Genomic DNA, 111942 nt, shown 5'->3' with positions numbered 1-111942 from the left:
TTGAAAGCGTCTGAACAGCTTCTTGAAGAGGGCTTTATTGTGCTCCCGTACACGTCGGATGACGTTGTGCTGGCGAGAAAACTGGAAGAGCTTGGCGTTCATGCCATCATGCCGGGTGCATCTCCGATTGGATCGGGACAAGGAATCTTAAATCCTTTGAATCTGTCATTTATTATTGAACAGGCGAAAGTGCCTGTCATCGTGGATGCGGGGATAGGATCGCCTAAAGATGCGGCATATGCAATGGAGCTTGGAGCGGATGGCGTGCTTCTCAATACGGCTGTATCAGGCGCAAACGATCCTGTGAAAATGGCTCGCGCCATGAAGCTCGCGGTGGAAGCAGGACGCCTTTCTTATGAGGCGGGCCGAATCCCGCTTAAGCAATACGGAACGGCAAGCAGTCCGGGAGAAGGTCTTCCTGTATGACGGACAGGTATTCCAGGCAGGAGCTATTTGCTCCGATCGGCCCATCCGGCCAGAAAAAATTGAAGGAAGCGCGCGCCGTGATTATCGGCGCCGGCGCACTCGGAACAGCAAGTGCAGAAATGCTGGTGAGGGCGGGAGTCGGCTCTGTGAAAATTGCCGACAGAGATTATGTGGAATGGAGCAACCTCCAGCGCCAGCAGCTTTATACAGAAGATGACGTCAAAAAAGAAATGCCGAAAGCAGCCGCTGCGGAGCATCGTCTCCGTTCGATTAACAGTGATGTCGATGTGACTGGCCTTGTCATGGATGTGACAGCGGAAAATGTCTTCGAACTGATTAAGGGTGCTTCGATTATTGTGGATGCGGCTGATAATTTTGAAACCCGCCTGATCGTAAATGATGCTGCGGTAAAAGAAGGGATTCCTTTTCTTTACGGTGCCTGTGTAGGGAGCTACGGCCTCACCTTTACCGTGGTGCCGGGATCTACTCCTTGCCTGCATTGCTTGCTTGATACACTTCCGATTGGCGGGGCAACCTGTGACACAGCCGGCATCATCAGTCCGGCTGTTTTGCAGGTAGCGGTCTTTCAGGTAACAGATGCGCTGAAGCTGCTGACGGGAGAGGAGTGCGAGCCGGTGCTGCGCTCCTTTGACTTGTGGAAAAACGAGCGGTCAGAAGTGAGTGTGACGAGTCTCAAACATGACGCATGCTCAAGCTGCGGCACAAGAGATTTTCCGTTTTTGTCATATGAAAACCAAACAAAAGCGGCTGTATTGTGCGGCAGGAACACGGTCCAGATCAGATCATCCATTACAAAAGAAGCGGATCTTGAAGTGCTTGCCGGTCAGCTGAGACAGGCCGGGCTTGAAGTAGCCGCGAACCCGTATTTGATTTCCTGCCGCTCGGATGATATGAAAATGGTGCTGTTCCGGGACGGCAGAGCTTTGATCCATGGAACGAATGATATTGCCCGGGCAAAATCCATTTATCATAAATGGATAGGGTAATAAAAGGAGTGTAGTGTAATGAGTATATATAAAGCATTAACAATCGCCGGATCCGATTCAGGCGGAGGCGCAGGGATACAGGCAGATATTAAAACCTTTCAAGAGCTTGATGTATTCGGAATGTCTGCGATTACGGCGGTAACCGCTCAAAATACGCTTGGCGTCCATGGAGTGCATCCGCTGACTGTAGAGGCGCTGAGACAACAAATTGATGCTGTTGCGGAGGATTTAAGACCGGACGCAGTAAAAACGGGAATGCTCTGGAATGCCGATATGATTGAAGAAGTGGCGAGAAAAATTGACGAGTACGGTTTCAATCGTGTAATTGTTGATCCGGTTATGATCGCAAAGGGTGGTGCATCCTTGCTGCATGATGAATCAGTTGCCACCTTAAAGGAATTGCTCATTCCAAGAAGCTACGCGATTACGCCGAATGTCCCGGAAGCAGAAACGCTGACAGGAATGACAATCAGCTCGCTGGATGACCGGAAAAAAGCAGCGGAGCAGCTCGTCAAGATGGGTGCGGAGCATGTCATTATCAAAGGCGGGCATCAGCCTGAGGATCATCACATTACTGACCTTCTTTTTGATGGCAGCATGTTTATGCAAATCACCCATCCTTATATTGATACGAAGCATACGCATGGCACGGGCTGTACCTTTGCTGCGGCTCTAACGGCCCAAACGGCTAAAGGAGACAGCATCCATCAGGCATTTGAGGTTGCGGCCAACTTTGTCCGCGAAGCGGTGGAAAATACGCTCGGCATCGGATCGGGACACGGGCCGACAAACCATTTCGCTTTTAAACGAAACAGCTTAAAAACAAGCCGTTGAGATCACCAGCTGATGGTGATCTCTTTCGCTTTGCTGCGGTATGCGCTTTTCATCTGGACAAGGTTATGATATGATAGGAATTAAGATCAGGTACTAATACTATGTCTTTATTAAATATAGGAGGCTTTATACATATGAATTTTTCACTTGAAGGCCGCAACATTGTTGTAATGGGAGTAGCCAACAAACGCAGTATCGCGTGGGGCATTGCGCGCTCCTTGCATGAAGCGGGTGCACGTTTGATTTTCACATATGCAGGCGAACGCTTGGAGAAATCTGTTCATGAGCTTGCCGGAACGTTAGACCGCAACGATTCCATCATCCTTCCTTGCGATGTAACAAACGACGCAGAAATCGAAACTTGCTTCGCAAGCATTAAGGAGCAGGTCGGTGTAATCCACGGTATCGCGCATTGTATCGCGTTTGCCAACAAAGAAGAGCTTGTCGGCGAATACTTAAACACAAATCGTGATGGCTTCCTTTTGGCTCATAACATCAGCTCATATTCTCTGACTGCTGTTGTTAAAGCGGCACGTCCGATGATGACTGAAGGCGGAAGCATTGTCACTTTGACGTACCTTGGCGGAGAGCTTGTGATGCCAAACTACAACGTCATGGGTGTAGCGAAAGCTTCTCTTGATGCAAGTGTGAAATACTTAGCTGCTGACTTAGGAAAAGAAAATATCCGGGTTAACAGCATTTCTGCCGGTCCGATCAGAACATTATCTGCTAAAGGCATCAGCGATTTCAACTCCATTTTAAAAGATATCGAAGAGCGTGCGCCGCTTCGCCGCACGACAACACCTGAAGAAGTGGGCGATACAGCTGCGTTCTTATTCAGCGATATGTCCCGCGGGATTACAGGTGAAAATCTTCACGTTGATTCAGGTTTCCATATCACTGCCCGCTAAGCAGGATCTATATCAAGCAATCCCGAATAGGGATTGCTTTTTTATTTCTTCTGATTTTCAGCTTTCTGTCATATAGATAGAATATGACACAATCGGAGGGATGAAGATGTCTAATAAGAAAAGAAACGCGGATAAAAAACCGCTCATGTATATTGTTCAGCCGGATTATGCAGAAACCACAAGGTCATCCATGCAGGAGATTGTCATCAAAAGAAAGGCCGACAAACCCGCTCCTCCAAAAGCTGAGGAAAAGCCGGCTTACCATGAGAAGCAGCAGGAGGAAGCCGTGGCACAGGATGTCCTGCAAGCAGACCAAAAGCCTGAAGCCGAACCAGTGAGTCAGTATACACAAGAGGTGAGGGAGCCAGAGAACATAAAGAACCAGCCGGAGGAGAAAGCAGAGCCGCAGGCCGTAGAAGAACCCGTCGAACACGAGCCCCCGAAAGCAGAAAAAAAGGAAGAGCCTGCACTTGAGGCCCGGAAGCCTGAGAAAGAACCGGAAGCTGTCCATAGTGCTGATAAAGCGGAGGAAAAAGCACCGCCGGCACGAAAAGTGAAAAAACCGATGAGCAAGATGACGATTCACGAAAAAATTGACTTTTTAACAAAGCTGCCTCATAACATGCCGAGAGCGCTTTGTCTGATTGAAGCCAATGGAAGAACGTACAGAGGCGTAATTGTCGGAAGAAGAAATGATTCCGTCCTGCTTCGAACAACCGGAAACGGAGCCCCGACCGAGCTGGCAATCGATGAAATCACCTCTTTGCACCCGCTCGGTTTTTAATGAAAATGAAAAGAAAAAAGCTGCCCGGCTGATGTTCCCGGGCAGCTTTTTTACATAGAGAAAAGCCTGCAGGCCTGCAAGCTTTTCCAGCTTATGATTAATGATGATGATGTGTACGATTGATTAATCGAGGATTTAAGCAGTTGACTGCGCAGAAGCAGTCTAAGTCTACTTCAATACAGTAGTTCGTTTTTTCAAGTCGGAACACTTCACAAACCGTATCTTTATCGGTGAAGTCCAAAATGTGTTTGTGTTCGTCAAATGCGATCAATAATGACAGTGTCGCGCAGCTGTCATGAACTTTTTCCACTCTGAAAAATACTGTATTAAAGCAAGGGCCGTTATCGAGTTCGCCGACATTTCCGAAAGCGACCAGAGGATTTGATTTTGATGTAAACAGTACGAAAGGCACTGTATCGCCCAGCGAATGGGTTGGTGACAAAAGCTTTGAATGGCAGCTTGTCGGGCAGTCCTCTTCAACAGCATTTTGTAGTTCTTCAATATTTTCTACAGCTTCACGCACGCAGAATGATGTTTTCTGGCTCATATTATCCCTCCTGCCTTATAAATTTGAGACTGGCGAAATGATGGAGAGTCAGCTGCCTCACGCTGGAAGCAGCTGAATGATTTGCACCTGTAATAGAGTTTGGAAGGGGATTGCTCTTTACAAGTGTTTATCCATTGTGATGATGCTTTTTATCTCTGTTAGGGGATGTTCTGTCAACTAACTCTGGTGACAGGCATTGAATGGCACAGAAGCATCCGAGATCCACTTCAATGCAGAAATCCGTTTTTTCTAGCCCGAAGAAATCCGGGTCGCAAGGGTGGCAGACACTTAAGGTATCGCCTTTGACATCGACCGGGCGTAAAATAGACAGTGTTGCGCAGCAATCGCATAATTTTTCAACGCGGAAGAAAATGGATTCAAAGCATTGCATATCATCCACAAATCCCCCCACGTTTCCGAATGTGGAGAACAATCCGCCTTTTTTATCAAACAAGAGAAACGGAATTGTGTCTTTACCTGCAATTGTCGGATTCAAAAGGTTCGTATAGCAGCCAGTCGGACACTGTTCCTCAACTGCCTCCTGCTCTGCTAAAATCTTTTCCACTGCATCGCATACACAGTTCTCATGCCGGCCATGGGTTTTTCCGCAGCTCATTGATTTCAGCTCCTTCTTTATAGGGTATTTGACTTTAGTCCTTAACAACATATGTACCCGTGCCCCACTTGGTGTGGGTGAACGTCTATATATTCATCATATGCTTGGAAAATAAGAAAAAGCAGAGCGTTTTTGGCTCTGCTTTTAGAGGTTAGATGATAATCAGAACACCGAAAATTGCTACAAGGGCATTGATTAAGACTGTAACGAGGGTCGCAGCATCTTGATCGAGTGTAGTGACGTTTACGCAACGCGAGTTATCGATAAGAATTTTTTGACGGTTCAATTGCTTACTTTCTGTAAGCTGTAATAAATCTTGAGCAACGAGTTCAGCAAGCGTTTCATCTGTGATAACTGCTAATGTAACGATTACAACTAAAGCATTAATAGAAACAAATACTGAAGTTAAGGCTTGTTGATCTACGGATTGAACATTAACATCACAAGAGTCCCTAATTACAATCATTTCTTCAGAGATTTGTCTGTTGAGGTGAGCTTGAATAACATCTTGATCTACAAAGGCCTCATTAAATCCGAAGCCTTTTAAGTTACAGCAACCATCGCATTTTTTTTCTTCTTTTATTTCTCTAGGGTGATCACAGTCTGGGTCTAAAGCTACCCATGAATAAGGTCTGCTTTCCATTTTTATTCCTCCTTTTCTTTTACTTTTATTAAATGAAAGATAGTTTCATTTTGATTGAGGCATTCATCTTGGTTCATATCACTATTTTTATTGATCTTTTTTATTTTGGCGTTTCTGCTTTAATTGCTGAATTAATTGTTCTCTGCGGGTGTTTTGTTTTTCGGTTCTTAGGTTCGTTTTTTCTGTAATAGTTCTATTTTTATTTTGATTATCTGCTAGAGCCTGTGCTTTTTCTTTAACATCGTTGAGCATTTTTAAGAACATTTCTTTTTCTTCATCTGATAATTTCTTCATTTTATCTTTTGTAACACCATGCTTTTTTAGAACGTTGTCTACAAGCAATTTAGTCATTGGATCCATTGCTGGAAGTTTTGAAAGTTCTTCTTTCAGTTTTTCATTATCTGACATTTGTTTTCACCTCAATTTGTAGTTTTTTTAGGAAAAAGAAAGAGCTAAAGGATGCCTGATGCAATAATAAAAGTGTCAATTACCTGAGTTAACATTTGAATAAAGGTTATTGTTTGGTCTGAATGAAGAGTGACTCTGATATTTCGGCTGTTTATGATTTTTATAGTTGTTCTTTTTTTGGTTTGACTTTTGTCAAGAAAGAGGAGTTCACTTGCGATGGTATCAGCCAAATCTTCATCTGTTATAACAAGTTGTACGGCTAAAAAGAGCATGGCTGAGAGTGTCGCTTGTATAGAAAGTGAGGATGTGATATGCGTCGTGTCAATAATTATATTTTCGCAATCAATGATTTCAATCTGCTGAATAAATTCATTTGTCAATTGCTCTAATATTGCAGGATGCAGGGATTCAACTTTTTCTTCAATCGACATAACCTTCACTCCTTTCTTATCCATACTGTATATAATGCAATTCAGGTGAAAAGTGTAATAAGAAAAATAACCAAATTTTATGGGGACAAGATGCAATTCATAAATTCCAGGGACTTGGCATATAAGTGAAAGGTGATGAAAGGAGTGACCAAGTGGTTATTAATTGGCTTTCCCTTTTCCTTCTATCGCTTGCGGTCTTTCGGCTCGCCCGCCTGCTGGTGTTTGACACGATTATGGCGCCGCTTCGCAGTCTGTTTCATGAAGAGAAGGAGGAAAAGGATGCGGACGGGAACATTGAAACTTATATCGTGATTAAAGGAACTGGTCTCAGGGCGTTTATAGGGGAATTGCTGAGCTGCTATTGGTGCACAGGCGTATGGTGCGCCGGCTTTTTGATTTTTTGCCAGGCGTTGATCCCGCAAGCAGCGCAGTGGCTGATTTTACTTTTGGCGATCGCGGGCCTTGCCGGCATCATAGAAACGCTTGTATCAAAATGGCTGCAGGAATGAGGCATTCCCACCAGCAACTTTCCGTCAGGATACGCATAAAGTAGCATATATGACATAAGGAAAGGAAGGGAGCAAAAATGAATCAATATAATAAACCTTCCCAAAAATCTCCATATACAGATTCGTCGTATCAATCAAAAAAGATAAAAAAGAAGGGCTGCGGGTGCGGAAATAAAAAGAAAAAGCCTCAATAGCCTGGCAAAGAAACCGGAGAACTCCGGTTTTTTGTTTTTTAACAGGGCGGCCGCAACCGGCATATATCATAAGCGGGGGGATCAAAGTGAATGAGTTTGAAAAATGGATAGAAGGAAGGTATGAACCGCACGAACAAAAGCAAAAAGAGCATGAAGACACGATGGGCAGCATCAGAAAAGACTTGGATGCATTTGATAAAGCAGGTAAGGAATTTGAAGATGAGATTGAAGCGTTGGCTGAAAAAACAGAGGCCTTACTTAAAAAACATCAAGCTCAATATGATCAATCGTAAATCCGCAAACGCCCTATGCGAATATCCAAGCCAATCCAAGCAGCTCACATAGTGTATAGAGAGTAAAGGAGGTGCTTATCTATGGGCTTTGGATACGGATTCGGTGGTGGTGGCTGCTGCGGCGGCTACGGTGGCTATGCCGGCGGTTACGGAGGCGGCTACGGTTCAACATTTGTTCTTTTAGTCGTATTGTTCATCCTTCTTATCATCGTAGGTGCATCTTATTTCTGCTAAAACTTTAGAGGGAAGTGCGGGAATGTCCCGCGCTTCCTTACACTATGCCAACAAAACATAATGTCAGAAAATCAACTTTAAATAGGCACACTACTCATTGGGTGTTCATACAATACTGTATTACTCCGCCAAAAGGAGGCGCATTATGGATAATCAATTTTTTAAGAACATCGAAAAGAAAACAGGTGTGAAGATGCAGGATGTAATGAATCTTGCCGGATCACTCCAAAACGCTAATTTTAAAGATGAAAATACAGTGCGCAGTGTCATTAACCGCGTAGCGCAGCTGGCAAACAGACGCGTGCCAAAAGAATTAGAAGATAAAATCGTGGAATCTATTACAAGCGGAAAAGAAAAGCTTGATTTTGGCACGATTTCTAAAATGATGGATAATAAATAAGCAGATGGCCTGGCTGATTCACTGCAGCAGGCCTTTTTTTACGGTAAAAACCCGGCAGTAATCTGCCGGGCTGTTAATGATGCAAGGGCTGTCTTGCTTTTTGTAGAAGGGGATACAAAAATCTTGAGCGGTTGGCTGTTTTGCCGCGCCTGTTGGCGGGACAAGACAAATATAAATGCTGTTTCGCCCGTGTCATCGCTACATATAAAAGGCGTCTTTCCTCCTCAAGAGCGGCCTCGTCTCCTTTTCTTGCCGTTTCTAATGAGAAATCGTGCGGAATTGAGCCGTCTACAGTGCCTAACACGTAGACTGTTTTGAATTCAAGGCCTTTTGACCGGTGAATGGTCATCAGCTGAACGCCATGTTCATCCGTTCTGTTTTTCTCAGCGGCCCTCATATGATCCACGTGGGCAAGAAAGTCAGGAATCGTTTTGAACTTCTTGGCGACGACCTTGATATCGCGCAGGTCATCGGAGCCTTTTTCTAGCTTGTTGCCCTCATTGCCCCGTTTTTTTAGATACTCGGAGAAGCCCATTTTTCCTTCTGCAAAGGTGATGGCTTCTACAGGCTTCATCGTGCGCAGGCTTGCGAAAAACGGTACGATTTTCTTGATTTTGTCAAGCTGAAACGGCTTCAGATCAGGCAGTTTGGCCAGTGCTTGAATCATCGAGCAGTCTTCGGTAATCGAGAGCGCCTTCAGCGTATTCAAAGCGGACTGCTTTAAAAACAAGGCGGGAAGCAAGTGCTTAATCGCTTCAGTGTCATCCTCATTTTGGCTTGCATACAAGTAGGCGAGAATCTGACGGACGATCCGTCTGCTATAAAACGATTGGACGCCGCGGTCAGCTGTATACGGAATTGACGATTGATGAAGCCTTTCATATATAGCGCGGCCCCCGCTGTTTGTGCGGTAAAGAACCGCAAAGTCTTCTGGACTGGCGCCGTTTTGAATTTTTTCTTTGATATCGGAAACGACCATTGTGGCTTCTTCCTCTTCGTCGTAAGGATAAAAAAGCACAGGGACCTGAATGTCATCACGAGCGGCTTCAAGCGTTTTGGCATACCTATTTTTATTCTTTTTCACGACGATGTCAGCACTAGAGACGATCGGATGCGTAGATCTGTAGTTCGCAGTTAAATAAATCGTCTTCGCTCCGGGATAATCCTTTTGAAAATCAAGAATGAAAGACGGATTGCTTCCGCGAAACGCGTAGATGGACTGGTCATCGTCTCCGACACAGCACAGGTTTTGCTCCGGGCTGGCGAGCATTTGCATGATTTTGTATTGAACCGGATTAATGTCCTGAAACTCATCGATTAAGATATACGTAAACCGAGATTGATATTGTTCCAGAAGGTCAGGCCGCTCGATAAACAATTCATAGCAGGCTGAAGCCATGTCATCAAAATCAAATTGGCTATGTTTTTTTTTCTGGCGTTCATAATGTTCATATAAACGATAAACTTGTTTTTCCCACTCATCTTTTAGAGGGATGCGTTCATTTGGGACATAAGTGTTTTTCCAAAAACCGATCTGCTGCAGAGCTTGGTCAACTGGGAACTCTTTCTCATCGATGCCCTCCTCATAGAGTGCTTTTTTGATATATTGTTCTCGCTGCCACTCCATTTTCAGCAGATGCTCACCGTTCCATTTAGCAGAATCATAGTGATATAAGATTTTATAAAACAGACTGTGGAATGTTCCTGTGACAAGTCTTCTGACTTTTGCCTGCTGTAATCCGTACTGGTTCGCCATACGCTCTTTCATTTCAGCGACAGCTTTTGTTGTAAAGGTGACAAGCAGCATGTTTTCCGGCGGTATGCCCAAGTGTTCGATCATGTGGGCGGCACGGGCTGTCAGCACCCGTGTTTTTCCGCTCCCCGCACCTGCAAGCACAAGTAGCGGGCCTTCTGTTTCCGTGACAGCTTTCAGCTGATCCGTGTTTAAACCGACAGACGGAAAAAGGCTCGTATCCGGTTCTATTGTTTTTGAAACAAATGGTGTTCCTGGTTTAATGCTTCTTGGACGGTGCCATTCCGTGACAGCTGGGGACGAGTCAGCGGCGATCGCTTTTCCCTTTGGCAAACGAATAACACCAGATTCCTGATCATCTTCTTTTTTTTCCTCTTTGGCGGGCTTCGGAACACACGCCTCCTCACATGCCGGGAAATCGCCTGGCTGGCGATGGATAAATTCTGGCGGATCGGCGATGTTAAGCCGTAACAAAACGGGCTTTCCGCAATGAGAACAAAATAAATGTCCTTTTATTCCTTCTTCAAAGAGGAATTGATAATGTTCTCTCGAATATGTATGTAAATGTATAATTCGATCATTCAGTCGGGCGCATTTCAAAAAGGGGTCCTCCCAATCAAAAGGTGTTCATTACAGACAATGACTATCATATCAAAAGAAATGTGTTTCAAAAAGTAAGTTTAAGGGAAAAGAGACAGCAGAGGGGTGGGTATCGTATGATATATGCAGGTCACATTCAAAACCAGCAATACGCTCAATATGCTAATAGAACGATCGGACATAAGCAGGATTATGCCGGAACCGAAAAAATCAGCTATGTCCCGTTTCAGCGGGTATACAAAGAACTGGAAAAACAGCAGGAGAATCAAACGGCTGCTGAAAGAAAAGTAAACGAGGCAAAACGTAAGCGCTCTCTTTATAAGAGATTGCGAGAAAAAGGAATGGGCACATATATTAATCGATATGTATAAAAAACCGTTCATACGAGAGAACGGTTTTTTTATATGCGGAAAAATCCGGATCTTAATAGACCCGGATGCTGTTTAGTCTTTCATCATTTGTAAGTGGGGAATGCCGGCATCAAGGAATTCTTTTTCAGAAAGCACGCGATACCCGTGTTTCTTGTAAAACGGCACAGCCTGTGTTTGCGCGTTTAAAATGAAACCGGAAGCGCCGCCGTCTGAAGCGGCTTTTTCGAGCGCCTTCATAATGATACCGCCGACACCGGCTGAGCGGTGGCTTTTCAATACGCAAATGCGCTCTAACTTGCCGTAGCCGTCCTTCATACGCCATCTTCCGGCGCCGACAGGCTTTTCGCCGTCATACACGACGATATGCTCCGACTCATTTTCAAGTTCGTCAATTTCTTCTTCAGCTGGCACGTTTTGTTCTTTGACAAAAACTTCTTCTCTTACATAAAAAGCATCTTTCAGTTGTTCTTCATTTTTTGCGATCACTGCTTCCAAACATTATTCTCCTCTGCCTAACAAGAAGGTTTCGTAAACTGTCCACGATCCGTTTTCCAGCTGGTAAAGCAAGTGGAAACGGTCAACAATTTCTTCATGCGACACTTCCTGCATTTTTAATTGTCCCAGCACATCTGAATGTTCATCGTCGGAAAGATTTTGGCCGACCGTCACATGCGGAACGAAATTATATTCCTGTTCGCCGGCCAACACACCGGTGTAAAGCTTTTCATTGAGTGTTTTTAACTCTTCCGTCGGCTCTGCTTTAATATAAATGACATTATTGACAGGCGCAAATGAGCTGTATTTTGTCAATTTGAGAACGACTGGGTGGGACTCTTTTGCGATGTTTCTCAAATGCGATACGAGCTGATCCGCTTTCTCCTCCGCACATTCAAACGATGCTCTCAGCGTCAAATGTGGCGGGATCAGAGAGTAGCTTGGGTCATAGCGCTTTCTGTAAGAGTTTGCAAGGTCTTGGAGCTTTTTTGATGGAAATAAAACGATTCCGTATTTCATATTCTGTCCCTCCTGGAAATAAAGTATGATAGAGTGTTAAAGCATTTTTTTCAGCGCCGGGGTGATGAGCGGCTGCCAGTATGTCCATTTGTGGTCTCCGTCAAATGGCTCAAAATCATAATCGGAAAGCTTCTTCTCCAGCAGCTGTTTCAGCTCCTGATTCGGTTCTGTAAAGTCCAGAATGTTCCCGTCTGTCGTGTGGACGTCAGTTTCTTTTGTTCCGATTTGGTGATAAATAGAGAGGTGTTTGATATCGTCAGACTGTTTCACGGCTTCTAGTACATGTTTGTCAACATAGGGAGACTGCATGATGATGTTGCCAAACATATTCGGATAATCAAGCGCTGTCATAAGTGACACGGTTGCTCCGAGCGAATCACCGATCAGCGTTCGGCCGTAACCGACCTGATAGGTTGGATACTCATCATCTGCAAAAGGAACGAGCTCATGGGCGATGAACCGTTTATACGCCGAAAATTTTGAACCTTCCGGATGGTAGGTGTTTCTGCGCTCTTTTACATCCTTATAAGGAACACCAATAATAATGCTCCGGTCTATTTCGCGTTTCGACAGCAATTCCTCGACCTGTCTGCCGATTCTCCCCAGCCTGAAATAATCGTGGCCGTCCTGCGCGATAATGACATGGTATTTATAAAGCGGGGAGTAGTTGGACGGCAGATAAACAAGTAAGGTCATTTCCTCATTAAGCTCTTTTGAAAAGAATTTCTTTTCTTGCACTGTGCCGTTTTTCGGTGCCATAAAAACATTCCTCCAGGACATCACTATACTTTCTTGCATTTTCAATTATTGTACCATGAATTATTAGAAATTTCTCTCTTTAAACGGTTCGGCACACGAAGAAAAAAGTGTTGAAATAAACTGTGAATTGCGCTAATATAAAACAATCAGAAAATTGAAATCGATATTTCTTATCGTGAGAGGTGGAGGGACTGGCCCTTAGAAACCTCAGCAACCGGCTTGTTTTGCATGTGCAAAGCGCCAAGGTGCTAAATCCAGCAAGCGTTTTTTATGCTTGGAAGATAAGAAGAAGCGTTAAACCCCTTCTTCTTATGAAGAAGGGGTTTTTATTTTGAAAAGGGAAGGTGTCAGCTATATGTCACAGCACGTTGAAACGAAATTAGCCCAAATTGGGAACCGAAGCGACGAAGTCACGGGGACAGTGAGTGCTCCTATTTATTTATCAACAGCATACCGCCACAGAGGGATCGGAGAATCAACCGGATTTGATTATGTCCGCACAAAAAATCCGACACGCCAGCTTGTTGAGGACGCGATCGCTAACTTAGAAAACGGCGCAAGAGGGCTTGCCTTTAGTTCGGGAATGGCTGCTATCCAAACGATTATGGCGCTGTTTAAAAGCGGAGATGAACTGATCGTTTCATCGGACTTATATGGCGGCACGTACCGTCTGTTTGAAAATGAATGGAAAAAATACGGATTGACCTTTCATTATGATGATTTTAGCGATGAGGAATGTTTACGCTCTAAGCTGACGCCGAATACAAAAGCCGTGTTTGTGGAAACGCCGACAAATCCGCTCATGCAGGAGGCGGACATTGAACGTATTGCCCGGATTACAAAGGAGCACGGTCTTCTGCTGATCGTAGATAATACATTTTATACACCGGTCTTGCAGCGTCCGCTTGAGCTGGGAGCAGACATTGTCATTCACAGCGCAACAAAGTATTTAGGCGGGCATAACGATCTGCTTGCGGGACTTGTCGTGGTAAAGGATGAGCAGCTCGGAGAGGAAATGTTTCAGCATCAAAATGCGATCGGCGCCGTTCTGCCGCCATTTGATTCGTGGCTTTTGATGAGAGGAATGAAGACGCTGAGCCTAAGAATGCGTCAGCATCAGGCAAACGCGCAGGAGCTTGCGGCGTTTTTGGAAGAGCAGGAAGAAATTTCAGATGTACTGTATCCCGGAAAAGGCGGCATGCTGTCCTTCCGTCTGCAAAAAGAAGAGTGGGTCAACCCATTTTTAAAAGCGCTGAAGACCATTTGTTTTGCAGAAAGCCTCGGCGGGGTGGAAAGCTTCATTACATACCCTGCGACCCAGACGCACATGGATATTCCTGAAGAGATCCGTATCGCAAACGGGGTCTGCAATCGGTTGCTGCGCTTTTCTGTCGGAATTGAACATGCGGAAGATTTAAAAGAGGACCTAAAACAGGCATTATCTCAGGTCAAAGAGGGAGCTGTTTCATTTGAGTAATCACAATTGGACGCTGGAAACCCAGCTCGTGCACAATCCATTTAAAACAGACGGCGCAACCGGGGCGGTCAGTGTGCCGATTCAGCACGCCTCGACCTTTCATCAATCTTCATTTGAAGAATTCGGCGCATTTGATTACAGCCGCTCTGGCACGCCGACAAGAACAGCTCTTGAAGAAACAATTGCCGCACTGGAAGGCGGAACAAGAGGATTTGCTTTCAGTTCAGGCATGGCTGCCATCTCAACAGCGTTTTTACTGCTGTCACAGGGGGATCACGTTCTTGTGACCGAAGATGTATACGGCGGAACCTTCCGAATGGTGACAGAGGTGCTGACTCGGTTTGGCATTGAGCATACATTTGTCGACATGACGGATCGTAATGAAGTGGCGCGGAATATCAAGCCGAACACAAAGGTCATTTATATGGAGACACCATCAAATCCGACACTTGGGATTACGGATATTAAAGCAGTTGTTCAGCTTGCAAAAGAAAACGGCTGCCTGACCTTTCTGGACAATACATTTATGACGCCGGCACTGCAGCGTCCGCTTGATCTCGGCGTGGATATTGTACTTCACAGCGCAACCAAGTTTTTAAGCGGACACAGCGATGTGCTCTCAGGTTTGGCTGCTGTCAAGGATGAAGAGCTTGGGAAGCAGCTATATAAGCTGCAAAACGCGTTCGGCGCCGTCCTTGGCGTTCAGGATTGCTGGCTTGTCCTGCGCGGATTAAAAACATTACAGGTCCGTTTAGAGAAAGCGAGCCAAACAGCCCAGCGGCTTGCAGAGTTTTTCCAGAAGCATCCGGCGGTCAAGCGCGTGTATTATCCGGGACTGTCTGATCATCCCGGCGCTGAAACCCATAAAAGCCAGTCAACGGGAGCGGGCGCCGTACTATCTTTTGAGCTTGAAAGCAAAGAGGCCGTTAAGAAATTAGTCGAGAATGTGTCACTTCCGGTCTTCGCAGTCAGCCTTGGCGCAGTGGAATCGATTTTGTCCTATCCGGCAACGATGTCTCACGCGGCAATGCCTAAGGAAGAGCGGGAAAAACGCGGCATCACTGATGGCCTGCTCCGTCTTAGTGTGGGAGTCGAACATGCAGACGATTTAGAACGCGATTTCGAACAAGCGCTGAAAGAAATTGCACCAGTGGCGGTTCGTTAAAAAGAAGCCGGTGGCCCGGCTTCTCAGATTGTAGACAAAGTCCTAAAACGGTTTCTGTTTTAGGACTTTGTCATCTTTTCAGCGTGATTGAAAACCCTTGAAGTCTAGGAAGGACGAGCATTGGAGCGGGGCGAATGTTATAATTCGTGAGCACTAACGCGCAGGACTGACAACGAATGCGAGGGTTCGTCGACACGCTGAGAAGCCGGGGATGGCCCGGCTTCTTTTATTGTTCATCATCAGGATTCAAAACCGCGAGGACTTGATGATCCTCCCAAACGCCATTAATTTTTACGTTTTTTCGGGCGATGCCTTCTTTATGAAATCCCGCTTTTTCTAAAACACGCATGGACCCGAGATTACGGGGCATCACACCGGCTTCAATCCGATGAAGTCTCAATTCGCGGAACGCATAATCAACAACCAATCTGACTGCCTCTGTCATAATGCCCTTTCCATTATGGGCTTTGTCTAAAAAATACCCAATGAACGCAGTTTGTAGTGCGCCACGGATGATTTGAAAGAGCGAAACCGTCCCGATTAATCTATCGTCTGACGCTGTAAAGATGCCAAAATGATATTCTTCATCTTTCTCAAGTCTTTCCTGATACTCGGTTATTCGTTTTCTTTGCCCCTCAACCGTATAGTAATCGTCTGCGCGTATCATAGAAAACTGTTCGAAAAAATCCCGATTTTCGCTTTGCAGCCGTAAATTTTCTTCGGCATCCGTTACTTCTAAAGGTCTAACATAAATGGTTTTTCCTTTTAACATACAGTGATCTCTCCGTTCCCATGTCAGCATTCCTCTTACATTATTCTCAGGGAAATGCAAATATCCTTTTTATAAGAAGGAAGAAAACCAATTTCCCATAAAAGTGCCGACATAGTTGCCGATTAAGTAGTCGAGCGTACCGACAAGCATGATCGGAGCGACAAGCTCCCGCCATCCCTTGGCAATTGCCATCGCAGCAGCAGTCGTCGGTCCGCCGACAGCAGCGTTGACGGCGAGCAGAATTTCTTCAAGCCTAACGCGGAACAATTTTCCGACAGCTAAGGAAACCGCTAAATTGCTGATCGCAATGATAAACACAAATAATAGAATAAGAGGCGCATTGGTAACGATTAAGCGCAGATCTGCAGGAATGCCAATCACCACAAAAAACAAATAAATCAAAAAGGTTCCAAGTTCCTGAGATCCATTGAGTCTTTCAAAAAAACGCGGGAAAAGAAAAATGATAAGAACAGTTAAAGACGTAAGCATTAGATACTGATCGCCAAGCGTACCGGTCAGCAGGGGATGAGAAAAAATGCTTTTAAAATAACCGGAAACCTTCATACTTACCGCAACAAGCGCGAAAGCAGCACCGGCATTAAATGCGATATCCTTTAAGGAAATATCCTTCCGTTTCCAATAGCTTTCAGCACTGTTTCCGCTGTTTCCATCGGCTTTCACTTTCTCCTCAAACGGCATGGCATAATGCCGCTGAAACCATTTGAGTGCAGGAATGCTGATTAAAATAAAAAACAAAAGCGCCATCATAAAATTATCAGCCACAACGGTAGCTGACACATATTCACCAGGCGTCTCAAATTTTGCCGCCATCGCCGCAAAGTTGACCCCGCCGCCGATATAAGAGGCGCTGATCATCCCGCCGATTTTATCGAGATAAGGAATATGCTGTTTGAGAAGAAAAAAAGCTAGAATGCTCCCAAGGACAGTGCCAGCGGAGCTAATCAGAAAAATAAACAGCAAACGCCTGCTTTCCTTAAAAATTTGCCGAACATTGATCTGAAACAATAAAAGTGGTATCGCCAGCGGCACTACATAAGACCATACGGTATCATATACAGGCGACTCAACAGGAAGCACTCCTACATTCGTAAACATCATAGCACCTGCAAGCGCGATAATAGCACCCGACACAGCGGACGCCCACTTAAAGCGCTGCTCCAGCCCGATGCTCACTGCCGCCCACACCGCAATAAACCCCCACAATACCCAAACATCATCGGAAGAAATCAAAGAATGCAAAACCCCATCACCTCTATTATTTGAAAATTAAGACATATTATAATAGCCGGGGAACGGAACAGCAAGTCCGAAAAAAGTTTTTCTAAAAAAGCAGTTGACGAATAAAAGGGAAGGTTATATAATAGAACTTGTCAGAAAGACAACAACATACCCAGCAACACATACATATCATGATTCCGTAGCTCAGCTGGGAGAGCGCTACCTTGACAGGGTAGAGGTCGCTGGTTCGAGCCCAGTCGGAATCATAGCTTAAACCCTTGCGTAGCAAGGGTTTTTTTGTATTTAGTTATATTTGTTAGCTTTGTGTCTGCATGAGGACGAATTGAGAACGAAAATTTTTTTAGGCAGATTAAGAAGTGAATTTAAAATCAGCCCTGTTTCTATGCTAGGTTTAATGGATTATAAAATTTCAATATTCTTTTCGATTTTTTGAATAACTTGTTCGAGCCATATGATTGGAGATACGCCGTAACTAAGAATGTCCACTCCGTCAGCAGCTTCATCGATAAAATCATTCTTTTCTTCATCCGAATAATCACTGTTAATAAAATCTTTTAATGCTGCTATATCAGTCTCTTGCTCTTCTTTTGGAATCTCTTCTAAGTATTCGTCCAGTGCTGATTCTGGAGTTTCTATATCTTGATGAAAAATACCTCCTAGAAATTGAAATACAGGTTCGGAAATGTTTGTATCTATCATGGTATCACCTCGTTGGGTAGCCAGTTAATATAAAGCTACCATCTTTGTTCTTTTTCAATATAATTTTAGCATTAGTTAAATCAGTAATTGTATCTTCTCCCTTTGGTATTCCTCTTCCTAAAACTTCATTCCCTTTATAAGAGAGTACTAAAGGCTTTTTTACATCACTATTTAACCATTTTTCTATTTTCACTTTATTATTAGTGAGAGCACTATTAGCAACTCTTTCTGCAGTTGCTCTATCTTTAAATGATGATGAACCGGATATCTTCTTGTTACTCATTTTGCTCTTATCAAGTCTTTGAATTAGTTCTTCGTCGGTCTTCCCAACGTGTCTTTCAATAAGGTGCCCGCCTTTTGTTTCATGAGCAGCTAATCCGCCGCCAGGTGCGAGAGGGGTACTATCACCTTGTTTGACATTACCTATACCTATGTTGTTAGAAGTTTCAGATTTTCTGAGAACACTCTCTTTTTTATCTTCCGCAATGCTTTTTAGCAGCGGAGTATTTTTCACGTTAATGGTTTCCTCAGCATCTTGAAGGATTCCTTCTAATGCAGGAGTATACCGGTTAACAGGAGATTTGACAAACTGTTTTACAGACTTTCCACCTTTCTTAATTGTATCACTAGCTGTTTTCCCAACTTTAGCAAGATCTTTCGAGCCTGTTGAGACAGAGGACTTTCCACCTTTCAACAACAGAAGACTTCCGCCCAAATAAGTAACATAGTGCAGCCGTGTGTATGCATCCCCGTGAATCATTTTTGTATCCCAATTATCCTTCAATGTGTCAACCATACTTTGAAAGGCAGCTTGATAGTCGTATTCCAGAACTGTATCCAGCACTTTTTGAGGATCCTTGTTTAAGTTATCAATTGTCCAACCGATATTCCATCCGAATTGAATAGCTCCTTCACCGGTATCCTTGGCAGGATCGTAGACACCAACAATCGCACCTTTAGCGCCATCACCTATGATTCGCAATACTTCTTTTCCGTTATCCATGAAAGCTTTACGCTGCTCAAGAAATGAAACAAATTCAAGCTGCTCAGGGGTAAGATTCTCATAGCCGACCTTCTTGGCAATTTCTAAGTATTCATTCGGATCAGTCACTCCGTCAGCTAGCTTCTTCTTCAATTCTTTGATTTCTCGTTCTTTCGCTTCATCTTTCTTGATCTTCAAATAAGCTTCAGTCTGTTTCTCGATATCGCCTTTTTTCTTATGTATGTCACTTTCACGGTACGCCTTGGCGTTGTAGTGAATGGGCGTAGCGTTTTTGCCTTTTCCTGTGGATTCCTCAAGCTTTTGGAAGTCCTTCTTGATGAATTGCTCGTTTGGCTCTGACTGGGCATATTCAGTAACAAGTGCTTCGTCCACGTTGCCTAGTTTATCGACTGTTTTTTTGCGTTTGTCCTCCGCATCGGCAAGTTCGTCTTTGAAGTTTTCTGTCGAAAACAAATCAAGCGGAAGAATATCATCGATATCATATAAGATATCTTTCATCGCTTTCTTTTGTTCAGACATAATGGCTTTTGATTTTGTGTAAGCGTTAGCCAGCTCGTGTTCTAAGAAGGATTCTTCTATATATGCATCAGATAAGTTGGCCTCTTCTAAAGCGCCCGAAATGCTTGTCAAAAAAGCAATTTTCATATCAATTAGATCAATCCAATTGTCAGCCACACCTGCATGATCTTGATAAAATGCTTTAATGTTGTCGGCGCCTTTGCCGGAAAACTCACTGTCATCTAAATCAGCTACAGCTTTAAAAGCCTTTTTTAGATTGACCATCTGACTTCTTAATTCCTTGTATTCCTTTGCGCGTCTATCTGCTTCTGAAAGCAGTGATTTGGCTTCAAATACTTTCATGATCATATCCTTTCGTTTGAAAAACTCTAACTAGATTTTACCATATGGGAATGAAGAAAAAGACAGCGATGTAATTCAAAAGTGGGAAATGAATCATTTGATCTGTGTCAATTTACCTATTCAGATTATTTGTTTGGAAACTGATGACACAGTCAGACGGTTCCAGTTGATGAATGAACTAAATCCTGATGGCATTTATGGACCGAAAACCGCCGATGCCATCAGACGATTCCAACTGATGCATGGGCTTTCTGCAGATGGTATCTACGGATCGAAAACAAAAGGAAAGCTCGAAGCGCTGTTGAGAAAGTAAAAAAGCCCTCATTTGAGGGCTTTTCCTAAATATTATTGATTTAATACCTTATCAGAAGGTTGGTACTTCAATTTCTTAATCAATTTATCTTGCATGGATATTTCATTTCCTTCAACCACACCTGAGAACGTTACTTTTTTACTCGAAGGATCATAGTGAAAAATGTAATAATTATTTTTATTATTTTCATTCTTTACATAAATAGTTTTAGTAAAACCTTTAGGTGCGCTTAATGAATTAAACATAGGGTATTCTTCAGATTTAATTTTACTTTTTGGAATTCCGTAATCGGCGATGTATTGATCAATTTTCTCTTCGGCTTCACTCCTGTTATGAAAATGAATAATTGAAAAAATACCGCCAATAATGATGAGCAAAATTAAAATGATAAAAATTATTTTTTTATTCATTTTAATTCCCCTCCTTTTCAATTAATAAGTATGCACTTTAGATGGTCTATAATCATGCCAAAAGTAGTCAAGTAAAGTGAATGGCAAAACGTATCCACTTGCGCCGTTCAGGACCTTTGCAGAACCGGAGCCAAACCAATAAGCATCATATACTAATTTAGAGCAATAACTAGGTGAGAATTTGTAGAGTCGGCGCGTAAGGCCATAAGCAATATGTATATTCTTTTTTGCACTCCCTGTACTTGAATAATAGTGTTTATCCGCATATTTTGCAACCTTTGATGCTATACTACTATTTTTTAACCGATAAACTTTAATCCAACCATTACTATATTTAGACAACCATTGTGAAACAGTAAGCTGTCTGTTATTATCCTTTTTGTTTCCGTATCCTGGCATATCTAAAATATGATTAGCTCCATTTGCAATTGCACAATGTCCTACAATTCCGGCTGAAGAAGTGGAGTTAGTGATCAATATATCTCCAGGTTTAATCTTAAAACTAGATAGTTGTGTAACTTTAATCTTTGAAGTAGATGTTGATAGCATTGAACCGTTTGATTTTGTAGAACCTATAGTATAGCTTGTAAACTTTGTATCATCATCTTTTGGTGGTTGTCCATAATGGTTTAATTTAATCCATTCTGCGTAGCCAAGTGTTGGTTCTAAAACATTTTCTTTTATACCTGCATCATAAATCATCTTGAATTCAACATTTTGCTTAAGCCAATCATTATAACTTAATTCTTGTTGTTTAATAACTCCTTCTTTGACTGCCTGATTATAAATTGCATTATAATCAATTTGTTCTTCTGCTTTAGTGTGCATTGGTATTATAGCAGAGCAAATAGATACGAGCATTAAAATTAGAATAATACTGCTCTTTTTCATTCTTATTACCTCAATTCTTGTTATTTCTATTACTTTTGACCCTTATATTCTGAAGATCTAAAGCAACAGAAACAACAATACCATAATATTGCTGGTAATTACCTTAAATTTCCCTTAACAAACTAAATTAATCACAAATATAATTTTTTTAATTAAGAAGGATTTATCCCCGATACCTATTTACAATGGTAAATAGGTATCGTATAATTAAAGTATAGAAAGGAGGTGCTGAAGTGGACGAGGTGAGAAACTGGATTCTTGCTATCGCTGGTATCGTGACCATCATTAAACACATCTACGACATATGGCAAAAGGAAAGCGAAAAGCATAGCAAGAAAAAGAAAAAGCGCTCCCGCCGGACAAGCAAGAAGCGCTGATACTAGTGAGACAAGGGGAGAAATCCCCTTGCTCATACATTATATCACGTCCACGATAGTATGAAAAAATATTTTAAGCAGTACAGCACAGGTGACTTTGCCGTTTTGCTCATTTTGGTTGCCGGGATCGTTGCAATTGATCTGACTGATGAGGGTATGTCTGGAAAGATTGCGCATACTGTATTGATGATAGCCGTTGTTATTACCTTGTTAAAAGGATTCATTATGATGTGGAGAGAAAGCCGACATGAAAGAAAGCGAAAAAATTAAGTTTATCCAGGAAGAAGTTTTGACGGCAGCGGAAGCGGGTGAGCTGCTTGGAATCACTCGGCAGCGATTAAGCACCCTTGTGACTTCAGGAAAGCTCAAACCGGTTAAAAAGGTTGGAACAGTTGCATTGTTTTTGCTGGGACATGTACAAGCCCTTAAAATAGAATTAGAAGCCGGCCGGAAGAAGTACCGGCCGTATGATGAATGAAACCCTTCTGTAAATTCAGAAGGGATTTTCATGTAATAATTTGTAATACGAATGCCACCTATAAAAAAAGATTATGATCTAAATTGTTAATACTATATATTGATTGGATGACCGAAAATCAAGTGTTTTATCTATATATAGTATTTTGTTCTGTTTTAGAGAGAAAACGAAACACTATATATAGATGATTACCTGGTCAGAAAAATCAAGATGTAGATTATACAATAATAGTTGAAATAAATCAATCAAAAATATTGTTTTCCTCAAAAAAGTAGTCTAATATGGAATCATTAGTAAGTGACGGAAAGTACACATCAGAATATAACAAAATAAAAATACCATTTTTCCACAATTTTGTGTGCTTATAATCTAAATAATGAGGTTAATCATTTTGATGGATGAAGGAACATACAATATTGATATCGTTGGTTTTCATGGAACCAGTCTAGAATCAGCTCAAAAGATTATTACTGAACAGAACTTCACATCTGGCGATATTCGAAATGACCATTGGCTTGGGCAGGGTGCTTATTTCTTTAGGGAAGATCCAGAACAAGCTAAGATATGGGCGAAGAATAAAATAAAAGGGTCGGAAACCGCAGTTATAAAAACTATTGTTAGTTTGGATAACAATTCGTTTTTAAATTTAGATACTAGAAGCGGATTGAATTATTTTAATAGATACATTAAGACCGAAGTGAAAAGAAAAATCCTTGAAGAAAAAGCTGAAATTGAACTTACTACAGATGATCATAGTAAAATCAAACATATTTACAGATGTTTTTTTTGCAATGAATTACCAACAAACATTAAAGCAATTCAAAGAACCTTTTTTGTTCAATCTACATTAAATGAAGATGAGACCTTCAAAAAAATGGATGTGTTTGTTCAGGGAGTTCAGGTTTGTATCAGGGATTTAAGTGTTATTGATTTTACGAAAACGGGTATAAACAATGTAATCAATATGCATACTTTTAGAAGAAGAAAAAAAACAAAACAAAAAAGAAAACTATAGAAAAGATGTGATGAAGATGAGACGTGAATTTAATAATCCAGAGCTAATTAAAGATGCGGAGAATTTGGGTATAAAAATCACTTTGAATTCATCTGAACCAGGTGTTTTTGCAAATGTCAATGGAGAAAGATATCGTATTAATATTGATGATCTTTTCTCAGAGTGTGATGATGATTTGTATTATCACGAGGACTTTAAATTAGATGACTTCTCCATTACAAGAGACAGTAATCAACATAAAGTAGAAATTATAAAAGAAGAAAAGAATTTCTATAAAAACGAATTAGTAGAGGCAGCCTAAATATGAAATCATTTTTTCAGTTTGACGATTACAATATTATTGATGTTAATTACAAATTTAATAATAACTTTGAAGGTGATGAAGCAGTCCTTTCCCCGATTTTTGATTTCGAGTTAGAGTTCGAAGATGAAACGAAAGATGAAGCAGATTTAATTCTAGGCATTGAACTAGGGGATAAGGATTTAGTGTCAAATTCATTTTATTTAAATTGTAAAGTCCAAGGGCATTTTATTTTCAATAACGATGAATTCCCAGAGGAAGAGAAGGTAAAGTTCTTTAAAGTTAATGGGGTTTCAATTTTGTTTCCCTACTTAAGATCCCTTGTTTCAGATTTAACCAGTAAAGGTAGTGAACAGCCTGTAATTCTTCCTACTATGAATGTCGCCCAAATGATAAAAGATCAAGAAGAAAAACACAATAAATATAAATAAAAAAGCCCTACAACAAGTGAGCTTTTTTATTTATATTATCCACTTTTTTTGTTGCTTATCCCACTTCAATTCACCTTCCATCAAAAGGCTTTTCACAGCTGTGCGAATATCCTCTTTACTATTTCCTGTTTTCCTTTTCAAATCGTCCAGAGTTGGATTCTTTCCATACAGATGCATATTCACTATGAACTGATATACTTTCCGTTCAAAATCAGTCATTTGCTCATCTTCTACAAGGATGATATTCGAACGTATGTTTCTTTGGCGATAGTTGGATTTGGGGACAGATGGGGACGAATTGGGGACCAACTTGTTCATTTTTAGTCAAAACAGAAGATTTTTTATCAGAAATACTTGTCAGAAAACCCTATAAAATAAGGTTTCGAAATAAAACATCCGTTCGTGTCAGAACATAATCACTACCTTGACAGGGGAAAGGTCACTGGTTCGAGCCCAGTCGGAATCATAGGTTAAACCCTTGCATAGCAAGGGTTTTTATTTTTTTGTATTAAGAGTTTTTTGTTTATCTACATCGGGCCGAAGTTGTGAAGGTTTCTGGATCGTATGGTTGCGAATATGCCCATTCGGAACCCAACCAAGTCTTTGGCGCCATAAATTGTATCATCAATCTTATCATTAACACCGTCCATAAAATCAATTGCTGTCTTAATGTCGCAGTTGTTTTCATTTTTCAAGAAAATGTTATAATGAAAAGCCATGAAATGATGGGAAGAGGGGGAATTTCGATGCATTACATAACGGCATGTTTAAAAATCATCAGTGATAAAGACCTTAATGAGATAATGAAGGAATTCAAAAAACTTGAGGAAGAAACGAACAAAGAAGAGGGTTGTATTACATTTCATGCTTATCCGCTTGAGCCATCAGAACGTAAAATAATGCTTTGGGAGATTTGGGAAAACGAAGAAGCTGTGAAAACCCATTTTACGAAAAAACACACAATAGACGTTCAAAAACAAGAATTAACGGAAGTAGAATGGTTAATGAAAAACAATGTGAATGATTGAAAGGCTTTTTAAAAAGAGACATTCAATGACATAGAATCAGCCACTTGTGATTAAGTAGTGAATTGTTGTCCAACTCTTATTTTTTTCTATTTAATATTTTTTGGAGACGAAAATGTTTTTTTTGAGCTGATTTTGAAATGTATTCAAAGTCAGCTTTGCTAGATTTAATGGATTATATCTTTGGATAACTTGTTACCATAATAATGGAGATACTCCGTATAAATTGGAGGTTAAAATAATGAGTCATTCTCAAGAAAAAATTGCACTAATTACAGGAGCAAGCAGTCAAGGAGATATTGGTACGGCTATATGTCGTAAGTTAGCCTCACAGGGTATACATATCTTCTTTACTCACTGGAATTCTAATGCGGCCTGGATAGAAGAATTTCAACAAGAAATTTTACATATGGGTGTCCGTTGTGAGGCAATGAAAATTGATTTATCAGATGCACATGCTGCATTCACAATACATGAAAAAATTACAGATAAATTAGGATATCCTTCCATCCTTATTAATAATGCAGCTCATTCCGCAAGTGATAATTATGTATCGTTAGATGCTAAATCACTTGATGATCATTATGCGGTTAATATGAGATCAAATTTTCTTCTTTGTGTTGAATTCGCCCGTCGGTTTAAAAAATCTAATTTAATATCAGGAAGAATCATCAATATGACATCAGGGCAGGATTTAGGCCCTTTGCCTGGGGAGTTAGCGTATGCAGCTACAAAAGGAGCTATTTCTGCCTTTACTAGGTCGTTATCACAAGAACTTGCACCATTGGGCATCACTGTTAACGCTGTAAACCCAGGGCCAACAGATTCTACATGGATGACAGATGAAATAAGAAATTTTCTTTCACCTAAATTTCCAATGGGGCGTATTGGCACACCAGATGATGCGGCACGAATTATTGCTTTTCTTGCAAGTGATGAGGCTGAATGGATAACTGGACAAATTATTCATTCAGAAGGTGGATTTATTCGGGGCTAAGCTAATGAAACACAATATAAACCAATGTATGATGTATTCCAAAAAATAAATCTAAACTTGAAGCGCAATTGAAATAAAATAAGGTCCCTTCTCTTTTTAGAGGGGGACCTTATTTTATTCATGCATGTTTTGCATTCAGAAAATCTGGCGGTTAAGAGATTAATAAACCGTTACATATACTTTTCCGAATACTGCAGTACCTTTAAACAAAGTAATCGTGGCTTTCCCTTTTGATTTAGCCGTCACTAAACCATTTTGATCGACTTCAGCAACTTTTTGGTTATCAGTCCAATAACGAGTAGCTGAATTATTTTTAACAGAATAGGTTTCTCCAACTTTTAGAGGTAAATTATAGTCTTGAATCTTGATAACATGTGTAGGTGAAATAGAAATGTTCTTTACTTCAGTAGGTGTGGAGTTTATTTCATGAGCTGAAGCTACCCCGCTGACCGACAGAGCTAACGCAGAAATCGATAAAGCAGAAACAACAGTTTTTTTGAAATTCATTTTGAAACACTCCTTTAAAGTTTTTTGTCTTGCACTATAACAATTCAATAAAAGTAATTATTTTCCTTGTAAATAAATGTTAATAATATGTGAACGATCAACTGATTTGAGCTAAGACTATTGTGTGCCCTGCACAGAGTTTGTATTTATGATTGAAAATTGCTGAGAGAGAATGGCCATCTTTAAAATCTTATAAAACACATTTGGTGGGGTTATTAGTTTGTTGAGCGTGTGGGAATTTTGTTACCTGCACTTTATCCCCAAAGATACCAAATCACTTTTCTTCATCATGTTCTTACTTTCGTACTCATACATTAGAAAATCTTCGTTCTAAATAGGTGAAGAATTGGAGTATTTTTATGAATTTCTGCTGAATAACGATAAAAAATACATTACATAACAAACTCAAAGAATATAAAAATCGCTTTTTTCCGGAAGCTTCGGTAAAAAACAAAACTTTTGTCTCTATGATTTTATTTTATAATGTAAACGGTTTCTTATATAGTATACTTATACTATGAATTTGCTCAAGTGGATACTGACAGGAAGGATAGAAAAACAGATGGAATACATAAATTCAAGACAAAAAGAGATTTTGTATCTGTTGTTATCTGAACCTGATGACTATTTAGTTGTGCAAGATTTCGCAGATAGGGTACAGTGTTCTGAAAAAACGATCCGGAATGATTTGAAAGTGATCGAGGATTATCTCAATGAGCATTCTCATGCACAGCTTATTCGAAAACCAGGGTTGGGCGTTTATTTACATATAGAAGAACAGGAAAGGACCTGGCTAAGCCAACAATTACATACTGAACATTTTTCTTCTAGGCAGCGGACCGATGAAGAAAGAATGCTGCAAATTGCTTATGATTTATTAATGAATCCGAAGCCTGTTTCCGCAAAAGAAATTGCCGCTCGGCATTTTGTCAATCGATCTGCCATTAAAAAGAATTTATACGCAGTAGAAGAGTGGCTGAAGCGTTTTGATCTCACGCTCGTTTCTAGGCAGCGGCTTGGATTAAAGGTTGAAGGGAACGAAAGAAATAAAAGAAAGGCATTGGCAAGAATATCTGATTTGATTCACAATACAGAGTTTACGAGCCAATTTATTAAAAGTAAGTTTTTACATTATGAAGTAGACTTTGTGACGAGAGAAATCAAATCATTACAAAAAAAGCATTCTCTCTATTTCACAGATGAAACGTTTGAGAGTTTGCTGCTGCATACATTATTAATGGTACGCCGGATCAAAATGAAGCAGCCGATCTCGTTGTCCCCGAAAGAAATGGCGGCAGTAAAAAAGAAGAAAGAATATCAATGGACATTTGCTTGTTTACAACGGCTTGAACCGGTTTTTGCAATCCGTTTTCCAGAAGAAGAAGCCGTGTATTTAACATTACATATATTGGGCGGTAAAGTTCGTTATCCATTACAGAAAGAAGAAAACTTTGAAAATGCTGTGCTTCCTAAGGTTGTAGAGCATTTAATCAATCGTGTTTCAGAGCTGAAAATGATGGATTTTCACAAAGACGTTGATTTGATCAATGGTTTGAACATTCATCTCAATACAGTGTTACAGCGGCTGAGCTACGATCTTTCAGTATCGAATCCTATGCTGAATGATATTAAAAAGATGTATCCTTATTTGTTTCATCTTATCATTGACGTTTTGGAAGACATCAATCAAACATTTGATCTTCATATTCCTGAGGAAGAGGCAGCATATTTGACACTGCATTTTCAAGCAGCCATCGAACGGATGCAGTGCAGCAGCGAGGCACATAAAAAGGCGATCGTCGTCTGCCACATGGGAATTGGGATGTCCCAATTGCTGCGGACGAAAATTGAACGGAAATATCACCAAATCGCTGTAATGGCTTGTATTGCAAAGGCCGATTTAAAGGATTATATCAAAAAGCATGAGGATATCGATCTTGTCATATCCACCATTGCGCTGGAGAATATAACGGCCCCCCATATTGTTGTGTCTCCGCTGTTAGAGCCTGGCGAAGAGAAGAAATTAAGTGCATTTATACGTCAGCTGGGCAAACCACACCGCCAAAAACAAAAAACGTTTCAGATGCTGAACAATACGACTCCTTTTTTGGTTTTTTTGCAGCAGGAGGCGGAGCATCGCTACAAGTTAATTGAACAGTTGGCGATAGCTTTGTTTGAGAAAGGCTATGTTGAAAAGGACTATGCGGTTCATGCGGTGATGAGGGAAAAAATGTCGGCGACAAATATTGGATCAGGCATTGCCATTCCTCATGCGAACGCTAAATTTATTAAACAATCAGCAATCGCGATTGCCACATTAAAGGAGCCGCTTGAATGGGGAAATGAAAAAGTTTCGCTTGTCTTTATGCTGGCTGTCAAACACGAGGATCAAACCATGACAAAGCAGCTGTTTAGCGAGCTTTCATATCTTAGCGAGCAGCCGGCCTTTGTCCAAAAGCTGACGAAAGAAACCAATGTCATGTCATTTTTATCTCATTTGGATTATTAAAAAGCAGGGATTATTCCTTGCTTTTTTTTGTTATAGGGAAAAGTGCCTTTATTTCCGGAACCTATGGTAAAAAAAGCGATTTTTAAGTGCTGATTTCGGTATACAGTTGAGACAAGATCTTATTATTCACACTTTAAAGGAGGTTTCCTATGAAACTGTTAGCGATTACTTCTTGTCCGAACGGAATCGCCCATACGTATATGGCAGCGGAAAATCTGCAAAAAGCTGCTGACAGAATGGGCGTCAGCATCAAAGTTGAGACCCAGGGGGGAATTGGTGTCGAAAATAAGCTAACCGAAGAGGAAATTCGCGAAGCGGACGCAATCATTATTGCTGCAGACCGCTCGGTAAACAAAGACCGGTTTATAGGCAAAAAACTGCTGTCTGTCGGGGTACAGGACGGCATCCGCAAACCGGAAGAATTGATTCAAACCGCTCTTAACGGGGATATACCGGTCTATCGTTCCGCTGCAAAATCGGAATCTGGCAATCACCAGGAGAAGAAGCAAAATCCTATTTACCGTCATTTAATGAACGGCGTTTCATTTATGGTTCCTTTCATTGTCGTCGGCGGATTATTGATAGCGGTTGCATTAACGCTTGGAGGGGAGAAAACACCTAAAGGCTTAGTTATTCCGGATGACTCCTTCTGGAAAACGATTGAACAGATCGGCAGTGCTTCATTTTCATTTATGATTCCGATTTTAGCCGGCTATATCGCCTATAGCATCGCTGATAAACCGGGTCTTGTGCCAGGGATGATCGGCGGATATATTGCGGCGACTGGCAGTTTTTATGACAGCGCAAGCGGCGCCGGATTCCTTGGGGGAATCATTGCCGGATTTTTGGCTGGATATGCTGCACTATGGATAAAAAAAGTAAAGGTGCCAAAAGCCATCCAACCGATTATGCCGATTATTATTATTCCGGTATTTGCATCTCTGATTGTAGGTTTAGCGTTTGTATTTTTGATCGGTGCGCCTGTAGCTCAAATTTTCGCCTCATTAACGGTTTGGCTGGCGGGAATGAAAGGCTCGAGCTCGATCCTTCTGGCATTGATTTTAGGTGCGATGATCTCATTTGATATGGGCGGTCCCGTAAATAAGGTCGCATTTCTGTTTGGATCGGCAATGATTGGAGAAGGAAATTATGAAATTATGGGACCAATTGCTGTCGCCATTTGTATCCCGCCGATTGGCCTTGGCATTGCGACGTTTTTAGGAAAAAGAAAATTCGAGACATCCCAAAGAGAAATGGGGAAAGCGGCATTTACGATGGGGCTCTTCGGCATTACTGAAGGAGCGATTCCATTTGCGGCGCAGGACCCTCTGCGCGTCATTCCAAGTATTATGGCAGGCTCAATGACAGGTTCTGTGATAGCCATGATTGGCAATGTGGGGGACAGAGTGGCACACGGCGGACCTATTGTTGCAGTGCTTGGCGCAGTTGATCATGTCTTGATGTTTTTTATTGCTGTGATTGCTGGTTCCCTTGTCACCGCTCTGTTCGTCAATGTCCTAAAAAAAGATATTACGGCATCTCCTGTGCTCAGTGAAACTGTACCGTCCTCTGCGCCAAGTGAAGCTGCGGCAGCAAACGAAATAAAGCAGCCAATTCAAGTCGAAAGCCCAAAAGCTGAGGTGGCGGAGATAAAAAAACTGACAGACATTATCAGCCCGGAATTAATTGAACCAAATTTATCGGGTGAAACCAGGGATGACATCATTGAGGAAATGATTCAAAAATTGTCCCGCAGAGGTGCGCTGCTTTCAGAGAGCGGGTTTAAACAATCCATTTTGAAGCGTGAACAACAGGGAACAACGGCGATTGGCATGAATATCGCGATTCCGCACGGAAAGTCTGAGGCGGTCAGGGAGCCAAGCGTTGCCTTTGGGATCAAAAGATCAGGCGTTGACTGGAACAGTCTGGATGGATCAGAAGCTAAATTAATCTTTATGATTGCTGTACCAAAAGAAAGCGGAGGGAACCAGCATCTGAAAATATTGCAGATGCTATCTCGAAAGCTAATGGATGACAATTATAGGAAGCGGCTGCTCTCCGTGCAAACAACAGAAGAGGCATACAAACTGCTGGAAGAAATCGAATAAAGCGGGGGGATTTTCATGACGATTGAACCGTTATTTTTCAAGCCTGTTTTCAAAGAAAGAATTTGGGGCGGAACCGCTTTAGCTGATTTTGGCTATACCATTCCGTCACAACGAACAGGGGAGTGCTGGGCTTTTGCCGCGCATCAAAACGGTCAAAGCGTTGTTCAAAACGGAATGTATAAGGGGCTCACGCTCAGCGAATTATGGGAACATCACAGACATTTATTTGGACAGCTTGAAGGGGATCGTTTTCCTCTGCTTACAAAAATATTAGATGCTGACCAAGACTTATCTGTTCAGGTGCATCCCAATGATGAATTTGCCAAAATACATGAAAACGGTGAGCTTGGAAAAACTGAATGCTGGTACATTATTGATTGCGAAAAAGATGCAGAGATTATTTACGGCCACAATGCAAAAACAAAGGAAGAACTAATTGCCATGATAGAGCGTGGAGAATGGGATGAGCTCTTGCGCCGAGTAAAGGTAAAGCCGGGGGATTTTTTCTATGTGCCAAGCGGCACTGTTCATGCGATTGGAAAAGGGATTCTGGCTTTAGAGACGCAGCAGAATTCAGACACAACTTACAGATTATATGATTATGACCGAAAAGATGAAGAAGGCAAGCTGCGCGAGCTTCATCTGAAAAAGAGCATCGAAGTGATAGAGGTCCCGTCTATTCCAGAGCGGCAAACGGTTCATCATGAACAAATTGAGGACTTGCTTACAACGACATTGATTGAATGCGCTTACTTTTCGGTGGGGAAATGGAAGTTATCAGGATCAGCAAGCTTAAAGCAGCAAAAAACATTCCTTCTTATCAGTGTGATTGAAGGGGAGGGCCGTATGATCTCTGGTGAATATATCTATCCTTTCAAAAAAGGAGATCATATGTTGCTGCCTCATGGTTTTGGAGAATTTAAACTCGAAGGGTATGCCGAATGTATCGTCTCCCATTTGTAACATGGCAGGGCTTGAGAAATACATTTGCGAGTGAAGACGCCTATTCTCCAGCGATGATCTAAATCAAATAAGAGTTTAATAGTCGGAGAAGAAATGCTACACTATTTTCTGTATAAGGTAAAGAATGAAAAAACACGATTCGGTTGGTAGTCCGGATGCATGATTGATCATGTCAGTAACCTTCCCCTCCTCGGGATGTCCATCATTCTTTCGTATCTTTTATGAGGAGGGAATCGTTATGAAATTAACGGTTTACTATGATGGTCAGTTTTGGGTAGGCGTTGTTGAAACTGTGAACAATGGAAAGCTAAGAGCCTTTCGTCATCTTTTTGGCAAAGAGCCGAAGGATTCTGAAGTGCTGGCATTTGTTCATAACCAACTCTTGAATATGATGGCCCAAACAGAGCAGGAAGGAGTTCGTTTACAAGGCAGACGTCAGAAAAAGATCAATCCAAAAAGATTGCAGCGTCAGGTTTCAAAAGAAGTGAAAAATGGCGGAGTAACTTCAAAAGCTCAAGAGGCAATAAAACTAGAGCTTGATGCAAGAAAGCAAAAGAAAAAACAAATAACGAAAGAGCAACGAGAACATGTAAAAGAGCAGAGGTATATGCTCAAAAAGCAAAAAGCGAAAAAGAAGCACAGAGGTAAATAATCCAACAAAAGCAGGCACTGAGCCTGCTTTTGTAATTACGCCTCTACTTTGTAACATATATCCAATGCATATAATCCGCTGATTTATGATCCAATGTGAACCCTAGCTTCTCCAAAGTTTTTTGTGATCCTAGATTATCATGTTCACATCTTGCGGTAATCCGGTTCACTGCTTCTTGGCTTAATGCCCAGTTTATTAGTTCTTGGCAGGCTTCCACACAATAACCTTTGCGGCGATGACTTTTATTTGTCGCAAAACCGATTTCAATTACGCCATTCTCGTCTGGGTCACCTAAAAATCCAGTTCCTCCAACAATTTCATGACTGTCCTTCTTTACAATAATCCATGAATCAAATCCGTTTGTTCCATTGTTTTTCACTAAAATCTCACGAAAATAAGGTATCGCTTCAAAAAAATCAGAATTTGGCCATTCACCATTTGTTTCATATCCTAAGTCTTTGATCGCTTGATGATCTTGTTTAGACGCGGCGTCGAGAAGGGGAATATCAATTGTTTGTAATCGTAATCGATTCGTTTCAAGGAGAACCATATATCTAATCCTCTTTTCTTTTTACTGGAAATCATAATAACATATAATAATTTTCTCTGGTACCTTGGCAGTAGAAAAAGATGAGGAACTTGAGGGGGATTGATAGGTGAGAGCTAGCCCAGTACCAAAATGGGTAGGAAAATGCTGATGTCAAAGTGTTCCTACCCGTTTTTCTGTGCTGAATGCAGGGTTTCTGATAACATGTTGTGCTACCTTTTCGCAATCAAATAAAGCGATAGGGCTCTTTGGGTTTGAACAGGATTATGAATGATAATGACCCATTGGTTTCTTCGTCTTGGAAAGCTTGCTACCGCATACAATGGAGCAGTATCCCGCGGAGTGAACCCGCCATTTACCACATTGATATCCCTTCCTTCAAGATGACAAACTAGGTATTCGCCTGGATTGATGACCTGCTGGTTCGTCCATGCATAAGAATAAAAGCCGTCGCCGAGATCCTCGGAGGAAGATGGGGGGATAATGCCGTCTACAGTCAATGTGATTTCTCTTCTTCGCTGTCTTTCTGAAAAGTCTGGACTTCTTTGAGGAGTATGAGTATGTGAAGAGTAAGGAATTAACGCAGGACCATACAAGTAATGATACAAAGCAACCACTCCTTATTTTTACATTCATACAAATTGTATGTGGTTGTCATTCGTTCATTCCTGTTTTGTTTCATGTTGATTAATAATGAGCTATAGGAATCCAGGTTAATCAATTTGTCCTTTCGTTGATTCAATGCTAGTAACCTTGAAAATGCAGGTTAGGATGATAGAATTTACATATTAACTGTAAAAAAGAAGATTACATTTATTTTGATAGCGGGTGAAAACGATGGCGAAAAAAATGGCAAAAACAAATGCGGTCCGTCTAATTGAACAGCAGAACATTTCTTATGAGTTATTAGGGTATAAAACAGACGGACAGCCGGCAGATGGCATCTCTGTTTCGGAGAAAATCGGTTATCCTTTGGAGTATGTATATAAAACATTGGTGGCAGCAGCAGGAACTAAACAATATTATGTCTTTGTTGTGCCTGTAGCAGAAGAGTTAGATGTAAAAAAGGCAGCAAAAGTGACAGGCGAAAAGAAAATAGAGATGATTGCAATGAAAGAGCTATTAGCGGTAACTGGCTATCTTCGCGGCGGCTGTTCACCCATTGGCATGAAAAAATTGTTCCCGACCTATATTGACGCATCTGCAGAAACGCTTGATTTTATCATTGTCAGTGCAGGGAAAATCGGTATGCAGATAAAGTTGGCGCCGCAAGATTTAGCCAAATCATGTGATGCCGAATTTGCAGAAATTGTATAGATTGCAGATATAGGGTAAACGAAAAAGCTTAGTCGTATCGATTAAGCTTTTTCCGCATCCCTTTCAAATATGATTTCAAAATAAGCAGCTGCCCCATACCCATCTATACTGGGCGCGAAAATCTGAACGAATCTCCAGCCTCTTTTCGCATAATCATGGATGATTTGCTGGTAGTCTTCTTTAGGCCTTCTTCTCATCGTACTCAGCTCAACTCTTACGAATTCATATTCTTTCATCATTTGATCCCTCCTATTAGGATATACGGAAGATTGAGCAAGAAGTTCCGAAAACCTCAGGGATTATTAACATGAATCTCTTGCTTATTGCATTTGACTGAGTATATAAGTAAAAAAAGAGCGGCCAGAACATATAAGAAAGAGATGATCATTAACGTACTCATGACAGGGTAGTGTTTAGCGGAGTAGATGAAAAAATCTAGCTGTGAAATTTGTTTGTGGCTGCTGACGGTATCCATTCCATTAAGCAGTTTTGAGATTTTAGCAGTATAGTTCCAATCAAATCGATCTGAAACAAGCTCGCTTCCTTGATACCAATTAACAGCGGCTAAAAACAGAAATACCATAATAGAAAATCCAAGCTGAACAACTAAAAATATTCCCTTCACTTTTGTGTGACCTCCAAATCTAAATATGGGAAAATCAAACAATATATTACCACCCTCTGGGTTATTCTTGCAATTTCTCTTTCACGCAACTCGAACGTAAGTCTATTTTTTTATTTGTGTTTGGATTATAATACCTGATGATGGAAAAAGTGTTCGGGTTTATGGATTGGAGAATCATATATTAGCGATTTTATTTATGAACTTTAGCGAAACCCGAAAGTATGCTGGGGGACGGCAGTCTTTTTGCTAATTGTTACTGAATTTTTAAATGTTCGTATTGATAGTAGGAGAAAGTACAGAAGCAGACGGTTCGGCCTTTCCTCCGCTTTGTCTATTTCAAAAGATCTGTTTAATCACTGAACGGTTTTCATCTGTTTTGCTGAACTTTGCAATGGGCTGCAAAAAAACATCAACATGCAACGATGGCGACATGTTTCATATTTGGCCTGACTGACCTGATCATTTATTTTGCTTTTAAGTCATCCTATTCAAGAAAGCGATGGTATTTCATGAACAAAGAAACTCTAAAAAACATACTCATGATTTTTTCAATATGCGCAACCCTCCGAGAAACCGATGGCATGCGTATTGCTGATAGCTGGATTTTGAGTGAAGTCGTACGGTTTTTGATTTGCATGGCAGTGTTTTTTGCTGTGACATTTCTATTAGAGGCTGTCTTTCCAAACAAAAAAGAGTCACATTAATGTGTGGCTCTTTTTGCATCATCTGATCAGAAACATCACAAATGAATCGATCATCATGATGAAGAACAGCAAACAAAAATAAATGAGCGAGTAGACAAACATATCCTTCGCCCACTTCACGTCATCGTCTGTTTTGAATCCCTTGATGCTTTTTTTGATCCATATGCCCCCAAGAACCAAGGCGGCTAAGAAATAAAATGGGCTTATATGGCCAGTGCCGAGAGAAAAAGGAAATAATAGCGTAATCGGCACCAGAAGGGCAATATATTGCATCATTTTTATTTTTGTTACATGATTGCCTTTGACAACTGGCAAAAGCGGAACGCCAGCCGCACGATATTCCTCTTTGCGTCTTATCCCAATCGCCCAGAAATGCGGGGGCTGCCACAAAAACATAATCGTGTACAACAGCACTGCTGCCATACTGAAATCTCCGGTTACGGCACAATACCCCATCAATGGCGGCGCAGCTCCAGGAAAGCTCCCGACAAATGTGCTCCACACAGACGTTCGTTTCACCCATACTGTATAGATGATCGCATAAAAAATAAAGGCGGCCAGTCCGAGAAGGGCCGTTAATGGATTGAGGGAATAAAGCATGGCTAGACCTGCGATTCCTAACACAGTGCCATATGTTAGGATCATGGCTGGCGGCATTTTCCCTGTGACCGAGGCCCTGCTGCGAGTGCGTGCCATTTTTGCATCCATATGCCGATCAAAATAGTTGTTATAGACAGTGCCGGAAGCCATCACAAACGCGGTTCCCAACATTGCTGTCACCATTGTCATCAAAAAAGCCATTCCGGTTAATTGTTTTCCTGCGCTTGCAAACGCGATCCAAAATCCGCCAAAGGCTGCTATCGAGTTTGATATGATAATGCCGGGTTTTGCAAGTTTGATAAAATCGTAAATGGTTACCCGATTCGAAGCTTTTATGTATTTCGTTTCAGATATGGCTGCCGAATCTCTTGTATTCCCCAAAAAATAGACGCCTCCCCCAAAAACCGCATGCTTTAGTTATCGTAACAAGAGGGCTATGGAATCACAATTGTTTCCTATATTTGTCATGATATTGTCATTTTTAATGAAAAAATGGGGAGCTGGACTGCCCCCATTTTAGCAAGCGACGCTTAATATCCGTAACCGCCGCCGAATCCTCCGCCATAACCTCCGCCGTAACCGTACCAAGGGTAGTAAGGCCGCGGGCGCGGGTAATAGTAAGGCGGACGCGGATAAAACGGATAGTACGGTCTTGGATAATAATAAGGCGGATAAAATGGCGGTCTCGGACGCGGATAAAAATAAGGCTGTCTCTCATCATAAGGTGTCATTTGTTCAAATAGCTGTTCATTCAAAGGATAATCCAAGAGGAAAACCTCCCTGCTTTTTTTATTCCTTTTACCATATTCTTGATGCTTAAGTTGGGTGTATGTACATTCATGAAACCCGGTTTATTTTATGCCGAAATTCCTTAAAAAGGATTGACATGAACTTCTAAATCTCATAGTATTACAAATGTGAAATAAATGTTACTTAAATATTACAAGAGTGTTTCTAAACAGATACAGTTCTAACTGATGAAGAATAAATCGAAATGGCTACGAAAGAAGGAGTTTTTGTTGTTAGTAAAAAGAATCAAATGGTTTCATGTATTAATAGCAGTTGTAATTGTGGTGGGCCTTATTGGCTTTTTCCATAATCATTCGTTGAAAAAAGAAACGGTCATGAATAAAGTAAGAACTGATTCTCAGTATGGGAATGTTGAGATCGCAACGCTTGTCAATGACGGGAAAACGTTTAATTACGCGGTAAACTATCCCGTTTTCAAAAATAAAAAAATGGATTCGGTATTAAAAAGATTCGCAGAAAAAGAGGTTCGCCAATTTCAAAAGGAAACAAAAAACGTTGACCAAGAGCATACGACTAAGCGCAACGAATTAAATGTTGATTATAAAATTGTCCATTATGCCAAACAGACAGTGGCGATTGTATTTAATGAATATAAATATATCGGGGGCGCACACGGTCAAACCGTGAAAAAAACGTTTAACTATGATTTTAGTAAACAAGCGTTTCTTTCCATTGATGATATTTTCAAAGAGGACACTGACTACTTACACAAGCTTTCGTTAATCGCTTATCACGAGCTGAAAAAGAATAAGGACATTGCAGCGGATGATGCGCTGTTAAAGGAAGGGACGGCTCCGAAAAAAGAAAACTTCAGCCGGTTTGCCATCAAGGAAGATTATATCGAACTTTACTTTGATACATATCAGGTTGCAGCAGGCTATCTTGGAGAGCAATCAATTGCCATTAAGAAAAGTCTTTTGAAAGACATTCTGAAAGAACAATATATTGATAAAGCAAAAAATAAAAATAAAATCAAAGAACAAAAGCCGAAGCATGAAGTGATTTCTTTACCCAAAGAGGAAACGGTTGATCCAAATCAAAAAGTCATTGCACTTACTTTCGATGACGGGCCGAATCCTGCGACAACAAATCAGATTCTGGATTCCTTGAAGAAATATAAGGGGCATGCCACGTTTTTTGTTTTGGGGAGCAGGGTTCAATATTATCCGGAAACGCTAATCAGAATGCTGAAAGAAGGAAATGAGGTGGGGAACCATTCGTGGAGCCACCCTCTTCTCACAAGGCTTCCAGTGAAAGAAGCGCTAAAGCAGATCAATGACACGCAAGACATCATTGAAAAAATAAGCGGGTACCGCCCGACGCTTGTAAGACCCCCATACGGCGGCATTAATGATGAACTGCGGAGTCAAATGAAAATGGATGTCGCATTATGGGACGTTGACCCGGAAGATTGGAAAGACCGTAACAAAAAAACAATCGTTGACCGTGTCATGAGCCAGGCGGGAGATGGAAGAACCATCTTGATTCACGATATTTACCGCACCTCTGCTGATGCGGCCGATGAAATTATGAAAAAGCTCACCGATCAAGGTTATCAATTGGTCACAGTTTCTCAGCTTGAAGAGGTTAAAAAACAAAGAGAAGCAAATTAGTAGGAAAAGGCTGCCCGTATGGACAGCCTTTTTTCTATTTAATAAGAGCCTGTGGTGGCCCAAACATTCAAGTTCGGCCCTGAATACTTGCCGAAAGCGTAAGAAGTCCTTGGATCTAAATCATATACCATCGGTGTATAACAAGATTTTTGGCCGGCGACCGCTTTTCCGTTGCCGCCTGCAGAATCACAGTTATATCTTTTTCCGTCCGTGTTCCGGGTAATCTCCGCATTTGCTTCAAAACCTGACGTCAATGTATTATTCATCGTGATTTTTGCCCAAGCCGTTTTACATGTACTGCTGAACTTAAGCTCGACTACTCCAATGACTTGATTGCTGGCATTCACTAAATTTGAGGATTTTTTTGTAGAGCCGCTGGACGCACAATCATTGTAATAAGGGCTTTTACCATCGTAGGCATGGGTTTCCGCCTTTGCGGGTGCACCTTTGACGGCAAAAACAAATACTACTGCGAATAACACCAATGAAGCCTTCGTAAATAGTCTTTTCATATCCTTTATGACCTCCTTAATATGGCAAACAATAAATCATACGGAGGAACAATCAAAACATGCATGCTTTTTTGTGAACAATAAAGGCGGCCGGGAGGATGGAGTTCTTGGCCGCCTTTGGTGTGAGGTTATGCTTTTACATCAATGGTTTGTCCGAGAGTCGGGTGCTGTATCATCTTTAAGGTTTGATCAGCATTTTGCTGGGCGGTGTCCAGCATTTTTTTCGTTAAAGCGATATTTACATTCTGGGCAAGGGATGCTTGATTCATCGCAACCGATAAAGCAGGAATATCCATGGTTCCACCTCCTATGCCTTACCTATCGGCGGGTTTGTATCATTTTACAGTGAAAAATGGCTTAATTTCTCCTGTTGACCCTTACGCTGCGGGATACCGTATGTTTTTGACAAGGAGGGATCAGGATGAATCTTGTCATGGAAAAGACCTTTGAGCAATACGAAAAGCTGTTTTCAATGGAAGAACAAAAAAGAAAGGATGAATTTCGGTATACGATGATGAGGCCGTTTGAAAAGATGTGGACCGCCATCCATGTTCCGCTGAAAGCGAAGGAGCCAAACGGCTATGATGTGATGATGGCTGCGAAAATGCTTGGCTATTTGGATGTCCGTGATGTTGAAATCGGGCAGAAAGCATTGCGAATACTGAAGGAATCACATGCTTCAGAGACAGCGGAATCTGCACTTCGACAATGCATCCTTTTTGCCGAGCGCGAACAGCTGCGGGTGAATGCAGAGGAGATCAAATTCGGCCTTTATATCGCCGATCCAAATAAGCTTCAGCTGCAAAAAGGATACTGCGGGTTTGGCGGGATACCGGGCTTTATTCATGTATGGATTTATCCGAACAGTTATAACCTGCCAAGGATTCCTTCCATTATTGCTCATGAGTTTCATCATAATGTGCGGTTTTCGTATACTGATTTTGATCATGGCTCTGTAAGTGTCGGGGATTATCTTGTGATTGAAGGATTGGCCGAATCATTCGCCCGTGAGCTATTTGGCACAGAACGATTGGGACCTTGGGTAACTCGTTTTGATCATGAGGATTTGCAATATTCCATTGATGTGATCAATGAGGTGCTGGATGTGAAAGGCTTTTCGGAAGTCAGCCGTTATATGTTTGGTGATCCAATTGCTAAAGACCAAGGTTTTAAGCCTGCAGGTTTATCGGCTTTTGCAGGTTATGCGGTTGGATATCATGCCGTTCAGTCATTTATGAATCAACATCATATCACGATAAGCGAGGCCACACGTTTGGATGCGAAGACCATTCTTTCTCAATGCGGATTGTTTTCAAAATGAAAAAAAGCGTCACATACAGCGGCGCTTTTTGATTCCCAAAACCAGCAGTTCTATGGCGGCACAGGCTGCAATTCCAATTGTATATGCTTCGATATCGCTCCATAAAAAACCGTACCCCAGTACAAGCCCGCCAAGAGAAGTATCCCTAATCTGGTCGATCCATTCGGCATGATAGAGCTGGCTGAATTCAATGACAAAACAGAAAGAAAGACTGATAATGCCCGTTTTCATTGTATTCAGCTTCCGAAATAGAAATCCGCATCCCGTAAAGATCATGGCGGCCCACAGCGAGTCTCCCAGATAAGTATTGAGGGAATCAGGAAGAGCACTGGCGAATGCTCTGGATCCAAGCCCGAGCCCCATGATCAGTATGGTGAAAGCTGCATATATCCATCGATTTCGCTTCATTGCGAATTGATACCCCGTCTCTTCTTCATTTCCCTGTATTGTAAGAAATATATCTTTTATTTGTCCACTAAAAAAGTGGCTGGATTAGCCGCGTAGGGTGTTTATTTTGCTTTTAGGTTTACATGGTCGGCTGTCTGATTCGTGCCTATTACAAAATGAAGTTCATAGCGGCCTGTGTCATATACATAGTCGATTTCATCGGTAAACGGGACGGTCAACACTCGATTCGCTGGGCCTATTTGCTTCTGCAGCACTTCCGGCGTAACACCGCCTAAATTCAGATGCCGTTCCACACCGGTTCCAAAATAGCGGATTTCTGAAATAGTCATGTCTTTATGATAGGAAAATCCGTAGCCCGGCTGCCCCATATTCCAGTGATATAAATCAAATCGATTGTCTCCCCCGACTGGTCTTTCCGGTTCCCCAAACGCAGCATGGACATCGCCTTTTGAGCTTTTGTTAATGGTAAGGCCTTGCGCCTGCTGAGGCATTTCTCCTTTGTAGGCGGTGTTGTAAAGGTTTTTGACGAGATCAGCGGCTGATTGGTTTGTATTTTCATAGAGTGTATTTGTTTGAGTTGCGGCCTTTGCCGGTGCTGAAAAGGACACAGCCCCAAAGCCGGTAAAACAGCTTGTTACTGCTGCTGCCGCAGTTATAGCAGACATTGTCTTTTTCATGTTAATCCCTCCTTATTCATCTACCATTCCGTTTCCCCGTGTTTTTGCAACAAAACATGTGAGTGCGCTTTGTATGTTTTATTGAGTTGTTGTAAGGGAACTGAAATAGGTAATTCGGTATATATAGCAAGAAAGGGGAATGGAGATGGCTGGCAAGAAAAAAATCACAATAAACGGCGTTGAAATGGAAGCGTCAGAGGAACAGACGGTTCTGCATCTTTTGAATAACAGCTCGATTGAAGTGCCGCAAGTTTGCTATCATCCAAGCTTAGGGCCGATTGAAACATGTGATACGTGCATCGTCAGCATCAATGGTGAGCTGAAGAGGTCGTGCTCCGCTGAATTAAAGGATGGGGATGTCATTGATACGCTCTCACCTGACGTAAAAAAAGCGCAGGTCATCGGAATGGACAAGATTTTATATAATCATGAGCTTTATTGCACAGTTTGCGATTACAACAATGGGGGATGCGAAATACATAATACGGTGAAGGAAATGAAAATCAATCACCAAAGCATTCCGTTTGATCACAAGCCATACCATAAGGATGAATCCCATCCGTTTTATCGGTATGATCCAGATCAATGTATTTTGTGCGGACGCTGTGTTGAAGCGTGCCAGGACGTGCAGGTCACTGAAACGCTGACCATTGACTGGGAGCGGAAACGCCCGCGCGTCATTTGGGATAACGACGTGCCGATCAATGAGTCGTCATGTGTGTCATGCGGCCATTGTTCAACGGTCTGTCCGTGCAACGCGATGATGGAAAAAGGAATGGAAGGGGAAGCCGGATATTTAACAGGCATCAATAACGAATCGCTGCGTCCGATGATCGAGATCACGAAAGGCGTAGAGACAGGCTACGGTTCAATTCTCGCTATTTCTGATATGGAATCCGCTATGCGTGATGAACGAATCAAAAAAACGAAAACCGTCTGCACCTATTGCGGCGTCGGCTGCAGCTTTGATGTCTGGACTAAGGGCAGAGACATTCTGAAAGTCGAGCCGCAAGAGGAAGCGCCGGCCAACGGTATTTCTACTTGTGTGAAAGGAAAGTTTGGCTGGGATTTCGTCAACAGCGAAGAACGCCTGACAAAGCCGCTGATCCGGGAAGGCGAGCATTTTCGTGAAGCTGAGTGGGAGGAGGCGTTATCGCTGATCGCCAGCAAGTTCACGGAATTGAAAGAGGCGTTTGGACCGGATTCACTTGCTTTTATTACATCGTCTAAATGTACGAACGAGGAATCCTATCTCATGCAAAAGCTGGCCAGAGGAGTCATTGGCACAAACAATGTGGACAACTGCTCGCGCTATTGCCAATCTCCTGCGACTGCCGGCCTGTTTCGGACAGTCGGCTATGGCGGTGATTCAGGCTCAATAACAGATATCGCACAAGCCGACCTTGTTTTGATTATTGGTTCGAACACGTCTGAGTCGCATCCAGTCTTGTCCACTCGCATTAAACGGGCCCATAAGCTGAGAGGGCAGAAAGTGATCGTCGCGGATATCAGAAAACACGAAATGGCAGAGCGCTCCGATTTATTTGTCCAGCCGCGTGCCGGATCGGATATCGTCTGGCTGAATGCGATCGCCAAATATTTAATTGAAAACGGAAAAGCTGATGAGCGCTTTTTGCAGGAAAGAGTGAACGGACGGGATGAATATGTAAATAGCCTGGCGCCGTACACACTTGAATATGCCGAGGAGAAAACCGGGATCAATCAAGAGACCCTTATCCAGATGGCAGAGATGATTGGGCAAGCTGACAGTGTGTGCGCATTGTGGGCGATGGGCGTGACACAGCATATTGGAGGAAGCGACACGAGCACGGCGATCTCTAATCTGCTGCTTGTGACAGGAAACTATGGGAAGCCGGGAGCAGGCTCTTACCCATTGCGCGGCCATAATAACGTGCAGGGAGCAAGCGATTTCGGAAGCATGCCTGACAGCTTGCCGGGCTATGAAAAGGTAACGGACGAACAAGTCCGCCAAAAATACGAACGGGAGTGGGGTGTGCCGCTGCCGAAGGAGCCGGGTATGACTAACCACGAAATGATCGAAAAAATCCATTCCGGCCAGCTGAAAGCGATGTATGTAAAAGGAGAAGAAATGGGTCTTGTCGACTCCAACATCAATCATGTGCACGCCGCATATGAAAAGCTTGATTTCTTTGTGGTGCAGGATATTTTCCTTTCACGTACAGCCGAGTTTGCTGATGTGATTCTTCCTGCGAGCCCGAGCCTTGAAAAGGAAGGAACCTTTACAAACACAGAACGCCGGATTCAGCGGCTGTATCAGGTGTTTGAACCGCTGGGCGAATCAAAGCCTGACTGGCAGATTATTATGGAGGTAGCCAATAAGCTTGGCGCCGGCTGGCAATATGAGCACCCTGCAGACATTATGGAGGAAGCAGCCAAGCTGTCGCCAATTTATGCCGGTGTCACCTATGAACGCCTTGAAGGCTACAATTCCTTACAATGGCCTGTAAGCGCTGATGGAAAGGATTCGCCTTTACTCTTTACGGATCGCTTCCCTTTCCCGGATGGAAAAGCTATTCTTTACCCCGTTCAGTGGACAGAGCCTGAGGAGTTCGGTGAGGAGTATGACATTCACGTCAACAATGGACGGCTCTTAGAGCATTTCCACGAAGGGAACCTCACCTACAAATCGAAAGGGATTTCGGAGAAAACACCGGAAGTGTTCTTAGAAATTTCTCCTGAGCTTGCGGCAGAACGAGGGATTCAGGACGGAACCCTCGTCAGACTCACATCGCCTTTTGGCAATGTTAAAGTGAAGTGTGTGATGACTGATCGTGTCAAAGGGAAGGAAGTGTATCTGCCAATGAACGATTCAGGGGAAGCGGCGATCAACCTGCTAACAGGCAGCCATGCCGATAAGGATACCGATACGCCAGCTTACAAAGAAACCTCAGCCAAGATGGAAATTTTGAAGCGCGATGGAATCAATCCGCTGCCTAAGATCAATCACCGCAACGGCAATCCGCAGCCGCAAATCGGTGTGCAGGTTCAAAAGAAATGGGCGCGGAAGGATTATATTTTCCCTGGCGACGCAGTGAAAAGGGGGATTGGCCATAATGGCTAAAGCGATTAAACGAATTCAGAAAATCGAGGTAACCGAAGAGGATCAGCGAAAGCGTGATTTGCGGGAAATTGAAGATGCCTTAGTCGATCACAAAGAAGCGATTCTCGAAACATTGCATATGCTGGGCCATATGAACGAGCGCGGTGTCCTGCCGTTGCTCCGCGGCCTTTTTGGCCAAGGGGATAAAGTTCTTGATATCCTGGTGAAAAAAGCAGATACAGAGGAAACTGCCAACACGCTGAAAAATCTATTGCTTCTGTTTGGGACGCTCGGCATGCTGGACGTGAAACAGCTGGAGCCTCTCATTTTAAAAGTGAATGCGGGTGTGGCAAGCGCTGTAGAACAGAAAAACAGCGAAGAAAAGACAGGATATTTTGATATTATCCGCTCGCTTAAAGACCCGGAAATCAACAAATCAATTACACTGCTCTTTTCCTTTTTAAAAGGAATGGGACAAGATACAAAGGAGATGGAACGCACGACACAGCCTCCCGAGCACCAAAAACATCATCAGGAACCACGAGAGAAAAGAGGAATGAATAAGCGAGATTGACCTCCCGCCCGAGCCGGCTTCAGCCAGCTCGGGTTTTTTTGATGAAAAGGTCTAATGGACTAGTAAAAAATATTCAAAAACTAGGAAGAAGTAAGTTTGTGATGAATGAGATAGAAATAATCGTTACTTTCTTACCTGTTAGGAAAAGGGGATATATGATTATAATGGAAATCGATTACTTTAGATGGGGGAACAATCATGAAAAAAGTCTTATTACTATTATTTGTACTGGTGATTGGGTTTTCACTTTCCGCGTGCAGCCAATCGAGCGATGCATCAGAGAAGGAAAAAACGAAAGAAAAAAAATCGCAAGAAGAGCTTGAAAAGGAACTTGATAAGGAATTGAAAAAAGGCGGTGAGCCGAAGATCAAAAAAGATGATCAAATACATAAAATAGGAGAAACATTTAAAGCAGGACATACGAATTTTACAGTGAATAAAGTTGATAGAGTGCAAAAAGGTGAATATATGAATGTTGGCGGTGCTGTAAATGAAAAGACAAAAACAATAAAAGATGATGAGGAACGGCTTATTATAGAAGTTACGATGGAAAACATAGGAGAAGATTCAATAAGCTACAATTTTATCGGGTTTGATTTAAGAGACAAGAATGATCAATCAGTGCGGCCTGTTTTTTCTATAGAAGAGAAGGGCAGAATTCTTATGGGAGGAACACTAGTATCGGGGAAAAAGGTTACAGGTGTACTCAGTTATGTCATCCCTAAAGGAGAACAGAAACATTACACACTGGTATATAATCCGTTTTTAGCTGATACAAATAGCAGTAATACAAAAGAGAGAGTAAAGGACAATATTGATTACTTGGTGAAGTTAGATTAGAAGCTAATTTACAGTTGCACGTTTTTCATCTGTGGAAAACGTGTATTTTTTATAGCGAAACTTGACTTGAAAGGATGAGTGATAAAAGTGCAAACCAAATGGCTGGAACGGGCACAGCGGATTCGGGCGATCGCACAGGCGGGGCTTGCTTTTTCCAAGGATGTGTACGACAGGGAGAGGTACGAAGAGCTAATGAAGCTCAGCGCGGAAATGATGGCGGATTACTCACAGACGGACATTGAAGTTATCACTGATTTATGGAATAGGGAGAGCGGCTATCCGACGCCGAAAGCGGATGTTCGCGGCGCTGTATTCAGAGAGAATCAGATTTTGCTAGTCCGGGAGAAGCATGATGAGCTGTGGTCGCTGCCGGGCGGATTTTGCGAGATTGGTTTATCGCCAGCTGAAAACGTCGTCAAGGAAATCAAAGAAGAGTCGGGGTATGATACAGAACCGTCTCGATTGCTTGCCGTGCTAGACAGCCATAAGCACTCCCATCCCCCTCAGCCTTATCACTATTATAAAATCTTCATCGCATGCAGCATTACGGGCGGACAGGGGGAAGCAGGGATTGAGACGAATCATTCCGATTTTTTTCCGGAAGACAGACTCCCGCCGCTTTCTCCAAAACGAAACACACCCTCACAGCTCGGCATGCTGTTTGACTTTTTGCGCCATCCGGACAAGAAAACGATATTCGACTAAAAAAGAAAGAGCCTCCGGGCTCTTTCTTTTTTATAGTGTAATGTGTTTTTCGTTGGCGAGTTTCAGAAGGGTCAAAATAGAATCGGCTTCTTTATGGCCGAATTTTTGCTTTAATTTGTTTTCCTCAACTAGTCGGCTGCCATAAATTTTGACAGAGGCTTTGTCGACGACAGCATGCCAGTTTTCCTGCTTTTTTCCCTCAACAAGCGGTTTTTCATGTCTCTCAGAAAAAGAGAACACAAACAGTGCGAATGCCAGTGAAAGTAGGATGCCGACAACTAGTTTTTTGTAATCAGTCTGTGCTGCCATGTTGTTCTCTCCTTCACCTTTTACCTTCTATTTAATCATAGAACCAGTTTATTTTACATAATGGGAAAGTCATTTTTTGGAGTTAGTGCATTTGGTTGAAAACAGAGATGTTTTTTGAGCGGAGCGGTGCAATTGAATGCATATTGGATGTGCGTGCTTATGCCTAAGGTCACGTTGTGAGCCAAAACAGCAGCGCAGAATAGAAAAAAATTGAAAGATTATGGTAAGATGAACGAAATTCGAGGGGGAATATATGATGCCTGCATCGGACATCGTGATCGCCTGCCTGCTGTTATTAATTTGATTATATGTGGTAGTCCCTCTCATTACGAAAGCGGGAGGTGAAGTGGCACATCAATTGCTAAATTCTTTCAAGGGGAGTGACTATACATGAATGTGTTAAACCGCCGGCAAGCCTTGCAGCGAGCGCTGCTCAATGGGAAAAACAAACAGGATGCTTATCATCCGTTTCCATGGTACGAATCGATGAGAAAAGATGCGCCTGTTTCCTTTGATGAAGAAAACCAAGTGTGGAGCGTTTTTCTTTATGATGATGTCAAAAAAGTTATTGGGGATAAAGAGCTGTTTTCCAGTTACATGCCGCAGCAGACAAGCTCTATTGGAAATTCCATCATTAACATGGACCCGCCGAGGCATACAAAAATCCGTTCAGTCGTGAATAAAGCCTTCACCCCGCGCGTGATGAAGCAATGGGAACCGAGAATTCAGGAAATCACAGATGAACTGATTCAAAGTTTTCAGGGGCGTAGTGAGTTTGACCTTGTTCACGATTTTTCATACCCGCTTCCGGTTATTGTGATATCTGAGCTGCTGGGAGTGCCTTCAGAGCATATGGATCAGTTTAAAGCATGGTCTGATCTTCTGGTCAGCACACCAAAGGATAAAAGTGAAGAAGCGGAAAAAGCCTATTTGGAAGAACGAGATAAATGTGAGAAAGAACTGGCCGCGTTTTTTGCCGGCATCATAGAAGAAAAGCGAAACAAACCGGCACAGGATATTATTTCTATTTTAGTGGAAGCGGAGGAAACAGGCGAGAAGCTTTCCGGTGAAGAGCTGATCCCGTTTTGCACGCTGCTGCTGGTGGCCGGAAATGAAACCACAACAAACCTGATTTCAAATGCGATGTACAGCATATTAGAAACGCCAGGTGTGTACGAGGAACTGCGCAGCCATCCTGAATTGATGTCTCAGGCAGTTGAGGAAGCCTTACGTTTCAGAGCGCCCGCCCCGGTTTTGAGACGCATTGCCAAGCGGGATACGGAGATCGGGGGGCACCTGATGAAAGAAGGTGATATGGTTTTGGCGTTTGTGGCATCGGCAAATCGTGATGAAGCAAAGTTTGACAGACCGCACATGTTTGATATCCGCCGCCATCCCAATCCGCATATCGCGTTTGGACACGGCATCCATTTTTGTCTTGGTGCGCCGCTTGCCCGTCTTGAAGCAAATATCGCGTTAACGTCTTTGATTTCTGCTTTTCCTCATATGGAGTGCCTCAGTATCACTCCGATTGAAAACAGCGTGATATACGGATTAAAGAGCTTCCGTGTGAAAATGTAATAGATAAGGAGACTGGAGATTCATGAAAAAGTACCATATCTCGATGATTAATATCCCGGCGTACGGTCATGTCAACCCTACGCTTGCTTTAGTAGAGAAGCTTTGTGAGAAAGGGCATCGTGTCACGTACGCGACGACTGAGGAGTTTGCGCCCGCTGTTCAGGAAGCGGGTGGAGAAGCATTGATCTATCATACATCCTTGAATATTGATCCTAAGAAAATCAGGGAGATGATGGAAAAGAATGATGCGCCTCTCAGTCTTTTGAAAGAATCACTCAGCATTCTGCCGCAGCTTGAAGAGTTATATAAGGATGATCAGCCTGATCTGATTATTTATGATTTTGTCGCGCTGGCTGGAAAATTGTTTGCTGACAAGTTTAATGTTCCGGTCATTAAGCTCTGTTCGTCATATGCCCAAAATGAATCCTTTCAGTTAGGAAATGAAGACATGCTGAAAAAAATAAAAGAAGCAGAGGCTGAATTCAAAGCTTACTTGGAAAAAGAGCAGTTGCCGGCTGTTTCTTTTGAACAATTAGCTGTGCCGGAGGCCTTGAATATTGTCTTTATGCCGAAATCTTTTCAAATACAGCATGAGACGTTCGATGACCGTTTCTGTTTTGTCGGCCCATCTCTTGGAAAACGGACGGAACAGGAAAGCTTGGAAATGAAAAAGGGCGATCAACCGCTTATGCTGATTTCATTGGGAACAGCGTTTAACGCCTGGCCGGAATTTTACAAGATGTGCATTGAGGCATTTCGGAATTCTTCATGGCAGGTGGTCATGTCGGTCGGAAAATCAATTGATCCAGAAAGCTTGGATGATATCCCTGCTCACTTTACCATTCGTCAAAGCGTGCCCCAGCTTGAGGTGTTAGAGAAAGCTGATTTATTCATCTCCCATGGCGGGATGAACAGTACGATGGAAGCAATGGATGCCGGTGTGCCGCTAGTCGTCATTCCGCAAATGTATGAGCAGGAGCTCACCGCAAAGCGTGTCGATGATTTAGGCCTCGGCGTTTATTTGCCGAAAGAGGAAGTGACGGTTTCCAGCCTGCAGGAAGCGGTTCAGGCAGTATCCAGTGATCAAGAGCTGCTCAGCCGCGTTAAGAATATGCAAAAGGATGTCAAAGAAGCTGGCGGAGCGGAGCGTGCGGCAGCTGAGATTGAAGCGTTTATGAAAAAATCCGCTGTACAGCAGTAAGCGACAAAAAACCGAAATCATCAATTCGATTTCGGTTTTTTGTTTAAATATTTTTTTTCATCCCGCATCTCCTGCATTCTCTAAGAAATTTTCCGCCTTTTACAGAGCTTTTGAACAGTGTGTAATCACAATTGTCACAGCGCCCGCTGCGGGCATCCGGATATTCATTGAACTCGTAAACGATCGATGTATCGTAGCCTTTTGTTTCATATTCTTCTTTTTTTGTTTCCATGTCGATCCTCCGTCAAAACGTGTCTGTTGTTTATCTTACAGCAAGCTTCCGGCGTATTCAATGGATTTTGGAGGTTTGGGTTTATCTTGATTTCTCCCTTGGTTTGCGCCAAAATAGCTTTATTAAGCTTGTATACATAAAAAGCCTATACAAAGAGGAGAGGAATCGGGTATGGGAAAAGGGTTACATGGAAAGCGCGTGGCAATCGGGGGCTCCCGAAAAACGGAAGAAATCAGTACAATCATTGAAAAACAGGGCGGAACACCTGTCATCAGGCCTCTCCAAGGCACGGTTTACTTAGCGGAGAAGCAGGTGGAACCGGACTTGCGAACGTTTGTCGAGGAAAAAGCTGACTGGGTCATTTTCACGACAGGCATCGGCACGGAAACTCTGCTCGATATGGCAGAGAAAATCGGTCTGAAAGACGAGTTTCTGCAGGCGATTCGCCAGGCAAAAGCGGCATGCCGGGGATACAAAACCCTGTCTGCGCTGAAAAAGCTTGGGATCACACCGGAAGCTTCAGATGAAGATGGGACAACAAGAGGCTTAATCCGTTCCTTGGAGCCTCACGACTTTTCAGGGAAAAAAGTCATGGTGCAGCTTCATGGAGAAAATGCGCCGGCCCTTATCGCATTTCTTAAAGAAAAGGGCGCGTCTGTCCTGCCGATTCTTCCTTATCAGCACATTCCGCCGGAGGAGGAAACGGTGGAGCGGTTATGCGGGGAGCTGATGAATAATGATATCGACGCTGTTTGTTTTACAACGGCCATTCAGGTTCGTTCCCTGTTTGATTTTGCCAGGGAGCGAGGATATATCAATGAAGTGAAGACAGTATTCGAAGAGCGCACCATCGCAGCTGCTGTCGGAAAAGTGACTGCTGAGGCGCTGCGGGAAGAAGGCATCACGAGACTGCTTGCGCCAGAGATTGAGCGGATGGGCGCGATGATTATTGAGCTGGCCAAATATTATGAAGAAAAGGAATAACAAGTACAAAAAGCCGCTTTCCAAGGGAAAAGCGGCTTTTGTCTGTTATTCATTCTCCTTTAGCTGCTGATGAACGGTGAATAATGACGGGTATGTCAGCACGCTTAAGATTACGCAAGTCAGCGCGGCTGAGGCCATTGTTGTAAACACGATTAAGAGCTGAAAGCGCACTGCCTGAATCGGGTCCGCTCCGGCTAGAATCTGGCCTGTCATCATGCCGGGAAGCTGGACAAGTCCCAGTGTTTTCTGGCTTTCGAGCGTCGGGATCATACTCATTTTCATCGCTGAAGTAAGAATGCGCTGTATGGATTGCTTCGGTGTGCCGCCAAGCGACAATATTAATTGAATTTCTTCTTTGCGAACGCCAACTTCTGAGCTGAGCCGATTTAAAAACAAACTCGAAAGCACCATCGAGTTTCCGATGACCATCCCGCTGATCGGAATGACATATCGTGCTGTAAGCGGAATGATATGAAGAGACAGCAGAATTCCCTGCGTCACAATTTCTACAATCGCTAATGCGGCAAACACCCTCCAGAACGAACCGATTGTATTTTTCTTTCGTTTGATGACATTTTGTGCCGCCACCGCCAGCATTAACAGCACCATCAGCAGGATAAAAACAGGGTGGTCTCCGCGAAAAATCAGAGACAAAACATAACCGATGATAAGCAGCTGCACCGCGGCGCGGATGGTGGCAATGATCATATCTTTTTCTACGCCGGCTTTAAAGGATTTTGATAAAAACAAGGCGATCAAAACAAAGATCATCGTTAAAGAGAGAGAGAGGTAATCCATTACTGAGTGCCTCCCTTCAAAAACTCTTTGGCTGCTTCATGCTGCGGAGCGGAGAAAAATGTTTCGGTTTCAGCGATTTCAAGCAGCCGCCCCTCCGCCATAAACCAAATGGTATCGGCTACTCGTTTTGCCTGCTCCATATTATGAGTGACCCACATGACTGTCCATTTTTTCTCTCGATGCTGACATTTGATCAGTTCTTCAATCTCGAGAGCAGAAACTGGGTCCAAGGCCGACGTGATTTCGTCCAGCAATAAAATAGAGGAAGGATTTGAAATCGTTCTGGCCAGTGACAGCCTTTGCCGCTGTCCGCCCGATAAGTCTCTGGCGCTTCTGTCTAACAGCTCTGGCGAAAGCCCTGCAAGAGAAGCCAGCTTTTCTGGAGCATACAGCTGGGATTGATGCAGCCTTTGGACCAGACTTAGATTGTCACGCACTGTCCCGTCGAGCACAGGAGCCGACTGAAACGCGAGGGCAGCCGTTCGTCTCAGCTCATTGACATTCCATTCTCTGATTTCCTTTCCATATATGTTGACTTCGCCGCTGTCAGGCGATCTCATTAAATTACACAAGGAAAGGAGGGTGCTTTTGCCTGAGCCGGAAGGGCCTAAAACGGCTACGATTGCACCCTGTTGAATGTCTCCGGTGACATCCCGCAGTACATCATAGGTTTGTCCATCTTGTTTATAGCTTTTTCTGACTGATCTGAAGGAGATCGCTGGTATGTTTTGTGTTTGATTAATTGCTTCCATTACAATAATCACCTTTCAATAATAAGTAGGCAGTTATTATATTTAACTATACCGTGAAACAGATGCCTTTTGGTAGCAAAGATAAAGGAGAACAGGTTTTCACCCATTCTCCTGCAAATGCTACGCGGTCAGGTTTGACTGTGCTTTCTTTTTCGGTTTTCTCGGCTGTGAAGCGAAGGTATGTAATACCATCCCCGCTATAATAATGAACAAACCGGCAAATGATAATAGAGATGGGAAAACGCCTGACAGAAGAACAATTTCACCAAGCAGCGCGAAAATTACTTCACCGGATTGAGTGGCTTCAACGGCTGCGAGTTTTTGCGGATTGTCTCTTACCATATCAGTGGCCCAGAAAAATAAAACAGTCGCAATGATGCCTGAGCTGACGGCAACGATAAAGGATTGAACGGTTTGCCCCGCTGTCGGCAGGCCGTCTGACCACCAACCGTAAGCTGCTAATAGAAGCCAGAACGGAAGGCTTGCCAATGTCATTCCAAGCACGCGCTGAAATGTATCAAGCCGGCCACCGTATTCCTCAAGCATTCTCCTGTTTCCTAACGGATAGGCAAAAGCCGCAATGACAACCGGCAGCACACTGAAAAGCAGCATCTTTCCTGAAAGCGATTCCGCATGCTGAAGCTGAATCAGAGCCGCTCCAATCAGGATGATCACGGAAGTGCCAAGTGAAACCAGAGGAATCTTTTGCCGAACGAGCTGCGGACCGCCCGGCATATCTTGTTTGACATAAAACAAAGGAGACAAGAGCACACCGGCTACAATTGTAATTTGCCAGGTGCCGGCTATAAGCCATCCCGGACCGTAGGCAGCCGCAAATGTGATCGGCGCGTAAAAAAGCACGAAGCCGACAAAGCTCCATTTGAGCCAAAAGAACGGCTTTTTCCGCATCTCTTGTACGAGAGGCGTGAATGTCCCTCTCATGATGACAATCACACATAAAAACGGCACCATAAAAATAAAGCGCAGCGAAGAGCTCCAGAGCCAGCTGCCTCCAGATAACTCCATCGCTCTGTTTAATATAAAGGTAACGGCGAAAAAGAGTGAAGCTAAAATTCCGATAACAATAGCTTTCATGGTATCCCTCATTCTGGCATTATTTTTTATACTATACTATTTGGTATCATGCAGATCAATGGAATCGTGAGAAAAACATCATGTTTTGCGAACCGCTATGTGTGGAACATAAAAAAGGGAGGTGAAATTGATGGAAGCAAAGACACAGACATATTTTTTTCCGGATGACGGCAGGATTCCGAATCACCCTGAGTATCCGCTCGTGGTATATCAAAACGCGATTAAGAATACCAGTCAGGCAGAGCGGATCGTCACCCGGCATGGCTGGTCAAACAGCTGGTTAGGAAGTGTTTTTCCATACCATCATTATCACAGCAATACGCATGAAGTCCTGATTGCAGTTAGGGGAGAGGCTGTCATTCAGTTCGGGGGAGAAAAAGGAGCTGTCATCCCTTTCAAAACAGGCGATGCAGTCGTGATTCCAGCCGGAGTCGGTCATAAAAAGCTAAGCTCAAGTCCCGATTTTACTGTCCTTGGCGCCTATCCCGGAGGCATTCAGTATGATATGAAGACGGGAAAGCCGGATGAGTGGGAGGAAGCGGTCAAACAGATAAAGAAGGCGGCGTTGCCGGCGAATGATCCGATCACAGGAAAAAGAGAGCCTCTATTGGAAATATGGGTAAAGTGAAGGGAGAAATTGCTGGATTGTCAATAACTAGTGTCACAGAAACGTTATGACATGAGCTCCATATAAATTAATTTCATAATCGAAGCAATTCACGTTCAAATTTTGTTCAAAAAGTGTTATCATATAGAAGGTAATCGAATTGGAGTTTTTTGTGTTTGCTATTTTCAGAGAGAGTAAAGGATTTTGACTTATTCAATTGTTTATTTTTTGATAAAAATAATACTGAATATGGCAAGATGAAAAACTGGGTAGTAAACATTTATTTTTGTAAATGATTGTGCACGAATTCACAATCCTTATTCTTATGCCTTAAAAGCGTGAGACAGGGAGAGGCACTACCCTTTCCAAACAAATCAGCAAACTGCTTATAGTAAAGGAGAATTGGATATGCCAGAAACAATCGATCAAACAAATGCGTCTGTCAGCCAAAGCCAGCAAGATCTTATTGATCAGCTATTAAAGCCAGAAGTTCAAGAATCATTGACTGTTTTAGTTGACCAGCTTCCGAAGCTGACTGAGTTAGTCAATATTTTAACGAAGTCTTATGATTTCGCTCAGTCTGTAGCGACTGACGAAGTGTTAAAAAACGACACAGTCGGTGCGATCACTGAAATTCTTGAGCCTGTAAAAGAAACAGCGAAAGAAGTAGCTGCGACTGCGATCGAAGCAAAAGACCGCGCGGAAGCAAGCAACGAAACAATTGGTCTTTTCGGCCTGCTGCGTATGCTGAAAGATCCTCAAGCTCAAAAGCTGTTCCGTTTTGCTAACAGCTACCTTGAAGTCATGAACGAACGCGAAAACCAAAAATAATCTCAGATTCAAATTGATATAAAGGACGGAGGATATACGATGTCAAAACATATTGTCATTCTAGGCGCTGGTTATGGCGGAGTTCTTTCTGCTCTAACAGTTCGCAAACATTACACAAAAGAACAAGCACGCGTGACAGTGGTAAACAAATACCCAACTCACCAAATCATTACGGAATTACACCGTCTTGCTGCAGGCAACGTGTCTGAAAAAGCGGTTGCTATGCCATTAGAAAAACTTTTCAAAGGCAAAGACATTGATCTTAAAATCGCGGAAGTAAACTCTTTCTCTGTTGATAAAAAAGAAGTTGCGCTTGGTGACGGTTCTACATTATCTTACGATGCGCTTGTTGTAGGTCTTGGTTCTGTAACGGCTTATTTCGGCATCCCAGGTCTTGAAGAAAACAGCATGGTGTTGAAATCTGCTGCTGATGCGAACAAAGTCTTCCAGCATGTTGAAGATCGTGTGCGCGAGTACTCTAAAACGAAAAACGAAGCAGACGCAACAATCCTTATCGGCGGAGGCGGCTTAACAGGCGTTGAGCTTGTTGGTGAGCTTGCTGACATCATGCCGAACCTTGCGAAAAAATACGGCGTAGACCATAAAGAAATCAAATTAAAACTTGTTGAAGCTGGTCCTAAGATCCTTCCTGTTCTTCCGGATGATCTTATCGAGCGTGCAACTGCAAGCCTTGAAAAACGCGGCGTTGAGTTCTTAACAGGTCTCCCTGTTACAAATGTAGAAGGAAACGTAATTGATCTGAAAGACGGATCTAAAGTTGTTGCCAACACATTTGTTTGGACTGGCGGCGTACAAGGTAACCCATTAGTCGGTGAATCAGGCCTAGAAGTGAACCGCGGACGCGCGACTGTAAACGACTTCCTGCAATCTACATCTCATGAAGATGTATTCGTTGCTGGAGACAGCGCCGTTTACTTCGGACCAGACGGCCGTCCATACCCGCCAACTGCACAAATCGCATGGCAAATGGGTGAGCTGATCGGTTACAACCTATTCGCTTACCTAGAAGGCAAAACACTTGAAACATTCAAGCCAGTTAACTCTGGTACACTTGCAAGCCTTGGACGCAAAGACGCGGTTGCCATTATTGGTGCTAATTCTACACCGCTTAAAGGTCTTCCTGCTTCCTTGATGAAAGAAGCAAGTAATGTACGATATTTGACACATATTAAAGGACTTTTCAGCCTGGCTTACTAATCCTTTTAATGAATCTGGCATTGCCAAAAGCATTCCTTTCCGAGTGCTTTCTGGCAATGTCTTTTTTATGTTTATGACAGCGTTAACATTTCATTTTCAAAAAAGAGATTGATCCCAGAGGAATATAAAGGTAAAATGAAAATAAATCAAAATGTTAACGTTAACATTTTGAAATAGAATGAAAGACGGTGAGGACATGGAACCCTTCATGGGCAAAAACTTTTTATTGAAAAATGAAACCGCTGTTAGCCTCTATCACAAGTATGCGAAAGACATGCCGATTATTGATTACCACTGCCACTTAAACCCGAAAGAAATCTATGAAAATAAAACATTTCAAAACATCACGGAAGCCTGGCTGTATGGTGACCATTATAAATGGCGCATCATGAGAGCCAATGGAATTGAGGAGACATACATCACCGGAGATGCGCCAGATGAGGAGAAATTTATGGCTTGGGCGAAAACCGTGCCGATGGCGATCGGAAATCCGCTCTATAACTGGACCCACTTAGAATTGCAGCGTTTTTTTGGCATTTATGAGATTTTAAACGAGAACTCCGGGCCGGCTATATGGAAACGGACAAATGAACTGCTCCAAGGGGAAGGCTTCGGGGCAAGGGATTTAATCATGAAATCAAATGTAAAGGTTGTGTGCACAACGGATGACCCTGTCGATTCTCTTGAATACCATCTATTATTAAGAAAAGACAAAGATTTTCCTGTCAGCGTGCTGCCTGGATTTCGGCCGGATAAAGGACTTGAGATCAATCGTGAAGGCTTTCCGGATTGGGTGCAGTCACTTGAAGATGCCGCCGCCATATCCATTACAACCTATGATGAGTTTTTAAAAGCGTTGGAAAAACGAGTGCGATTCTTCCATTCAGCTGGCGGCAGAGTGTCTGATCACGCGATAGATTCAATGGTATTTGCCGAAACGACAAAAGAAGAAGCTGGACGGATTTTTGCTGACAGATTACAAGGAACAGAGGTTTCTTATGAAGATGAGAAGAAATTTAAGACATATACGCTTCAGTTTCTTTGCGGGTTGTATGCGGAGCTCGATTGGGCGATGCAGTTTCATATCAACGCTTTAAGAAACACGAATACAAAAATGATGAAAAGGCTCGGTCCTGATACAGGCTATGATTCTATGAACGATGAAGAAATTGCGAAGCCTTTATACAAGCTGCTGAACTCAGTTGAGATGAAGAACCAGCTGCCGAAAACGATTTTATATTCACTGAATCCCAATGATAACTATGTCATTGCCAGCATGATCAACAGTTTTCAGGACGGTATTACCCCGGGAAAAATACAATTTGGCACAGCCTGGTGGTTTAACGATACTAAAGACGGGATGCTGGACCAAATGAAAGCGTTATCAAACGTTGGCCTTTTCAGCCGTTTTATCGGCATGCTCACCGATTCCAGAAGCTTTCTTTCGTATACGCGCCACGAATATTTCAGGCGAATCGTCTGCAATTTAATTGGGGAATGGGTGGAAAACGGTGAAGTGCCGTGCGATATGGAGCTTCTGGGAAACATCGTTCAGGGAATTTGCTATGACAATGCGAAACACTACTTTCAATTTCAAGAAGAGCAAGCAAACGTGTAACAAAGTGTCCGCTCAGCATCACTGATCGGACCACCGCCGAAAATTCTTAAGACACAGAGGTGGAACATGCGAACTGAACTGGCAAATAAGGTTGTGTCGGTCGAAACGGAAAAAAGGCTTTCGTTTAAGGAAAAAATCTCCTATGGTTTTGGTGATTTTGGCAACGGTTTTATGTTTGATCTCGGCCAGATTTATTTATTGAAGTATTTCACTGATGTAGCGGGAATTCCGGCTGCGATGGCCGGCGGCATTTTTTTAGTCAGCAAGCTGTTTGCGGCGATAACAGATCCAATTGTCGGCTCATCAATCGATTATCGAAAAAACATCGGCAAACGGGGGAAATTCAGGCCTTATTTATTAATCGGCAGCATCGTGCTCGCGGTGCTTACTGTTCTTATTTTTCTGTCTCCAAATGTATCAACGACCGGAAAACTGATTTATGCCTATGCATCCTATATGATTTGGGGCATCGGCTATTCGTTTGTGAATATTCCCTACGGCTCATTAGGAGCAGCAATGACTCAAAATTCTGAGGACCGAACCTCCATTTCGACGTTCCGCCAAATCGGATCACTTGGCGCCTTGTTTATCACAAGTGTGGCCGTAATGCCGCTTCTCGTCAAATTTGATAATCCGAAGGTCGGCTACCCCGTGGTCATGGGCTTGTTCGCGTTACTCGGTGTGCTTTGGTTTTATATTTGCTACCGCAATTGCAAAGAGCGCGTTGTCATATCGGAAGCTCCTAAAGAAAAATTAACATTCTCATCTGTCGTCAAAACATTTATTACAAATAAACCGCTGTTAACCCTTGTCCTAATGACGATTTTTTCAATCTCCGCATACAACATCAAATCCGCCATGCTCGTCTATTTCGCACAATATAACCTGGGCAATGTTGAATTAATGGCTTATATGAACTTCATCATTATTGGTTCTTCCTTTTTGGGCGTCGTATTCCTTCCAAAGCTCGTCAAGATGTTTGGAAAGAAACGAACGGCAATGATTGGATTTGCCATCAGTGTGGCCGCGGATCTGGTCAACTTTATGCTTCCATCTAACGTTTATGTGTTTACCATTCTCGCCAGTATCGCCTTTATCGGAATCAGTATCCCAAACGGCATCACGTGGGCTCTTGTCTCCGATATTATCGACTATGGCGAATGGAAATCCGGTGAACGGAAAGAAGCAACGACATATTCACTTTTCAATTTTTCCAGAAAGCTAGCTCAGTCTTTGTCTGGGTTTCTTTCGGGGATCGGTTTGGGGATAATCGGCTACGTGCCGAATGCAGTTCAGACAGCACAGGCACTGATCGGCATCAAAGCGCTTTTGCTTCTGTATCCGGCCATTGCTTTGGCATTGGCGATGATGATTATTGGTTTTCTTTATAAACTCACAGACCAGCAGCATGCTCAGATTGTTCAGGATCTTCATCAAAAGAGCTGACGGTGTAATATAAAGAATATTTGAAATAATCGGTAAATAAAATGTGTTTGTAGGGGTTTTCACTAATGGGTGCCCGGAAGCACTGAAAAGGAAGGAGGCACTTAATTGAAAACGATAACAATTGCAGCTGAAGAAGCAAAGGGACTCGTTCAGCAAAAGTTGGCTGGTGCCCGTTTGAATGAACGAGATGCTGAAAAAGTAGCAGATGTCCTCGTGCACGCTGATTTGCGCAATGTACATTCGCATGGCGTGCTGCGCACAGAACACTATGTGAACAGGCTTTTAGCGGGAGGGATCAACCCTGAGGCACAGCCTGTTTTTAAAGAAACGGGGCCTGTGACCGGAGTGCTGGATGGTGATGACGGATTCGGCCATGTGATTTGTGATATGGCAATGGACCATGCAATTGTCATGGCCAAGAAAAATGGTGTCGGCATGGTCACAGCCGTCAACAGCAGCCATTGCGGAGCGCTAAGCTATTTTGTGCAAAAAGCGGCTGACGAAAAACTGATCGGATTGGCAATGGTGCATACGGACAGTATCGTTGTCCCGTTTGGAGGGAGGGCTCCTTTTTTAGGGACAAATCCGATTGCTTACGGTGTTCCGGCTAAGCATAAAAAACCGTTTATCCTCGATATGGCGACGTCCAAAGTGGCTTTCGGGAAGATTCTGCAGGCCCGTGAAGAGGACAAGGAAATTCCTGAAGGATGGGGAGTCGATGAAAACGGAGAAGCAGTAACGGATCCTGACAAGGTTGTTTCACTTTCAACATTCGGAGGCCCGAAAGGCTATGGATTATCGATTGTGGTGGATGTGTTTTCCGGATTGCTTGCTGGCGCGGCTTTTGGCCCTCATATTGCGAAAATGTACAGCGGCCTTGATCAAAAAAGAAAGCTGGGGCATTACGTTTGCGCGATCAATCCCTCCTTTTTTACCGACCGGGATACGTTTTTAGAGCAGATGGATGCCATGCTTCATGAACTGCAGCAGTCTCCTCCAGCTGCTGTAGTCGAGAGAGTGTTTGTGCCTGGTGAGATCGAGCAGCTGCATGAAGAAAGAAATAAGGAACACGGAATATCAATTGCTCGGAGTGTGTATGAATTCTTAAAAAGCAGGTGAGAAAAATGAAAGCGGTTCAAGTGCGAAAACCGTATGATCTGGTGACAGAGGAGATAAAGAAGCCGGTTCTTTCAAAGGGTGATGAAGTGCTCGTAAAAGTTAAGCGAGTCGGGATTTGCGGATCAGACATGCATATTTATCATGGGACGAATCCGCTGGCTACCCTCCCGAGAGTCATCGGACACGAGGTAACGGGACAAGTGGAGGCAGTTGGGGCGAATGTACAGAGCCTAAAAGTCGGTTACCATGTGGTAATTGAGCCGATTTCTTATTGCGGAACTTGCTATGCCTGCCGCAAAGGGCGGCCGAATGTTTGTGCCAAGCTCTCTGTGTTTGGCGTACATGAAGACGGGGGCATGCGGGAATATATTGTGCTTCCGGAAAGGCAGCTTTACGCGGTTTCAAAGGACTTGCCTTGGGAGGAAGCGGTCATGGCCGAGCCTTATACGATAGGGGCCCAGGCAGTGTGGAGAGGCCAGGTGGAAAAAGGTGATACCGTTCTGATCCAAGGAGCGGGGCCCATTGGGATCTGTGTGTTAAAAATGGCAAAGCTGGCGGGTGCTGCTGTCATGATGACTGACTTGAACAACGAGCGGCTGGCGTTTGCAAAAGAAAACGGCGCCGATGCTGTTGTAAATGTCCAAGCAGAACATGTTGCCGAGCGGGTCCGTGAATGGACTGGGCATGAGGGAGCAAATGTGGTCATTGATGCAGTTTGCCTGCCGGAGACTTTTGCGCTTTCCGTTGAGGCCGTTTCACCTGCGGGACGTGTGGTTGTGCTTGGATTTGATGAAAGAGCGGCACAGATTTCTCAGCTGCCGATTACAAAAAAAGAAGTCACAATAACCGGGTCGAGATTGCAGACCAATCAGTTTCCCAAGGTGGTAGAGCTTTTGAATAAAGGCCGGTTAGCGCATAACGGGCTTGTGACCCATACATTTTCAGTGGATGATGTCCATCACGCATTTCAGTTTATTAAGGAGCATCCAGATCAGGTACGGAAAGCCGTCATCGCGTTTGATTAATCGACTGAATCCGGAGGTGAAAGCATGAATATGACATTTCGATGGTATGGCCGAGGCAACGATACAGTCACACTTGAACACGTGAAGCAAATTCCCGGTGTCAAAGGCATCGTTTGGGCTCTTCATCAAAAGCCTGTCGGCGACGTGTGGGAAAAAGAAGAAATCAGAGCCGAGACCGAATATATTCAATCCTATGGTTTTCATGCTGAAGTTGTAGAGAGCGTGAATGTTCACGAAGCGATTAAACTCGGGAACGAAGAACGCGGCCGGTATATTGAAAACTACAAACAAACGATCCGCAACCTTGCCGGATTTGGCGTGAAAGTGATCTGCTATAATTTTATGCCGGTTTTTGATTGGACACGCACGGACATGTTCCGGCCGCTGGAAGATGGATCAACCGCTCTGTTTTTTGAAAAGGCCAAGGTGGAAAGCCTTGAGCCCCAAGAGCTGATTCGGACGGTGGAGCAAGCATCTGACATGACACTGCCGGGGTGGGAGCCCGAAAAATTGGCTCGGATCAAAGAGCTTTTTTCGGCCTACAGAACGATCGATGAAGAACAGCTATGGGACAATTTATCATTCTTTTTGCAGGAAATTCTTCCTGTTGCAGAAAGTCACGGTGTTCAAATGGCCATTCATCCGGATGACCCGCCATGGCCGATTTTTGGACTGCCGCGCATTATCACGGGGGAGGCAAGCTATAAGAAACTGCGGGCGATATCAGATTCACCGTCTAATTGCATCACCCTTTGTACAGGTTCAATGGGAGCCAATCCCGCTAACGACATGGTGGAGATCGCTAAGACATATGCCGGCATCGCTCCGTTTTCACATATTCGCAATGTGAAAATTTATGAGAATGGCGATTTTATTGAAACATCGCATGTAACAAAGGATGGTTCGATCAACATTCAAGGTGTGATGGAAGAACTGCACAAGCAGGATTACGAAGGATATGTCAGACCGGATCATGGTCGCCATCTTTGGGGCGAACAATGCCGACCGGGATATGGCTTATACGATCGTGCCCTTGGCATCATGTATTTGAACGGACTGTGGGACGCCTATGAAGCAATGGTGAAAAAAGAGGTGGACATATGATCCCGCTGCATGAGAACCTTGCTGGTAAAACAGTTGTCATCACTGGCGGCAGCGGCGTGCTTTGCTCTGTGATGGCCAGGGAGCTAGCCCGTCATGGCATGAAGGTGGCGATATTGAATCGGACGGCTGAAAAAGGCCAGGCGGTCGTGAAGGAGATAACGGCGGCGGGCGGCACAGCGTGCTCTGTTGCAGCGGATGTGCTGGACAGGGAGTCACTGGAGCGGGCAAAGAAAGACATCCTTAGTCGATTCGGCGCTGTTGATCTGTTAATTAACGGGGCTGGCGGCAATCATCCTGACGCGATAACCGATGTGGAGACATATGAAGAAGCGGGAGAAGGCCAATCCTTTTTTGATATGGATGAGGGAGGCTTTTCAACTGTTTTCTCCACTAACTTCACCGGTGCGTTTCTGGCCTCGCAAGTGTTTGGAAAAGAGCTGCTGAAGGCGGATTCACCGGCGATTATCAACCTTTCTTCCATGAGTGCTTATTCACCTATGACGAAGGTTCCGGCATACAGTGCTGCCAAGGCGTCTATCAATAACTTTACGATGTGGATGGCCGTTCATTTTGCCGAAACCGGGCTGCGGGTCAATGCGATTGCCCCGGGCTTTTTTCTGACAAAACAAAATCATGATCTGCTGATTAACCAAGACGGAACGTTCACCAGCCGATCTCACAAAATTATCGCGGGAACACCGATGAAGCGCTTCGGAAAACCGGAGGATTTGCTCGGCACGCTTCTTTGGCTGGCGGATGAATCCTATTCGGGTTTTGTCACCGGAATCACCGTTCCTGTCGATGGAGGATTTATGGCTTATTCAGGTGTGTAACGAAAGCGGCGCAACAGAAACTGAGCCAACATAGGGGTGAGGTTGAGATGTTTTCAAAAGATAAGCTTCCCATTATCCTTTTTTTGTTCCTGGCAGGGGTGATTAATTACCTGGATCGCTCGGCGCTTTCCATTGCAGCTCCTTTTATTCAGGATGATCTCACATTGTCAGCCACGCAAATGGGTTTGATTTTCAGCAGTTTTTCGATTGGTTATGCCATTTTTAACTTTCTTGGGGGCGTGGCATCCGACCGCTACGGGGCAAAACTGACCCTATTTGTCGCGATGGTCGTTTGGTCGCTGTTTAGCGGAGCAGTCGCCCTCGCTTTTGGTTTTGTCAGCCTGCTGATTATCCGTATCCTCTTTGGAATGGGAGAAGGCCCGCTGTCTGCGACCATCAACAAGATGGTGAATAACTGGTTCCCGCCGACCCAGCGGGCGTCCGTTATCGGTGTAACCAACAGCGGCACCCCGCTCGGAGGAGCCATTTCCGGTCCGATTGTCGGCATGATTGCAGTGGCGTTCAGCTGGAAGCTATCCTTCGTTCTCATTATGATCATTGGTTTGATATGGGCAGTGCTCTGGTTCAAGTTTGTCAAAGAAAAGCCGTCAGAGAGGGTGAAGGAAGCACAGGTAATCAAAGCAGAAACGTCTCCTAGAGAAAAAATTCCGCTCACCTTTTATCTGAAGCAAAAAACGGTCCTGTTCACGGCGTTCGCTTTTTTCGCTTACAACTACATCCTCTTCTTCTTTTTGACGTGGTTTCCAAGCTATCTTGTCGAAGAGCGGGGCTTAAGTGTTGAATCGATGAGTGTTATCACGGTCATACCGTGGGTTTTAGGCTTTATCGGGCTTGCTGCAGGAGGATTTGTTTCTGACTATGTGTACAAAAAAACAGCCCGAAAAGGCGTGCTGTTCTCACGCAAGGTTGTGCTTGTCACGTGTTTGTTTTCATCAGCTGTCCTAATTGGTTTTGCCGGGCTGGTGGGAACGACTGCGGGCGCTGTCACACTGGTCGCTTTGTCAGTATTTTTTCTATATTTAACAGGTGCTATCTATTGGGCTGTGATTCAAGATGTGGTTGATCAAAACAATGTCGGTTCTGTTGGCGGCTTCATGCATTTCCTCGCCAACACAGCAGGAATTATCGGCCCGGCTTTAACCGGCTTTATTGTTGACCAAACGGGCACGTTTTCTGGAGCGTTTTTGCTTGCCGGAGGGTTAGCTGTCTTCGCGTCACTTGCTGTAATTCGTTTTGTCCGTCCGATCATCGGCAAACCAACAGGAACAGAAGCTGAGAATCCGGTGTCTTATTAATCTGGAAATATAGTGGGAGAGGCGGTATGTTTGATGATACAATATACAGTAAATAATCGCAGCCGGTATGATAAGGAAGGGAATTAGATGGTAACCATAAAAGATATCGCAAAACTCGCTAACGTATCCCACACAACCGTTTCCAGAGCACTCAACAATAGCCCTTACATCAAAGAGCATACGAAGAAAAAAATAGTAGAGCTCGCAGAGAAGCTCAACTATACACCAAATGTAAATGCGAAAAGCCTGGCGATGCAAAAGTCACATACGATCGGGCTTTTCTTTACAAGCATCACAAACGGAACCTCACACAGCTTCTTTGCAGACACAATCAAAGGCGTCAATCAAGCCATAAGTGAGGATTACAATCTCTATGTGCGCGGCATTGATGATCTGAAAAACTATGACTCCGTTACACCGATGAGGTATGACGGCATCATTTTAATGAGCCAAAGTGATATTGATAATTCTTTCATTTACCATATACGAGAAAAAAACATTCCGCTTGTCGTGCTGAATCGTGATATTGATGACCGCACCATCACGAATATTTTATCCAATGACAAGGAGGGCTCCCAGGAAGCTGTAGAATACTTTATTAAGAACGGACATCAAAACATCGCTATCATCGAGGGGATGGAAGGCTTTAAATCCTCCCAGCAGCGAAAGGAAGGCTACTTATCCGCACTGATTCAACATCATATTCCAATCAAGCATGAATACAGTGTCAAAGGACAGTACGATATGGAAAGCGGCTTTCAAGCGATGGAGCGGCTGCTGGCGCTGCCGAATCTTCCAACCGCTGTCTTTTGTTCGAATGATGACATGGCAATCGGAGCGATGAATGCGATATTCGCAAAGGGCCTGCGCGTACCTGATGATATTTCGGTAATCGGGTTTGATGATATTGGGTTTTCACAATACATCACGCCAAGGCTTTCAACAGTAAAGCGCCCAGTGGAGAAAATCAGCGTGCTCGGCGCGCAAAAACTATTGTCGCTGATCAGCGAGCCGGAAACAAAAGCGGAGAAAATCTTGGAAAACACAGAATTCATCGTGCGTGATTCAGTCAGACGATTGACAACGTGATGCCCCGTTTTTCAGCGGGCATTCTTTACACAGAAAAATGTTAACGTGTGCATAAAAGGAGAGGGAGGCAATAAGGATGCAGAAGCTGAATAAACATGTGTACGATCACTATACTCAGTATCCAGAAAAAATTCTCCAATTCGGAGAAGGAAACTTTCTTCGGGGATTTGTCGATTGGCAGATTGATCAATTGAATCAACACACTGATTTTAATGGGAGCGTGGCAGTTGTCCAGCCAAGAGGCTCAGAAAAAATCAAACGATTAAATCAGCAAGATGGGCTATATACGCTCTTTTTACAGGGAATGAAAGACGGAGAATCGGTAAACGAGCATATGATTATCAACTCAATCAGCCGAGGAATTGACCTGTTTTCTGATTATGAGGCATACAAAGAATTGGCATCAAGCGAAGAGCTGCGGTTTATCATCTCCAACACGACGGAGGCCGGGATCGTATGTGATGAAAAAGATCGTTTAGAGGATAGGCCGCCAAAAACATTCCCTGGGAAATTAACTGCATTTCTCTACTTCCGCTATCAGGCTTTTAAAGGAGATCAGACAAAAGGGTGTGTCCTAATCCCATGTGAGCTGATCGAGAAGAACGGCGAAAAGCTGAAGGAAACGGTTCTTCATTATGCACATCAGTGGAAGCTGGAGAAAGGATTTACACAGTGGATTCATGAGGCCAATACATTTTGTAATAGTTTAGTAGACCGGATTGTCCCGGGTTTTCCGATCGACAGCATTGATGAGATCACGGCAGAACTGGGCTATCAAGATGAACTGATAGTTGTGGGAGAGCAGTATTATTTATGGGTTATCGAGGGGCCGGATTGGATTGGAAAAGAAATTCCCTTTGCGGCTGCAGGGCTCAGTACAAAAATCGTCAGCGACCTCATCCCGTATCGGACAAAAAAAGTAAGAATTTTAAATGGCGCTCACACAGCAATGACGCCAGTGGCATTGTTGTACGGCTTAAAAACTGTTCGGGATGCTGTCGAGCATCCGGAAGTGGGGCGGTTTATTAGAGAGCTGATCAATGATGAAATTCTTCCTGTTTTAAAACTGGAAGGTCTTTCTCAGTATGCTGCCGATGTGCTGAACCGTTTTAAAAACCCGTATATGAAGCATTATCTGGAAAGCATTGCATTGAATTCTGTTTCCAAATTCAAAACGAGAAACCTGCCGACTCTTAAGGAATATGCTGAACAAAAGAGACAGCTCCCTGAACGCTTGGTGTTTTCTTTCAGCGCTCTTCTGTATTTTTATCAGGGATACGAGTCATTGCAGGATGATCCGGCAGTTCTTCAATTTTTCAAAGAGGTTTGGAGCCAGGAGGATGGAGACATGCTTCGGATTGCATCAAGAGTGTTAGGCGAACAGCGGCTGTGGGAGGCAGATCTCAACGAGATACCGAGGCTGACTGAGAGAGTCGCTGATTACTTGAATCATATTCATGAGCTGGGCATGCAGCGGGCTCTTGAACAATACTGCATACAAAGGGGAGAGGTAGGTTGAAGTCGTTTATAAAGATTCATAAGCAAGATAATGTCCTTCTTGCTTTACGGGATATCCAAAAGGGAGAGCGGCTGCATGCGGACGGCGTGTCGATTGAAGTAAAGGATGATATAAAAAGAGGCCACAAGATTGCATTGCAGTCTATTAAAGAAAACGACAGCATCATTAAATACGGGTTTCCAATTGGGCATGCATCACAAGATATTTCGATTGGAGAGCATATTCATGTCCATAATACGAAAACAAACCTGTCAGATATCCAATCATACAGCTATACACCGAGATTTGATGAAAATCCGTATTCTAATGAGAACCGGACGTTTAAAGGTTTTAGAAGAGAAAACGGTGATGCGGGTGTACGCAATGAATTGTGGATTGTGCCAACTGTCGGCTGCGTCAATGGAATTGCAGAAAAAATGCTGCAGCGTTTTGTCAGAGAAACGGGAGATATCGCTCCATTTGATAACGTACTCGTGCTGAAACATCAATACGGATGCTCGCAGCTTGGCGATGATCACGAAAATACGAAGCAAATCCTGCTGAACGCCATTCGCCATCCAAATGCCGGCGGTGTCTTGGTGCTAGGGCTAGGGTGTGAAAACAATGAACTGGCAAAAATGAAGGAAGCACTCCAGGATGTAAATCTGAATCGAGTGAAATTCCTCGAATCCCAGTCGGTGACCGACGAAATGGAGGCAGGCGTTGCTTTGCTAAAGGAAATACATGAAGCGGCCAAAGGGGATACGAGAGAAGACATTCCGCTGTCCGAACTGAAGATCGGACTGAAGTGCGGAGGTTCGGATGGTTTTTCCGGCATAACCGCAAACCCGCTGCTTGGCCGTTTTTCAGATTATCTCATTGCACAGGGAGGGAGCACGGTGCTGACGGAAGTTCCGGAAATGTTCGGTGCAGAAACCATCCTGATGCAGCGGGCTGCCAATGAAGAAGTGTTTCATAAGATAGTCCAATTAATCAATGATTTTAAACAATATTTTATCAAACATGATCAGCCGGTGTATGAAAATCCTTCACCGGGCAACAAAGCGGGCGGCATTTCTACACTTGAGGATAAATCGCTGGGCTGTACGCAAAAAGCGGGGATTTCTCCTGTCACGGATGTCCTGAAATACGGGGAAGTACTCAAGACAAAAGGGCTGACGCTTTTGAGCGCGCCGGGCAATGATTTAATCGCTTCCTCCGCATTGGCGGCGGCCGGCTGCCAAATTGTCCTCTTTACAACGGGGAGAGGCACGCCGTTTGGCACCTTTGTCCCGACCGTGAAGGTAGCAACAAACACCGAGCTGTATGAGGCGAAGCCGCATTGGATTGATTTTAACGCAGGCCTTTTAGCGGAGGATGATGTTCATGAGGAGTATGTGCTGCGGGAGTTTATCCACTATATGATTGAGGTGACAAGCGGCCAGCTTGTGAACCATGAAAAAAATGATTTCAGAGAGCTCGCCATTTTCAAATCGGGTGTAACGCTATAATAAGAGAAGGCTATCCTTCAAGCGGATAGCCTTCTTCATTAAATCAATTTTAAACCGCTGACTAAAATAATGGACGCCATAATAAATTGCAGCGGACGCGGGGAGAATCGAGGCGAAAGATGGCTTCCGATCAGCACGCCAGGAATTGAACCAATGAGCAGATTAGCTGCCAGCATGTAATCCACGCTTCCGAAGCTTGCGTTCAAAATGCCTGCTGCCGTAACGAGAAGAAAAGCATGCGCGATATCGGTTCCGACAATCTGAGACGCTTTCATGTTAAATAAGTAAATCATGGCGATTGCAAATAATGAGCCGGAACCGATTGATGTTAAGCCGACGATAAACCCAAACACAACACCAATAAGAATCGTCAGCGCCCGCTTATTTTCAAGCGGCATCAGCTGCCAGCGATTGGGACGAAGCTTTCTATCCAAAAACAAACGAACGATGATTGAGATGGCAACCAGCGTTAACACATATCCTAGAGCGTGCTTAATAATTTCTTCCTGATGCTGGTGGAAGGCGGGGAACAAATGCAAGATGCCAATGGCTAGCGAGGCACTCGGAATACTGCCGATGGCTAAGTATTTTACCAATTGAAAGTTAATCGTTTTCTGCCGCCAATGGGAGGCAACGCCAAACAGCTTTGTGATCGAGTTATATACAAGATCCGTACCGACCGCGATGGAAGGGTTAATTCCAAGCACAATTAAAAGGGGAGTCAATAAGGCGGCTCCGCCCACACCCGTCAATCCGACTAAGGCTCCGACAAACAAACCCATCAATATGATGCTTACACTCATGATAAAGGCCTCCTGAAAACCCGACTATTTTTATCAGATTATATATGATTAGGTCACGTTAATCAATTAAATTTTTTGAATTTTTGCACGTTAGCTGTTTGAAATTTTGGTATGCTCCATATCTTTATTCATTTGCCCTATGATGAGTGTCTGGTCGAAACCGGGAAGTGAGGCGGAAGCACAAAAAAAGATACCTTTTAACAGGTATCTTTTTTTCGTACGCTACATGCGCTGCTGATAGAAAGGAAGCTCTGTGTGGCCCATTTCCCGCACATAAACGAACAGGTTGCCTTTATGGTGAATTTCATGTTCCATTGCAAGCTGAAGCAGCGCGCGGCCTGTGACTTTTCTGCCGAAAGCGGATGTCAGATCAATTTCTCTGTCCAGCTGTTCTTCAGTCAGCTGTTCAAGGATAGCGACCGTTTTGTCCGTATATGTTTTTGCCAGAACATTGAGATCAGTTTCTGTTTCTTCCTGCTTGTTTTGAAAAGGTGAAGCATTGCCTTCTTTAATGACATTTGCGAACAAGTGGAACGACGTAAGAATGTGTTTGACCAATTCTTCCGCTGACATTGATGTTTCTGCCGGTTTGTAGCTGTAATGGTCTTGGCTGATTTTTTCAGCAAGCTCATTCGTCACGTTTCGATGGGATAAAAAATGGCTGACAATTTGATTGGATTGGCTCATTATGATCTCCTCCATATGTAAAAATAAATGGTGCAATGAAATCCTATATCAACGGTTACGAATTCACAAGTAATATGCTGTGGGATGAAACAAAATGCTATGTCAATCGTATATATAACGTTCACAAAATATGAAATGGAGTATAAACATGACAACCATACCTTTCATTTATCAGTACGAAGAAAAAGAGAATGAAAGAGCTGCAGCGGGCTACGGCACTTTCGGTTACCTTATCACACGGATTGAAGAAACGCTTTATGATCAATACGGCGTATTCTATGAGCTCTATGCCAGTGATGACCCGAACACGGAATACTGGGAGCTTCTTGTAGAAGATGTCCGCAGCGGTTCATTGAAGCCTGAGCATGTGGCATATATATTTGAAAAGCTTGAAAAGAAAACCTTTGCTTACGATGAAGATGAAAAAGAACCGGATTATACCGTCCATAAGTCTATAAGAAACAGTGTATACGCGTATCCTGAAAAGGGAGTTGCTTTTGCCAGAATTCCTTATTTTCAAGATGGGAGCATCATGAGTTTCGATTGTCTGTTTGCGGTTAACGATGAAAAGATGCGTGCATTTCTGGAGGGAGTCAGACCGCGTCTCTGGGAAAAAAGCAAGCGGAAAGTGACCGTTTTTACGGATGGAGATGGAGGGACTTCTAGAGAGCAGGAAGCCATTGTCAGAGAGGTTCAGCGGAGTCAGGTAATCATGAATCCGCTATTGAAAAAAGAGATATACAGATCAATTGATCAGTTTTTTCATAGTGATAAATCGTTTTATCAAACGTATGACATCCCTTATAAGCGCGGCATTCTGTTATATGGACCTCCTGGAAACGGAAAGACGACATTAGTGAAGTCGATCGCAGGCAGTATCGATGCACCTGTTGCCTATTGGCAAATTACTGAATTTACGTCGAGCGAGACAATAGAAGAAGTCTTTCAGGCAGCGAGACGCCTCGCTCCTGCAGTTCTCGTCATCGAGGATATAGATTCGATGCCGGAAGATGTGCGATCCTTTTTTCTCAATACGTTGGACGGCGCGACATCAAAAGAGGGGCTATTTCTCATCGGCACGACAAACTATCCCGAAGAGATCGATCCAGGTTTGATGAATCGTGCAGGACGATTTGACCGTGCCTATGAAATCGGGCTTCCGGATGAAGAGCTGCGGCTGGAATATATGAAAATGAGAGGCTTTGACATCTTTTTGAGTGAAGAAGAAATAAAAAACGCCGCAAAGCTTACAGAAGGCTTTTCCTTTGCACAGCTGGGAGAATTATATGTATCTTCAGCGCTTCAATGGCACCAAGAAGGGAATCATCATATTGAAACCATGGTGAAAGACATGACAGGAGAGCAAAGAAAAAGCCGGCAGGGAAGCTGGATGGAAAGAAACAAAGTCGGTTTTCACTAAAAGAAAGCACGGGTTTTTGAAAAACCCGCGCTTTTTTGTTGCGGTTAGCCGAAATTCGACAATTGCGGTTATTTTGCGTTCTTCTTTTTCTTGTAAATATGATAAAATATGACATATCTCGGGTAATTCAAAAGGGGGGATTAATTGAGGATGAAGCAGACGATTCCGTCCTCTTATGTCGGGCTTAAAATTAATGAATGGTATACTCATATCCGGCAGTTCCACGTCGCTGAAGCCGAACGGGTCAAGCTCGAAGTAGAAAGAGAAATTGAGGATATGGAAGAAGACCAAGATTTGCTGCTGTATTATTCTTTAATGGAGTTCAGGCATCGTGTCATGCTGGATTACATTAAGCCTTTTGGAGAGGACACGTCGCAGCTGGAGTTTTCAGAATTATTAGAAGACATCGAAGGGAATCAGTACAAGCTGACAGGGCTTCTCGAATATTACTTTAATTTTTTTCGAGGAATGTATGAATTTAAGCAGAAGATGTTTGTCAGTGCCATGATGTATTATAAACGGGCAGAAAAGAATCTTGCCCTCGTCTCGGATGATATTGAGAAAGCCGAGTTTGCTTTTAAAATGGCTGAGATTTTTTATAATTTAAAACAAACCTATGTTTCGATGAGCTACGCCGTTCAGGCATTAGAAACATACCAAATGTATGAAACGTACACCGTCCGCAGAATCCAATGTGAATTCGTTATTGCAGGTAATTATGATGATATGCAGTATCCAGAAAGAGCATTGCCCCACTTAGAACTGGCTTTAGATCTTGCAAAGAAAGAAGGCAATCCCCGCCTGATCAGTTCCGCCCTATATAATCTCGGAAACTGCTATGAGAAAATGGGTGAACTGCAAAAGGCAGCCGAATACTTTGAGAAATCTGTTTCTATTTGCAAGTCGGAAAAGTTCGATAATCTTCCGCATTCTATCTACTCTTTAACACAAGTTCTGTATAAACAAAAAAATGACGCCGAAGCGCAAAAAAAGTATCATGAAGGATTGGAAATCGCCCGTCAATACAATGATGAATTATTTGTGGAGCTTTTTCAATTTTTACATGCGTTATACGGAAAAAACATTGACACAGAATCAGTCTCACATACCTTTCAATTTCTTGAAGAACATATGCTGTATCCTTATATTGAAGAGCTGGCGCATGATGCTGCCCAATTCTATATAGAAAACGGACAGCCCGAAAAAGCACTGTCATTTTACGAGAAAATGGTGCACGCACAAAAACAAATCCAGAGAGGAGATTGTTTATATGAAATCTAAATGGATGTCAGGTTTGTTGCTCGTTGCGGTCGGGTTCAGTTTTACTCAGGTGATGGTTCATGCAGATGACACAGCAAACACAGAGGGGAAAACATTTCATATTGCGGCACGCAATCAAACATGATGCATAAAAAAAGACCCTTAGGGGTCTTTTTTATTTCAGCTTCCATTCTTTTATCGTCAGCTCAGAAGATCCGCTTGCCACCAGCGGATCTGCATGCCCGATTTCCGCTGCCTCTTCCAGCGAATCTGCTTCGATGACATATGCTCCGCCTGTGGCGTCTTTGAATGGCCCAAACATTTTTAAGCGCTTTTCTGACTGTAAGCGGTCCAGAAATTCATAGTGCCCAGCCACATGCTTCTGATTAAATTTCTCCGTTCTCATTGTGAGCATTAAGTATGTATGCATATTCAGCCCTCCCATTGAAATTTAGTTTAACACATTTAACCATATAGCAGTGATAGATGATATGAGCTTTTCGTCCTACGAATGCCACCTATTTATGAAAAAAGAAAAGGAGAGATGATAGGTGAGCATTCCAGTAAAGAAAAATTTGGTTTCTGAGGCGAAATACGCATTGAAGTGTCCGAATGCAATGTCCGCTGAATACATTACCATCCACAACACGGCAAACGATGCATCAGCAGCCAATGAAATCAGCTATATGATCGGGAACACAAGCTCGACAAGCTTTCACTTTGCGGTCGATGATAAAGAGGTCATTCAAGGTCTGCCGCTTGACCGAAACGCCTGGCACACAGGTGACGGCACAAACGGTCCGGGGAACCGCAAATCAATTGGCGTTGAGATTTGCTACAGCAAATCGGGAGGTCCAAAGTATGAGGCAGCTGAAGCCTTAGCGATTTCATTTGTCGCACAGCTTTTGAAGGAGCGCGGCTGGGGAATCGATCGGGTGAGAAAGCATCAAGACTGGAACGGAAAGTACTGCCCGCACCGCATTTTATCAGAGGGGCGCTGGGACCAAGTGAAGGCGGCAATTGAAAAGGAATTAAATGGGAGCGTATCAGCGAAAAAGGCAGCAGTCACTTCTTCGGCGTCTGAATATCATGTAAAAAAAGGCGATACACTGTCAGGGATTGCCGCATCCCACGGAGTCAGTGTAAAAACGCTGCAAAGCATCAATCATATCACTGACCCAAATTACATTAAAGTCGGACAAGTGATCAAACTGCCTCAGACGGCATCTGCTTCTAAAAGCCATGCCGCATCCTCATATCCGCTCCCATCCGGGGTGATGAAAGTGACAAGCCCGCTGACGAAAGGAACAAAAGTGAAGCAGGTGCAGGACGCTTTAGCCGCCCTTTATTTTTATCCTGATAAAGGAGCGAAAAATCACGGCGTTGACGGCGTCTATGGCCCGAAAACAGCTAATGCAGTCAAACGTTTTCAGTCTGTCAGCGGTTTAACGGCTGATGGGATTTACGGTCCGAAGACGAAAGCGAAGCTAGAGGAAAAGCTGTAATGAAATGACGGAAGCTTCACAGCTTCCGTCACTCATCTTACATACAAACAGCGGCAAGCACCTTTTGAATATCATAAATGCTTTCATCTTTTTTAAACTGCTTTGAGACGGCGGGAAGTTCCGCGCCAGAGATCCAAATTTTCAGCTCTGAATCAAGATCAAAGCGGCCGGCAGTTTCCACGCTGAATCTGGAAATGCTTTTGTACGGAATTGATTGAAATTCCGTTTTCTTGCCTGTGATTCCCTGCTTATCTACAAGAATAAGCCGCTTGTCAGTAAAGACAATCAAATCGCGAACCAGCTTAAACGCGGCTTCAACCTTCTCACCCTCTAGTAAAATATGAGCAAGCTCTTCTTTCACAGCAGCCGTTGACAGTGTTGACGCATTGCCTAGTAAACCATCAATAAATCCCATCATATACCTCCTGTCTGTATTCTATCAAATCATACTATAAAAAGGTTTTCATTCATAGAAGAGTAGAGTAAACTGATGCTGACTGGAAAAGGAGGGCGTTCAAAATGAAAGATCGGTATGACAGCTTTGCGGCCCTTTCTGCTTCTGAATCGGAGTACCGGATTATTTATGAAGAAAAAAACGGAAGTGAACTTATCGTCCTCGGTCCCCACGGCGGCAGAATTGAGCCTGGTGTCAGTGAACTGGTGCGGGCATTTTCCGATCGATGTTCCATTTACTTGTTTGAAGGTGTAAAACAGCGAAACAATCGTTCTTTGCATCTCACTAGCATTCGTTTTGATGAGCCGTTGGCTTTAGAAAAAGTGAATGCCCACGATTACGCATTAGCGTTTCACGGGTATTATGATCCAAACATCCCAAAAACATTGGTTGGCGGGACGGATCGCAAAAAAGCCAAGCTCATTTGTGAGCGTCTGAATGAAGCGGGTTTCAGCGCCGAACTCACTAGTGAGAAAGATCGGCTGGCAGGTGTACATCCAAACAATATTGTCAATCGGACGAAGAGAGAAATGGGGCTCCAATTGGAGGTGAGCACTGCACAAAGAAACGTGCTGTTCTGCAATTTTGGTTGCCGTGATAAAAGCTACATACAAAACGATTTGTTTGATCGATATGTGGAAGCCGTCAAACTTGGCTTTTATAAATAAAACCAGACGGGACCTGCACGGTCGGCCCATTCCTTCATACGCTGGGGGTGTGCGAAAGTGTAGGGAGGAATGATTCATGTTTTATCATATAAAAGAGCTTCAATATCAAGCAAAGCCAGCTCATCCCGATCCGGTTTATGCGAAAAAGCTTCAAGAGGTGCTGGGCGGCCAATACGGTGAGATCAGTGTTATGATGCAATATTTGTTTCAGGGTTTTAACTGCCGTGCAGATGCGAAATATAAAGATTTGCTTTATGATGTCGGTACAGAAGAGATCGGGCATGTGGAAATGCTTGCGACGATGATCTCCAGGCTTTTGGACAATGCACCGGCTGATGTGCAGGAAAATGCTTATAAAAGTGATCCTACTGTGGCAGCGGTGTTGTCCGGAATGAACCCGCAGCATGCGATTGTCGCAGGTTTAGGCGCGATGGCGGCTGACAGCGAAGGATATCCATGGAATGCCAAATATATTATTTCAAGCGGAAATTTGCTCGCAGATTTTCGCGCCAACTTAAATGCGGAATCCCAAGGGCGCCTTCAGGTGACACGTCTTTATGCCATGACCGATGATCCAGGGGTAAGAGATATGCTGTCATTTTTGATTGCAAGGGATACTTATCATCAAAATATGTGGTATGCGGCCATTAAAGAGCTGGAGGAAAGAGAACGGGATATTGTCGTCCCGACGACGTTTCCGCGTGAGCTCGAAAAGCAGGAAGTCTCCTATGATCTGTTTAACTTTTCCAGGGGGGATGAAAGCTCACAAGGAAGATGGGCACATGGGGAAGCCTTTGATGGCCGGGGTGAATTCAGGTATATCCCGGCTCCGATTGCGTTCGCATCTGCGCCTCATCTTAAACCGGCGCCAATGTGGCTGCAGAATACCATTCCACCGATGTCAAAATATTAATATCTCTGCCGGGCTGAGGATAAATGTCCCCAGCCCTTTTGGATCAGATGTTTTTGCCGACATGATAGAACGCTTTTTCCTCTGCGACTTGCAAGTGCTGCTGATCGCTTTCCTCGTACGCATTTGGCCGCTTGTGAGCTAATAAATAAGCGAGCCGCTTCTGAAATTGAATACCTGCTTTACGCCGTTCAAACATGTCAAGCCTTTTTTCAGCAAATTCCTTTGTTACCCGGAATACCGCCGAAATTGTGGCGAGTGCCTGGCTTCTCCATTGCGGCAGTTCCATCTGCAACAGCATAAAGGTTGGCACACAGAAGTGGTACATAAATTGATTCGCCTGAAATTCCTGTAGTTCTCTGAAAAGCTTGTTCATCTGAAAATGATTGCCTGCATGCTTTAACACGTGGCACAGCTCATGGCCAAAATCCTCCCATTGCTCTTCCCGTGACTTTTTTTGGTTCAATACGATACTGTACATGCCGTCGTATTTCACCATCATGCTCCCCATATCCTCAAAATGCACCCAAATATCCAGGTCCTTTGCGATTTTCAGCATGTCAATGTGATGAGGGGATGTGATACCCAGACGGGTGTACAAATTTTTAACGTATTCCTCCAGATGTGATAAGTAATCGCCCAATTGAATACTCCCTTTCGAACGTGTGTTCTGTTTTTAGCGAGAAAGAAAAGCCCGTATAGGACTGGAAAGTGGTGTAGAAATTTTTCCCTTTTCTTTAAAAAATAAACACTTTTTCTTTATATCGGTCTACTTTTTATATGTTTTAGAGAACAGAGAACGATTTATTTATTTTTCGGTTTGCGGTTTTTCTCTTTTTCTTTTAAATAGTTGATAAATTCGATGGCCTGCTGTTTGCTTTCTGGGGAAAAATCCTGCATATCACGGTACGCAAGCTGCAGGTCCGGATCTGAGAACATATCGTCGTCGGATTTTTTGTCTTTACCCGTTAATAAGTAATCAGTCGTTACTTGAAAGTAATCAGCCAGCTTTTGGAGTGTGTCGTAATCAGGTTCGCTTCGCCCGTTTTCGTAATGGGAATATCGTGCCCGTGACACACCGATGTGTGATGCGATTTCTTCCTGTGTCCTTTTCCCTCTGAGACTTTTCAATCTGCCGCCTATCATACTATGACCTCTCTTTTTTAAACTCCCTAAGTTACTTATAATTATAGATACAATATGTATCAAAATAAAGTTATGATAAAAAAAGTATCAAAAATAACTTGATGATACAGATTGTATCGTTTATACTTGGTAACAGTTGATACGAAATGTATCAAAAACAAATCAGGAGAGTGATCACATGTATCCAATCCAAATTGTTTTTAGTGAAAATCCCATAGATCAGCGCCATCTCGGACAATCCGGCGGCACCATTTCGTTTACGGCATGCGGCCTTCCGGTGTTCCACTTTGAAACGCAAGAGCAGTTTCAAGCATACATGATGTTAAAAGGAGAAGCGGCGTACAATGAAAAACGATAAAAGCTATCCTTTTCCGATGTATTCAGGACTATTGAATTCAGAACATTATGACAAAATTGGACCGGCACTATGGCTGTTTCTCTGGTTTATCAGCTCAACAACAAAAGAAATCGAAAAAGACGGCGTAAGCTGGGGCATCGTACTCGGCCATAAGCCATTAAAAGCGAGAGAAATGGCGGCAGTCTTCGGTGTAAGTGAAAAAACCGTCAGAAGGTGGCTAGAGCTTCTCGAAACCCATGAGTACATAAAGGCAGTCCGTGCGCCATACGGACTGGTGATTTCGGTCAAGCATTCCAAAAAATTCACCTTCAGATCGGACAAAATGGTGCACCGGAGTATAAAAGAACGGCCATTTTCGCCGCAGACACCGGACACAAGCGACCGCACAGATAAAGATAAAACAAACAAATATACTGCTGCTGATGAGGCAGTGGATCACATTGCGAAGCGGTTTACACAATTACGGTCGGCTCAAGAAGGACGCACCGTGTATCCTTCCTCAAGAGATTATCAAGCCATCGCCCGCATTGTTGCTATCGGCGTTCCTGTCACGCAAACAATCAAATGGCTTGAGGAATGCTTTCAAGCTTTTGAAAATCGGCGGACTTCCGCTTCAGAAACAATCAAGGCCTTTGGCTACTGCTCGAAATTCATTGAAGACCGATTTAACGCGCAGCAAGCCAAAAAGAATGTTGCAATTCAGCATGAGAGGATGAAAAAACATGACAAAACGAACAATCGAACAGATTTTAGACGAGCTGAGAAGAGGGAGACGTCCATTACTGGCGGACAAACCGGCCGAATTAGACGCAGGCCGGTATGATTGCCTGCGCTGCAAGGATCAGGGAGGTTATCTCGTCAGGCAGAATGGCCTGGAAGTCTGGACGATGTGCAGCTGCATGGCAGAACGGAAAGTGAAGCGGCTGCTGGGGGCAAGTGAGATTACTCACGCTTTCAGACAGCTGGGCTTCAAGGAATTCCGCACGGAGGGAAAGCCGCAGGCCATAAAAGACGCGTTTGAATGTACTAAAGAGTATGTGGCGGATTATGGACAAATTAAGGATTGCCGGAAAAACAGCATTGCCCTTCTAGGACAGCCCGGTTCAGGGAAAACGCACCTATTGACCGCCGCTGCCAATGAATTAATGAGAACTTGCTATGTGCCTGTCATTTATTTTCCGTTTGTGGAGGGCTTTACCGATCTGAAAAATGACTTTGACCTATTAGAAGCAAAGCTGAACCGGATGAAGCAAGCGGATGTGCTGTTCATAGATGATCTGTTTAAACCGGTTAACGGCAAACCCCGCGCTACAGATTGGCAATTAGAGCAAATGTATTCGGTACTCAACTACCGCTACTTAAATCATAAACCGATTTTGCTTTCGAGCGAGCTGACAATTGAAGCACTTGTACGGATCGATGAAGCGCTCGGCACGAGAATCTACGAAATGTGCAGTGACTATTTAGTGATTATCAAAGGGGCAGCCTACGAGCTGAACCATAGATTGGAGGGCGTCAGATAATGTGCAAGCTTTGTCAGACAAAGAAAGTCATTGTGGAGCATACAGGGATTGGAGTCGTTTTTCATCCATGTCCGAACTGCCGGTCCGGCACTGATTTAACGCCTGTCATTCAAAAGCTGGAGCAAATGCTGACAGCGGGAAAATCGAGGCTGAATGTCCGTGATTAAACAGCTGACTGCCCTGATCGCTTTGCTGTTTCGGGCAAAGCGAACAGAAAAAAACATTGAACAATGGTATAAGGATGACGGGAAGTGAAAGTGTTGGAAAAAACAAAACAGACAGAGAAAAGCCCTGCGCCGTGGCATGCTGTCCCGTGCGGGGATACAAAACCAATCTATATTTATTCAGCTTACAGTGAAGAAGAAAAAGAAAGATTTCCGTATTCAAACGGGCGGCTGATTGCCGCTGTATTTGACCTCAGCTCTTATTCGCAAAAAAGCAATGCCGCTTTGATGGCCGCTGCGCCTGAACTGCTGGAAGCGTCTAAAGCAGCTCTTGATTTTCTGAAGGGAAATTCTGTTCATTCAAAGGAGCGCATCATTCAGCTGTTAGAAAAAGCCGAAGCAAGCGCTGCACCGAAAAAGGGAGGAAAAGAAACATGATTCATCCTAAAAAACTGCTGCATATTGATTCCATCACGCTGGGGAGCCAGCTGGAAGACGGAAAAATCCGTGTCATTATTGTGGATGGGATCAAGCAAGAAGCATGGATTACAGAAGCGCCGGAGCATGGAAAAACGCTCGTTGAAACAAGAAAGGGCGACCTTGCCCGTGTGGAATTTGAAATCGGCTACAAATTAAATTAAAGCGAAAACAGAATACGTCCAAGACGGAAAGCCTGCGGACACTGATCAACTGCACAGCATTTGTGCGTTGATTGGTGTCCGTTTTTTATTTCCAAAAATGAGGAGGATCATAGAATGCAAGACTTGCTATTTGAATATAAACGCACGCTCAAACAAACAAGAACACAATATAAACCGCTCGCTGAGGCAGATGAATCCGTGCTCTCAGCTGAAGAGCTGAAGGATAAAAAAATTATCAGAAATATAATTACTGATCTTGAATATGTAACAGAATGGCTTGAAAAAGGAAGACAGCCCGGTATCAGACGGGCGATTGACCGGCGTGATGCGTACCAGCGGCTCATGATTAAGGATCCGAGAATCATTGAATCATTTTCCAGCGCTATGATGTTTGAGCCGGACGGACAGGTATCAGAAGAAGACAGAGAGAGAATTCAAGCAGCATTAGCCCTGTTAACGGACAGAGAAAAAGAAATGTTTTTGCTGCACAAGGTAGAATGTTTTTCTTATGAACGGATCGCTGATCTTCTCGGCGTAAAAAAATCGACAGTGCAAACGACGATCAAACGGGCGATTGGAAAGATGCAAAGACAGCAGGAAGAATTGAATCGATCACTTGCATGAAAGCTTGTCATACGTTTGCCACCTATAAGTGAATAGAGCATGACACATAAGCGGCTGGGATAATCAGCCGCTTTTATGAATAAACAACCATGCTGGAGGTGGCGGTGATGCCGTAGCATGAAAACACAACAGCGCGAACAAGCATTAGCAATCTATCAACAACATCAAGGAAAGATCACAAATCGGGCGATCGCGGACACCATCGGCGTTTCCGCGAAAACAATCGGCGTCTGGAAAAAACAAGACAAATGGAAAGAGGCCCTGTTTTCTGCGTCCAAAAACGAACAAACACAGCGCCGGATAGACAACGATGAATTAAATGAACGCCAGCGGCTGTTTTGCCTGTATTACGTCAAAAGCTTCAATGCCACGCAGTCAGCAATCAAAGCGGGCTATTCTCCGGACAGCGCTCATGTGACGGGGAGCCGGCTCTTAAAAAATGAAAAGGTCGCTGCTGAAATCAGACGCATAAAAAAAGAAATGGTCAACGAGATGTTTATTGAAGCAATGGATGTGCTGCAGGTTTATATCAAGATCGCGTTTGCGGATATTACGGACTATGTGACCTTTGGAAAAAAAGAGGTCCAGGCTGTCGGGAAATCGGGTCCGCTGTTTGATGAAGATGATAATCCGATTATGAAGGAAATCAGCTTTGTCGATGTCAAAGACTCCGGGCTCGTTGACGGCACCATCGTGACGGAAGCAAAGCTTGGCAAAGAAGGCATTGCCATCAAGCTTGCAGATAAAATGAAGGCGCTTGAGAAGCTATCCTTATATTTTGATTTGTTTCCAGATCAATTTAAACAAAAAATTGAAAATGAGAAATTGAAGCTTGCCAAACAAAAAGCGGAGAAAACAGATGACAGCCAAGAGCCGATTGAAATTATGATCAAACGAAAAGAGCGCAAGTCATGATTGTAAAGGAAATCAACCCACATTTCGAAGATTACGTGTTCAATTGGGAGCAGACGTACCAGTTTCTCGTCGGCGGCTACGGCTCATCCAAAAGCTATCATACCGCATTGAAAATCGTGTTAAAGCTGCTGAAGGAAAAACGGACGGCCCTTGTCATCCGCGAGGTGTTTGATACCCATCGGGATTCGACCTTCGCCTTGTTTCAAGAGGTGATTGAAGAGCTCGGTCTGACAAAAGCTGTGGCAGCCCTTTCTTCCCCGCTGCAGCTGCGATTTCAAAATGGCAGCCGGATCATGTTCAAAGGCATGGACAATCCGGCAAAATTAAAATCGGTTCATAACATTTCATTAATATGGATTGAAGAGTGCTCAGAGGTGAAGTATGAGGGATTCAAGGAATTAATCGGACGTCTTCGCCATCCTGAGCTGAAGCTTCATATGATCTGTACCACCAATCCCGTCGGCACCTCCAATTGGACGTACCGGCATTTTTTTCGAGATGAACGCAATAAACGGTTTGTGCTGGACGACAGCGAGCTTTATGAAAAGCGGACGATTGTGAAGGGTGATACGTATTATCACCATTCCACCGCTAACGACAATCTTTTTCTCCCGGAAAGCTATGTGAAACAGCTTGACGGACTCAAAGAGTATGATCCCGACCTGTACCGGGTTGCCCGCAAAGGACGATTCGGCGTCAATGGGATCAGGGTGCTGCCGCAGTTCGAGGTGCTCCCGCATGATCAAGTAAATGAATCTATCGCAGCCATCAGCAAGCCGATTTTTCGTACAGGCATGGATTTTGGATTCGAGGAATCCTATAATGCCGTCGTCCGGCTTGCTGTCGATCCTGAAAAAAAATATCTCTACATTTATTGGGAGTATTATCAAAACAAAATGACAGATGACAGGACGGCTGAGGAGCTTCGTGAGTTTATCGATACACAGGAATTGATCAAAGCCGACTCGGCTGAGCCGAAAAGCATCCAATATTTCCGCCAGCAGGGCTTTCGGATGGTTGGAGCCAGAAAATTTCCCGGCTCGAGGCTTCAATATACCAAAAAGGTAAAACGGTTCAAAAAAATCTTCTGTTCGGACCGCTGTGAAAATGTCATCTATGAGCTCAAAACGCTGACGTATGCTAAAGATAAAAATGGGGCTCTGATAGAGGATGAATTCACGATTGACCCGCATACGCTTTCTGCCATTTGGTATGCACTTGATGATTATGAGGTTGCTGATATGAAAGAGACAGCACACAAACGAATCCGGCCGAACCGAGAAAGGAGGAGGTCATAAATCATGCACAATCAAACAGTCAGAGCAACTGTATTTAAAGCCAATGCCGCCGCTCCTCAGACAAAGCAAATCTATGAAGATGACTTTTCTGAGCTGTACGGAGAGGACATTATCGCTCCTCCCTATAATATCCTCGAGCTCAAAACCATTGCCGAATACTCGACCATTCTGCAGCAATGCATTGATGCGTACAGAGTGAATATTACGGGTTTTGGCTTCGATGTTGAGTACACATTTGATGTCAACGCGAGTGATGTCGATCAGGCAAAAAAGAAAAGAGCGGAAAAAGACTGGGCCAGACTCGAAGCCTTTTATAAATGTCTTCACTTTGATGAATCAGCTGAAATGATTTTAGGCTATGCCATCGAAGACAGAGAAAAAACAGGCAACGGCTTTATGGAAGTGCTTCGCGACGGGGCGGGAAAACCGGCCGGCATCGAATATTTAGATGTGAAATATATGCGTGTATGCGGAGCCGGTGAGCCTGTTGAGGTCTCATTTATATATGAAGAAAACGGGAAAATGAAAAGGATCAAAAGGCAAAAACGCTTCCGAAAATATGTGCAGATGATCAATGGAAAGAAAGTATTTTTTAAAGAATACGGCGATCCGCGAAAAATGGATATGCGCACTGGTGAATATGTAAACACATTGGCAGAGAAGCATCAAGCGAATGAAGCCATTCATCTCAAAATCGGAAGCGGCGTATACGGTGTGCCCCGCTGGATCGGCAATATTGTCAATTTATACGGAGCCCGAAAAGCAGAAGAACTCAATTTTATGTATTTTAAGCAGGGGCGCCACGTCCCCGCTGCGATTACAGTGGAAAACGGGATGCTGTCAGAAGCTTCTTACCGGGAGCTGCAGGAATACATGAATGATCTTGAAGGCGTTGAAAACGCCCATAAATTTCTCCTGATCGAAGCCGAAGGAATCGCAAAAGAAAAGGATCTCCACGGAGGCGAGGATATTACGCCGGTTTCCGTGGAAATCAAATCCTTGGCCGAAATTCTGCAAAACGACGCCTTGTTTCTTGAATACGATGAAAAAAGCAGAAATAAGCTGCGCTCGGCGTTCCGCCTCCCGCCGCTGTATACAGGCGAGGCCCAGGAATACAACCGGGCGACAGCGGATACGGCGAGAAAAATTACGGAGGAGCAGGTCTTTCAGCCGGAGCGAAAAACGCTCGTGAATAAACTGAATACGCTGCTTTTGCCGGAGCTGAATATCCATGACGTCAGGCTGACATTAAAAGGACCGGACTTTCGTGATCCGCTTGAGATTGCGAAGGTGCTCGGTCCTTTTATTACAGCCGGAGCAGTCTCGCCTAATGATTTACGCGACCTTGCCGGACGGGTGCTTGGCAAAACACTGGAGGAGTGGCCGGAGGACATTTATAAACGGCCTGCAGGACAGGATGCGGAAAAGACAAACTTGACTGCGCTCATGCAGGAGCTGAAAGAAAGCATCGAAGATATCAAAACGTCCTGAAGGGAGGTGAATCAAGCAGGTGGCGCGCGAATTAAGAAATGCCAAAATCAGCTTTGTCAGTTATGTGGACAAGGCGGCTAACCAGACTGAATTTTTCTTTACGAAGTCAGCCGGGCCTCCGTCATTTGAAAAAAAGGTTCGGCTGTTTACAAAAAGTGAGCAGGATGAACAAAAGCTCGTGTACGGAATCGTGTATGAGCCTAATGTTCCTGATGCCCACGGTGATTTTATGACCGCCGAGGAAATTGAAAAAGCGGCGCACGGTTTTCTCGCTGAAGCACGGGAGATTGATATTAATCACAGCTTTGAGGGCGGAACCGGCGTCGTGGTCGAATCCTATGTGGCGCCCGATGATTTTATGATCGGGTCAAAGCGGATTACAAAGGGCTCATGGGTGCTCGTGACAAGAGCGTCAGACGAGGTGTGGGAACAGATCAAGGCTGGAATCATCACCGGCTACAGCATGGCGGGCACTGCAGATGTGTATGAGGAAGAACCGGTTGAAAAAGCGGGATTCCTCAGTGTATTCAAGCAAATGCTTGCTGACAAAACAGGGAAGGAGACTGAAGAAATGAGAAAAGAAGACATGAAAGAATCATTCGAGCATGCGCTTTACCCTCTGCTCAAACGGCTTGAGCGGATTGAAAAAAACACAGACACGGAGGAAAAGCCGGAGCAGACGGGTGATGACGAGCGTCTGAAAAAGCTCGTTGAAGACATGCTTGCCCCGCTGATCGAGCGCATCGAGGCTTTGGAAAAAGCGCGTGGCGCATCTAAGCAGACAGCGGACGATACGGGCGGCAATACAGAGCAAGTCAAAAAATCAATCTGGAGCGGACTGCTGTAAAACCAGTCAAGGAGGAGGAAATCAATTGAGAAATCAAGAGATCATTCGGAAAGCGGAAATGTCGCTTTCTGCTTTAAAAAGCGGCGGGCTTATGAACCCTGCGCAAGCATCAGCTTTTATCCGCATGGTGCAAAACACGCCGACCATCTTTAGTGAATCCCGTGTGATTCAAATGGAAAACGACTCGCAAAAATTTGAAAAAATCGGCTTCGGCCAGCGTATTCTGCGGGCTGCGCAAGAAGGAAAAGCATTGTCAAACGACGAGCTGACAGTTCCAACGACAAGCACGGTCCAGCTAAACACGAAGGAAGTCATTGCGGAAATTAACATTACGTATGACACACTCGAAAACAATATTGAAAAAGACGGCCTGCAGCAGACAATCATGCAAATTTTAGCAGAGCGCGCAGCAGTTGATATTGAGGAGCTGATTGTAAACGGCGATACAGCATCAGCTGATCCATATCTGGCACAGCTGGACGGCATCCGCAAACAGGCGGTTTCCCATATCGTTGACATGAACGGTGAAGAACTGTCCAGAGCGACATTCAAAAAAGGCTTAAAAGCAGTTCCGCCGAAATATTTGCGCATCCCTCAGGAATTCAGATTCTATACGTCACATGGCTTAGAAGTTGAATGGAAGGACCGCGTGGCGAACCGCCAGACAAACCTTGGGGACCAGGCTGTTCAGGGCGGCTTGTCAACAGCATTCGGCGTGCCGGTCAAAGGGGTATCCAATATTCAGCCGTACACAGTCGGTGAGGGAGACGCGCAATATGACGCTTCTGATATCATTCTCACACATCCGAAAAATATCATTCTCGGCTTCTCCCGCAATATCCGAATTGAAGTCGACAAAGACATCCGTTCCCGTAAATTCATTATTGTCTTAACAGCCAAGCTCGACAGCAAGTTCGAGGAAGAGGATGCCTGCGCGAAATTAATTAACGTAAAAGAATAATAGAAACGGGGTGGCCAGCTCATGCTCATTGAACCGACTGACGTAGCCTCATATTCGGTCTATGATCGGGTGAAGAACAGGCCTGAAGAACTGCTGGCGCAGGATATCATCGAGGCGGAGGCAGAAGCGGCTCTCATCACGGGCCACCGCTTTGAAGATAGCTTGTATGATCCGCTGCCCGGTAAGGTGAAGTTGGCTTTAGTAAAGCTTGCCCAGTATTTTGCGCTTGTCAACAGCGATGAATCTGCATCATCAAGCTATCAGTCTGAAAAAATGGGGGATTATTCCTACACGGTTTCCGGAGAAGGCGGCATTCAGCGGCCTGAGGTGTATCATTTGCTCGAAGAGTTTATCACGCCGGGCTACGTCCCTGAATCCTCCAGACTGAAGGTGAGGTCTTTATGAGCTATCAGCAGATGCTCATTCATCGCTGTGACATTTATCATGAAGCAGCGCAAGCGCCATCTGCAGGCCGATTTGGGATTCCGGCAGACAGACTGCAGCCGGTGACTTCATATCCGGAGACACCCGATGAACAAGATGTCGCTTGTTATTTTACCGAAAAAACGCAGCAGCTGGTTCAGGAGGAGCCGGATCAAACTGTATATCACAGCTTTCTCGTCCATTTTCCGTTGTCAGCGGATATCCGCGTAAACGATAAAATCATTTGGGAGAATCATCAATATATACTAAAGCTGCCGAAAAAAATTAGACATCATCATTGGGAAGTCATCGCAGTCAGGGATGAAAGCCTATGAAAATAGCGGGATTGAAACAGCTAAACGCGGCATTAAAAGAAGCGGCTTCGGGCGGCTTTTCCCGACAGGCGACCCGGTGGCTTGAGGAGTGCGGGCAAGATTTTCTGGAGATCGTCCAATCTGAGCTCATCAGCACACAAACGGTTAATACAGAAAAACTGTTCCGCTCGTTCGAAAGAGGCACAAAGGACAATCTCTGGATTGCTCAAAGTGGCGGTCTTTCGCTTGAGGTGGGTACACAGCTTGATTACGCCTCATTTCTGAATGACGGCCATTGGACGTCAAAACAAGATGTGAGATGGGTGCCGGGACGTTTTCAAGGTTCGCGGTTTATTTATGATCCCGCGGCTTCAACGGGAATGGCGCTCAAGAGAAAATGGATCCCGGGCACGGGCTACTGGGATCATGCGCTGCTTTTATATGAACAGCTGTTTGAAAAATCGCTGGAAAGCAAACTGCGCCAGTGGCTGAAGAAGCTGTAAAGGAGGAGCTGGATGAACAGTGAAACAGGATCGATCATGGCATTTTTGTACAGCCAGTGGTCTGTTCCCATTTATGAACGCGAGCTTCCTGATCACTTTCAGGTGCCGTCGTTATACGTCCCATCGCCATCTGTTTTCGAAGAAACAGATACGGTCTCCACATTTAAAAAAACCTACAGTCTCAATGTGAAGCTGTTTCATCATGACTCCGTTCAGGCGCTGGATGAAGCGGACAGGCTCGCGGATGCCATCAGAGAAGCGAGAAACATGGTTCCGCTGCTCAGTGAATCCGGCGAGAAGACGGGGGATATGGTTCGCGTTACCCGAATTGAGACAAGGGTAGGAGACAGGGGCGAGGCGGTCATGGTGATCAGGTGGAGCAGCCGATATTATTATCACAAAACAGAACAGCCTGTCTTACAGGATATCGACATGAACAGCGGGGTGAAATAAGCGGTGGCAAAGAACAAACAACAGAAGAAGGCTGTACATACGGAGAGCCGGGAAGCTCTTTTTGATACAGCGGATTTGATTAAGCACGCGAAGGAACTGTTCGGCGTTAAGCCGGATATTCTTCAGGGGGCTTTATTTGGCGTGGATCAAACACGTATGACGAAATCAGAAGCCAATGAATTGATTCAAACATTTCTAACCAAGGAGGTCATGTCATCATGAATGGCGGAACATTTACAACAGGCAAAGAAAAAGAACGTGCAGGCATTTATTTTAACTTTAAAACAACGGCACAGGAGCGGGTATCACTCAGTGAACGGGGAACAGTCGCACTTCCGGTCGCATCAAGCTGGGGCGAAGCGAAAACGTTCGTCTCCATTTCAAGCGTTGAAGACCTAAACAAAAAAGTGGGTCTCAGCATTGATGACCCGTCTTTATTGCTGCTGCGTGAAGCGAAGAAAAACGCGAAAACGGTATTGATGTACCGTCTAACCGAAGGCGTCCGAGCGTCTGCTGATATTGCTGAAGGCGTTAAAGCGACTGCGGTATATGGCGGAACAAAAGGTAATGATATTATCATCCGCATCAATCAAAATGTGCTGGATGCTGATTCTTTCGATGTGACAACATATATGGACGAATCAGAGGTTGACAAACAGACCGTCAAAAAGGCTGAAGAATTAAAAGCTAACGGCTATGTCACTTTTACTGGAACAGGCGATCTTTCTTCGACGATTCCTCTCACTGGATCAGAAGGGGACACTGCAGCTGAAGCGCTGAAAGCATCCGCGGGTATTCGTTTATCCGGCGGTACGGATAAAGCCCCTGTCAACTCCGACTATACAGATTTCTTAGCCGCGGCTGAAACAGAGAGCTTTGATGTGATTGCGCTGCCTGTTGCGGAGGGGGACCAGCTAAAGGCGACATTTGCTGCTTTCATTAAACGCCTGCGCGACGGCCAAGGACAAAAAGTACAAGGCGTCACAGCCAATTATGCCGGTGACTACGAAGGCATCATCAACGTAACAGAAGGTGTCCTGCTGGAAGATGGCACGGAAGTTACACCGGACAAAGCAACAGCTTGGGTAGCTGGAGCGAGTGCAGGAGCAACCTTTAATCAATCACTTACATTTGTAGAGTACGAAGGCGCCGTTGATGTGTTACACCGCCTTGACCACGACACGATTGTTGAACGTCTGGGCAAAGGTGAATTTTTATTCACATTCGACGCCCGCGATAAATCCGTCAGTGTAGAAAAGGATATTAACTCACTCGTGACGTTCACAGCTGAGAAAAACAAGAAATTTGCGAAAAACAAAATCGTTCGTGTCCTGGATGCTGTGAATAATGATTTAACACGCGAGCTGAAAGCCTTAATTAAATCAAGAAAAGGCAGCGGGAGCGATATCCCGGCGTCTGAAGACGGCCTTCAGTATGTAAAAACGATGATCACGCAATACATGACAACGCTTCAGGATGCGGGAGGCATCACTGGCTTTGATTCCGATGAAGATATCACAATTTCAATGAATGAAGATCGTGACGGCTTCTTGATTGACCTGGCTGTACAGCCTGTCGACGCAGCAGAAAAATTCTACTTTAATGTGGAGGTAAACTAATATGGCATTAAAAGCACAAAACACAATTTCAGGAAAAGAAGGCCGCTTATTTCTCGATGGTGAGGAAATGGCGCACATCAAAACATTTGAAGCAAACGTTGAGAAAAACAAGTCTGAAGTCAACATTATGGGCCGCCGCATGACAGGCCATAAAACAACAGGGGCAAATGGAACAGGGACCGCGACGTTCTACAAAGTCACATCGAAATTCGTGCTATTGATGATGGACTATGTCAAAAAAGGCAGCGACCCTTATTTCACACTCCAAGCCGTGCTGGATGATCAATCCTCCGGCCGGGGCACAGAGCGAGTTACGCTGTACGACGTCAACTTTGACTCTGCCAAAATCGCAAGCCTTGATGTCGATTCAGAAGCGTTAGAGGAAGAAGTTCCATTTACCTTCGAAGACTTCGACGTGCCTGAAAAGCTTTCTGACACGTTTTAATTAAAACTGAAATAGCCAGCAGACCTTTCTCAGAAAGGTCTGTTTTTCATGATGAAATCAATCAAAAGACAAGGGAGTTTTTTACATGAGCGAGAAGAACGAAAACGTATATGATCTTTCCTTTTTTATGCCGGGAAAAACAATTGAAGCTGAAGAAATCAAAGTGCCGATCTCAAAGCGTTTTGTTGATAAAAAAGGGAATGTCATTCCGTTTATTTTAAAACCAATTACAACTGAACGGATTGATGAATTAGAGAAAGAAAACACCACATTCAAAAATGTGAAAGGCCGCGGCCGCGTCAAAGATTTAGACTCACAGCGCTTTTATGCGCGAATTGCCATCGAATCTACTATTTATCCTGATTTTCGTTCAAAAGATTTAAGGGAAGCATACAAAACAGCGGATCCAGTAGAAGTCGCAAAACGTGTACTATCTGTTGGGGGAGAGTATGCGAACTGGCTGAATAAAGCAATTGAAATCAATGGTTTTGAAGATGATCTTGAAGATCTAGAAGAAGAAGCAAAAAACTAGTAAAGGATGGCGATAAGGAAGCTGTGTATTTGTACTATGCAATGCATGAGCTTCATTATTCGCCATCCCAACTTCTTGAATTATATGAAGCACCAAAACATTTTAAAGCTCTTTTATTTGGGTTGATAGGTTATAAGCTAAATCTATTAGAAAAAGAATCAAGGAGAGGAGGGAAATAGTATCGCAAAATTAACAGCCCGTTTCGATCTCGAAGACAAGGTATCTAAAAAACTAAAACGGATACATAAAGGATTCCAAGAGGTCGAAAAAAAAGTTAAAACCATTAATCGGCAAATTAAAATCAGTATCAGGGCAGAAGATCAAGCATTTTACCGGCTAAGAAAAATAAACGACTATATCATTTTAAAATTCGCGAAATCACTTGAAATCAAAGTTGTACTCGATGATCAAGTCACTCCAAAGCTCGAAGCAATTGAACGAAAACTTAAGCGGCTGCCGAAAGAGACGAAGCTGACTGTATCTTTAGTAGACCGGACAGCAGCTGCGTATAAAAAAATAAAGAAGATGCTATCTAATCAAAAGCTATCATTCCTTTTGATTCCAGATGACAAGGTTACTTCGACAGTTAAAAGGATTATCGGTTATATTAAGAAAAATTTGAAAAACGGATACACAGTCAAGCTAAAGGTCATCGATGAAATCACCAAAACAGTTAATCGATTAACAGCACTTCTAAGGAAATTTGAAAAAACCTATTATGTAAAAGTGGTTGTTAAGACAAAAATATCAGACAAAATCAATAAAAAAGAAAGCCCGATTAACAAAGAGAAATCTAAGAAAGAATCAGGCACATCCTCGGATAAAGGCTCTGATAAAAGCTCTGATCAAAAATCTGGATGGGTCGGAAAAATAAAAGGTTGGCTGAAGGATTGGTGGACAAAATCAGCTTGGCCTTGGATTAAGGATACACTCAATGAAATAGGCAAAGCTTTTTTAGATCGTTTCAAAGAGAGATTGATAGAAAAGCTGAAAAATGACGTGTTCGATAAGATCATTGATAAAATTCTAGGACCACAAAAAAAGGACGATTCTGGTGAAAATTCTGACACCGATAATAAAGTCCTTAACCGTAATACAGGAGGAAATTGTTGCTGTGGCTGCTGTGAAGGCGGCGGTATCAGTTCGGGCACTAAAAATAAAAAAACCTACAGAAAAAAGAAAAGTCCCACAAAGGCTCCAACCAGAACACTCAAGGTTCCTGGAGAGGTGATAAGAAGACGTCAGAGCGGCATACCTGCTGAAAGTGCACCTAGGACCTCGGGTTCCAAGTTAAAGAACTGGCTTGGAGGGTTAAAATCGCTAGGGAAGGATTCATCCAAACTAGGCAAAGCGTTCAGAGGAATGGGAAAGGCAGTTCCATACGTAGGATCTGCTTTAGCAGTGTTTGATTTAGCTGGAATCAATAAAGATAATGCTGGCGAAAAGGTTGGTTCAATCGGAGGACGCATTGCGGGAGCAGAAGCGGGTGCAACAGCCGGAGCAGAAGCAGGGGCAGCGATTGGATCCTTCGTAGGCCCGGAAGGTACAGTAATCGGAGGCGCAATCGGAGGAATTGGCGGCGGATTAGTAGGCGGAATCGGCGGCGAAGAAGCAGGTAAGAACATTGGTAAGATGTTTGATACTTCTCAAATCAAAGAGAACATTTCAAATACATTATTTAATGGTGATTGGTGGAATGAAAAATGGACAGGTGTTAAAACAACAACGAGTGATACTCTCGGAGGCCTTAGTGATACATGGACTAATATAAAAGATACAGCTTCTACTACTTTTTTTGACTCAAATTGGTGGGCAGAAAAAGCTGGTTATGCATACGGTACATTAGAGTCTACACTTTTCAATAGTGATTGGTGGGGCGGAAAATGGGAGTCCGTAAAAGGTTGGACACAGGAAAAATGGGATCAAGCTTCCTCTGTCTGGAACTCTGTTAAATCAAAAGTAAAAGAAACAGTCTTTAATAAAGATTGGTGGTCCGGTAAGTGGGAAGGCGTTAAGAGCTGGGCTCAGGAAAAATGGAACGGTGCCGTTTCTGTTTGGGAATCAATTAAGTCAAAAGTAAAAGAAACAGTCTTTAATAAAGATTGGTGGTCCGGTAAGTGGGAAGGTGTTAAAGGCTGGACAAAGGAAAAATGGGAAAATACAAAGTCACTTTGGAAAAAATTCAAATCTACACTTGAAGACAGCCTATTTAATAAAGACTGGTGGTCTGGAAAATGGGATTCAGTAAAAGAGTGGGGAAAAAATATATTAGGAGATTCTTGGGATGCAGTGCAGTCTGCAGGCGGGAAAGTAGTAAAAACTGCTCAAAAAGTGGGCGGCGGAATGAAGTCTTGGATTCAAGAAAAGGTAGAGCGTTTTCAAAATGGACGAGAGAAAGCTCACAGAGACTTTGGAATGAAAACTGATAAAAACGCCTCAGGTGGTTTTATTACGAAACCAACTATCTCCTGGATCGGTGAAGCGGGTAAAGAATTTGTCATTCCAGTCGACAACAATCGCGGCCGCGGCAAAATGCTGTTAGCGCAAGCCGCATCGAAATTGGGCATGCATGTGGTCGATGATATGGCATCAGCCTCTACACTTTCAAGTGGAACAGCTCTAAACACTGTTGGCAGCCATTCTGCTTCAATGTCACCTTCTATTAACACATCTAGCCTTAACGGACAAGCTTCAGACCTCGGACAGCAATTTTCAGAGGGCTTTGGTAAAGGCATCAGCAATCAGCCTGTCAAAATGGAAGACTGGAAAAAGAAAAACATCAATACGCCATTTACACAAATGATATCTGCTTCACCAAACTACGGAAAACAAATGGTGAGCGGCTATGCCAAGGGCCAAAACGGTACAGCAACCGGTACAGACGGCTTTTTGCAATCAAAAGTTAAAACGCCGTACCAAGCCACTGTGAGCAAATCGTCATCATGGGGGACAGGTACGGTCAAAGGCTTTGCGCAGGGACAGAACTCGACCCAAACAGGGACAGCACAGTATGTGAGTACACATGTTGACAAACCGTTTTTGCGATCTAAAGAATCATCAAACGGCTGGGGAACCGGTATGATCGGGAATTTTGTTTCAGGTATGACTTCAAAGACAAGTGAAGTCCATGAAGCCGCCAAGGAACTCGCGAAAAAAGTGGAGCAGGCTTTCCGTGAAGAATTAGATATCCATTCGCCTTCTCGAGTTATGATGAGTCTCGGCCGCTTTGCCTCTGTTGGTGTCGTAAAAGGGTTGGATTCTGTCGATGTGAAAAAATACGCTGAAAAGCAAGCCGGTTCACTGGCAGCTGCTTATTCCGGAATGGGTGCAGTAGGTGGAAATGTGAAGCAGTGGCTTATGGCTGCAATGATGGCCACAAAAACACCATTAAGCTGGCTTCCGGGATTGATGACAATTGCAAAGTTTGAATCAGGAGGCAATCCTAACGCCATTAACCTGTGGGATAGTAACGCGAAGGCAGGCAATCCATCCCAAGGGCTCATGCAGACAGTACCAACCACTTTTAACGCACATAAAGCGCCAGGCATGGGTAACATTAAAAACCCGATTCATAACGCTGCTGCCGCAATCGGCTACATCAAAAGCAGATACGGCTCTATTGACAATGTACCTGGCATTAAAAGCCTGAAACGTGGCGGTCCTTATGTCGGTTATGCAAACGGCGGGCTGATCACGAAAGAACAAATTGCCCGTGTCGGTGAAGGAAACAAGCGGGAATGGATCATCCCAGAGGAACGTGGCATCCGCGGCCGCTACCTTCTTCAGAGAGCGGCACAGGCTCTTGGTATGGAAGTGACAGATCCGTCTCAATCCCAGCAGTCTGAGCTTTCTTCAGGACAAGTTTCAGCTGTTACCTCGGCTAACCGGCCAACCGCAACGGTTTCTGGATCAAAAGAGATTTATATTCAATTTAACGGTGACCAGCACTTCCATAATGGACAAGACGCCGAAAGCCTAGCGGCGAAGATCAAGCAGGCGCTTATAGATGAACTGCAAAAGGATATCAATATTGGAACGAAGGGAGTCGTTGCATTTGACTAAATCCGTATATGAATTTTGGATTTCACAAGGGAAGGACAAGCTGCGGCTCCCCGTTCTTCCCGACCAGCTGAGTATTTCAAATACAGTTCAGAATGAGACGGTTAAGGTAGCCAAGTTCGGTGACCTTACATTTATTGACGAACAGGGAGCGAAAGAAATTTCGTTCTCTTCTTTTTTTCCGAAGAAATACAGTCCGATAGCAGAATATCAAAACTTCCCGTCGCCGGAAAATGCGATAACAAAAATTGAAAAATGGATGAAGGCAAAAAAACCGATCCAGTTTTTGATTACCGGAACCAAAGTGAATCTGACTTGCAGCATTGAAGGTTTTTCCTATAGCGAAGGCCAGCAGGATATAGGTGATCGTTCTTTTGATATTCAATTAAAAGAATACAAAACCGCTTCCCCCCGAAAAATCAAGCGGAAGAAAAAAACAAAGGCAAAACGCCCGTCGAAGGCTTCCCCGAAAACCTACACAGTGAAAAAGGGAGACACGCTGTGGGACATTGCCGGCAGATTTTACGGGAACAGCACGCAATGGCGCAAAATTTGGAACGCCAATAAAACAGCAATGATTAAACGAAGCAAACGAAACATCAGGCAGCCGGGCCACTGGATATTTCCCGGCCAAAAGTTAAAGATACCGCAATGAAACAGGTGATGTATGATGATAGAACTGTTCGTCATTAAAGACACAGAGTGGCTTGAGCTGGTGGCAGAAAGTGTATCGCTTGAAGGCCATCGTTATCAGGCGCCGCGTTCCATTGAAGCGACCATCGTCATCAAACAGGGCGACCAGACGTATTACAGTGTCTCAGAAGGAGATACGGTATTGTTTAAATGGAAGGGAAAAGAGCTTTTTCGGGGCATTGTTTTTGCAAGAACCCCGGACGAGCATACGCTTGCCTTCAGCGCATATGATATGCTTCAGTACCTGGTCAAAAACCAGGATATGTACGTGTTTTCCAATCAGCGGGCCGACCAGATCATCAGAAGGATTGCCAATGATTTTCAGATACCGACAACCTCGATCGCGAACACAGGCCATACGATCAAAAGTCTTGTCATTAAAAATGATACGACATTGTATGACATCATATTAAAAGCGCTGAAACAGACGAAAAGCCAGACAGGGCGACATTACCAGCTGTATTCGGAAAAAGGAAAGCTCGGCCTGCGCGCGTGGCCAGATCCGTCAGAGGTATGGGTGCTTGAAACGGGTGTCAATATTACGGGTTACCAATACAGCACTTCTATAAACGACACTGCTACTCGGGTGGTGCTTCGCCGGCAGAAGGACAATAAAACATATAAAGCCTCTGCCAAGGACAGTTCAGGCGTAAACAAATACGGTGTGCTTCAATATACAGAAACGGTCACAGATGACATCAACCAGGCACAGCTTCAGCAGCGGGCAGATGTACGCCTAGCTGAAAAAAAGGGCGTGAAAAAAGAACTGAAAAATATTCAGGCAGTGGGCATCCCGGAAGTGCAGAGCGGCTTACCCGTCTATATTTCTATTCCGGAGGCCGGCATCAAGAAAACCTATTGGGTAGATACGGACCGGCATGAATTTAAAGGAACAAAACATACGATGACGATCGATGTTGTCGAAAAGAATAAGATGCCGGAAGGAGTATCCTGATGAGATTAAGTGAGGCTATAAAACAGTTGGCTGTTGGTGCAGTTGACGCTGAGTCTCCGGTGGAACTGCTCCCGGCTGAGGTCGTTTCGGTTTCTCCTGTGGAAATCAAATTAAAAGAAAACAGCAAACTGATCATACCGGCAGACGCCATCATTATCCCAAAACGGATGCAGTCCGGAGGAGACGATGCACTCGAGCCGGGGGATCGCGTCATGACCGCGGCTCTGACTGGCGGTCAATCGTTTTTTATTTTAGATAAAGTATAGACAAACCGCTTCGATCGAAGGGGTTTTTATTTAGCTTGTAAAAAGGAGTGGGCATCATGGCCCTGACACCAGAAGTGGAGTTTGAGGATTTTGAAGATGAGAGCGAAGTCACTGAAACCTCGCAAACGTACAAAATAGATTTTGAAAACGGAAGAATTACGAATGAGCTGATTACCGGGCTTGAAGCGATCAGGCAATTCGTCTATATCGCCTTACAGACAGAACGCTACGCGTATTCCGTATACAGCCATAATGTCGGAAATGAGCTTCAGGACGTGCTGACAGATCATGAGACGACTGATGCCTATAAAAAGATGGAGATCCCGAGACTGATAGAAGAGGCGCTGGTTTATGATGACCGGATATCGGATGTAACAGATTTTGAGATTGAAAAACAAGGCGACGCGTTTCATGTGTCCTTCGTGGTGGAGACGGATGAAGGAACGCTTGAGATTGAGGAGGTGATTGGCGAAGATGTTTGAAGATCAGACTTTTGAAGCGATTATGGAGCGTATGCTGAACAGCATTTCTGCAGATATTGACACAAGAGAAGGCAGCGTCATTTATAATGCGTTAGCCCCGGCGGCGGCCGAGCTTGCGAAGTCTTATATATGGCTGGATACTGTTCTTGAGCTAGTTTTTTCTGATACCGCGCAAGGCGAATTTTTAGACAGGCGTGCAGCGGAAGCGGGAATTGAACGGACAGCCGCCACAAAGGCGGTCAGAGCGGGAGAGTTTACATCTGGAGTTACTATTCCTGTCGGCTCCCGCTTTTACGTGGATAATCTTTATTTTCAATATACGGCAGACGGGACGCTCATCTGTGAAACACCTGGTGAAGCGGGAAATGCCAATCTGACCGGGCGCAATTTACTATCATTGGATACCATTCCCGGTTTAGAAACGGCCATTGTCAAAGAAATCCTAATTCCGGGACGCGAGGAAGAAGGAGATGACAGCCTGCGGGAACGGTATTTTACAAGGGTTCGTCGGGAGGCTGTCAGTGCCAATAAAATGCATTATAAGGAGTGGGCTGAAGAAGTGGACGGTGTGGGGAAGGCAAAGATCTTCCCGCTTTGGAACGGTGACGGCACGGTTAAAATTGTCGTCACGAATGCGAATCTTGAGCCCGCTTCTCCTATTTTAATTCAAAAAGTGAAAGATTATATCGACCCTGAACCAGGGCAGGGAGAGGGACAGGCGCCAATCGGAGCCGTAGTCACAGTGGAAAGCGCAGTCTGGAAGGAAGTTGAGATTTCTGCCGAGGTGCTGCCAGAGATCAATCACTCAATTGATGAAGTGAAGTCAGAAATTGAGGAAGGCGTTTTAAATCTCTTTAAGAAAATGGCGTTTGAAGACAACGTCATCCGTCTTTCTCAAATTAACAATATTGTCTATAATTCGCCGTCAGTCAGTGACTACTCCAATATTCAAATCAACGGCACGTCTGAAAATCTGGTGCTGAGCGACGTGGAAATTCCTAAGCTTGGGCAGGTGAAGATTATTGAGCAAACAAGATGACATGAGAGCTTATCTGCCGCCGTTTCTCACCAGCCTTAAAGAAATGGCTGAGCTGCTGAAAGCGGAAGCGCCTGAGTTTGATAAACAGAATAACAGCATATTTGATCTGACGGATCAGCTATTCGTGCCGACGGCGACATGGGGGCTCAGCCGCTGGGAAAAGATTTTAAACGTCCCGCGTGAATCAGGCGACACAGATGAGATCAGACGATTGCGGCTCATTTCCAAAATGTCGAACATCCCGCCAATCACTTACAAGGCTATTGAGCAGGCGGTAAATCGTTTCTTGAAAAACCCGTCTGCACAGGTCCGTCTGCTCCCCGGTGAATACCGCTTTAACGTGGATATCAATGTTGATGACCTTCAGCACATGAATGAGCTGATCGAAGCGATAGAAAACATGAAGCCTGCTCATTTGGCGTATACGCTCAGAGGCGGATTAAACGAGACGCTGCAAATCAAAGACACAGTCATCCTGAATCACCGCAGATACCGAACAGCCAGTGAGCTGAAGGTCGGTTATTCTGTCACCCTTAACAACAATGAGGTGGTTTTAACTTGATTTCAACCATATACAGAGAACGTACAGCGGCAGATCTGAAAAGCAGAATTGATCACGTGCTGCTCAACGGCCAAAAAACAGAAATAGTAGAACTCACCATTGACGGAGCGACAGTCACCGTCCTGACAAAGCGTGAGGAAGACATTAAGCATATCGAAACGGTACAAATTTTTGACGAGCTGGGCAATGTGATCACAGAGAGAAAGACTGACCTGGACGTCAGCGAAAACAGAACACTCGATTTCAGATTTACTTTTGAGGTGGTGTAAACATGGCATACGAAGAAAAAACAGACTGGCTTCCGGACGACCCCATCAACGAAGATGACGTCAACCGCTGGGAAAAAGGCATAAAAGACGCCCACACAGACCTGGCCGCCCACAAAAACGACATGAACAACCCCCACAACACAACAAAGGCGCAAATCGGGCTGGAGAATGTTGATAATGTGCAGCAGGCGGCTAAGAAGGATTTTGACAAGCATGAGCAAGATCAGGTGCGGCATGTTATGAATGAAGAACGGGTTAAATGGAATGGTGCGCAGCTTTCGAAAATTACGACAGACGATGGATCAATCCTTATTAATATCAATAAAAGTTACGACTTTCATAGTGTTGTCTTAGGGCAAAACAAGACTTTTACTTTTTATATTTCGAGTGATGCTAAAAATGCACCGCCTCGATCGGTTCACGGTATTTACTTGTATTCCTCTTCGACGAACGGAGAAGCAATGGCAATGGCCGAAGACGGTGGATTTTGGAGAAAGTCCCTAGTTAATGGAACATGGTCCGATTGGATAAAATTCGAAACTGAAGAAGATTCAATAAAAAGAGTGGCTTCCCATTCTGATAATACAGATATACATGTTACAAAAGACAATAAAGATAAATGGGATGCAGGACAGCTTTTTAAACTAACACAAGATAACGGCAAGGTATTTTATAAAAGCAGTAGTGAGACAACGGATTATAATGAACTGACTGCTACTGGAATGTATTTGATATACAATGCTGGATTGAACGGGCCATGCTTGACCCAATGTTTTCTTCTAGTTATGAGCTATGGAAATACACTCGTTCAAACTGCGTACGATGCTTCAAATGGTTTAAAATCCTTCTATCGAATTCGTAAAAATGATTCTATTACATGGACATCTTGGATTGAGATAGAATCTACAGAGGGAGCTCAAAAGAAAGTCGATGCTCACGCCAAGCTTACTGATATACATGTAACTAAGGCTGAAAAAGAAAAATGGGATGTCAGTCAATTGTTCAAAATAACTGCAGATAATGGCACACAAAAAATTAATTTGAATTCTGGTTCATTTTATGAATCCCTAAAGGATGTAGGCACAGTTTCATTTTATGGAACAAATGCAGTGACAGATAATCCGTCGGGGGTAAGCTTGCGGGGGATGCAACTGGTAGGACAGCCAGGAATAGGTATTGGCTATGCTGTAGATGGGAGAGGCAATGCATGGTGGTTTTACTATAATGCGAATCAAACTGCAATCAATTGGTATCCTATTGAGTCAACAGCAGGGGCGCAATCTAGGGTAGATGCCCATGCTAACCAAACAGATATCCACGTAACAAAATTTGATAAAGACAAATGGAATAATGCGCAACTATATCCATTAACAACAGATACTGGCCAACGAATTAGGATTGATAATGGAAAGAATCTTTTTGATTATCCAACTGGCTTATATTTCGGCGCAGGAGTTGTGAATCACCCAGGTGATGATGAAGCAGCTTGGTACTATTATGATATTACAGATGTTCCGGCTGACCTTGCCCCGCCTCAAGGTTTAAAGAAAATTGTCGCTACAAGATCCTATGATAATCAAACATGGATTGGAATTTTTCATAAAGAAGGTAATTTTTTAGGATGGAAGCGTCTTATTACTAACGAAGATTTTGAATCGGTAACATGGCAAAACGTCACACTAAAAAATGGAGCTGCTACTGGAGACAGACCGTTTCAATACGCAAAGTGGGGGAATTTGCTTCTATTACGTGGCCATATCACAGCAAATCGTGAAGTTGTATGTGGAACAATTCCATCTGACAGATTGCCAGAAAAAGGTGCAGTTGTAATGGTTCCTGTTTCTGGTACGACTGGTTATTCTAAGTTATTTATCCATACAAGTGGAGATATGAAATTGTCAGGTATTCACTCGAATAATAACAGCAATGTAACTGGTTACTATATGGATATTGTAATTGCATTAAACTAAAGGAGGTTAAAATTTGATACAAGTCTATAGATATGATGAAAATTTTTTATTTGTGGAGCCTGTCTTGGTGTCTGAAGTTGACGAGAAAGGCAATTATATCATACCTACTGATTGCACTACCGTAGAGCTGCCGGATTCTCCTTCTCTGTTCAAACCAAAGTTTGATGCAGATAAACAGGAATGGACTGAGGTAGCCACACAGGAAGAGATTGATGCGGTTTTAATTTCAACGGGAGAAGAAGTCTCTGTGGTTGACCTTTTGAAGCAACAAAATGCAGCGCTATCTTTGCAGATTGCTAAGACAGAGAAGGAAAATGAGGAAAGACGTATGAGGGAAGCGGAGCAGGCTTTTGTCATTGCTCAGATGCAAAAACAAATACAAGAATTGAAGGGTGAGTATGAATGGCTAGGTATCCAGAAGTAGCTGACATAAAGCAGTTTTATAAATGGAAATGCTATACAGATGAAAAAATTCGAGAATACGTTAGGATTGAATGGATTACCAAAGAGCAATACAAAGAAATCACCGGAAAGGATTACCTAACTTCCAGTGAAGATACCTCTGTTGAGAACTAGTGAACTTATTGAGACTTAATAAGGAATGATAAACGCTTAATTTAATAGGGCGTTTTTTATTTTGCCTCAAAGGAGGTGAACAAGATGAAATAATAGGGGGACGCACTGATGTCACAACCGACGGATGTACCTGATGTTAGTATGTTTCAGCAGGATTTAGCAGACATGAAAGGCGAGCACAAAGCGCTTGAGCAGAGGGTTTCCGCATTAGAACGCGTGTCTGACCGTCAAGACCAGCAAATCATGACGCTGAACGAAAAATTAAACAAAATTGAAGAAAACACTACGTGGATTAAACGCACCATCACAGGTGCCATCATTACAGCAGTGTCTACAGGCATCATTGGCGGAGCCATCGCCATTATGTACAGCCTGCTGCAGCATTAAAGGGGGATTTTTATGAACACGTTTGACAAGGGCACGGTCATCAGGACGGTGCTTCTTTTAATTGCTTTAATCAACCAGACCATGCTGATGCTCGGCAAATCACCATTGGACATTCAGGAGGAGCAGGTCAATCAGCTTGCTGACGCTCTTTATTCAGCCGGTTCCATTGCCTTTACAATTGGAACGACACTTGCCGCTTGGTTTAAAAACAACTATGTAACAGAAAAAGGGAAAAAGCAGCGTGACTTGTTAAGAGACAATAATCTGACAAAATAAGGAGAGATGAAAATGGTTAACATTATCCAAGACTTTATTCCGGTTGGCGCAAATAACCGTCCAGGCTACGCAATGACGCCGCTTTACATTACGGTGCACAATACAGCGAATACTGCAGTAGGGGCGGATGCTGCGGCCCATGCCCGCTATTTGAAAAATCCTGATACGACGACAAGCTGGCATTTTACAGTTGATGATACAGAAATTTATCAGCATCTGCCTTTGAATGAAAACGGCTGGCATGCGGGAGACGGAAATGGAAGCGGCAACCGGGCTTCTATCGGTATTGAAATTTGCGAAAATGCTGATGGAGATTTTGCAAAAGCAACAGCAAATGCCCAGTGGCTCATCAAAACATTAATGGCTGAACATAATATCAGTCTTGCCAATGTCGTCCCTCACAAGTATTGGTCAGGGAAGGAATGTCCGCGAAAATTGTTAGATACGTGGGATTCGTTCAAAGCAGGAATTGGGGGAGGCGGCAGCCAAACTTACGTCGTGAAACAAGGTGACACACTCACATCGATAGCGAAAGCATTCGGTGTTACGGTTGCTCAGCTGCAAGAGTGGAACAATATCGAAGACCCGAATCTTATTCGGGTTGGTCAAGTATTAATTGTAAGTGCGCCATCGTCCGCTGAAGAACCAGAGCTCTATCCGCTCCCTGATGGTATCATTCAATTGACAACACCTTATACCTCAGGAGAACACGTCTTTCAAGTGCAACGAGCACTTGCGGCTCTGTATTTTTACCCTGATAAAGGCGCTGTCAACAACGGAATTGACGGCATTTACAGCCCGAAAACAGCTGACGCAGTCGCACGTTTTCAGTCTGTTAACGGTCTGACTGCTGACGGTATTTACGGGCCTGCGACGAAAGCCAAGATCGCAGCGCAATTAAGCTGATCACAGACCATAAAAATCCCGGAGCTGGTTCCGGGATTTATTTTTTTTTCTTCAACTTTTTTAAAATTCCTGCACTGCGCTCCCTCACCCGAAGCGAGTACCCGGAAAGCCCAAACTTACCGTAATCAACAAACTTCACACGCCTCACCAATTTTTTCACTGTATCACCTGACATTATCCTCTGTTTGTATTTATTATATGTAACCCATTAAGAAAAGGAATAAGGACAAGAGCTGTTTTCTCTTGTCCTTTTAGTGTGATCATGCTTTTTTTCGTTTATACTCGTCAATCAGCCGTTCGTTTTCTTTGAAGATTCTCGCTGTGTGCGGACTGACTTGATAGCTTGCGACACTGGTGGTTGAACGTTTTTTCAGGATTTTAAACGGTTTGGCCGCTCTGGGCTCGCATCCGTTTTGAAACGCACGTTCCATTATCCTTCACCTTCCTCCTCAATTGGCAGCACCAAATCATATATGCTTGTTAATGACGTAAATAGCAAATAATCAAATTCCGTGACAATGCTGTCAGACGTCAGCTTGATGACATAGTTCTTTGTCTCGATGGTAAAAGGGATGAGAACCATTTTTCCGTATTGGTCGTAATAAACATCCTTTCGATCGAGCCGTGTTTGTACATCTGCCGGATCATCCATATGCTCGGTTAACCGGTCTTTATCAGCCTGCGTCGTATATTGGCAAAGAGAAGCCGTTAAGTTCATTTTATCAGCATAGGTTTTCAGCAGCTTATCAATGCCTTCAGCATAAGCATCTATACTTCCATAATAAACATGGATCGGTTCGTTTTTCAATAGGTATTGGTATGTTTTCAGCCGATTGAGATACATGTGGAGCATTTCGTTGTTTTCTTCAAGAATTTCTCTTGTGTCTGTTTCAAGCTCGCTGCCAGCCAGTTTTTTGACGTATGCACTTAAGAAGATGAAAGCATCAATCAAAGCAAAGCTGACTGCGACAATGAGATACCGATCCCAGTGGGTAAATAGGGAAGTGGGCTCATATGTCCAGTATACCATAGCGCCCAGAACAAACAGCAAATACCATGTTTTCCGGATGGCGGACATTTTTTCTTTGACCTTCGCTTCGAAACGCCACGTGGCATACACGTATAACCCCAGTCCAGCCACAATGCACCAGACCATGATCTGAAAGAATAAAACCATACTCGACTCCCTCACATCTGAAATAGGTTCTGCTTATTGTATTCGAGAGATCCGGATGGTTTTCCTCTTCCATTAAAAAAACCGCTCCTTTGACAGAAGCGGTGTGACATTAAAAAATCATATTTAAAATAAAGTAGGCGATGGCACCAAGTGTCGCTGAAATCGGAAGCGTAATGACCCATGTAATGAGCATTCGCTTGGCCGTACCCCAGTTTACGCCTTTTACCCGGTGTGACGCACCGACGCCAAGAATTGATGAAGAAATGACGTGGGTTGTACTGACCGGCAAATGAATAAATGTAGCGCCGAAAATAATGGCTGCCCCGGTTAAGTCAGCGGAAACCCCGTTTACCGGGCGAATTTTCATAATCTTTCCGCCAACGGTTTTGATGATTTTCCAGCCGCCGATTGATGTTCCTAGACCCATGGCTGTCGCGCAGGCGAATTGCACCCAGGTAGGAATATCGTTAGAAGAAGTATGTAAATTCGCTGTGATGAGAGCCATTGTGATAATTCCCATTGCTTTTTGCGCATCGTTTGTTCCGTGCGTATACGATTGCAGGGCAGCTGTTACAATCTGCACTCTGCGGAATTGCTTGTTTGTTTTCGCCAAATTGCTGTCTTTGAAAATCAGCTTGACGATACTGTATAAAATAAAACCAAGGACAAAAGCGATAATCGGTGAAAAGATCAATGCTTCAATGATTTTAATGAAGCCTTTATAATTTAACGCAGTAAATCCGGCTGCCGCAACGGCTGCTCCGGCAATAGCTCCAATGATGGCATGGGACGAGCTGCTTGGGATGCCGTAGTACCATGTGATAAGGTTCCAGGCAATCGCAGCGACTAGCGCGGCCAGAATTACGACAGAGCCATTTTCCAGTGTATAAGGATCTACAATGTCTTTCGTAATGGTTTTGGCAACACCTGTAAATGTCATTGCTCCGATAAAATTCATCACAGCCGCCATGATAATGGCATGGCGCGGTTTCAGCGCTTTTGTTGATACCGAAGTCGCAATAGCGTTCGCCGTATCATGAAACCCATTGATGAAATCAAACGCCAGAGCACAAATGACTATTAGTATTGTTAATATGAATAGAATATCCATTTTTACCCCTCGTTACGCGTTTTTCATAATGATGGTTTCAAGATTATTGGCAACACTTTGGCAAGAGTCGGCAATTTCTTCAAGCGTTTCATAAATTTCACGATATTGAATAACTTTAATCGGATCTGTTTCATTTCCGAAAAGATTCTTTAATGATTTTCTGTGCAGGTTGTCACAGCTGTGCTCATACTCTTTAATTTTGATAGCGTGAGGCTGAATATCCTTTAACCGGTTTTCTGCCAGCAGTTCAATTGTAATTAAAATTTCTTTCGCACATTCTCTGATGTATCCGCTGAATTTATCGATATGCTCGTCAGATGAGGTAATTGAGAAAATCTCCATCATGGCAGAGAAATGTTCGATTCCGTCAAGCACATCATCCAGGCTGTTTGTCAGCTGAAGGATATCTTCGCGTTCAATAGGAGTGATGAACGCTTTGTTAAGCTCTTTAATCATGACATGAACATGATTGTCACCTTTTGTTTCATATTCCTTTAACGTATCTGCGAATTCTTTAAGCGTCGTTTGGTTTGTGACCTTAAAGTTCACAAAATATTCGGCAGTTTCGTCTATGTTCTTTGCAATTTCTGTTAAAAGGAGTGAGAACTTATCTTTTTTTCTTCTTATCATTAAAAACCCTCCATAGTTTGAATGAGACAATGCACACATCAAATTATTATATAGCCTTTTGTCGAAAAAAAACAGGTAAAGTCGAAAAAAACACGGCTTGACTTTTTCTGCAAATCATGTCCCCTTATTTTGACCTACTTCGATTCAAAAAACCGACCCAAGTTTGCAAAATCTTTCTGCTTAACGTAAAAAGTATATCAAAAGTTGTGTTTTTCCTGTCAACTTTTATCTTCTGTTTCACCAAAAAACGGTTCCCTAAACAAGGGAACCGTTTTATCAGCTTGCTTTTCGTTTTTTCATCCAGTAATAAACAGGCAGTCCGGCAAGGCCGATGAGGATGGATAATCCGCAGCTCATTGTATCTGTAATGAGTGTGCTGCCTAATACAAAGAAGGAGCCTGCGATGGCCAAAATCGGCATGAATGGATAAAGCGGAACACTGTAGGCGCGCTTTTCTCCCTTTGTTCGCTTGCGGAGAATAAACACCGCAAAAAAGGCCATCACATAAAAAATGTAGATCATAAAAATAGAGATTTCAGAGAGCTTATCCGGGTTGCTGATCAGCATCATAATCAAAGCCAAAGCAATCTGGAAGGAAATCGCGATCCATGGTGTGCGGAAAGTCGGGTGTACATGTGAAAGCTTATCAGCAAATGGAAGCTGTTTGCGTTCTGCCATTGCAAATGAAACACGCGGGAAAGAAAGTACTTTTCCATTTAAACACCCAAAGATGCTGACGATAATTCCGACACTAATCAGCTTTCCGCCAATTGAACCGAACAGCATGGTGGCAGCAGTGCTTGTCGCATTTTCGCCAAGTGTGACAATTTCGTTCGCAGACAGGATGTGAAGCAATGCAAAGTTAATGAAAATATAGATGGCTGTTACGATTAATAATCCGCCCGTCATTGCGCGTGGCAGCAGCTTTTCGGGATTTTTCATTTCTCCGCCTAGAGCGGCCAGAAGAATCCATCCGTCGTACGCAAATAGTGTAGCCAAAATGGCCGCTCCGAAGTTCATATCGGAAATACTTTCGTTTACTGCTGTGAAGATGTGCTGATCACCTTTCCAAAGGCCGAAGATGATGATGCATGCAATCGGAATCAGTTTACCGATCGTTGTCAGCGTTTGGACAAAGCCGCCGTATTTTGTACCGATTATATTAATGACGCATAAAAAGAGAACTGCTATAATTCCGATTGCTTTTGACAATCCAGATCCCCAGCCGAAAAGATTCGCCATTAAAGAGCCAAAATATAAACCCAGCGCGGCTATAATCGCCGGACCGTAAATGATAATCTGCACCCAGCCGCACAAAAATCCCCAAAATTCGCCATACACTTCTTCAAGGTACGTATAAAGCCCGCCGGTTTTTGGAATCTGCGTTCCGATTTCCGCGATTGTCAAACCGCCTGCCAACGTTAAAATCCCGCCTAACAGCCAGGCGAAAAGCGCGGTTTTTGAATCACCTGAATAAGCAAGCACAGCGCCGGGCTTCATAAAAACACCAGAGCCGATAATGGTTCCGATGACAAGAGTAAGGGCAAACAAGAGGCCTATCTCTTTTTTCAAACCGTTGTCTTCAGTATGCATGTCCGTAACCTCCTATGGTGTTGAAGCTTCATGATGAAGAATCTATTTTTTCATATTGTAAACCCTATTTTAGAAAAGTGAAATAAAATAAATTTTCTGATTTTCGATATTTGCTTTTCTTGCAGTTGAAAAAACGGTGGAAACGCCTCGTTTAACAATCTATAAACGAATGAATATCATTATTTCTTTTTGTAAAGTTCGTGTTTTCTGCAGAGGAATTTTAGACGGATCAGAGGAGAGGCAGAAGTCAGAAAATGAACGAACCGTCGGTGAAGCTGATATGTTGACTTTCCCTTGCGAATAAAATACCTTGTAATTAGAACAATAAATAGATAACTATGATATGATATCTCGAAATCGAGATAAAATGACCTGGAGGGACAGCATATGAAAGTCAACGGCATTCACCATGTATCGGCATTAACGGCCGACGCACAAAAAAACTTGGATTTCTATAAGAAAGTATTAGGATTAAAGCTCGTCAAAAAATCCGTCAACCAGGATGAACCAACAATGTATCATCTGTTCTACGGAGATGAAGTGGCAAATCCGGGAACTGAGCTGACGTTTTTCGAGATTCCCCGCATTGCACCATTTCATGCGGGAACAAACAGTATTTCTTCTATTGGGTTGCGCGTCCCAAGTACAGAAGCTCTGCATTACTGGAAAGAACGTTTTGAAGAGCACGAAGTGGTGCACAGCGGCATCTCAAAAAGAGCCGGACGTGACATATTGGCATTCCAAGATCATGAAGGGCAGCGGCTTGTGCTGACTGCTGATGAGAAAGGAAAAGGATATGGCCTGCCTGTTAAACAGAGCGGCATTCCGGAAGAATTTTCGTTTCGCGGATTAGGGCCGGTTGAACTGACTGTGCCATATGCTGAACCAACCTTACACGTATTGACGAATATTCTTGGATTTACAGAAATGAACCGTGAACCAGTTGGAGGACAAGGAACCGCAGTTATTTTGGAATCAGGAGAAGGCGGTGCGGCAACGGAAATCCATTTAATAGAAAGAAACGATCTTCCGCGCGAGCGCCAAGGAAAAGGAAGTGTTCACCACGTTGCATTTCGGGTAAGAGATGAAGAAGAACTTGCCGGGTGGCATCAGATCATCAGCCGGGAAGGCTTTAGCAATTCTGGCATTGTTGAGCGCTACTATTTCAAGGCGCTGTATTTCAGAGAACCGAACGGCATTTTGTTCGAGTTATCAACAGACGGACCGGGCTTTATGGTAGATGAAAATCTTGATGAGCTTGGCCAAACGATCGCTCTTCCTCCGTATCTTGAGCATCGAAGAGCTGAAATTGAAGCGAAATTGAAACCGATCCAATAAATTGTGATTCATCTGCCTTCCGGCGCCGCCGGAGGGCTTTTTTATTTTGGTAAAACAGCATCACCCATTGGAATGAAATATCAGATTACGGTTGGGAGAAATGGCTTGAGATCAGCTGTATCTAGGATGATTGGCATGAAATGGCCTCGGCAAAAATATTGTCTTTGTTTATTAATAGTTTATTCATATTTGCTTGTTACACTATTTCCAAGTTAGACAAAAAGGAGTGAAAAACACGTGGAAAAGAAAAAACGCGAGCTGGATATCGTCCTCATCCTCATTTTGCTCGCATCTGCATTCTTAAATATCTATAACATCTGGAATGATGATACGGTGAATCCTTATTACACCGCTGCAGTCACAAGTATGATGCAAAGCTTTCATAATTTTTTCTATGCCTCATTCGACGCGGCGGGGTTTATAACGGTTGATAAACCGCCTATTACGTTCCAGATACAAACCATCAGCGCACTTATATTCGGTATGCACGGATGGAGCGTCATCCTGCCTCAGGCACTTGCTGGTGTAGGTTCTGTCCTTTTAATGTATCTGTTAATAAAACCGACATTCGGTAAGACGGCAGCAAGAATTGCCTCTTTCATCATGGCATGTACACCGATCGCGGTGGCTGTAGCACGTACAAACAATGTTGATGCATTACTGGTATTTTTCTTATTGCTTGCTACATGGCTTCTCTTTAAAGCGATCAGAAAAGGAAAGCTGATCTGGTTGTTAGCAGCGTTTTTCGTTGTTGGAGTAGGTTTCAATACAAAAATGCTGCAGGCTTACATGATTTTACCGGCTTTCTTATTATTCTATTTGATTGCGGCAAACGCTACGATGAAGAAAAAAATCATTTCGCTGGTAAGTGCGTTAGCCGTATTAGCAGCCGTTTCGTTATCGTGGCCGCTCATTGTTGACAATATCCCTGCAAGCAAGCGGCCTTATATCGGAAGCAGCCAAACCAACTCTGTGCTGGAATTGGCTTTTGGTTATAACGGAATCCAGCGGCTGACAGGCCAAAATTCCGGTAGCGGCCAGGGTGCGCCAAACAAAGACGCTTCAAAAGAAATGTCTTCTTCTGATAACACTCAAGCACCGCCTAATCAGACATCAAGCGATGACAAATCCTCAAGTGGCAATATGACGGCACCTCCATCCAATGGCCAAATGCCAAGCGGCGGAGAAATGCCAAGCGGCGGTCAAGGAGGCCCTCCAAGCGGCGGAGATGGCGGCCAAGGAGGACCTGGCGGAGACGGAGGGAAAGGCGGAACAGGAACCGGCTCAAAAATGCAATCAGGTTCAGGAATGTTTGGAACGGGAACACCTGGTCCACTGCGGCTTTTCCAAACAGAGTTATCTGATCAAATCAGCTGGCTTCTGCCATTTGCGATTTTTGGAATCGCAGGCTTACTGATCGCTGGCGCGAGAGAAAGAAGAAGATTATCTATAGAGCAGAAGGAAACGGTGTTCTGGGTAGCGTGGCTTGTACCGATTGCCGGATTCTTCAGTGTCGCAGAATTTTTCCATCATTATTATCTCATCATGCTGGCACCGCCGATTGCGGCTCTTGTCGGTGCGGGGTGGGTTGCCCTTGTTCATCTGTACCGCAATCAGACAGGCTGGAAATCATGGCTTCTGCCAGGCGCAATCATTGCGACAACTGGATTTGAATTGTTTATTCTCAGAAACTACAACGATCAAATCGGTGTTGGATGGAGTATCGGGGTAGGGGTTATCGGCGTGTTGTCAGCGATTGCTTTGCTGCTGTTCAAACAGCGCCAAAAACCGATCAGTTATTATACTTCGCTTGCAGCTCTTCTCGCATTGCTGGTGATGCCGATATATTGGGCAAGCACACCGCTATTGTACGGTGGCAACAGTTCACTGCCTGAAACAGGCCCTCAGCTCGCATCAATGAGCGGAAAAGGCATGGGAATGTCTGATGCGACTGTAAATGAAAAACTGATCAAATATCTAGAGGAGAATAACGCCGGAGCTGAATACCTATTCGCCACAACCGATTCGAACACAGCGGCGCCATATATCATTAAAACGAAAAAAGCTGTCATGGCTATTGGCGGATACAGCGGTTCTGACCCGGCGATCACGCTGACTCAATTTAAAAAGCTCGTAAAAGAAGGAAAAGTGAAATACTTCTTGGCTTCAGGAATGGGGAAAGGCGGAAACAATGACATTGTCGAATGGGTTGAGAAAAATGGAAAAGAAGTAGCATCAG

The 111942-nt window shown here is 43.7% G+C and carries 133 protein-coding genes, 1 tRNA gene, 2 pseudogenes and 1 riboswitch (2 of these 137 running past the window's edge); of the genes and pseudogenes, 92 read left to right on the top strand and 44 right to left on the bottom strand.

Features of this window, described 5'->3' with window-relative positions; translation table 11 throughout:
• From thiG to cotO, 5 genes are all read left to right on the top strand, one after another.
• A protein-coding gene (gene thiG / locus BFW96_RS06700; RefSeq protein WP_014663548.1) for a thiazole synthase crosses the window boundary here: on the top strand, nt 1–426 show its 3' portion. The gene continues 345 nt to the left of window position 1, outside the view; the window shows 426 of its 771 coding nt (coding positions 346–771); the start codon falls outside the window, past its left edge; it ends in the stop codon at nt 424–426.
• The gene (thiF, locus tag BFW96_RS06695) at nt 423–1433 is read left to right on the top strand and encodes a thiazole biosynthesis adenylyltransferase ThiF (RefSeq protein ID WP_069838996.1); all 1011 of its coding nucleotides are present in this window, start codon (nt 423–425) and stop codon (nt 1431–1433) included. The genes thiG and thiF overlap by 4 nt, the downstream gene beginning before the upstream one ends.
• Nucleotides 1434–1451: 18 nt before the next feature.
• Nucleotides 1452–2267, top strand: coding sequence for a bifunctional hydroxymethylpyrimidine kinase/phosphomethylpyrimidine kinase (gene thiD / locus BFW96_RS06690; protein WP_040083435.1), 816 nt, complete (start codon nt 1452–1454; stop codon nt 2265–2267).
• A 134-nt stretch (nt 2268–2401) separates the two neighbouring features.
• A complete protein-coding gene (gene fabI, locus BFW96_RS06685) occupies nt 2402–3178 on the top strand; it encodes an enoyl-ACP reductase FabI (protein ID WP_003232896.1) in 777 nt (258 codons plus the stop codon).
• A gap of 100 nt (nt 3179–3278) precedes the next feature.
• Nucleotides 3279–3962 (top strand): spore coat protein CotO, encoded by a 684-nt coding sequence (gene cotO / locus BFW96_RS06680; protein WP_083252817.1) that lies wholly within the window; start codon nt 3279–3281, stop codon nt 3960–3962.
• A 97-nt stretch (nt 3963–4059) separates the two neighbouring features.
• On the opposite strand, the gene cotZ is transcribed toward cotO, so the two are convergent.
• From cotZ to BFW96_RS06655, 5 genes are all read right to left on the bottom strand, one after another.
• Entirely contained in the window at nt 4060–4509 is a 450-nt protein-coding gene (cotZ, locus tag BFW96_RS06675) for a spore coat protein CotZ (RefSeq protein ID WP_064813365.1), read from the bottom strand.
• Nucleotides 4510–4636: 127 nt separating this feature from the next.
• Complete coding sequence (cotY, locus tag BFW96_RS06670) at nt 4637–5125, bottom strand: spore coat protein CotY (protein ID WP_010329406.1); 489 nt, start codon at nt 5123–5125, stop codon at nt 4637–4639.
• Between the two features lie 151 nt (nt 5126–5276).
• Nucleotides 5277–5768, bottom strand: coding sequence for a spore coat protein (locus BFW96_RS06665; RefSeq protein ID WP_069838994.1), 492 nt, complete (start codon nt 5766–5768; stop codon nt 5277–5279).
• An 87-nt stretch (nt 5769–5855) separates the two neighbouring features.
• Complete coding sequence (locus tag BFW96_RS06660; protein ID WP_069838993.1) at nt 5856–6176, bottom strand: spore coat protein; 321 nt, start codon at nt 6174–6176, stop codon at nt 5856–5858.
• Between the two features lie 44 nt (nt 6177–6220).
• Nucleotides 6221–6607, bottom strand: a complete 387-nt coding sequence (locus BFW96_RS06655) for a spore coat protein (RefSeq protein WP_069838992.1) — start codon at nt 6605–6607, stop codon at nt 6221–6223.
• A gap of 152 nt (nt 6608–6759) precedes the next feature.
• On the opposite strand from BFW96_RS06655, the gene yjcA reads away from it, so the two are divergent.
• From yjcA to spoVIF, 4 genes are all read left to right on the top strand, one after another.
• Nucleotides 6760–7116 carry a sporulation protein YjcA gene (yjcA, locus tag BFW96_RS06650; RefSeq protein WP_069838991.1) on the top strand — a complete coding sequence of 119 codons (357 nt, stop codon included), beginning with the start codon at nt 6760–6762 and terminating at the stop codon, nt 7114–7116.
• Between the two features lie 280 nt (nt 7117–7396).
• Entirely contained in the window at nt 7397–7603 is a 207-nt protein-coding gene (locus BFW96_RS06640; protein WP_040083432.1) for a hypothetical protein, read from the top strand.
• Nucleotides 7604–7684: 81 nt separating this feature from the next.
• Nucleotides 7685–7837, top strand: coding sequence for a YjcZ family sporulation protein (locus tag BFW96_RS06635; protein ID WP_069838990.1), 153 nt, complete (start codon nt 7685–7687; stop codon nt 7835–7837).
• A 145-nt stretch (nt 7838–7982) separates the two neighbouring features.
• Nucleotides 7983–8237 (top strand): sporulation-specific transcription regulator SpoVIF, encoded by a 255-nt coding sequence (spoVIF, locus tag BFW96_RS06630; protein WP_014479471.1) that lies wholly within the window; start codon nt 7983–7985, stop codon nt 8235–8237.
• A gap of 73 nt (nt 8238–8310) precedes the next feature.
• On the opposite strand, the gene BFW96_RS06625 is transcribed toward spoVIF, so the two are convergent.
• Complete coding sequence (locus BFW96_RS06625) at nt 8311–10590, bottom strand: ATP-dependent helicase (RefSeq protein ID WP_069838989.1); 2280 nt, start codon at nt 10588–10590, stop codon at nt 8311–8313.
• Nucleotides 10591–10706: 116 nt separating this feature from the next.
• Here BFW96_RS06625 and BFW96_RS06620 point away from each other — a divergent pair, with 116 nt between their 5' ends.
• On the top strand, nt 10707–10961 hold the full coding sequence (locus BFW96_RS06620; protein WP_040083429.1) for a hypothetical protein: 255 nt from the start codon (nt 10707–10709) through the stop codon (nt 10959–10961).
• A gap of 72 nt (nt 10962–11033) precedes the next feature.
• On the opposite strand, the gene BFW96_RS06615 is transcribed toward BFW96_RS06620, so the two are convergent.
• The 3 genes from BFW96_RS06615 to BFW96_RS06605 are packed head-to-tail and all read right to left on the bottom strand — an operon-like array spanning nt 11034 to nt 12734.
• The gene (locus BFW96_RS06615) at nt 11034–11456 is read right to left on the bottom strand and encodes a GNAT family N-acetyltransferase (RefSeq protein WP_069838988.1); all 423 of its coding nucleotides are present in this window, start codon (nt 11454–11456) and stop codon (nt 11034–11036) included.
• A gap of 3 nt (nt 11457–11459) precedes the next feature.
• Complete coding sequence (locus BFW96_RS06610; RefSeq protein ID WP_014663564.1) at nt 11460–11975, bottom strand: YjcG family protein; 516 nt, start codon at nt 11973–11975, stop codon at nt 11460–11462.
• A gap of 36 nt (nt 11976–12011) precedes the next feature.
• Nucleotides 12012–12734, bottom strand: coding sequence for an esterase family protein (locus BFW96_RS06605; RefSeq protein ID WP_040083426.1), 723 nt, complete (start codon nt 12732–12734; stop codon nt 12012–12014).
• A 167-nt stretch (nt 12735–12901) separates the two neighbouring features.
• Nucleotides 12902–13022: riboswitch (SAM riboswitch) on the top strand.
• Between the two features lie 67 nt (nt 13023–13089).
• On the opposite strand from BFW96_RS06605, the gene metI reads away from it, so the two are divergent.
• Together metI and metC are read left to right on the top strand one after the other, a co-directional pair.
• Complete coding sequence (gene metI, locus BFW96_RS06600) at nt 13090–14211, top strand: cystathionine gamma-synthase/O-acetylhomoserine thiolyase (protein ID WP_069839162.1); 1122 nt, start codon at nt 13090–13092, stop codon at nt 14209–14211.
• Nucleotides 14204–15376: a cystathionine beta-lyase gene (gene metC / locus BFW96_RS06595; protein ID WP_069838987.1), complete on the top strand. Its 1173-nt coding sequence runs from the start codon at nt 14204–14206 to the stop codon at nt 15374–15376. The genes metI and metC overlap by 8 nt, the downstream gene beginning before the upstream one ends.
• A 226-nt stretch (nt 15377–15602) precedes the next feature.
• Here metC and BFW96_RS06590 read toward each other — a convergent pair whose 3' ends face one another.
• Nucleotides 15603–16148 carry a GNAT family N-acetyltransferase gene (locus BFW96_RS06590; RefSeq protein ID WP_069838986.1) on the bottom strand — a complete coding sequence of 182 codons (546 nt, stop codon included), beginning with the start codon at nt 16146–16148 and terminating at the stop codon, nt 15603–15605.
• Nucleotides 16149–16217: 69 nt separating this feature from the next.
• Nucleotides 16218–17408, bottom strand: a complete 1191-nt coding sequence (locus tag BFW96_RS06585; protein WP_069838985.1) for a DUF819 family protein — start codon at nt 17406–17408, stop codon at nt 16218–16220.
• A gap of 172 nt (nt 17409–17580) precedes the next feature.
• Here BFW96_RS06585 and BFW96_RS06580 point away from each other — a divergent pair.
• Nucleotides 17581–17653 (top strand) — tRNA-Val (locus tag BFW96_RS06580).
• A 154-nt stretch (nt 17654–17807) separates the two neighbouring features.
• On the opposite strand, the gene BFW96_RS06575 is transcribed toward BFW96_RS06580, so the two are convergent.
• A complete protein-coding gene (locus tag BFW96_RS06575) occupies nt 17808–18107 on the bottom strand; it encodes a contact-dependent growth inhibition system immunity protein (RefSeq protein WP_069838984.1) in 300 nt (99 codons plus the stop codon).
• A gap of 4 nt (nt 18108–18111) precedes the next feature.
• Nucleotides 18112–19971, bottom strand: coding sequence for a ribonuclease YeeF family protein (locus tag BFW96_RS06570; RefSeq protein ID WP_069838983.1), 1860 nt, complete (start codon nt 19969–19971; stop codon nt 18112–18114).
• Nucleotides 19972–20059: 88 nt separating this feature from the next.
• On the opposite strand from BFW96_RS06570, the gene BFW96_RS22015 reads away from it, so the two are divergent.
• A complete protein-coding gene (locus BFW96_RS22015; RefSeq protein WP_139123525.1) occupies nt 20060–20284 on the top strand; it encodes a peptidoglycan-binding domain-containing protein in 225 nt (74 codons plus the stop codon).
• A 32-nt stretch (nt 20285–20316) separates the two neighbouring features.
• Here BFW96_RS22015 and BFW96_RS06560 read toward each other — a convergent pair whose 3' ends face one another.
• Entirely contained in the window at nt 20317–20694 is a 378-nt protein-coding gene (locus BFW96_RS06560; RefSeq protein WP_069838982.1) for a DUF3139 domain-containing protein, read from the bottom strand.
• A gap of 21 nt (nt 20695–20715) precedes the next feature.
• Complete coding sequence (locus tag BFW96_RS06555; RefSeq protein WP_069838981.1) at nt 20716–21585, bottom strand: C40 family peptidase; 870 nt, start codon at nt 21583–21585, stop codon at nt 20716–20718.
• Between the two features lie 233 nt (nt 21586–21818).
• On the opposite strand from BFW96_RS06555, the gene BFW96_RS21685 reads away from it, so the two are divergent.
• The 5 genes from BFW96_RS21685 to BFW96_RS06535 all read left to right on the top strand — a co-directional run bounded on the left by BFW96_RS21685 (nt 21819) and on the right by BFW96_RS06535 (nt 24187).
• Nucleotides 21819–21962 carry a hypothetical protein gene (locus BFW96_RS21685; RefSeq protein WP_015715414.1) on the top strand — a complete coding sequence of 48 codons (144 nt, stop codon included), beginning with the start codon at nt 21819–21821 and terminating at the stop codon, nt 21960–21962.
• 247 nt (nt 21963–22209) lie between these two features.
• Nucleotides 22210–22440, top strand: a complete 231-nt coding sequence (locus tag BFW96_RS06550) for a helix-turn-helix domain-containing protein (protein WP_069838980.1) — start codon at nt 22210–22212, stop codon at nt 22438–22440.
• Nucleotides 22441–22834: 394 nt separating this feature from the next.
• Entirely contained in the window at nt 22835–23455 is a 621-nt protein-coding gene (locus BFW96_RS06545) for a hypothetical protein (RefSeq protein ID WP_139123524.1), read from the top strand.
• A gap of 16 nt (nt 23456–23471) precedes the next feature.
• Nucleotides 23472–23756, top strand: a complete 285-nt coding sequence (locus BFW96_RS06540) for a hypothetical protein (RefSeq protein WP_069838978.1) — start codon at nt 23472–23474, stop codon at nt 23754–23756.
• 2 nt (nt 23757–23758) lie between these two features.
• On the top strand, nt 23759–24187 hold the full coding sequence (locus tag BFW96_RS06535) for a protein-export chaperone SecB (RefSeq protein ID WP_069838977.1): 429 nt from the start codon (nt 23759–23761) through the stop codon (nt 24185–24187).
• A gap of 30 nt (nt 24188–24217) precedes the next feature.
• Here the strand turns inward: BFW96_RS06535 and BFW96_RS06530 are convergent, their stop codons facing one another.
• On the bottom strand, nt 24218–24406 hold the full coding sequence (locus BFW96_RS06530; protein ID WP_069838976.1) for a hypothetical protein: 189 nt from the start codon (nt 24404–24406) through the stop codon (nt 24218–24220).
• A gap of 488 nt (nt 24407–24894) precedes the next feature.
• Between BFW96_RS06530 and BFW96_RS06525 the strand changes: the two genes are divergently transcribed.
• Nucleotides 24895–25215: a putative quinol monooxygenase gene (locus BFW96_RS06525; protein WP_083252816.1), complete on the top strand. Its 321-nt coding sequence runs from the start codon at nt 24895–24897 to the stop codon at nt 25213–25215.
• A gap of 238 nt (nt 25216–25453) precedes the next feature.
• Nucleotides 25454–26209: an SDR family oxidoreductase gene (locus tag BFW96_RS06520; RefSeq protein ID WP_069838975.1), complete on the top strand. Its 756-nt coding sequence runs from the start codon at nt 25454–25456 to the stop codon at nt 26207–26209.
• 159 nt (nt 26210–26368) lie between these two features.
• Here BFW96_RS06520 and BFW96_RS06515 read toward each other — a convergent pair whose 3' ends face one another.
• Nucleotides 26369–26716 (bottom strand): BLB8/JUQZ-1 family protein, encoded by a 348-nt coding sequence (locus BFW96_RS06515; RefSeq protein WP_003232839.1) that lies wholly within the window; start codon nt 26714–26716, stop codon nt 26369–26371.
• A gap of 562 nt (nt 26717–27278) precedes the next feature.
• Between BFW96_RS06515 and manR the strand changes: the two genes are divergently transcribed.
• The 4 genes from manR to BFW96_RS06495 all read left to right on the top strand — a co-directional run bounded on the left by manR (nt 27279) and on the right by BFW96_RS06495 (nt 32948).
• Nucleotides 27279–29225 (top strand): mannose transport/utilization transcriptional regulator ManR, encoded by a 1947-nt coding sequence (gene manR / locus BFW96_RS06510; RefSeq protein ID WP_069838974.1) that lies wholly within the window; start codon nt 27279–27281, stop codon nt 29223–29225.
• Nucleotides 29226–29374: 149 nt separating this feature from the next.
• Nucleotides 29375–31333 carry a PTS mannose transporter subunit IIABC gene (gene manP, locus BFW96_RS06505; protein ID WP_069838973.1) on the top strand — a complete coding sequence of 653 codons (1959 nt, stop codon included), beginning with the start codon at nt 29375–29377 and terminating at the stop codon, nt 31331–31333.
• A gap of 15 nt (nt 31334–31348) precedes the next feature.
• Complete coding sequence (manA, locus tag BFW96_RS06500; protein ID WP_069838972.1) at nt 31349–32296, top strand: mannose-6-phosphate isomerase, class I; 948 nt, start codon at nt 31349–31351, stop codon at nt 32294–32296.
• 169 nt (nt 32297–32465) lie between these two features.
• Entirely contained in the window at nt 32466–32948 is a 483-nt protein-coding gene (locus BFW96_RS06495; RefSeq protein WP_083252815.1) for a YjdF family protein, read from the top strand.
• A 43-nt stretch (nt 32949–32991) separates the two neighbouring features.
• Here the strand turns inward: BFW96_RS06495 and BFW96_RS06490 are convergent, their stop codons facing one another.
• Nucleotides 32992–33498, bottom strand: coding sequence for a GNAT family N-acetyltransferase (locus tag BFW96_RS06490; RefSeq protein ID WP_040083416.1), 507 nt, complete (start codon nt 33496–33498; stop codon nt 32992–32994).
• Between the two features lie 209 nt (nt 33499–33707).
• On the bottom strand, nt 33708–34103 hold the full coding sequence (locus BFW96_RS06485; protein WP_069838970.1) for a hypothetical protein: 396 nt from the start codon (nt 34101–34103) through the stop codon (nt 33708–33710).
• 229 nt (nt 34104–34332) lie between these two features.
• Between BFW96_RS06485 and ybaK the strand changes: the two genes are divergently transcribed.
• Entirely contained in the window at nt 34333–34812 is a 480-nt protein-coding gene (gene ybaK, locus BFW96_RS06480) for a Cys-tRNA(Pro) deacylase (protein WP_069838969.1), read from the top strand.
• A 41-nt stretch (nt 34813–34853) separates the two neighbouring features.
• Here the strand turns inward: ybaK and BFW96_RS06475 are convergent, their stop codons facing one another.
• The 4 genes and pseudogenes from BFW96_RS06475 to cotT all read right to left on the bottom strand — a co-directional run bounded on the left by BFW96_RS06475 (nt 34854) and on the right by cotT (nt 37508).
• On the bottom strand, nt 34854–35048 hold the full coding sequence (locus tag BFW96_RS06475; protein WP_003232825.1) for a DUF4177 domain-containing protein: 195 nt from the start codon (nt 35046–35048) through the stop codon (nt 34854–34856).
• A 56-nt stretch (nt 35049–35104) separates the two neighbouring features.
• Nucleotides 35105–35437, bottom strand: coding sequence for a YjdJ family protein (locus BFW96_RS06470; RefSeq protein ID WP_014663588.1), 333 nt, complete (start codon nt 35435–35437; stop codon nt 35105–35107).
• A 722-nt stretch (nt 35438–36159) separates the two neighbouring features.
• Nucleotides 36160–37162 (bottom strand): annotated as a pseudogene (gene cyoE, locus BFW96_RS06460) (heme o synthase).
• 109 nt (nt 37163–37271) lie between these two features.
• Nucleotides 37272–37508, bottom strand: coding sequence for a spore coat protein CotT (gene cotT, locus BFW96_RS06455; protein WP_069149406.1), 237 nt, complete (start codon nt 37506–37508; stop codon nt 37272–37274).
• A gap of 252 nt (nt 37509–37760) precedes the next feature.
• Between cotT and pdaC the strand changes: the two genes are divergently transcribed.
• Nucleotides 37761–39164, top strand: coding sequence for a peptidoglycan-N-acetylmuramic acid deacetylase PdaC (gene pdaC, locus BFW96_RS06450; RefSeq protein ID WP_083252814.1), 1404 nt, complete (start codon nt 37761–37763; stop codon nt 39162–39164).
• A gap of 38 nt (nt 39165–39202) precedes the next feature.
• Here pdaC and BFW96_RS06445 read toward each other — a convergent pair whose 3' ends face one another.
• Together BFW96_RS06445 and BFW96_RS06440 are read right to left on the bottom strand one after the other, a co-directional pair.
• A complete protein-coding gene (locus tag BFW96_RS06445; protein WP_069838965.1) occupies nt 39203–39676 on the bottom strand; it encodes a YjfA family protein in 474 nt (157 codons plus the stop codon).
• Between the two features lie 128 nt (nt 39677–39804).
• The gene (locus BFW96_RS06440) at nt 39805–39972 is read right to left on the bottom strand and encodes a YjfB family protein (RefSeq protein WP_069149408.1); all 168 of its coding nucleotides are present in this window, start codon (nt 39970–39972) and stop codon (nt 39805–39807) included.
• Nucleotides 39973–40097: 125 nt separating this feature from the next.
• On the opposite strand from BFW96_RS06440, the gene BFW96_RS06430 reads away from it, so the two are divergent.
• Nucleotides 40098–40997, top strand: a complete 900-nt coding sequence (locus BFW96_RS06430) for a DUF2268 domain-containing putative Zn-dependent protease (RefSeq protein WP_069838963.1) — start codon at nt 40098–40100, stop codon at nt 40995–40997.
• Between the two features lie 9 nt (nt 40998–41006).
• On the opposite strand, the gene BFW96_RS06425 is transcribed toward BFW96_RS06430, so the two are convergent.
• Both BFW96_RS06425 and BFW96_RS06420 read right to left on the bottom strand, forming a co-directional pair.
• Nucleotides 41007–41405: a ribosomal maturation YjgA family protein gene (locus BFW96_RS06425; RefSeq protein WP_069838962.1), complete on the bottom strand. Its 399-nt coding sequence runs from the start codon at nt 41403–41405 to the stop codon at nt 41007–41009.
• A gap of 101 nt (nt 41406–41506) precedes the next feature.
• Nucleotides 41507–42082, bottom strand: coding sequence for a YjgB family protein (locus BFW96_RS06420; protein ID WP_069838961.1), 576 nt, complete (start codon nt 42080–42082; stop codon nt 41507–41509).
• Between the two features lie 145 nt (nt 42083–42227).
• Here BFW96_RS06420 and fdhF point away from each other — a divergent pair, with 145 nt between their 5' ends.
• The 4 genes from fdhF (at nt 42228) to BFW96_RS06400 (ending at nt 47283) form a co-directional block, all read left to right on the top strand.
• Nucleotides 42228–45185, top strand: a complete 2958-nt coding sequence (fdhF, locus tag BFW96_RS06415) for a formate dehydrogenase subunit alpha (RefSeq protein ID WP_069838960.1) — start codon at nt 42228–42230, stop codon at nt 45183–45185.
• On the top strand, nt 45178–45738 hold the full coding sequence (locus BFW96_RS06410) for a helical membrane plugin domain-containing protein (RefSeq protein ID WP_014663599.1): 561 nt from the start codon (nt 45178–45180) through the stop codon (nt 45736–45738). The genes fdhF and BFW96_RS06410 overlap by 8 nt, the downstream gene beginning before the upstream one ends.
• Nucleotides 45739–45936: 198 nt before the next feature.
• On the top strand, nt 45937–46578 hold the full coding sequence (locus BFW96_RS06405) for a DUF4352 domain-containing protein (RefSeq protein WP_069838959.1): 642 nt from the start codon (nt 45937–45939) through the stop codon (nt 46576–46578).
• A 78-nt stretch (nt 46579–46656) separates the two neighbouring features.
• On the top strand, nt 46657–47283 hold the full coding sequence (locus BFW96_RS06400) for an NUDIX hydrolase (RefSeq protein WP_083252813.1): 627 nt from the start codon (nt 46657–46659) through the stop codon (nt 47281–47283).
• Nucleotides 47284–47313: 30 nt separating this feature from the next.
• On the opposite strand, the gene BFW96_RS06395 is transcribed toward BFW96_RS06400, so the two are convergent.
• On the bottom strand, nt 47314–47592 hold the full coding sequence (locus BFW96_RS06395) for a hypothetical protein (RefSeq protein WP_069838957.1): 279 nt from the start codon (nt 47590–47592) through the stop codon (nt 47314–47316).
• A 390-nt stretch (nt 47593–47982) separates the two neighbouring features.
• Between BFW96_RS06395 and yjiB the strand changes: the two genes are divergently transcribed.
• Both yjiB and BFW96_RS06385 read left to right on the top strand, forming a co-directional pair.
• Nucleotides 47983–49173: a monooxygenase YjiB gene (gene yjiB / locus BFW96_RS06390; RefSeq protein ID WP_014663603.1), complete on the top strand. Its 1191-nt coding sequence runs from the start codon at nt 47983–47985 to the stop codon at nt 49171–49173.
• 22 nt (nt 49174–49195) lie between these two features.
• Nucleotides 49196–50374, top strand: a complete 1179-nt coding sequence (locus tag BFW96_RS06385; RefSeq protein WP_069838956.1) for a glycosyltransferase — start codon at nt 49196–49198, stop codon at nt 50372–50374.
• 43 nt (nt 50375–50417) lie between these two features.
• Here BFW96_RS06385 and BFW96_RS06380 read toward each other — a convergent pair whose 3' ends face one another.
• A complete protein-coding gene (locus BFW96_RS06380; RefSeq protein WP_003232781.1) occupies nt 50418–50606 on the bottom strand; it encodes a DUF8096 family protein in 189 nt (62 codons plus the stop codon).
• A gap of 171 nt (nt 50607–50777) precedes the next feature.
• On the opposite strand from BFW96_RS06380, the gene BFW96_RS06375 reads away from it, so the two are divergent.
• Nucleotides 50778–51590, top strand: a complete 813-nt coding sequence (locus BFW96_RS06375; RefSeq protein ID WP_069838955.1) for a uroporphyrinogen-III synthase — start codon at nt 50778–50780, stop codon at nt 51588–51590.
• A gap of 45 nt (nt 51591–51635) precedes the next feature.
• Here BFW96_RS06375 and BFW96_RS06370 read toward each other — a convergent pair whose 3' ends face one another.
• The 3 genes from BFW96_RS06370 to BFW96_RS06360 all read right to left on the bottom strand — a co-directional run bounded on the left by BFW96_RS06370 (nt 51636) and on the right by BFW96_RS06360 (nt 54235).
• Entirely contained in the window at nt 51636–52388 is a 753-nt protein-coding gene (locus BFW96_RS06370; protein WP_040083398.1) for an ABC transporter permease, read from the bottom strand.
• On the bottom strand, nt 52388–53140 hold the full coding sequence (locus tag BFW96_RS06365) for an ABC transporter ATP-binding protein (RefSeq protein ID WP_069838954.1): 753 nt from the start codon (nt 53138–53140) through the stop codon (nt 52388–52390). The genes BFW96_RS06370 and BFW96_RS06365 overlap by 1 nt, the downstream gene beginning before the upstream one ends.
• Nucleotides 53141–53260: 120 nt before the next feature.
• On the bottom strand, nt 53261–54235 hold the full coding sequence (locus BFW96_RS06360) for a DMT family transporter (RefSeq protein WP_040083396.1): 975 nt from the start codon (nt 54233–54235) through the stop codon (nt 53261–53263).
• A 130-nt stretch (nt 54236–54365) separates the two neighbouring features.
• Between BFW96_RS06360 and BFW96_RS06355 the strand changes: the two genes are divergently transcribed.
• The 13 genes from BFW96_RS06355 to BFW96_RS06295 all read left to right on the top strand — a co-directional run bounded on the left by BFW96_RS06355 (nt 54366) and on the right by BFW96_RS06295 (nt 69450).
• On the top strand, nt 54366–54863 hold the full coding sequence (locus BFW96_RS06355) for a cupin domain-containing protein (RefSeq protein WP_069838953.1): 498 nt from the start codon (nt 54366–54368) through the stop codon (nt 54861–54863).
• Nucleotides 54864–55250: 387 nt separating this feature from the next.
• Nucleotides 55251–55673: a DUF1641 domain-containing protein gene (locus tag BFW96_RS06350; protein ID WP_014663610.1), complete on the top strand. Its 423-nt coding sequence runs from the start codon at nt 55251–55253 to the stop codon at nt 55671–55673.
• Nucleotides 55674–55712: 39 nt separating this feature from the next.
• Nucleotides 55713–56891, top strand: a complete 1179-nt coding sequence (locus BFW96_RS06345; RefSeq protein ID WP_014663611.1) for an NAD(P)/FAD-dependent oxidoreductase — start codon at nt 55713–55715, stop codon at nt 56889–56891.
• A gap of 196 nt (nt 56892–57087) precedes the next feature.
• Complete coding sequence (gene uxaC, locus BFW96_RS06340) at nt 57088–58509, top strand: glucuronate isomerase (RefSeq protein WP_069838952.1); 1422 nt, start codon at nt 57088–57090, stop codon at nt 58507–58509.
• Nucleotides 58510–58575: 66 nt separating this feature from the next.
• Nucleotides 58576–59955 (top strand): MFS transporter, encoded by a 1380-nt coding sequence (locus BFW96_RS06335; protein ID WP_069838951.1) that lies wholly within the window; start codon nt 58576–58578, stop codon nt 59953–59955.
• A 105-nt stretch (nt 59956–60060) separates the two neighbouring features.
• Entirely contained in the window at nt 60061–61074 is a 1014-nt protein-coding gene (gene allD, locus BFW96_RS06330; RefSeq protein ID WP_069838950.1) for an ureidoglycolate dehydrogenase, read from the top strand.
• A gap of 5 nt (nt 61075–61079) precedes the next feature.
• Nucleotides 61080–62099, top strand: a complete 1020-nt coding sequence (locus BFW96_RS06325; protein ID WP_069838949.1) for a zinc-binding alcohol dehydrogenase family protein — start codon at nt 61080–61082, stop codon at nt 62097–62099.
• 24 nt (nt 62100–62123) lie between these two features.
• Entirely contained in the window at nt 62124–63203 is a 1080-nt protein-coding gene (uxuA, locus tag BFW96_RS06320; RefSeq protein WP_069838948.1) for a mannonate dehydratase, read from the top strand.
• Nucleotides 63200–64036, top strand: a complete 837-nt coding sequence (locus tag BFW96_RS06315; RefSeq protein WP_069838947.1) for an SDR family oxidoreductase — start codon at nt 63200–63202, stop codon at nt 64034–64036. Before uxuA ends, BFW96_RS06315 begins: the two co-directional genes overlap by 4 nt.
• A 47-nt stretch (nt 64037–64083) precedes the next feature.
• Nucleotides 64084–65352: an MFS transporter gene (locus BFW96_RS06310; RefSeq protein WP_069838946.1), complete on the top strand. Its 1269-nt coding sequence runs from the start codon at nt 64084–64086 to the stop codon at nt 65350–65352.
• 87 nt (nt 65353–65439) lie between these two features.
• Entirely contained in the window at nt 65440–66441 is a 1002-nt protein-coding gene (locus tag BFW96_RS06305) for a LacI family DNA-binding transcriptional regulator (RefSeq protein WP_069838945.1), read from the top strand.
• Between the two features lie 76 nt (nt 66442–66517).
• Nucleotides 66518–67960 (top strand): tagaturonate reductase, encoded by a 1443-nt coding sequence (locus BFW96_RS06300; protein WP_069838944.1) that lies wholly within the window; start codon nt 66518–66520, stop codon nt 67958–67960.
• Nucleotides 67957–69450, top strand: coding sequence for a UxaA family hydrolase (locus BFW96_RS06295; RefSeq protein ID WP_069838943.1), 1494 nt, complete (start codon nt 67957–67959; stop codon nt 69448–69450). Before BFW96_RS06300 ends, BFW96_RS06295 begins: the two co-directional genes overlap by 4 nt.
• 38 nt (nt 69451–69488) lie before the next feature.
• Here BFW96_RS06295 and BFW96_RS06290 read toward each other — a convergent pair whose 3' ends face one another.
• Together BFW96_RS06290 and BFW96_RS06285 are read right to left on the bottom strand one after the other, a co-directional pair.
• Nucleotides 69489–70253, bottom strand: coding sequence for a sulfite exporter TauE/SafE family protein (locus BFW96_RS06290; protein WP_014663623.1), 765 nt, complete (start codon nt 70251–70253; stop codon nt 69489–69491).
• Between the two features lie 222 nt (nt 70254–70475).
• On the bottom strand, nt 70476–70940 hold the full coding sequence (locus BFW96_RS06285) for a DinB family protein (RefSeq protein WP_014663624.1): 465 nt from the start codon (nt 70938–70940) through the stop codon (nt 70476–70478).
• Between the two features lie 148 nt (nt 70941–71088).
• On the opposite strand from BFW96_RS06285, the gene yjoB reads away from it, so the two are divergent.
• The 3 genes from yjoB to phrA all read left to right on the top strand — a co-directional run bounded on the left by yjoB (nt 71089) and on the right by phrA (nt 73765).
• The gene (gene yjoB, locus BFW96_RS06280) at nt 71089–72360 is read left to right on the top strand and encodes an ATPase YjoB (RefSeq protein ID WP_069838942.1); all 1272 of its coding nucleotides are present in this window, start codon (nt 71089–71091) and stop codon (nt 72358–72360) included.
• A 144-nt stretch (nt 72361–72504) separates the two neighbouring features.
• Complete coding sequence (gene rapA, locus BFW96_RS06275; RefSeq protein ID WP_080487980.1) at nt 72505–73641, top strand: response regulator aspartate phosphatase RapA; 1137 nt, start codon at nt 72505–72507, stop codon at nt 73639–73641.
• Nucleotides 73631–73765, top strand: a complete 135-nt coding sequence (gene phrA / locus BFW96_RS06270; RefSeq protein WP_014663627.1) for a phosphatase RapA inhibitor PhrA — start codon at nt 73631–73633, stop codon at nt 73763–73765. The genes rapA and phrA overlap by 11 nt, the downstream gene beginning before the upstream one ends.
• A 30-nt stretch (nt 73766–73795) precedes the next feature.
• Here the strand turns inward: phrA and BFW96_RS06265 are convergent, their stop codons facing one another.
• Complete coding sequence (locus tag BFW96_RS06265) at nt 73796–74050, bottom strand: YciI family protein (protein ID WP_069838940.1); 255 nt, start codon at nt 74048–74050, stop codon at nt 73796–73798.
• Nucleotides 74051–74171: 121 nt separating this feature from the next.
• Between BFW96_RS06265 and BFW96_RS06260 the strand changes: the two genes are divergently transcribed.
• Nucleotides 74172–75125, top strand: coding sequence for an N-acetylmuramoyl-L-alanine amidase (locus BFW96_RS06260; protein ID WP_069838939.1), 954 nt, complete (start codon nt 74172–74174; stop codon nt 75123–75125).
• A 37-nt stretch (nt 75126–75162) separates the two neighbouring features.
• On the opposite strand, the gene BFW96_RS06255 is transcribed toward BFW96_RS06260, so the two are convergent.
• Nucleotides 75163–75540, bottom strand: coding sequence for a PH domain-containing protein (locus BFW96_RS06255; protein WP_014479546.1), 378 nt, complete (start codon nt 75538–75540; stop codon nt 75163–75165).
• 104 nt (nt 75541–75644) lie between these two features.
• Here BFW96_RS06255 and BFW96_RS06250 point away from each other — a divergent pair, with 104 nt between their 5' ends.
• Together BFW96_RS06250 and BFW96_RS06245 are read left to right on the top strand one after the other, a co-directional pair.
• Complete coding sequence (locus tag BFW96_RS06250; RefSeq protein ID WP_014663630.1) at nt 75645–76247, top strand: poly-gamma-glutamate hydrolase family protein; 603 nt, start codon at nt 75645–75647, stop codon at nt 76245–76247.
• 76 nt (nt 76248–76323) lie between these two features.
• The gene (locus BFW96_RS06245; protein ID WP_069838938.1) at nt 76324–77160 is read left to right on the top strand and encodes a manganese catalase; all 837 of its coding nucleotides are present in this window, start codon (nt 76324–76326) and stop codon (nt 77158–77160) included.
• A gap of 43 nt (nt 77161–77203) precedes the next feature.
• Here the strand turns inward: BFW96_RS06245 and BFW96_RS06240 are convergent, their stop codons facing one another.
• Together BFW96_RS06240 and xre are read right to left on the bottom strand one after the other, a co-directional pair.
• A complete protein-coding gene (locus BFW96_RS06240) occupies nt 77204–77800 on the bottom strand; it encodes an ImmA/IrrE family metallo-endopeptidase (protein ID WP_069838937.1) in 597 nt (198 codons plus the stop codon).
• A gap of 161 nt (nt 77801–77961) precedes the next feature.
• On the bottom strand, nt 77962–78303 hold the full coding sequence (gene xre, locus BFW96_RS06235) for an HTH-type transcriptional regulator Xre (protein WP_003232719.1): 342 nt from the start codon (nt 78301–78303) through the stop codon (nt 77962–77964).
• Nucleotides 78304–78481: 178 nt separating this feature from the next.
• Between xre and BFW96_RS06230 the strand changes: the two genes are divergently transcribed.
• The 35 genes from BFW96_RS06230 (at nt 78482) to BFW96_RS06055 (ending at nt 103854) form a co-directional block, all read left to right on the top strand.
• Nucleotides 78482–78661: a hypothetical protein gene (locus BFW96_RS06230; RefSeq protein WP_003232712.1), complete on the top strand. Its 180-nt coding sequence runs from the start codon at nt 78482–78484 to the stop codon at nt 78659–78661.
• On the top strand, nt 78648–79484 hold the full coding sequence (locus BFW96_RS06225; protein WP_069838936.1) for a phage portal protein: 837 nt from the start codon (nt 78648–78650) through the stop codon (nt 79482–79484). Before BFW96_RS06230 ends, BFW96_RS06225 begins: the two co-directional genes overlap by 14 nt.
• On the top strand, nt 79384–80184 hold the full coding sequence (locus tag BFW96_RS06220) for an ATP-binding protein (protein WP_083252812.1): 801 nt from the start codon (nt 79384–79386) through the stop codon (nt 80182–80184). The genes BFW96_RS06225 and BFW96_RS06220 overlap by 101 nt, the downstream gene beginning before the upstream one ends.
• A complete protein-coding gene (locus tag BFW96_RS06215) occupies nt 80184–80351 on the top strand; it encodes a hypothetical protein (protein ID WP_069838935.1) in 168 nt (55 codons plus the stop codon). The genes BFW96_RS06220 and BFW96_RS06215 overlap by 1 nt, the downstream gene beginning before the upstream one ends.
• 84 nt (nt 80352–80435) lie before the next feature.
• Entirely contained in the window at nt 80436–80786 is a 351-nt protein-coding gene (locus BFW96_RS06205) for a phage portal protein (protein ID WP_069149434.1), read from the top strand.
• Complete coding sequence (gene xtrA / locus BFW96_RS06200) at nt 80783–80989, top strand: phage-like element PBSX protein XtrA (protein ID WP_040083377.1); 207 nt, start codon at nt 80783–80785, stop codon at nt 80987–80989. Before BFW96_RS06205 ends, xtrA begins: the two co-directional genes overlap by 4 nt.
• 114 nt (nt 80990–81103) lie before the next feature.
• Nucleotides 81104–81613, top strand: a complete 510-nt coding sequence (locus BFW96_RS06195; protein WP_014663641.1) for a sigma-70 family RNA polymerase sigma factor — start codon at nt 81104–81106, stop codon at nt 81611–81613.
• A gap of 117 nt (nt 81614–81730) precedes the next feature.
• Nucleotides 81731–82528, top strand: coding sequence for a phage terminase small subunit (gene xtmA, locus BFW96_RS06190; RefSeq protein WP_014663642.1), 798 nt, complete (start codon nt 81731–81733; stop codon nt 82526–82528).
• Nucleotides 82525–83826, top strand: a complete 1302-nt coding sequence (locus tag BFW96_RS06185; RefSeq protein ID WP_040083375.1) for a PBSX family phage terminase large subunit — start codon at nt 82525–82527, stop codon at nt 83824–83826. Before xtmA ends, BFW96_RS06185 begins: the two co-directional genes overlap by 4 nt.
• A gap of 3 nt (nt 83827–83829) precedes the next feature.
• Nucleotides 83830–85317, top strand: coding sequence for a phage portal protein (locus tag BFW96_RS06180; protein WP_069149437.1), 1488 nt, complete (start codon nt 83830–83832; stop codon nt 85315–85317).
• A 19-nt stretch (nt 85318–85336) separates the two neighbouring features.
• Nucleotides 85337–86164: an XkdF-like putative serine protease domain-containing protein gene (locus BFW96_RS06175; protein WP_069838934.1), complete on the top strand. Its 828-nt coding sequence runs from the start codon at nt 85337–85339 to the stop codon at nt 86162–86164.
• Nucleotides 86165–86189: 25 nt separating this feature from the next.
• Nucleotides 86190–87125, top strand: a complete 936-nt coding sequence (locus BFW96_RS06170) for a phage major capsid protein (protein WP_069838933.1) — start codon at nt 86190–86192, stop codon at nt 87123–87125.
• A gap of 21 nt (nt 87126–87146) precedes the next feature.
• Nucleotides 87147–87530 carry a protein YqbG gene (gene yqbG / locus BFW96_RS06165; RefSeq protein ID WP_040083372.1) on the top strand — a complete coding sequence of 128 codons (384 nt, stop codon included), beginning with the start codon at nt 87147–87149 and terminating at the stop codon, nt 87528–87530.
• On the top strand, nt 87527–87883 hold the full coding sequence (locus BFW96_RS06160; protein ID WP_069838932.1) for a YqbH/XkdH family protein: 357 nt from the start codon (nt 87527–87529) through the stop codon (nt 87881–87883). The genes yqbG and BFW96_RS06160 overlap by 4 nt, the downstream gene beginning before the upstream one ends.
• Nucleotides 87880–88365: an HK97 gp10 family phage protein gene (locus BFW96_RS06155; RefSeq protein ID WP_069838931.1), complete on the top strand. Its 486-nt coding sequence runs from the start codon at nt 87880–87882 to the stop codon at nt 88363–88365. The genes BFW96_RS06160 and BFW96_RS06155 overlap by 4 nt, the downstream gene beginning before the upstream one ends.
• A 12-nt stretch (nt 88366–88377) precedes the next feature.
• On the top strand, nt 88378–88818 hold the full coding sequence (locus BFW96_RS06150; RefSeq protein ID WP_040083370.1) for a phage tail terminator family protein: 441 nt from the start codon (nt 88378–88380) through the stop codon (nt 88816–88818).
• 3 nt (nt 88819–88821) lie between these two features.
• Entirely contained in the window at nt 88822–89040 is a 219-nt protein-coding gene (locus BFW96_RS06145) for a YqzN/YkzM domain-containing protein (RefSeq protein ID WP_069838930.1), read from the top strand.
• The gene (locus BFW96_RS06140; protein ID WP_069838929.1) at nt 89037–90437 is read left to right on the top strand and encodes a phage tail sheath family protein; all 1401 of its coding nucleotides are present in this window, start codon (nt 89037–89039) and stop codon (nt 90435–90437) included. Before BFW96_RS06145 ends, BFW96_RS06140 begins: the two co-directional genes overlap by 4 nt.
• A gap of 1 nt (nt 90438) precedes the next feature.
• Nucleotides 90439–90882 (top strand): phage tail tube protein, encoded by a 444-nt coding sequence (locus tag BFW96_RS06135; protein WP_003232677.1) that lies wholly within the window; start codon nt 90439–90441, stop codon nt 90880–90882.
• An 85-nt stretch (nt 90883–90967) separates the two neighbouring features.
• Nucleotides 90968–91414, top strand: coding sequence for a phage tail assembly chaperone (locus tag BFW96_RS06130; protein WP_003232676.1), 447 nt, complete (start codon nt 90968–90970; stop codon nt 91412–91414).
• Between the two features lie 29 nt (nt 91415–91443).
• The gene (locus BFW96_RS06125; protein WP_083252811.1) at nt 91444–91593 is read left to right on the top strand and encodes a hypothetical protein; all 150 of its coding nucleotides are present in this window, start codon (nt 91444–91446) and stop codon (nt 91591–91593) included.
• Nucleotide 91594: 1 nt separating this feature from the next.
• On the top strand, nt 91595–95476 hold the full coding sequence (locus tag BFW96_RS06120; protein ID WP_069838927.1) for a transglycosylase SLT domain-containing protein: 3882 nt from the start codon (nt 91595–91597) through the stop codon (nt 95474–95476).
• On the top strand, nt 95469–96128 hold the full coding sequence (locus tag BFW96_RS06115) for a LysM peptidoglycan-binding domain-containing protein (RefSeq protein WP_069838926.1): 660 nt from the start codon (nt 95469–95471) through the stop codon (nt 96126–96128). Before BFW96_RS06120 ends, BFW96_RS06115 begins: the two co-directional genes overlap by 8 nt.
• 15 nt (nt 96129–96143) lie before the next feature.
• On the top strand, nt 96144–97121 hold the full coding sequence (locus BFW96_RS06110) for an XkdQ/YqbQ family protein (RefSeq protein WP_069838925.1): 978 nt from the start codon (nt 96144–96146) through the stop codon (nt 97119–97121).
• Nucleotides 97121–97387, top strand: coding sequence for a DUF2577 family protein (locus BFW96_RS06105; protein ID WP_069838924.1), 267 nt, complete (start codon nt 97121–97123; stop codon nt 97385–97387). Before BFW96_RS06110 ends, BFW96_RS06105 begins: the two co-directional genes overlap by 1 nt.
• Before the next feature lie 56 nt (nt 97388–97443).
• Nucleotides 97444–97869: a DUF2634 domain-containing protein gene (locus BFW96_RS06100; protein ID WP_069838923.1), complete on the top strand. Its 426-nt coding sequence runs from the start codon at nt 97444–97446 to the stop codon at nt 97867–97869.
• Nucleotides 97862–98908, top strand: a complete 1047-nt coding sequence (locus tag BFW96_RS06095) for a baseplate J/gp47 family protein (RefSeq protein WP_069149448.1) — start codon at nt 97862–97864, stop codon at nt 98906–98908. The genes BFW96_RS06100 and BFW96_RS06095 overlap by 8 nt, the downstream gene beginning before the upstream one ends.
• On the top strand, nt 98892–99470 hold the full coding sequence (locus BFW96_RS06090; RefSeq protein ID WP_069838922.1) for a YmfQ family protein: 579 nt from the start codon (nt 98892–98894) through the stop codon (nt 99468–99470). The genes BFW96_RS06095 and BFW96_RS06090 overlap by 17 nt, the downstream gene beginning before the upstream one ends.
• The gene (locus BFW96_RS06085) at nt 99467–99739 is read left to right on the top strand and encodes a hypothetical protein (protein WP_010330427.1); all 273 of its coding nucleotides are present in this window, start codon (nt 99467–99469) and stop codon (nt 99737–99739) included. Before BFW96_RS06090 ends, BFW96_RS06085 begins: the two co-directional genes overlap by 4 nt.
• A gap of 2 nt (nt 99740–99741) precedes the next feature.
• Nucleotides 99742–101709: a pyocin knob domain-containing protein gene (locus BFW96_RS06080; RefSeq protein ID WP_069838921.1), complete on the top strand. Its 1968-nt coding sequence runs from the start codon at nt 99742–99744 to the stop codon at nt 101707–101709.
• Between the two features lie 13 nt (nt 101710–101722).
• On the top strand, nt 101723–102133 hold the full coding sequence (locus BFW96_RS06075) for a hypothetical protein (protein ID WP_069838920.1): 411 nt from the start codon (nt 101723–101725) through the stop codon (nt 102131–102133).
• Nucleotides 102112–102285, top strand: coding sequence for an XkdX family protein (locus BFW96_RS06070; protein ID WP_069838919.1), 174 nt, complete (start codon nt 102112–102114; stop codon nt 102283–102285). The genes BFW96_RS06075 and BFW96_RS06070 overlap by 22 nt, the downstream gene beginning before the upstream one ends.
• 108 nt (nt 102286–102393) lie before the next feature.
• The gene (locus BFW96_RS06065; protein WP_069149453.1) at nt 102394–102672 is read left to right on the top strand and encodes a hemolysin XhlA family protein; all 279 of its coding nucleotides are present in this window, start codon (nt 102394–102396) and stop codon (nt 102670–102672) included.
• Between the two features lie 12 nt (nt 102673–102684).
• Nucleotides 102685–102948: a phage holin gene (locus BFW96_RS06060; protein ID WP_003232653.1), complete on the top strand. Its 264-nt coding sequence runs from the start codon at nt 102685–102687 to the stop codon at nt 102946–102948.
• 12 nt (nt 102949–102960) lie between these two features.
• On the top strand, nt 102961–103854 hold the full coding sequence (locus BFW96_RS06055; RefSeq protein WP_069838918.1) for an N-acetylmuramoyl-L-alanine amidase: 894 nt from the start codon (nt 102961–102963) through the stop codon (nt 103852–103854).
• A 37-nt stretch (nt 103855–103891) separates the two neighbouring features.
• Here BFW96_RS06055 and spoIISC read toward each other — a convergent pair whose 3' ends face one another.
• The 6 genes from spoIISC to steT all read right to left on the bottom strand — a co-directional run bounded on the left by spoIISC (nt 103892) and on the right by steT (nt 108365).
• Entirely contained in the window at nt 103892–104029 is a 138-nt protein-coding gene (spoIISC, locus tag BFW96_RS21405; RefSeq protein ID WP_136654612.1) for a three component toxin-antitoxin-antitoxin system antitoxin SpoIISC, read from the bottom strand.
• A gap of 85 nt (nt 104030–104114) precedes the next feature.
• Nucleotides 104115–104285, bottom strand: a complete 171-nt coding sequence (spoIISB, locus tag BFW96_RS06050; RefSeq protein ID WP_003239095.1) for a three component toxin-antitoxin-antitoxin system antitoxin SpoIISB — start codon at nt 104283–104285, stop codon at nt 104115–104117.
• Nucleotides 104285–105031, bottom strand: a complete 747-nt coding sequence (spoIISA, locus tag BFW96_RS06045) for a toxin-antitoxin-antitoxin system toxin SpoIISA (protein ID WP_014663666.1) — start codon at nt 105029–105031, stop codon at nt 104285–104287. Before spoIISA ends, spoIISB begins: the two co-directional genes overlap by 1 nt.
• A 109-nt stretch (nt 105032–105140) precedes the next feature.
• Nucleotides 105141–106142, bottom strand: a complete 1002-nt coding sequence (locus BFW96_RS06040) for an inorganic phosphate transporter (RefSeq protein WP_014663667.1) — start codon at nt 106140–106142, stop codon at nt 105141–105143.
• A gap of 12 nt (nt 106143–106154) precedes the next feature.
• Nucleotides 106155–106772: a DUF47 domain-containing protein gene (locus BFW96_RS06035; protein ID WP_003218470.1), complete on the bottom strand. Its 618-nt coding sequence runs from the start codon at nt 106770–106772 to the stop codon at nt 106155–106157.
• Nucleotides 106773–107048: 276 nt separating this feature from the next.
• On the bottom strand, nt 107049–108365 hold the full coding sequence (steT, locus tag BFW96_RS06030) for a serine/threonine exchanger (RefSeq protein WP_014663668.1): 1317 nt from the start codon (nt 108363–108365) through the stop codon (nt 107049–107051).
• Nucleotides 108366–108752: 387 nt separating this feature from the next.
• On the opposite strand from steT, the gene BFW96_RS06025 reads away from it, so the two are divergent.
• The 3 genes and pseudogenes from BFW96_RS06025 to BFW96_RS06020 all read left to right on the top strand — a co-directional run.
• Nucleotides 108753–109703 (top strand): ring-cleaving dioxygenase, encoded by a 951-nt coding sequence (locus tag BFW96_RS06025; RefSeq protein ID WP_069838917.1) that lies wholly within the window; start codon nt 108753–108755, stop codon nt 109701–109703.
• A gap of 84 nt (nt 109704–109787) precedes the next feature.
• A pseudogene (locus BFW96_RS21400) lies at nt 109788–109933 on the top strand (hypothetical protein).
• 7 nt (nt 109934–109940) lie between these two features.
• Nucleotides 109941–111942, top strand: the 5' portion of a protein-coding gene (locus tag BFW96_RS06020; protein ID WP_069838916.1) for a glycosyltransferase family 39 protein. Its footprint extends 158 nt past the window's final position; 2002 of the gene's 2160 nt are visible here — the first part of the coding sequence; its start codon is at nt 109941–109943; its stop codon lies off the right edge, out of view.

Source organism: Bacillus sp. F56, from assembly GCF_001748205.1.
Classification (GTDB): Bacteria; Bacillota; Bacilli; order Bacillales; family Bacillaceae; genus Bacillus; species Bacillus stercoris.
The sequence above is the reverse complement of the archived record's forward strand: the minus strand, read 5'-3'. Positions and strand labels throughout refer to the sequence as shown.

Excerpts from the sequence above, each read along its gene's own strand:
- thiF (WP_069838996.1), top strand. The coding sequence starts at position 423 with ATGACGGACAGGTATTCCAGGCAGGAGCTATTTGCTCCGATCGGCCCA.
- thiD (WP_040083435.1), top strand. The coding sequence starts at position 1,452 with ATGAGTATATATAAAGCATTAACAATCGCCGGATCCGATTCAGGCGGA.
- fabI (WP_003232896.1), top strand. The coding sequence starts at position 2,402 with ATGAATTTTTCACTTGAAGGCCGCAACATTGTTGTAATGGGAGTAGCC.
- cotO (WP_083252817.1), top strand. The coding sequence starts at position 3,279 with ATGAAGATGTCTAATAAGAAAAGAAACGCGGATAAAAAACCGCTCATG.
- cotZ (WP_064813365.1), bottom strand. The coding sequence starts at position 4,509 with ATGAGCCAGAAAACATCATTCTGCGTGCGTGAAGCTGTAGAAAATATT.
- cotY (WP_010329406.1), bottom strand. The coding sequence starts at position 5,125 with ATGAGCTGCGGAAAAACCCATGGCCGGCATGAGAACTGTGTATGCGAT.
- BFW96_RS06665 (WP_069838994.1), bottom strand. The coding sequence starts at position 5,768 with ATGGAAAGCAGACCTTATTCATGGGTAGCTTTAGACCCAGACTGTGAT.
- BFW96_RS06660 (WP_069838993.1), bottom strand. The coding sequence starts at position 6,176 with ATGTCAGATAATGAAAAACTGAAAGAAGAACTTTCAAAACTTCCAGCA.
- BFW96_RS06655 (WP_069838992.1), bottom strand. The coding sequence starts at position 6,607 with ATGTCGATTGAAGAAAAAGTTGAATCCCTGCATCCTGCAATATTAGAG.
- BFW96_RS06635 (WP_069838990.1), top strand. The coding sequence starts at position 7,685 with ATGGGCTTTGGATACGGATTCGGTGGTGGTGGCTGCTGCGGCGGCTAC.
- spoVIF (WP_014479471.1), top strand. The coding sequence starts at position 7,983 with ATGGATAATCAATTTTTTAAGAACATCGAAAAGAAAACAGGTGTGAAG.
- BFW96_RS06620 (WP_040083429.1), top strand. The coding sequence starts at position 10,707 with ATGATATATGCAGGTCACATTCAAAACCAGCAATACGCTCAATATGCT.
- BFW96_RS06610 (WP_014663564.1), bottom strand. The coding sequence starts at position 11,975 with ATGAAATACGGAATCGTTTTATTTCCATCAAAAAAGCTCCAAGACCTT.
- BFW96_RS06605 (WP_040083426.1), bottom strand. The coding sequence starts at position 12,734 with ATGGCACCGAAAAACGGCACAGTGCAAGAAAAGAAATTCTTTTCAAAA.
- metI (WP_069839162.1), top strand. The coding sequence starts at position 13,090 with ATGTCACAGCACGTTGAAACGAAATTAGCCCAAATTGGGAACCGAAGC.
- BFW96_RS06590 (WP_069838986.1), bottom strand. The coding sequence starts at position 16,148 with ATGTTAAAAGGAAAAACCATTTATGTTAGACCTTTAGAAGTAACGGAT.
- BFW96_RS06575 (WP_069838984.1), bottom strand. The coding sequence starts at position 18,107 with ATGATAGATACAAACATTTCCGAACCTGTATTTCAATTTCTAGGAGGT.
- BFW96_RS06570 (WP_069838983.1), bottom strand. The coding sequence starts at position 19,971 with ATGAAAGTATTTGAAGCCAAATCACTGCTTTCAGAAGCAGATAGACGC.
- BFW96_RS22015 (WP_139123525.1), top strand. The coding sequence starts at position 20,060 with ATGAATCATTTGATCTGTGTCAATTTACCTATTCAGATTATTTGTTTG.
- BFW96_RS06560 (WP_069838982.1), bottom strand. The coding sequence starts at position 20,694 with ATGAATAAAAAAATAATTTTTATCATTTTAATTTTGCTCATCATTATT.
- BFW96_RS06555 (WP_069838981.1), bottom strand. The coding sequence starts at position 21,585 with ATGAAAAAGAGCAGTATTATTCTAATTTTAATGCTCGTATCTATTTGC.
- BFW96_RS06550 (WP_069838980.1), top strand. The coding sequence starts at position 22,210 with ATGAAAGAAAGCGAAAAAATTAAGTTTATCCAGGAAGAAGTTTTGACG.
- BFW96_RS06545 (WP_139123524.1), top strand. The coding sequence starts at position 22,835 with ATGGATGAAGGAACATACAATATTGATATCGTTGGTTTTCATGGAACC.
- BFW96_RS06540 (WP_069838978.1), top strand. The coding sequence starts at position 23,472 with ATGAGACGTGAATTTAATAATCCAGAGCTAATTAAAGATGCGGAGAAT.
- BFW96_RS06535 (WP_069838977.1), top strand. The coding sequence starts at position 23,759 with ATGAAATCATTTTTTCAGTTTGACGATTACAATATTATTGATGTTAAT.
- BFW96_RS06530 (WP_069838976.1), bottom strand. The coding sequence starts at position 24,406 with ATGACTGATTTTGAACGGAAAGTATATCAGTTCATAGTGAATATGCAT.
- BFW96_RS06525 (WP_083252816.1), top strand. The coding sequence starts at position 24,895 with ATGAAAAGCCATGAAATGATGGGAAGAGGGGGAATTTCGATGCATTAC.
- BFW96_RS06520 (WP_069838975.1), top strand. The coding sequence starts at position 25,454 with ATGAGTCATTCTCAAGAAAAAATTGCACTAATTACAGGAGCAAGCAGT.
- BFW96_RS06515 (WP_003232839.1), bottom strand. The coding sequence starts at position 26,716 with ATGAATTTCAAAAAAACTGTTGTTTCTGCTTTATCGATTTCTGCGTTA.
- manR (WP_069838974.1), top strand. The coding sequence starts at position 27,279 with ATGGAATACATAAATTCAAGACAAAAAGAGATTTTGTATCTGTTGTTA.
- manP (WP_069838973.1), top strand. The coding sequence starts at position 29,375 with ATGAAACTGTTAGCGATTACTTCTTGTCCGAACGGAATCGCCCATACG.
- manA (WP_069838972.1), top strand. The coding sequence starts at position 31,349 with ATGACGATTGAACCGTTATTTTTCAAGCCTGTTTTCAAAGAAAGAATT.
- BFW96_RS06495 (WP_083252815.1), top strand. The coding sequence starts at position 32,466 with ATGTCAGTAACCTTCCCCTCCTCGGGATGTCCATCATTCTTTCGTATC.
- BFW96_RS06490 (WP_040083416.1), bottom strand. The coding sequence starts at position 33,498 with ATGGTTCTCCTTGAAACGAATCGATTACGATTACAAACAATTGATATT.
- ybaK (WP_069838969.1), top strand. The coding sequence starts at position 34,333 with ATGGCGAAAAAAATGGCAAAAACAAATGCGGTCCGTCTAATTGAACAG.
- BFW96_RS06475 (WP_003232825.1), bottom strand. The coding sequence starts at position 35,048 with ATGAAAGAATATGAATTCGTAAGAGTTGAGCTGAGTACGATGAGAAGA.
- BFW96_RS06445 (WP_069838965.1), bottom strand. The coding sequence starts at position 39,676 with ATGAAAAGACTATTTACGAAGGCTTCATTGGTGTTATTCGCAGTAGTA.
- BFW96_RS06440 (WP_069149408.1), bottom strand. The coding sequence starts at position 39,972 with ATGGATATTCCTGCTTTATCGGTTGCGATGAATCAAGCATCCCTTGCC.
- BFW96_RS06430 (WP_069838963.1), top strand. The coding sequence starts at position 40,098 with ATGAATCTTGTCATGGAAAAGACCTTTGAGCAATACGAAAAGCTGTTT.
- BFW96_RS06425 (WP_069838962.1), bottom strand. The coding sequence starts at position 41,405 with ATGAAGCGAAATCGATGGATATATGCAGCTTTCACCATACTGATCATG.
- BFW96_RS06420 (WP_069838961.1), bottom strand. The coding sequence starts at position 42,082 with ATGAAAAAGACAATGTCTGCTATAACTGCGGCAGCAGCAGTAACAAGC.
- fdhF (WP_069838960.1), top strand. The coding sequence starts at position 42,228 with ATGGCTGGCAAGAAAAAAATCACAATAAACGGCGTTGAAATGGAAGCG.
- BFW96_RS06410 (WP_014663599.1), top strand. The coding sequence starts at position 45,178 with ATGGCTAAAGCGATTAAACGAATTCAGAAAATCGAGGTAACCGAAGAG.
- BFW96_RS06405 (WP_069838959.1), top strand. The coding sequence starts at position 45,937 with ATGAAAAAAGTCTTATTACTATTATTTGTACTGGTGATTGGGTTTTCA.
- BFW96_RS06395 (WP_069838957.1), bottom strand. The coding sequence starts at position 47,592 with ATGGCAGCACAGACTGATTACAAAAAACTAGTTGTCGGCATCCTACTT.
- yjiB (WP_014663603.1), top strand. The coding sequence starts at position 47,983 with ATGAATGTGTTAAACCGCCGGCAAGCCTTGCAGCGAGCGCTGCTCAAT.
- BFW96_RS06385 (WP_069838956.1), top strand. The coding sequence starts at position 49,196 with ATGAAAAAGTACCATATCTCGATGATTAATATCCCGGCGTACGGTCAT.
- BFW96_RS06380 (WP_003232781.1), bottom strand. The coding sequence starts at position 50,606 with ATGGAAACAAAAAAAGAAGAATATGAAACAAAAGGCTACGATACATCG.
- BFW96_RS06375 (WP_069838955.1), top strand. The coding sequence starts at position 50,778 with ATGGGAAAAGGGTTACATGGAAAGCGCGTGGCAATCGGGGGCTCCCGA.
- BFW96_RS06370 (WP_040083398.1), bottom strand. The coding sequence starts at position 52,388 with ATGGATTACCTCTCTCTCTCTTTAACGATGATCTTTGTTTTGATCGCC.
- BFW96_RS06365 (WP_069838954.1), bottom strand. The coding sequence starts at position 53,140 with ATGGAAGCAATTAATCAAACACAAAACATACCAGCGATCTCCTTCAGA.
- BFW96_RS06360 (WP_040083396.1), bottom strand. The coding sequence starts at position 54,235 with ATGAAAGCTATTGTTATCGGAATTTTAGCTTCACTCTTTTTCGCCGTT.
- BFW96_RS06355 (WP_069838953.1), top strand. The coding sequence starts at position 54,366 with ATGGAAGCAAAGACACAGACATATTTTTTTCCGGATGACGGCAGGATT.
- BFW96_RS06350 (WP_014663610.1), top strand. The coding sequence starts at position 55,251 with ATGCCAGAAACAATCGATCAAACAAATGCGTCTGTCAGCCAAAGCCAG.
- BFW96_RS06345 (WP_014663611.1), top strand. The coding sequence starts at position 55,713 with ATGTCAAAACATATTGTCATTCTAGGCGCTGGTTATGGCGGAGTTCTT.
- uxaC (WP_069838952.1), top strand. The coding sequence starts at position 57,088 with ATGGAACCCTTCATGGGCAAAAACTTTTTATTGAAAAATGAAACCGCT.
- BFW96_RS06335 (WP_069838951.1), top strand. The coding sequence starts at position 58,576 with ATGCGAACTGAACTGGCAAATAAGGTTGTGTCGGTCGAAACGGAAAAA.
- BFW96_RS06325 (WP_069838949.1), top strand. The coding sequence starts at position 61,080 with ATGAAAGCGGTTCAAGTGCGAAAACCGTATGATCTGGTGACAGAGGAG.
- uxuA (WP_069838948.1), top strand. The coding sequence starts at position 62,124 with ATGAATATGACATTTCGATGGTATGGCCGAGGCAACGATACAGTCACA.
- BFW96_RS06315 (WP_069838947.1), top strand. The coding sequence starts at position 63,200 with ATGATCCCGCTGCATGAGAACCTTGCTGGTAAAACAGTTGTCATCACT.
- BFW96_RS06310 (WP_069838946.1), top strand. The coding sequence starts at position 64,084 with ATGTTTTCAAAAGATAAGCTTCCCATTATCCTTTTTTTGTTCCTGGCA.
- BFW96_RS06305 (WP_069838945.1), top strand. The coding sequence starts at position 65,440 with ATGGTAACCATAAAAGATATCGCAAAACTCGCTAACGTATCCCACACA.
- BFW96_RS06300 (WP_069838944.1), top strand. The coding sequence starts at position 66,518 with ATGCAGAAGCTGAATAAACATGTGTACGATCACTATACTCAGTATCCA.
- BFW96_RS06290 (WP_014663623.1), bottom strand. The coding sequence starts at position 70,253 with ATGAGTGTAAGCATCATATTGATGGGTTTGTTTGTCGGAGCCTTAGTC.
- BFW96_RS06285 (WP_014663624.1), bottom strand. The coding sequence starts at position 70,940 with ATGAGCCAATCCAATCAAATTGTCAGCCATTTTTTATCCCATCGAAAC.
- yjoB (WP_069838942.1), top strand. The coding sequence starts at position 71,089 with ATGACAACCATACCTTTCATTTATCAGTACGAAGAAAAAGAGAATGAA.
- phrA (WP_014663627.1), top strand. The coding sequence starts at position 73,631 with ATGAAATCTAAATGGATGTCAGGTTTGTTGCTCGTTGCGGTCGGGTTC.
- BFW96_RS06265 (WP_069838940.1), bottom strand. The coding sequence starts at position 74,050 with ATGCATACATACTTAATGCTCACAATGAGAACGGAGAAATTTAATCAG.
- BFW96_RS06255 (WP_014479546.1), bottom strand. The coding sequence starts at position 75,540 with ATGGGATTTATTGATGGTTTACTAGGCAATGCGTCAACACTGTCAACG.
- BFW96_RS06250 (WP_014663630.1), top strand. The coding sequence starts at position 75,645 with ATGAAAGATCGGTATGACAGCTTTGCGGCCCTTTCTGCTTCTGAATCG.
- BFW96_RS06245 (WP_069838938.1), top strand. The coding sequence starts at position 76,324 with ATGTTTTATCATATAAAAGAGCTTCAATATCAAGCAAAGCCAGCTCAT.
- xre (WP_003232719.1), bottom strand. The coding sequence starts at position 78,303 with ATGATAGGCGGCAGATTGAAAAGTCTCAGAGGGAAAAGGACACAGGAA.
- BFW96_RS06230 (WP_003232712.1), top strand. The coding sequence starts at position 78,482 with ATGTATCCAATCCAAATTGTTTTTAGTGAAAATCCCATAGATCAGCGC.
- BFW96_RS06225 (WP_069838936.1), top strand. The coding sequence starts at position 78,648 with ATGAAAAACGATAAAAGCTATCCTTTTCCGATGTATTCAGGACTATTG.
- BFW96_RS06220 (WP_083252812.1), top strand. The coding sequence starts at position 79,384 with ATGACAAAACGAACAATCGAACAGATTTTAGACGAGCTGAGAAGAGGG.
- BFW96_RS06215 (WP_069838935.1), top strand. The coding sequence starts at position 80,184 with ATGTGCAAGCTTTGTCAGACAAAGAAAGTCATTGTGGAGCATACAGGG.
- xtrA (WP_040083377.1), top strand. The coding sequence starts at position 80,783 with ATGATTCATCCTAAAAAACTGCTGCATATTGATTCCATCACGCTGGGG.
- BFW96_RS06195 (WP_014663641.1), top strand. The coding sequence starts at position 81,104 with ATGCAAGACTTGCTATTTGAATATAAACGCACGCTCAAACAAACAAGA.
- xtmA (WP_014663642.1), top strand. The coding sequence starts at position 81,731 with ATGAAAACACAACAGCGCGAACAAGCATTAGCAATCTATCAACAACAT.
- BFW96_RS06185 (WP_040083375.1), top strand. The coding sequence starts at position 82,525 with ATGATTGTAAAGGAAATCAACCCACATTTCGAAGATTACGTGTTCAAT.
- BFW96_RS06180 (WP_069149437.1), top strand. The coding sequence starts at position 83,830 with ATGCACAATCAAACAGTCAGAGCAACTGTATTTAAAGCCAATGCCGCC.
- yqbG (WP_040083372.1), top strand. The coding sequence starts at position 87,147 with ATGCTCATTGAACCGACTGACGTAGCCTCATATTCGGTCTATGATCGG.
- BFW96_RS06160 (WP_069838932.1), top strand. The coding sequence starts at position 87,527 with ATGAGCTATCAGCAGATGCTCATTCATCGCTGTGACATTTATCATGAA.
- BFW96_RS06155 (WP_069838931.1), top strand. The coding sequence starts at position 87,880 with ATGAAAATAGCGGGATTGAAACAGCTAAACGCGGCATTAAAAGAAGCG.
- BFW96_RS06150 (WP_040083370.1), top strand. The coding sequence starts at position 88,378 with ATGAACAGTGAAACAGGATCGATCATGGCATTTTTGTACAGCCAGTGG.
- BFW96_RS06140 (WP_069838929.1), top strand. The coding sequence starts at position 89,037 with ATGAATGGCGGAACATTTACAACAGGCAAAGAAAAAGAACGTGCAGGC.
- BFW96_RS06135 (WP_003232677.1), top strand. The coding sequence starts at position 90,439 with ATGGCATTAAAAGCACAAAACACAATTTCAGGAAAAGAAGGCCGCTTA.
- BFW96_RS06130 (WP_003232676.1), top strand. The coding sequence starts at position 90,968 with ATGAGCGAGAAGAACGAAAACGTATATGATCTTTCCTTTTTTATGCCG.
- BFW96_RS06110 (WP_069838925.1), top strand. The coding sequence starts at position 96,144 with ATGATAGAACTGTTCGTCATTAAAGACACAGAGTGGCTTGAGCTGGTG.
- BFW96_RS06105 (WP_069838924.1), top strand. The coding sequence starts at position 97,121 with ATGAGATTAAGTGAGGCTATAAAACAGTTGGCTGTTGGTGCAGTTGAC.
- BFW96_RS06100 (WP_069838923.1), top strand. The coding sequence starts at position 97,444 with ATGGCCCTGACACCAGAAGTGGAGTTTGAGGATTTTGAAGATGAGAGC.
- BFW96_RS06095 (WP_069149448.1), top strand. The coding sequence starts at position 97,862 with ATGTTTGAAGATCAGACTTTTGAAGCGATTATGGAGCGTATGCTGAAC.
- BFW96_RS06080 (WP_069838921.1), top strand. The coding sequence starts at position 99,742 with ATGGCATACGAAGAAAAAACAGACTGGCTTCCGGACGACCCCATCAAC.
- BFW96_RS06070 (WP_069838919.1), top strand. The coding sequence starts at position 102,112 with ATGGCTAGGTATCCAGAAGTAGCTGACATAAAGCAGTTTTATAAATGG.
- BFW96_RS06065 (WP_069149453.1), top strand. The coding sequence starts at position 102,394 with ATGTCACAACCGACGGATGTACCTGATGTTAGTATGTTTCAGCAGGAT.
- BFW96_RS06060 (WP_003232653.1), top strand. The coding sequence starts at position 102,685 with ATGAACACGTTTGACAAGGGCACGGTCATCAGGACGGTGCTTCTTTTA.
- BFW96_RS06055 (WP_069838918.1), top strand. The coding sequence starts at position 102,961 with ATGGTTAACATTATCCAAGACTTTATTCCGGTTGGCGCAAATAACCGT.
- spoIISC (WP_136654612.1), bottom strand. The coding sequence starts at position 104,029 with ATGTCAGGTGATACAGTGAAAAAATTGGTGAGGCGTGTGAAGTTTGTT.
- spoIISB (WP_003239095.1), bottom strand. The coding sequence starts at position 104,285 with ATGGAACGTGCGTTTCAAAACGGATGCGAGCCCAGAGCGGCCAAACCG.
- spoIISA (WP_014663666.1), bottom strand. The coding sequence starts at position 105,031 with ATGGTTTTATTCTTTCAGATCATGGTCTGGTGCATTGTGGCTGGACTG.
- BFW96_RS06040 (WP_014663667.1), bottom strand. The coding sequence starts at position 106,142 with ATGGATATTCTATTCATATTAACAATACTAATAGTCATTTGTGCTCTG.
- BFW96_RS06035 (WP_003218470.1), bottom strand. The coding sequence starts at position 106,772 with ATGATAAGAAGAAAAAAAGATAAGTTCTCACTCCTTTTAACAGAAATT.
- steT (WP_014663668.1), bottom strand. The coding sequence starts at position 108,365 with ATGCATACTGAAGACAACGGTTTGAAAAAAGAGATAGGCCTCTTGTTT.
- BFW96_RS06025 (WP_069838917.1), top strand. The coding sequence starts at position 108,753 with ATGAAAGTCAACGGCATTCACCATGTATCGGCATTAACGGCCGACGCA.